This window comes from Paraburkholderia caledonica NBRC 102488 (genome assembly GCF_000685095.1).
Classification (GTDB): Bacteria; Pseudomonadota; Gammaproteobacteria; order Burkholderiales; family Burkholderiaceae; genus Paraburkholderia; species Paraburkholderia caledonica.
Map to the genome: position 1 here is coordinate 57,353 of NZ_BAYE01000006.1, position 113,474 is coordinate 170,826.

General features: G+C 62.6%; 106 protein-coding genes (2 of these 106 running past the window's edge). 59 read left to right on the top strand and 47 right to left on the bottom strand.

Features of this window, described 5'->3' with window-relative positions; genetic code table 11:
- Window positions 1–995, top strand: the 3' portion of a protein-coding gene (locus BCA01S_RS14090) for a 2-aminoethylphosphonate aminotransferase (RefSeq protein ID WP_027777444.1). 73 nt of this gene lie to the left of the window's left edge; the window shows 995 of its 1,068 coding nt (coding positions 74–1,068); its start codon lies beyond the left edge, outside the window; its stop codon occupies window positions 993–995.
- Window positions 996–1,011: 16 nt separating this feature from the next.
- On the opposite strand, the gene BCA01S_RS38500 is transcribed toward BCA01S_RS14090, so the two are convergent.
- From BCA01S_RS38500 to BCA01S_RS14120, 6 genes are all read right to left on the bottom strand, one after another.
- Window positions 1,012–1,164, bottom strand: a complete 153-nt coding sequence (locus BCA01S_RS38500; protein ID WP_164701897.1) for a hypothetical protein — start codon at window positions 1,162–1,164, stop codon at window positions 1,012–1,014.
- A 114-nt stretch (window positions 1,165–1,278) separates the two neighbouring features.
- Window positions 1,279–1,983: a PIG-L family deacetylase gene (locus BCA01S_RS14100; protein ID WP_027777445.1), complete on the bottom strand. Its 705-nt coding sequence runs from the start codon at window positions 1,981–1,983 to the stop codon at window positions 1,279–1,281.
- Window positions 1,984–2,183: 200 nt separating this feature from the next.
- Window positions 2,184–2,774 carry a nucleotidyltransferase family protein gene (locus BCA01S_RS14105; protein ID WP_027777446.1) on the bottom strand — a complete coding sequence of 197 codons (591 nt, stop codon included), beginning with the start codon at window positions 2,772–2,774 and terminating at the stop codon, window positions 2,184–2,186.
- 77 nt (window positions 2,775–2,851) lie between these two features.
- Window positions 2,852–5,074, bottom strand: a complete 2,223-nt coding sequence (locus BCA01S_RS14110; protein WP_027777447.1) for a xanthine dehydrogenase family protein molybdopterin-binding subunit — start codon at window positions 5,072–5,074, stop codon at window positions 2,852–2,854.
- On the bottom strand, window positions 5,071–6,072 hold the full coding sequence (locus BCA01S_RS14115; RefSeq protein WP_027777448.1) for an FAD binding domain-containing protein: 1,002 nt from the start codon (window positions 6,070–6,072) through the stop codon (window positions 5,071–5,073). Before BCA01S_RS14115 ends, BCA01S_RS14110 begins: the two co-directional genes overlap by 4 nt.
- Window positions 6,073–6,084: 12 nt before the next feature.
- Window positions 6,085–6,846, bottom strand: coding sequence for a 2Fe-2S iron-sulfur cluster-binding protein (locus tag BCA01S_RS14120; RefSeq protein WP_027777449.1), 762 nt, complete (start codon window positions 6,844–6,846; stop codon window positions 6,085–6,087).
- Between the two features lie 155 nt (window positions 6,847–7,001).
- On the opposite strand from BCA01S_RS14120, the gene BCA01S_RS14125 reads away from it, so the two are divergent.
- The 3 genes from BCA01S_RS14125 (at window position 7,002) to BCA01S_RS14135 (ending at window position 10,302) form a co-directional block, all read left to right on the top strand.
- Window positions 7,002–9,101 carry a D-(-)-3-hydroxybutyrate oligomer hydrolase gene (locus tag BCA01S_RS14125; protein WP_027777450.1) on the top strand — a complete coding sequence of 700 codons (2,100 nt, stop codon included), beginning with the start codon at window positions 7,002–7,004 and terminating at the stop codon, window positions 9,099–9,101.
- Window positions 9,102–9,232: 131 nt separating this feature from the next.
- Window positions 9,233–9,469 carry a hypothetical protein gene (locus BCA01S_RS14130; RefSeq protein ID WP_027777451.1) on the top strand — a complete coding sequence of 79 codons (237 nt, stop codon included), beginning with the start codon at window positions 9,233–9,235 and terminating at the stop codon, window positions 9,467–9,469.
- A 23-nt stretch (window positions 9,470–9,492) separates the two neighbouring features.
- A complete protein-coding gene (locus BCA01S_RS14135; protein ID WP_027777452.1) occupies window positions 9,493–10,302 on the top strand; it encodes an exodeoxyribonuclease III in 810 nt (269 codons plus the stop codon).
- A gap of 48 nt (window positions 10,303–10,350) precedes the next feature.
- Here the strand turns inward: BCA01S_RS14135 and motB are convergent, their stop codons facing one another.
- Window positions 10,351–11,337, bottom strand: a complete 987-nt coding sequence (motB, locus tag BCA01S_RS14140) for a flagellar motor protein MotB (RefSeq protein ID WP_027777453.1) — start codon at window positions 11,335–11,337, stop codon at window positions 10,351–10,353.
- On the bottom strand, window positions 11,334–12,221 hold the full coding sequence (motA, locus tag BCA01S_RS14145) for a flagellar motor stator protein MotA (RefSeq protein WP_027777454.1): 888 nt from the start codon (window positions 12,219–12,221) through the stop codon (window positions 11,334–11,336). The genes motB and motA overlap by 4 nt, the downstream gene beginning before the upstream one ends.
- 284 nt (window positions 12,222–12,505) lie before the next feature.
- Between motA and BCA01S_RS14150 the strand changes: the two genes are divergently transcribed.
- Entirely contained in the window at window positions 12,506–13,918 is a 1,413-nt protein-coding gene (locus BCA01S_RS14150) for a DUF2252 domain-containing protein (protein ID WP_027777455.1), read from the top strand.
- A gap of 22 nt (window positions 13,919–13,940) precedes the next feature.
- Here the strand turns inward: BCA01S_RS14150 and BCA01S_RS14155 are convergent, their stop codons facing one another.
- Window positions 13,941–14,804 (bottom strand): polysaccharide deacetylase family protein, encoded by an 864-nt coding sequence (locus tag BCA01S_RS14155; RefSeq protein WP_027777456.1) that lies wholly within the window; start codon window positions 14,802–14,804, stop codon window positions 13,941–13,943.
- A gap of 253 nt (window positions 14,805–15,057) precedes the next feature.
- Between BCA01S_RS14155 and BCA01S_RS14160 the strand changes: the two genes are divergently transcribed.
- The 6 genes from BCA01S_RS14160 (at window position 15,058) to BCA01S_RS14185 (ending at window position 19,931) form a co-directional block, all read left to right on the top strand.
- Window positions 15,058–15,822: an SDR family oxidoreductase gene (locus BCA01S_RS14160; RefSeq protein WP_027777457.1), complete on the top strand. Its 765-nt coding sequence runs from the start codon at window positions 15,058–15,060 to the stop codon at window positions 15,820–15,822.
- A gap of 102 nt (window positions 15,823–15,924) precedes the next feature.
- Window positions 15,925–16,161, top strand: a complete 237-nt coding sequence (locus tag BCA01S_RS34870) for an oxidoreductase-like domain-containing protein (protein WP_244145989.1) — start codon at window positions 15,925–15,927, stop codon at window positions 16,159–16,161.
- 48 nt (window positions 16,162–16,209) lie between these two features.
- Complete coding sequence (locus BCA01S_RS14170; RefSeq protein ID WP_027777458.1) at window positions 16,210–17,079, top strand: NAD-dependent protein deacetylase; 870 nt, start codon at window positions 16,210–16,212, stop codon at window positions 17,077–17,079.
- Between the two features lie 77 nt (window positions 17,080–17,156).
- Window positions 17,157–17,786, top strand: coding sequence for a DUF938 domain-containing protein (locus BCA01S_RS14175; protein ID WP_027777459.1), 630 nt, complete (start codon window positions 17,157–17,159; stop codon window positions 17,784–17,786).
- 143 nt (window positions 17,787–17,929) lie between these two features.
- Window positions 17,930–19,339 (top strand): NADP-dependent phosphogluconate dehydrogenase, encoded by a 1,410-nt coding sequence (gnd, locus tag BCA01S_RS14180; RefSeq protein WP_027777460.1) that lies wholly within the window; start codon window positions 17,930–17,932, stop codon window positions 19,337–19,339.
- Window positions 19,340–19,601: 262 nt separating this feature from the next.
- A complete protein-coding gene (locus tag BCA01S_RS14185) occupies window positions 19,602–19,931 on the top strand; it encodes a DUF4148 domain-containing protein (protein ID WP_020068085.1) in 330 nt (109 codons plus the stop codon).
- Between the two features lie 214 nt (window positions 19,932–20,145).
- Here BCA01S_RS14185 and BCA01S_RS14190 read toward each other — a convergent pair whose 3' ends face one another.
- Both BCA01S_RS14190 and BCA01S_RS14195 read right to left on the bottom strand, forming a co-directional pair.
- Entirely contained in the window at window positions 20,146–20,949 is an 804-nt protein-coding gene (locus BCA01S_RS14190; RefSeq protein ID WP_027777461.1) for a DUF2968 domain-containing protein, read from the bottom strand.
- 176 nt (window positions 20,950–21,125) lie between these two features.
- On the bottom strand, window positions 21,126–21,443 hold the full coding sequence (locus BCA01S_RS14195; RefSeq protein ID WP_020068086.1) for a hypothetical protein: 318 nt from the start codon (window positions 21,441–21,443) through the stop codon (window positions 21,126–21,128).
- A 252-nt stretch (window positions 21,444–21,695) separates the two neighbouring features.
- On the opposite strand from BCA01S_RS14195, the gene BCA01S_RS14200 reads away from it, so the two are divergent.
- The 3 genes from BCA01S_RS14200 (at window position 21,696) to ltaE (ending at window position 24,185) form a co-directional block, all read left to right on the top strand.
- A complete protein-coding gene (locus tag BCA01S_RS14200) occupies window positions 21,696–22,007 on the top strand; it encodes a cupin domain-containing protein (RefSeq protein ID WP_027777462.1) in 312 nt (103 codons plus the stop codon).
- A gap of 127 nt (window positions 22,008–22,134) precedes the next feature.
- Window positions 22,135–22,902, top strand: coding sequence for a peptidoglycan DD-metalloendopeptidase family protein (locus BCA01S_RS14205; protein ID WP_027777463.1), 768 nt, complete (start codon window positions 22,135–22,137; stop codon window positions 22,900–22,902).
- Window positions 22,903–23,177: 275 nt separating this feature from the next.
- Window positions 23,178–24,185 carry a low-specificity L-threonine aldolase gene (ltaE, locus tag BCA01S_RS14210; protein WP_027777464.1) on the top strand — a complete coding sequence of 336 codons (1,008 nt, stop codon included), beginning with the start codon at window positions 23,178–23,180 and terminating at the stop codon, window positions 24,183–24,185.
- 21 nt (window positions 24,186–24,206) lie between these two features.
- Here the strand turns inward: ltaE and BCA01S_RS14215 are convergent, their stop codons facing one another.
- Window positions 24,207–25,574, bottom strand: a complete 1,368-nt coding sequence (locus BCA01S_RS14215) for an MFS transporter (protein ID WP_027777465.1) — start codon at window positions 25,572–25,574, stop codon at window positions 24,207–24,209.
- Window positions 25,575–26,340: 766 nt separating this feature from the next.
- On the opposite strand from BCA01S_RS14215, the gene BCA01S_RS14220 reads away from it, so the two are divergent.
- Window positions 26,341–28,794: a glycogen/starch/alpha-glucan phosphorylase gene (locus BCA01S_RS14220; protein WP_027777466.1), complete on the top strand. Its 2,454-nt coding sequence runs from the start codon at window positions 26,341–26,343 to the stop codon at window positions 28,792–28,794.
- A gap of 104 nt (window positions 28,795–28,898) precedes the next feature.
- On the opposite strand, the gene BCA01S_RS14225 is transcribed toward BCA01S_RS14220, so the two are convergent.
- From BCA01S_RS14225 to BCA01S_RS14240, 4 genes are all read right to left on the bottom strand, one after another.
- Window positions 28,899–29,990, bottom strand: coding sequence for a hypothetical protein (locus BCA01S_RS14225; RefSeq protein ID WP_027777467.1), 1,092 nt, complete (start codon window positions 29,988–29,990; stop codon window positions 28,899–28,901).
- A 381-nt stretch (window positions 29,991–30,371) separates the two neighbouring features.
- On the bottom strand, window positions 30,372–30,767 hold the full coding sequence (locus BCA01S_RS14230) for a DUF6232 family protein (RefSeq protein ID WP_027777468.1): 396 nt from the start codon (window positions 30,765–30,767) through the stop codon (window positions 30,372–30,374).
- Between the two features lie 94 nt (window positions 30,768–30,861).
- On the bottom strand, window positions 30,862–31,779 hold the full coding sequence (locus BCA01S_RS14235; RefSeq protein ID WP_027777469.1) for a LysR substrate-binding domain-containing protein: 918 nt from the start codon (window positions 31,777–31,779) through the stop codon (window positions 30,862–30,864).
- Between the two features lie 142 nt (window positions 31,780–31,921).
- Window positions 31,922–32,581 (bottom strand): FMN-dependent NADH-azoreductase, encoded by a 660-nt coding sequence (locus BCA01S_RS14240; RefSeq protein WP_027777470.1) that lies wholly within the window; start codon window positions 32,579–32,581, stop codon window positions 31,922–31,924.
- A gap of 270 nt (window positions 32,582–32,851) precedes the next feature.
- On the opposite strand from BCA01S_RS14240, the gene BCA01S_RS14245 reads away from it, so the two are divergent.
- Window positions 32,852–33,913: a DMT family transporter gene (locus BCA01S_RS14245; RefSeq protein ID WP_027777471.1), complete on the top strand. Its 1,062-nt coding sequence runs from the start codon at window positions 32,852–32,854 to the stop codon at window positions 33,911–33,913.
- 27 nt (window positions 33,914–33,940) lie between these two features.
- On the opposite strand, the gene BCA01S_RS14250 is transcribed toward BCA01S_RS14245, so the two are convergent.
- The 3 genes from BCA01S_RS14250 to BCA01S_RS34875 are packed head-to-tail and all read right to left on the bottom strand — an operon-like array spanning window position 33,941 to window position 37,717.
- The gene (locus BCA01S_RS14250; RefSeq protein WP_027777472.1) at window positions 33,941–34,312 is read right to left on the bottom strand and encodes a response regulator; all 372 of its coding nucleotides are present in this window, start codon (window positions 34,310–34,312) and stop codon (window positions 33,941–33,943) included.
- A gap of 25 nt (window positions 34,313–34,337) precedes the next feature.
- On the bottom strand, window positions 34,338–37,478 hold the full coding sequence (locus BCA01S_RS14255; RefSeq protein WP_027777473.1) for a CheR family methyltransferase: 3,141 nt from the start codon (window positions 37,476–37,478) through the stop codon (window positions 34,338–34,340).
- Window positions 37,421–37,717 (bottom strand): type II toxin-antitoxin system ParD family antitoxin, encoded by a 297-nt coding sequence (locus tag BCA01S_RS34875; protein ID WP_042318639.1) that lies wholly within the window; start codon window positions 37,715–37,717, stop codon window positions 37,421–37,423. The genes BCA01S_RS14255 and BCA01S_RS34875 overlap by 58 nt, the downstream gene beginning before the upstream one ends.
- Window positions 37,718–38,055: 338 nt before the next feature.
- Here BCA01S_RS34875 and BCA01S_RS14265 point away from each other — a divergent pair, with 338 nt between their 5' ends.
- The 4 genes from BCA01S_RS14265 (at window position 38,056) to BCA01S_RS14280 (ending at window position 40,231) form a co-directional block, all read left to right on the top strand.
- Window positions 38,056–38,364: a hypothetical protein gene (locus tag BCA01S_RS14265; protein WP_020068099.1), complete on the top strand. Its 309-nt coding sequence runs from the start codon at window positions 38,056–38,058 to the stop codon at window positions 38,362–38,364.
- A gap of 106 nt (window positions 38,365–38,470) precedes the next feature.
- Entirely contained in the window at window positions 38,471–38,917 is a 447-nt protein-coding gene (locus BCA01S_RS14270; protein ID WP_027777474.1) for an SRPBCC family protein, read from the top strand.
- A 172-nt stretch (window positions 38,918–39,089) separates the two neighbouring features.
- Window positions 39,090–39,860 (top strand): protein-L-isoaspartate(D-aspartate) O-methyltransferase, encoded by a 771-nt coding sequence (locus tag BCA01S_RS14275; protein WP_027777475.1) that lies wholly within the window; start codon window positions 39,090–39,092, stop codon window positions 39,858–39,860.
- A 32-nt stretch (window positions 39,861–39,892) separates the two neighbouring features.
- Window positions 39,893–40,231: a DUF190 domain-containing protein gene (locus tag BCA01S_RS14280; protein ID WP_027777476.1), complete on the top strand. Its 339-nt coding sequence runs from the start codon at window positions 39,893–39,895 to the stop codon at window positions 40,229–40,231.
- Window positions 40,232–40,320: 89 nt separating this feature from the next.
- Here the strand turns inward: BCA01S_RS14280 and BCA01S_RS14285 are convergent, their stop codons facing one another.
- From BCA01S_RS14285 to BCA01S_RS14300, 4 genes are all read right to left on the bottom strand, one after another.
- Window positions 40,321–41,583: an MFS transporter gene (locus BCA01S_RS14285; protein WP_027777477.1), complete on the bottom strand. Its 1,263-nt coding sequence runs from the start codon at window positions 41,581–41,583 to the stop codon at window positions 40,321–40,323.
- A gap of 107 nt (window positions 41,584–41,690) precedes the next feature.
- Window positions 41,691–42,617, bottom strand: a complete 927-nt coding sequence (locus BCA01S_RS14290; RefSeq protein ID WP_027777478.1) for a LysR family transcriptional regulator — start codon at window positions 42,615–42,617, stop codon at window positions 41,691–41,693.
- Between the two features lie 123 nt (window positions 42,618–42,740).
- Window positions 42,741–43,157, bottom strand: a complete 417-nt coding sequence (locus tag BCA01S_RS14295; RefSeq protein WP_027777479.1) for an organic hydroperoxide resistance protein — start codon at window positions 43,155–43,157, stop codon at window positions 42,741–42,743.
- Between the two features lie 53 nt (window positions 43,158–43,210).
- The gene (locus BCA01S_RS14300; RefSeq protein ID WP_027777480.1) at window positions 43,211–43,441 is read right to left on the bottom strand and encodes a DUF4148 domain-containing protein; all 231 of its coding nucleotides are present in this window, start codon (window positions 43,439–43,441) and stop codon (window positions 43,211–43,213) included.
- A gap of 475 nt (window positions 43,442–43,916) precedes the next feature.
- Between BCA01S_RS14300 and BCA01S_RS14305 the strand changes: the two genes are divergently transcribed.
- The 9 genes from BCA01S_RS14305 to BCA01S_RS14350 all read left to right on the top strand — a co-directional run bounded on the left by BCA01S_RS14305 (window position 43,917) and on the right by BCA01S_RS14350 (window position 52,463).
- On the top strand, window positions 43,917–44,288 hold the full coding sequence (locus tag BCA01S_RS14305) for a GFA family protein (RefSeq protein ID WP_027777481.1): 372 nt from the start codon (window positions 43,917–43,919) through the stop codon (window positions 44,286–44,288).
- 126 nt (window positions 44,289–44,414) lie between these two features.
- A complete protein-coding gene (locus tag BCA01S_RS14315; protein WP_020068109.1) occupies window positions 44,415–45,155 on the top strand; it encodes a response regulator in 741 nt (246 codons plus the stop codon).
- Window positions 45,152–46,495 carry an ATP-binding protein gene (locus BCA01S_RS14320; protein ID WP_027777482.1) on the top strand — a complete coding sequence of 448 codons (1,344 nt, stop codon included), beginning with the start codon at window positions 45,152–45,154 and terminating at the stop codon, window positions 46,493–46,495. The genes BCA01S_RS14315 and BCA01S_RS14320 overlap by 4 nt, the downstream gene beginning before the upstream one ends.
- A 107-nt stretch (window positions 46,496–46,602) precedes the next feature.
- Window positions 46,603–47,880 (top strand): sulfite dehydrogenase, encoded by a 1,278-nt coding sequence (gene soxC, locus BCA01S_RS14325; protein WP_042318642.1) that lies wholly within the window; start codon window positions 46,603–46,605, stop codon window positions 47,878–47,880.
- Window positions 47,873–48,451 (top strand): c-type cytochrome, encoded by a 579-nt coding sequence (locus BCA01S_RS14330; protein WP_027777484.1) that lies wholly within the window; start codon window positions 47,873–47,875, stop codon window positions 48,449–48,451. Before soxC ends, BCA01S_RS14330 begins: the two co-directional genes overlap by 8 nt.
- A gap of 175 nt (window positions 48,452–48,626) precedes the next feature.
- Window positions 48,627–49,535, top strand: coding sequence for a TauD/TfdA dioxygenase family protein (locus BCA01S_RS14335; RefSeq protein WP_027777485.1), 909 nt, complete (start codon window positions 48,627–48,629; stop codon window positions 49,533–49,535).
- A 76-nt stretch (window positions 49,536–49,611) separates the two neighbouring features.
- Window positions 49,612–50,664, top strand: a complete 1,053-nt coding sequence (locus tag BCA01S_RS14340) for an ABC transporter substrate-binding protein (protein WP_027777486.1) — start codon at window positions 49,612–49,614, stop codon at window positions 50,662–50,664.
- An 84-nt stretch (window positions 50,665–50,748) separates the two neighbouring features.
- Window positions 50,749–51,588, top strand: coding sequence for an ABC transporter ATP-binding protein (locus tag BCA01S_RS14345; protein ID WP_027777487.1), 840 nt, complete (start codon window positions 50,749–50,751; stop codon window positions 51,586–51,588).
- A complete protein-coding gene (locus tag BCA01S_RS14350; RefSeq protein WP_027777488.1) occupies window positions 51,585–52,463 on the top strand; it encodes an ABC transporter permease in 879 nt (292 codons plus the stop codon). The genes BCA01S_RS14345 and BCA01S_RS14350 overlap by 4 nt, the downstream gene beginning before the upstream one ends.
- A 114-nt stretch (window positions 52,464–52,577) precedes the next feature.
- On the opposite strand, the gene BCA01S_RS14355 is transcribed toward BCA01S_RS14350, so the two are convergent.
- A complete protein-coding gene (locus BCA01S_RS14355; RefSeq protein WP_027777489.1) occupies window positions 52,578–53,516 on the bottom strand; it encodes a YihY/virulence factor BrkB family protein in 939 nt (312 codons plus the stop codon).
- A gap of 391 nt (window positions 53,517–53,907) precedes the next feature.
- On the opposite strand from BCA01S_RS14355, the gene BCA01S_RS14360 reads away from it, so the two are divergent.
- Entirely contained in the window at window positions 53,908–54,618 is a 711-nt protein-coding gene (locus BCA01S_RS14360; RefSeq protein WP_027777490.1) for an SDR family NAD(P)-dependent oxidoreductase, read from the top strand.
- 58 nt (window positions 54,619–54,676) lie between these two features.
- On the top strand, window positions 54,677–54,931 hold the full coding sequence (locus BCA01S_RS14365) for a tautomerase family protein (RefSeq protein ID WP_027777491.1): 255 nt from the start codon (window positions 54,677–54,679) through the stop codon (window positions 54,929–54,931).
- Window positions 54,932–54,940: 9 nt separating this feature from the next.
- Here BCA01S_RS14365 and BCA01S_RS14370 read toward each other — a convergent pair whose 3' ends face one another.
- Together BCA01S_RS14370 and BCA01S_RS14375 are read right to left on the bottom strand one after the other, a co-directional pair.
- Window positions 54,941–55,855, bottom strand: coding sequence for a LysR substrate-binding domain-containing protein (locus tag BCA01S_RS14370; protein WP_027777492.1), 915 nt, complete (start codon window positions 55,853–55,855; stop codon window positions 54,941–54,943).
- Window positions 55,856–55,947: 92 nt separating this feature from the next.
- The gene (locus BCA01S_RS14375) at window positions 55,948–56,499 is read right to left on the bottom strand and encodes a thioredoxin family protein (RefSeq protein WP_027777493.1); all 552 of its coding nucleotides are present in this window, start codon (window positions 56,497–56,499) and stop codon (window positions 55,948–55,950) included.
- 348 nt (window positions 56,500–56,847) lie between these two features.
- Between BCA01S_RS14375 and BCA01S_RS14380 the strand changes: the two genes are divergently transcribed.
- On the top strand, window positions 56,848–58,644 hold the full coding sequence (locus BCA01S_RS14380; protein WP_027777494.1) for a cytochrome c biogenesis protein DipZ: 1,797 nt from the start codon (window positions 56,848–56,850) through the stop codon (window positions 58,642–58,644).
- A 226-nt stretch (window positions 58,645–58,870) separates the two neighbouring features.
- Window positions 58,871–59,263: a response regulator gene (locus BCA01S_RS14385; protein WP_020068123.1), complete on the top strand. Its 393-nt coding sequence runs from the start codon at window positions 58,871–58,873 to the stop codon at window positions 59,261–59,263.
- A gap of 112 nt (window positions 59,264–59,375) precedes the next feature.
- Here the strand turns inward: BCA01S_RS14385 and BCA01S_RS14390 are convergent, their stop codons facing one another.
- Complete coding sequence (locus tag BCA01S_RS14390) at window positions 59,376–60,143, bottom strand: DUF4410 domain-containing protein (RefSeq protein WP_027777495.1); 768 nt, start codon at window positions 60,141–60,143, stop codon at window positions 59,376–59,378.
- Window positions 60,144–60,616: 473 nt separating this feature from the next.
- Window positions 60,617–60,817 (bottom strand): hypothetical protein, encoded by a 201-nt coding sequence (locus BCA01S_RS14400; RefSeq protein ID WP_027777496.1) that lies wholly within the window; start codon window positions 60,815–60,817, stop codon window positions 60,617–60,619.
- Window positions 60,818–61,076: 259 nt separating this feature from the next.
- Here BCA01S_RS14400 and BCA01S_RS14405 point away from each other — a divergent pair, with 259 nt between their 5' ends.
- The gene (locus BCA01S_RS14405) at window positions 61,077–61,508 is read left to right on the top strand and encodes a phasin family protein (RefSeq protein ID WP_027777497.1); all 432 of its coding nucleotides are present in this window, start codon (window positions 61,077–61,079) and stop codon (window positions 61,506–61,508) included.
- A 146-nt stretch (window positions 61,509–61,654) separates the two neighbouring features.
- On the opposite strand, the gene BCA01S_RS14410 is transcribed toward BCA01S_RS14405, so the two are convergent.
- Window positions 61,655–62,779, bottom strand: coding sequence for a zinc-binding metallopeptidase family protein (locus tag BCA01S_RS14410; protein WP_027777498.1), 1,125 nt, complete (start codon window positions 62,777–62,779; stop codon window positions 61,655–61,657).
- Window positions 62,780–63,014: 235 nt separating this feature from the next.
- On the opposite strand from BCA01S_RS14410, the gene BCA01S_RS14415 reads away from it, so the two are divergent.
- From BCA01S_RS14415 to BCA01S_RS14455, 9 genes are all read left to right on the top strand, one after another.
- A complete protein-coding gene (locus BCA01S_RS14415) occupies window positions 63,015–66,497 on the top strand; it encodes a transglutaminase family protein (protein ID WP_027777499.1) in 3,483 nt (1,160 codons plus the stop codon).
- Between the two features lie 29 nt (window positions 66,498–66,526).
- Window positions 66,527–69,160 (top strand): circularly permuted type 2 ATP-grasp protein, encoded by a 2,634-nt coding sequence (locus BCA01S_RS14420; RefSeq protein ID WP_027777500.1) that lies wholly within the window; start codon window positions 66,527–66,529, stop codon window positions 69,158–69,160.
- Window positions 69,157–70,047: a transglutaminase family protein gene (locus BCA01S_RS14425; RefSeq protein ID WP_027777501.1), complete on the top strand. Its 891-nt coding sequence runs from the start codon at window positions 69,157–69,159 to the stop codon at window positions 70,045–70,047. Before BCA01S_RS14420 ends, BCA01S_RS14425 begins: the two co-directional genes overlap by 4 nt.
- A 63-nt stretch (window positions 70,048–70,110) precedes the next feature.
- Window positions 70,111–70,533, top strand: coding sequence for a MarR family winged helix-turn-helix transcriptional regulator (locus tag BCA01S_RS14430; RefSeq protein ID WP_027777502.1), 423 nt, complete (start codon window positions 70,111–70,113; stop codon window positions 70,531–70,533).
- Window positions 70,534–70,619: 86 nt separating this feature from the next.
- Entirely contained in the window at window positions 70,620–71,039 is a 420-nt protein-coding gene (locus BCA01S_RS14435) for a MarR family winged helix-turn-helix transcriptional regulator (RefSeq protein ID WP_027777503.1), read from the top strand.
- Window positions 71,040–71,149: 110 nt separating this feature from the next.
- Window positions 71,150–72,268 (top strand): HlyD family secretion protein, encoded by a 1,119-nt coding sequence (locus BCA01S_RS14440; RefSeq protein WP_027777504.1) that lies wholly within the window; start codon window positions 71,150–71,152, stop codon window positions 72,266–72,268.
- A gap of 6 nt (window positions 72,269–72,274) precedes the next feature.
- Entirely contained in the window at window positions 72,275–73,846 is a 1,572-nt protein-coding gene (locus BCA01S_RS14445; RefSeq protein WP_027777505.1) for a DHA2 family efflux MFS transporter permease subunit, read from the top strand.
- A gap of 10 nt (window positions 73,847–73,856) precedes the next feature.
- Window positions 73,857–75,290: an efflux transporter outer membrane subunit gene (locus BCA01S_RS14450; protein WP_027777506.1), complete on the top strand. Its 1,434-nt coding sequence runs from the start codon at window positions 73,857–73,859 to the stop codon at window positions 75,288–75,290.
- A 140-nt stretch (window positions 75,291–75,430) separates the two neighbouring features.
- On the top strand, window positions 75,431–75,976 hold the full coding sequence (locus BCA01S_RS14455) for a DUF488 domain-containing protein (protein ID WP_027777507.1): 546 nt from the start codon (window positions 75,431–75,433) through the stop codon (window positions 75,974–75,976).
- Between the two features lie 16 nt (window positions 75,977–75,992).
- Here the strand turns inward: BCA01S_RS14455 and BCA01S_RS14460 are convergent, their stop codons facing one another.
- The 4 genes from BCA01S_RS14460 to BCA01S_RS14480 all read right to left on the bottom strand — a co-directional run bounded on the left by BCA01S_RS14460 (window position 75,993) and on the right by BCA01S_RS14480 (window position 81,108).
- The gene (locus BCA01S_RS14460) at window positions 75,993–77,792 is read right to left on the bottom strand and encodes a chloride channel protein (protein WP_027777508.1); all 1,800 of its coding nucleotides are present in this window, start codon (window positions 77,790–77,792) and stop codon (window positions 75,993–75,995) included.
- A gap of 2 nt (window positions 77,793–77,794) precedes the next feature.
- Entirely contained in the window at window positions 77,795–78,211 is a 417-nt protein-coding gene (locus BCA01S_RS14465; RefSeq protein ID WP_027777509.1) for a MarR family winged helix-turn-helix transcriptional regulator, read from the bottom strand.
- 131 nt (window positions 78,212–78,342) lie between these two features.
- Window positions 78,343–79,509, bottom strand: coding sequence for an HPP family protein (locus BCA01S_RS14470; RefSeq protein ID WP_027777510.1), 1,167 nt, complete (start codon window positions 79,507–79,509; stop codon window positions 78,343–78,345).
- Between the two features lie 252 nt (window positions 79,510–79,761).
- Window positions 79,762–81,108 (bottom strand): class I SAM-dependent methyltransferase, encoded by a 1,347-nt coding sequence (locus BCA01S_RS14480; RefSeq protein WP_027777511.1) that lies wholly within the window; start codon window positions 81,106–81,108, stop codon window positions 79,762–79,764.
- A 322-nt stretch (window positions 81,109–81,430) separates the two neighbouring features.
- Here BCA01S_RS14480 and BCA01S_RS14485 point away from each other — a divergent pair, with 322 nt between their 5' ends.
- The 11 genes from BCA01S_RS14485 (at window position 81,431) to BCA01S_RS14540 (ending at window position 92,199) form a co-directional block, all read left to right on the top strand.
- The gene (locus tag BCA01S_RS14485) at window positions 81,431–82,330 is read left to right on the top strand and encodes a transporter substrate-binding domain-containing protein (protein WP_042318649.1); all 900 of its coding nucleotides are present in this window, start codon (window positions 81,431–81,433) and stop codon (window positions 82,328–82,330) included.
- A gap of 169 nt (window positions 82,331–82,499) precedes the next feature.
- A complete protein-coding gene (locus BCA01S_RS14490; RefSeq protein WP_027777513.1) occupies window positions 82,500–82,820 on the top strand; it encodes a hypothetical protein in 321 nt (106 codons plus the stop codon).
- A 195-nt stretch (window positions 82,821–83,015) separates the two neighbouring features.
- On the top strand, window positions 83,016–85,175 hold the full coding sequence (locus BCA01S_RS14495) for a hybrid sensor histidine kinase/response regulator (RefSeq protein ID WP_027777514.1): 2,160 nt from the start codon (window positions 83,016–83,018) through the stop codon (window positions 85,173–85,175).
- Window positions 85,172–86,803, top strand: coding sequence for a hybrid sensor histidine kinase/response regulator (locus BCA01S_RS14500; RefSeq protein ID WP_027777515.1), 1,632 nt, complete (start codon window positions 85,172–85,174; stop codon window positions 86,801–86,803). Before BCA01S_RS14495 ends, BCA01S_RS14500 begins: the two co-directional genes overlap by 4 nt.
- Entirely contained in the window at window positions 86,800–87,432 is a 633-nt protein-coding gene (locus BCA01S_RS14505) for a response regulator (RefSeq protein ID WP_020068147.1), read from the top strand. The genes BCA01S_RS14500 and BCA01S_RS14505 overlap by 4 nt, the downstream gene beginning before the upstream one ends.
- Window positions 87,433–87,834: 402 nt before the next feature.
- Window positions 87,835–88,044: a hypothetical protein gene (locus BCA01S_RS14515; protein ID WP_027777516.1), complete on the top strand. Its 210-nt coding sequence runs from the start codon at window positions 87,835–87,837 to the stop codon at window positions 88,042–88,044.
- A 75-nt stretch (window positions 88,045–88,119) separates the two neighbouring features.
- Window positions 88,120–89,397: a NupC/NupG family nucleoside CNT transporter gene (locus BCA01S_RS14520; protein WP_027777517.1), complete on the top strand. Its 1,278-nt coding sequence runs from the start codon at window positions 88,120–88,122 to the stop codon at window positions 89,395–89,397.
- 16 nt (window positions 89,398–89,413) lie between these two features.
- Entirely contained in the window at window positions 89,414–89,803 is a 390-nt protein-coding gene (locus tag BCA01S_RS14525; RefSeq protein ID WP_027777518.1) for a cytidine deaminase, read from the top strand.
- Window positions 89,800–90,765 (top strand): nucleoside hydrolase, encoded by a 966-nt coding sequence (locus tag BCA01S_RS14530; RefSeq protein ID WP_027777519.1) that lies wholly within the window; start codon window positions 89,800–89,802, stop codon window positions 90,763–90,765. Before BCA01S_RS14525 ends, BCA01S_RS14530 begins: the two co-directional genes overlap by 4 nt.
- 129 nt (window positions 90,766–90,894) lie before the next feature.
- On the top strand, window positions 90,895–91,830 hold the full coding sequence (gene panE / locus BCA01S_RS14535; RefSeq protein ID WP_027777520.1) for a 2-dehydropantoate 2-reductase: 936 nt from the start codon (window positions 90,895–90,897) through the stop codon (window positions 91,828–91,830).
- Window positions 91,831–91,899: 69 nt separating this feature from the next.
- Window positions 91,900–92,199, top strand: coding sequence for a hypothetical protein (locus BCA01S_RS14540; RefSeq protein WP_027777521.1), 300 nt, complete (start codon window positions 91,900–91,902; stop codon window positions 92,197–92,199).
- Window positions 92,200–92,275: 76 nt separating this feature from the next.
- On the opposite strand, the gene BCA01S_RS14545 is transcribed toward BCA01S_RS14540, so the two are convergent.
- Genes BCA01S_RS14545 through BCA01S_RS14575 form a run of 7 tightly spaced genes read right to left on the bottom strand, consistent with a single transcriptional unit; the run spans window position 92,276 to window position 99,114 of the window.
- Window positions 92,276–93,322 carry an ABC transporter substrate-binding protein gene (locus BCA01S_RS14545; RefSeq protein ID WP_027777522.1) on the bottom strand — a complete coding sequence of 349 codons (1,047 nt, stop codon included), beginning with the start codon at window positions 93,320–93,322 and terminating at the stop codon, window positions 92,276–92,278.
- Between the two features lie 29 nt (window positions 93,323–93,351).
- Window positions 93,352–94,479 (bottom strand): NAD(P)/FAD-dependent oxidoreductase, encoded by a 1,128-nt coding sequence (locus BCA01S_RS14550; RefSeq protein WP_027777523.1) that lies wholly within the window; start codon window positions 94,477–94,479, stop codon window positions 93,352–93,354.
- A complete protein-coding gene (locus tag BCA01S_RS14555; protein WP_027777524.1) occupies window positions 94,472–95,905 on the bottom strand; it encodes an FAD/NAD(P)-dependent oxidoreductase in 1,434 nt (477 codons plus the stop codon). The genes BCA01S_RS14550 and BCA01S_RS14555 overlap by 8 nt, the downstream gene beginning before the upstream one ends.
- Window positions 95,902–96,270 (bottom strand): (2Fe-2S)-binding protein, encoded by a 369-nt coding sequence (locus tag BCA01S_RS14560; RefSeq protein ID WP_042318654.1) that lies wholly within the window; start codon window positions 96,268–96,270, stop codon window positions 95,902–95,904. The genes BCA01S_RS14555 and BCA01S_RS14560 overlap by 4 nt, the downstream gene beginning before the upstream one ends.
- 23 nt (window positions 96,271–96,293) lie before the next feature.
- Window positions 96,294–97,088, bottom strand: a complete 795-nt coding sequence (locus BCA01S_RS14565) for an ABC transporter permease (protein ID WP_027777526.1) — start codon at window positions 97,086–97,088, stop codon at window positions 96,294–96,296.
- 27 nt (window positions 97,089–97,115) lie between these two features.
- The gene (locus tag BCA01S_RS14570) at window positions 97,116–98,030 is read right to left on the bottom strand and encodes an ABC transporter permease (protein WP_027777527.1); all 915 of its coding nucleotides are present in this window, start codon (window positions 98,028–98,030) and stop codon (window positions 97,116–97,118) included.
- On the bottom strand, window positions 98,023–99,114 hold the full coding sequence (locus BCA01S_RS14575; RefSeq protein ID WP_027777528.1) for an ABC transporter ATP-binding protein: 1,092 nt from the start codon (window positions 99,112–99,114) through the stop codon (window positions 98,023–98,025). Before BCA01S_RS14575 ends, BCA01S_RS14570 begins: the two co-directional genes overlap by 8 nt.
- 276 nt (window positions 99,115–99,390) lie before the next feature.
- Here BCA01S_RS14575 and BCA01S_RS14580 point away from each other — a divergent pair, with 276 nt between their 5' ends.
- Entirely contained in the window at window positions 99,391–100,290 is a 900-nt protein-coding gene (locus BCA01S_RS14580; RefSeq protein ID WP_027777529.1) for an IclR family transcriptional regulator, read from the top strand.
- Between the two features lie 80 nt (window positions 100,291–100,370).
- Here the strand turns inward: BCA01S_RS14580 and BCA01S_RS14585 are convergent, their stop codons facing one another.
- The 7 genes from BCA01S_RS14585 to BCA01S_RS14615 form a co-directional block, all read right to left on the bottom strand.
- Entirely contained in the window at window positions 100,371–101,933 is a 1,563-nt protein-coding gene (locus BCA01S_RS14585) for an OprD family outer membrane porin (RefSeq protein ID WP_027777530.1), read from the bottom strand.
- 156 nt (window positions 101,934–102,089) lie between these two features.
- Complete coding sequence (locus BCA01S_RS14590; RefSeq protein WP_027777531.1) at window positions 102,090–103,109, bottom strand: ABC transporter ATP-binding protein; 1,020 nt, start codon at window positions 103,107–103,109, stop codon at window positions 102,090–102,092.
- Window positions 103,106–104,107: an ABC transporter ATP-binding protein gene (locus BCA01S_RS14595; protein ID WP_027777532.1), complete on the bottom strand. Its 1,002-nt coding sequence runs from the start codon at window positions 104,105–104,107 to the stop codon at window positions 103,106–103,108. Before BCA01S_RS14595 ends, BCA01S_RS14590 begins: the two co-directional genes overlap by 4 nt.
- 1 nt (window position 104,108) lies before the next feature.
- Window positions 104,109–105,023, bottom strand: coding sequence for an ABC transporter permease (locus tag BCA01S_RS14600; RefSeq protein ID WP_027777533.1), 915 nt, complete (start codon window positions 105,021–105,023; stop codon window positions 104,109–104,111).
- 2 nt (window positions 105,024–105,025) lie between these two features.
- On the bottom strand, window positions 105,026–105,964 hold the full coding sequence (locus tag BCA01S_RS14605) for an ABC transporter permease subunit (RefSeq protein WP_027777534.1): 939 nt from the start codon (window positions 105,962–105,964) through the stop codon (window positions 105,026–105,028).
- Window positions 105,965–105,979: 15 nt separating this feature from the next.
- The gene (locus tag BCA01S_RS14610; RefSeq protein WP_027777535.1) at window positions 105,980–107,596 is read right to left on the bottom strand and encodes a peptide ABC transporter substrate-binding protein; all 1,617 of its coding nucleotides are present in this window, start codon (window positions 107,594–107,596) and stop codon (window positions 105,980–105,982) included.
- A gap of 173 nt (window positions 107,597–107,769) precedes the next feature.
- Window positions 107,770–108,342 (bottom strand): helix-turn-helix domain-containing protein, encoded by a 573-nt coding sequence (locus tag BCA01S_RS14615; protein WP_027777536.1) that lies wholly within the window; start codon window positions 108,340–108,342, stop codon window positions 107,770–107,772.
- 434 nt (window positions 108,343–108,776) lie between these two features.
- Between BCA01S_RS14615 and BCA01S_RS14620 the strand changes: the two genes are divergently transcribed.
- From BCA01S_RS14620 to BCA01S_RS14640, 4 genes are all read left to right on the top strand, one after another.
- Entirely contained in the window at window positions 108,777–110,318 is a 1,542-nt protein-coding gene (locus tag BCA01S_RS14620; RefSeq protein WP_027777537.1) for a peptide MFS transporter, read from the top strand.
- A gap of 104 nt (window positions 110,319–110,422) precedes the next feature.
- On the top strand, window positions 110,423–111,910 hold the full coding sequence (gene pdxR / locus BCA01S_RS14625) for a MocR-like pyridoxine biosynthesis transcription factor PdxR (protein WP_027777538.1): 1,488 nt from the start codon (window positions 110,423–110,425) through the stop codon (window positions 111,908–111,910).
- A 450-nt stretch (window positions 111,911–112,360) separates the two neighbouring features.
- Window positions 112,361–112,813, top strand: coding sequence for an HU family DNA-binding protein (locus BCA01S_RS14635; protein ID WP_020068172.1), 453 nt, complete (start codon window positions 112,361–112,363; stop codon window positions 112,811–112,813).
- A gap of 409 nt (window positions 112,814–113,222) precedes the next feature.
- A protein-coding gene (locus BCA01S_RS14640) for a circularly permuted type 2 ATP-grasp protein (RefSeq protein WP_027777539.1) crosses the window boundary here: on the top strand, window positions 113,223–113,474 show its start. Its footprint extends 1,158 nt past the window's final position; 252 of the gene's 1,410 nt are visible here — the first part of the coding sequence; the start codon lies at window positions 113,223–113,225; its stop codon lies beyond the right edge, outside the window.

Sequence of the window (113,474 nt, forward strand, 5' to 3'; positions counted from 1 at the left end):
GCCATCGCGAAAGCGAGTTTTTCGATTTGCAGGAAGAGGCGCGCACGCGTCTCGTCGACCTGTACGGTCTCGACGCGAGCGAATGGCAAGCGGTGCTGATGACGGGCTCCGGCACGGCCGCTGTCGAAAGCATGACCGCCGCGCTGGTGCCGCAAAACGGCAAGCTGCTGGTGGTGGAAAACGGCGTGTACGGTGAGCGCATTTCGCAGATCGCCGCGCAGTACGGCATCGCGCACGAGTCGCTCAAGCACGACTGGATGCAGGCGCCCGACGTCGCGAAAATCGCCGACTGTCTCGACGCGGACAAAGCGTTCACACATGTTGCCGTGATTCATCACGAGACGACGACGGGGCGTCTGAACGACCTCGCGGCGTTGGGCACGCTGTGCCGTGCGCGCGGTTTGCGTTTGCTGGTGGACGGCGTGAGCAGCTTCGGCGCCGAAGCGATCGATTTCGCCGACGCGAGCCTCGACGCGGTCGCCGCGACGGCCAACAAATGTTTGCACGGCGTGCCGGGCGCCTCGTTCGTGCTGGTGCGCCGCGCCGCGCTCGCGCAGGCGGCGAGCCGCACGTACTACCTCGACCTCGGGCGGCTCGCGCGCTTGCAGGATCAGCGCAACACGCCGTTCACGCCGTCGGTTCATGCGTACTACGCGCTCGTCGAGGCACTGCGCGAGATCGCCGACGAAGGCGGCTGGCGCGCCCGTCATGCGCGTTACGCGGCGCTCGCGGAACAGGCGCGCGCGGGACTGGCCGAGCGCGGCATCGGCAGCGTGCTGGCGCCGGCGGAATCGTCGGTGGTGTTGCGTGCATACCGGCTGCCGAACGGCGTGACGTATCCGCAATTGCACGATGCGCTGAAGGCGCGCGGATTCGTCATCTATGCGGGACAGGGCGGGCTGTCAGCCGAGCTGTTCCGTATTTCGACGATGGGCAATATCCACGCCGCCGACATCGACCGGCTGTTGCAGGGCTTTACCGAACTGACGCGCTGAGCGCCGCGCTGCAGGCTCACACAGGGTCTTTGTCCGGCGGCCCTTCCGGGCGCTGCGGCTCTTCGGTGTGATGACCGGGCGATGGCGGCGTCAGCGGATCGCCTTCCGGATCGCGGGTCGGATCGGCGTTAGGGTCGGGGATCGGGCTTGTATGCATGTCGTAGCTCATTGCATCACCTGTGGTTGAGAACCCTGCGATAGCGGGACGGCGTCCGGCGTTCTCTTCAAGCGTAGACGCTTCCTGTCAGGCTTGACCGCCAGAGTTGCTGCGCTGATCGTCCTGTTACTTCTTCACGCGACGGCCGACGGTGAGGTGCCAATAGCGCTCGGCGGCAAAAACGTCCTCGTAGTTGCCGGCGCCGAACGCGCGCAACTGGCTCTGATACGCATTGACCGCTTCGCGCTTGATCTGTCCGCGGCGCTGTGCGTCGATCGTGTGTCCGGCGCTCGGATTGGCCGGCGTCGCCACGATGCCGCGCTGCGCGAGATCGGCAAGCCGTGCCTGCACGACACCCGGCGTGCGCCGGTGAATGGCTTCCTCGTAGCCGAACCATTCGAGATGCGACAGGCGCGGCAGGATCTCGCAGCACGCTTCGAATACGCGCACGTGGTCGTCGTGAAACAGGCCGAGCGGCATCAGCAACGTGTTGGCCGTGGTTCGGTAAATGGTTTCCTCTAGCGCCGCTGCCATTTTGCTGATCGACGGCGAGTCGGAATACTGACTGTCGCGAAACGGCATTCGCAGCGGAATCGCATCGAGCAATTCAAGCGCGCGATTGTCTTCGAGCGTGCGCTCGTGTATTGCCTCATGGGCGTTGCTGAAGCCGGACTTTTCATCCCATTCGGTACGCATCGTATGCTCGGGCGGTGCGGCGAAGACCGTACAAACCGCAGCGTCGGGATGCGCGGCGAGCAATGCGCCGCAACTGAACACGGCGTCGTCGAAATGAGGTGAGACGATGAAAAGGCGCGGACTGGTTTCGCTCATGGGAAGTCGGGTGGTTGCGAAACGTGCGCCGCGTGAGCGGCATAACGTTGTGTGACAATCGCGGCGTCACATCAGCTTAGGCGGAAATGGAACGAGTTGCGCGGCTGATTCGCAGTCTATTCACGGTTCCGATTGCATCGAGCATTGATCATGTTCGGCGCAAGCCTTATGCCTGAGGCGCTTTCGCTTTCAGCGGCGGGTCAGCGCAAAGCCCGCAAATCGTCCGCCGTGTCGATATCGCGCAAGATTCCGGCGTCGTCGACATCGAGTCTCGTCACGCGCTCGGAGCCGAGCAACGAGCGCGCGCCGCTGTCGCCGTCGAGGCACAGCAGCGCGGCGCGGTGAACGGCGCCGAACCCTACGGGATGGCCGCGCTGCCCGTCGTAAAACGGCGCCACGATCGGCGCGCCGCCGTCGAGCGCGCGCGCCACCGCTTCGATCGTGGTGATCTCGATGCGAGGCATGTCGGCGAGTGCGACGATCCAGCCCTCCGAGTCCTCGCTCGCCTGAATGCCGGCAGCGAGGCTTGCGCCCATGCCGCGTTCGGCGCCGGGCGCGAACGCCACGTCGCAGCCCGCATCGTTCAAAAGCCGCGCAAGCGCTTCGGCGCCGGGCCGCACCACGGCCAGCACGTGCGGCACGACCCTCAGTAGCCGGTGCGCCGCTTCCTGCGCGACCGGCGTGCCGTCGGGCAGCCGCGCCAGCAGCTTGTTTTGCAGGCCGTGCGGATCGAAGCGGGAGCCGACCCCGGCCGCGAGCAATATGCCAGTGGCGAGCGACGCGTAAGCCATGGATGGGCACCGTTGAGTAAGATGCCACCGATTGTGCGGCGCAACGCAGCGCGAGGCAAGCGGCCCGCGCAGCGCGCTCAGACCTGCGTCGTCGTCATTACCTTGTCGAGCGTTATCGGAAGATCGCGCACGCGCACATCGGTTGCGTGGTACACCGCGTTGGCAAGCGCGGCGCACACGCCCGTAATGCCGATCTCGCCGATGCCCCGCACGCCAAGGGAGTTGATATACGGGTCGGGCCGGTCGATAAACGTAATATCCAGCGCGCCGATGTCGGCATTCACTGGCACGTGGTACTCGGCGAGATTTGCGTTCGTGAAACGCCCATAGCGCGTATCCAGCGAGGTTTCCTCCTGCAACGCTGCACCCACGCCCCATACGATACCGCCGAGCATCTGGCTGCGTGCGGTCTTCTCATTGAGCACGCGCCCCACGTCGTACACGCCGACCACCCGCGGCACGCGAATCGTGCCGAGGTCGGCATCCACATGCACTTCGACGAACACCGCGCCGAACGAGTGAAACGAGTACTTCTGTTTCTCGCCGCCCGGCTTGACGGTGGACGTCGCCTCGATCGGTTTGCCGCCGGAGCGCGCGACGATCGCCGCCGCCGGATCGCGCTTCGCCGGTTGCGAGCGGCTCGTTACCCAGCCGTTCTCCACGGTGATGTCGTCGAGCGCCATGCCGTGCACGGGCGACGCAGGGTCCGCCAATGCCAGGGCGATGAGCCGCGCGCGCGCCTCGGTCGCGGCGTCGCGCACGGCCGGCGAAACGCTCGCCGCCGATTGCGAGCCGCCCGACACCGGCGCCTTCGGTAGCGACGAATCGCCGAGCGCAAAGTGGATGTTTTCCGGCGCGAAGCCAAGCGCATCGGCGGCGACCTGGGTCATTACCGTGTACGTTCCAGTGCCTATGTCCTGCGTGCCCGAGGCCACCATCGCGGTGCCGTCGGGCAAAATCCGCGCGATGGCGCTCGCTTCACTGCGATTAGCCGGGTAGGTCGCGGTCGCCATGCCCATGCCGATCAGCGTATTGCCTTCACGCATGGAACGCGGTGCGGGGCTGCGCCGCGACCAGCCGAATTTCTCCGCGCCGATCTGATAGCACTCGCGTAACGACTTGCCCGACCAGGGCTTGTTTTCCTGCGGATCGGCTTCCGCGTAGTTCTTCAGGCGCAACGCTAGCGGGTCCATTTTGAGCGCGACCGCCAGTTCGTCCATTGCGGATTCCAGTGCAAACGAGCCGGTCGTCTCGCCCGGCGCGCGCATGAAGGTCGGCGTGCCGACGTTGAGCGGCACGAGCCGGTGCGTGGTCACCTGGTTCGGCACCGCATACAACATACGCGTGACCATGCAGCAGGTCTCGGTCCAGTCCTCGATCATGGACGTGTTTGAAATGCTGTCGTGACGCATGGCGCTCAGCGTGCCGTCGCGCCGCGCGGCCAGCACGAGGCGCTGTTCGGTGCGCGGACGTGCGCCGACCGGACCGAACATTTGCGGCCGCTCGAGCACGAGCCGCACCGGACGCCCGGTCTGTTTCGCGGCCATCGCGCACAACGACACATGCGACCAGGACGAGCCCTTGCAACCAAATCCGCCGCCGACGAACGGCGAGATCACGCGTACGTCGCCAGGTGAAATGCCGAGCGTTCTGGCCACCGCCTGCGCTTCGCCGCTCACGCCCTGGGTCGAATCGTAGAGCGTAAGCTGCGGGCCGTCCCAACGCGCCATGGTCGCGTGCGGCTCCATTGGATTGTGATGCTCGATGGGCGTCGTGTACGTTGCGTCGATATGCACCGCGCTGTTCTGCATGCCGTCTTCGAAGCTGCCACGCTGCGTATCCGTTTGACGCCCCTGCGGTTTGTCCGGCGCATGTGCATTTGCCTTCGCCTGTGCGAAGTCGAGCGTGGCCGGCGTGCTCTGATACGTGATGCGCAACCGGCGCGCGGCATCGGTCGCATGTTCGAGCGTATCGGCGACGACTACCGCCACCGGCTCGTTGTTGTAATGCACCTGGTTGTCCTGCAGGAGCGACAGTCGACGACCCGCAGGCGGGGCCAGTTGCGCCTTGCCGCCGTTCGGCAGACGCGGCGCATTCTGATGCGTTATGACGAGCAGCACGCCGGGCACGGCCTGCGCGCGGCTTGCATCGATCGACGCAATCGTGCCGCGTGCAATCGTGCTCGTCACGAGCACGGCATGGGCGAGGCGCGCTTCCGGAAATTCCGCGGCATAGCGTGCTTCGCCGGTTACTTTGAGTAGACCGTCGGTGCGGTCGAACGGTTGACCGATCAGCGTCATGCGACACCTCCTGCGCGGCCGGCGGCCTGATTCACTGCACGCACGATCGCGCGTTGCGCGAGCTGCACCTTGAAGCGGTTGTCGGCGAGCGGCCGGGCATCGCGCAACGCGGCGGCAGCGGCGTTGGTGAGCGCGGCTTGTGTCAGCGGCTGTCCGTTCAGCATCTGTTCCGCTGCGCTCGCGCGCCACGGTTTGTGCGCGACGCCGCCCAATGCAATGCGCGCGGTCTGCACGCGCTCGCCGTCCATCTGCAAGGCGGCGGCCACCGAGACCAGGGCGAATGCGTAACTGGCGCGGTCACGCACTTTCAGGTAATGCGAATGCGCGCTGAAAAGCGGTGGCGGCAGATCCACCGCGGTAATCAACTCGCCGGGACGCAACGTGGTGTCGACATCGGGTCTGTCGCCCGGAAGCCGATGGAATTCGGCGAACGGAATGCTTCGCTCCCCGGCCGGGCCACTCACGCGAACCACCGCATCGAGCGCGGCCAGCGCCACGCTCATGTCCGACGGGTTGACCGCGACGCACTGCGGGCTCGCGCCGAGAATCGCGTGCATGCGGTTGTGCCCTTCGAGCGCCGCGCAGCCGCTGCCCAATACGCGCTTGTTGCACTGGGAAAAAGCGGTGTCGTAGAAGTATGCGCAGCGGGTACGTTGCAGCAGATTCCCGCCGACCGTCGCCATATTGCGCAATTGCGACGACGCGCCCGACAAGAATGCTTGCGATAACAACGGATACTGTTCGCGCACCAACGCATGGTTCGCGGCGTCGCTATTGCGCACGAGTGCGCCGATGCGAATGCCGCCGTCGGGCAGCGTCGTCACGCCGTCGAGTCCGCCGATATGCGTGATGTCGATAAGCCGCACCGGCCGCTCGACACCTCCCTTCATCAGATCGAGCAGATTCGTGCCGCCGCCGATGAACACCGCGCCCGGTTGCTGCACGGCGCGCACTGCGCCGGCGACATCGGCGGCGCGTTCGTAGGTAATCGCATCCATGCCGTCGCTCCGTTACGCGTTGTCGCGGTTATCGTGGTTGTCGCGATGGTCACTATGGTCGGCGCCAGCCGTGCCCGCATTCTGACCACTGCCTTCATGCGCCGCGCGTATCGCGGCAACGATATTTGCATAGGCGCCGCAGCGACAAATGTTGCCGCTCATGCGTTCGCGAATCTCGTCGTCGGAAAGTTTGGCGGGACGTTGGCGCACATCGGCGGTCACGACGCTCGCCGTGCCGTTGCGAAACTCCTGGAGCAGGGCGGTCGCCGAGCATAGCTGCCCCGGCGTGCAGTAGCCGCACTGAAACGCATCGTGCTCGATGAACGCGCGTTGCAGCGGGCTCAATGCACCATTGCTCGCGAGCCCTTCGACCGTGGTGATGGTCTCGCCTTCATGCATCACGGCGAGCGTCAGGCAAGAATTGATGCGGCGTCCGTTGGCGATCACCGTGCATGCGCCGCATTGTCCGCGGTCACAGCCTTTCTTCGTGCCCATCAGGCCTGCGTACTCGCGTAATGCATCGAGCAAGGTCACACGCGGTTCGAGTTGCAACGTATACGCACGGCCGTTGACGTTCAATTCGACGGGACGGGGCGGCACGGGAGCAGGAGTCTGCGCGGGTGGCGCGACAGATGTTTGCGCTTGTGCGCGAAGGTGCGGTGCCGCACCGACAGTCGCGGCTGCTGCAGCCGATTGTAGAAAACGGCGACGAGAAGGTTGGTGCAAGGCGGCGGCTTCGTCACCCGGATCATGACATTCGTTATCTGTTGCCATAACGTTCTATTGACTCCGCTGAAAGGTCAATGCAGGCTGACGATGCGTCGGTATCCGAAGCTTCGCGTCCAACAACCGAGGGTAACAAATCCGGCGCAGTTGCGTGAACAACGCTGACGCAAAACGGTATTGTGAAAATAACGGAGACAGCACATATGAGATCACCCATTGGAGTCGGGCACGCGCTTCCCCTTGCAATCGTTGTCGCTCTCGGTGTGAGCGCCTGCCACGGCGACCACGACGACAGCACGCCGCAGCCGCAAGCCAACGTCCTGCCCAGCTTCATCGCGGGCACCGTCAGGACGCAGTCATATGACGGCAATAGTGACGACCTGCTCACGGCGGGACTCGGTAAAACTGGCCTCGCTTCAGCCGCTGCTCCCGCGATTGCCAACGCCGCGCAACCGACAGCGGCGGAGCTGCGCCGACTCGCGATCTGGTCGAACTATCGCGCGCTCGTCGACATGACGAGCAACGGCGGCTATGGGCGCTTCTGGGGTCCCAATGTCGATGTGAACGGCAACGACACGTTGGGCGAAGGCAAGATAGCGGGCAAGGAGTACCTCGCTTTCGCGGACGACGGCAGCGGTAAGCAGAATGTCAGCGTGCTCGTGCAAATTCCGGCGAGCTTCAATGCGGATCAACCGTGCATCGTCACGGCAACGTCATCGGGTTCTCGCGGCGTGTATGGCGCGATCTCCGCGGCCGGCGAGTGGGGTCTCAAGCACGGCTGCGCGGTCGCCTACACGGACAAAGGCTCGGGCAACGGCGCGCACGAACTGTCGACGAATCGCGTGACGCTGATCGACGGCACCTTGCAGGACGCGAACGCTGCGGGCAACGCGAGCCTCTTCACGGCCAACCTGGGCAACACGGATGCCGGCACCTACAACAGCCAGTTCCCTAACCGGTACGCGTTCAAGCACGCGCACTCACAGCAGAACCCGGAGCAGGACTGGGGCAAGAACACGTTGCAAGCGATCCAGTTCGCGTATTGGGCGCTCAACGATTCGTATGGAACGTTGAACGGCTCGACGCGCACGGTACGCTATAACCCGGGCAGCATCACGACGATCGCGGCATCGGTGAGCAACGGCGGCGGTGCGTCGCTCGCAGCCGCCGAGCAGGATACCTCCGGGCTCATTACCGCAGTGGTAGTCGGCGAGCCGCAGATCAACGTGCGCGTGCCCTCGCAAGTGTCGGTGACTCAGGGCGGTGTCCCCGTGGGCGCATTCGGCAAGCCGCTTGCGGATTACATGACACTCGCGAATCTGCTGGAGCCTTGCGCGGCGCTCGCGCCTGCCGCGGCCGGCGCGCCGTATCTGACGGCGCTACCGCTTGCCACGACCACCGCGATTCGCACCGCGCGATGTTCGGCGCTCGCGGCTAACGGTGTGATCGCGGGGGCGGACACCGTCACCCAGGCAACCAATGCGCTCGCGCTGTTGCATCAGAACGGCTACGAGACCGACTCCGACGTGCTACATGCGCCGATGTGGGATTCGCAGGCGGTGCCCGCCGTCGCCGTGACTTACGCGAACGCTTATGCGAGAGCGAGCGCGAGCGCGAACCTGTGCAACTTCAGCTTCGGCACGACGAGTTCGACGGGCGCGGCGGGCGTCACGCCGGCTGTGTCGCCGATGCTCACTGTGTTCGGCAACGGCAATGGTGTCCCGCCCACCAACGGTATCAACCTCGTCTATAACGCGGGCACCGCGGGCGCATTCGACCACCGGCTCGCAACCGCCGATGCGAGCTATGCGGGCGCAGCCTGCCTGCGTACGCTGTGGACCAACGGCGGGCTGACAACGAGCGTTGAAGCGATCAAGGTGAATGCGAATCTGCATGGCAAGCCCACCATCATCGTGCAAGGCCGGGCCGATGCCCTGGTGCCGATCAATCACGCGTCGCGGCCCTATGTTGGAACCAACCAGCTGCTCGAAGGCGGCGCAAGCAAGCTCTCGTTCTATGAAATCACGAACGGCCAGCACTTCGACGCGTTCCTCGGCGTGGCGGGCTTCGACAACCGCTTCGTGCCGCTGCATTACTACAACATTCAGGCGCTCAATCTGATGTGGAGTCATCTGAAGAGCGGCACGCCGCTGCCGCCGTCGCAAGTGGTTCATACGGTGCCGCGCGGCGGCTCACCCGGCGCTGCTCCAGCATTGACCGTCGCCAACTTGCCGGCGATTGCGGCCAACCCGGGCGGCAATGCCATCACGGTGTCGAACGGGGCGGTCAACGTGCCGAACTGATGGTGGCTGCGTGTCGATAGCGGACCACGTGCGCGGTGCCTGATCGCGCGCGTGGTCGCTACGTCAAACACCTGGCCGGGTATGAACGATGCTACCTGTATTCGAAATCAAGCGCGTTCAGAGGACAGCCGATGCAGTTCGACTACAAGCATTTTCACATCGATTGCCGCGCACGCCACGCCGACGAAGGCGTCTACTACGCGCGCGCGAAAGTCACTCGCATACCGCAGAAAAACGAGCAGTTCCGGTCGCACGATTCCGGCGACATCGACGCTTTCTCGAACGAAGCCGATGCGATCGCCTGCGCAAGGTCGTGGGCAATCGAATGGTGCGATGAGGCAGCCGTGTCGGGAACGGCGTCGAAATAACTTGCGTTGCAGGAGGAACCGTCGTGGCGAGGCTGCGCATTGCGACATTCAACATCAACGGAATCCGTTCGCGGCAGGCTGCATTGCTGCAATGGCTGGAGCGCGAAGCGCCGGACATTGTCTGCTTGCAGGAACTGAAGGCCGCCGACAGCGCGTTTCCCGCCGACGCATTGCGCGAAGCGGGCTACCACGCCATCTGGCACGGCCAGAGCGCGTGGAACGGCGTGGCGATTCTGTCGAAGGGCGAGCCGCCGCTCGAAAGCCGCCGTGGCTTGCCGGGCTTCGAAGAGGACACGCATAGCCGCTATCTGGAAGCGGCCGTCGACGGCGTGCTGGTGTGCTGCCTCTATCTGCCTAACGGCAATCCGCAGCCTGGTCCGAAGTTCGAGTACAAGCTCAAGTGGTTCGACCATCTGATCGACCATACGGCGAAGCTGCTCAAGAGCGGACATCCGGTCGTGCTGGCCGGCGACTTCAACGTTGTGCCTACCGACGAAGACATATACAACCCGCGCTCATGGCTGAAAGACGCGCTGTTGCAGCCGGAAAGCCGCGAACGCTACCGGCGTCTCGTCGCGCAGGGATGGACGGATTCGCTGCGCACGCATTTCGGCGAGGAGCGGGTCTATACGTTCTGGGATTATTTCCGCCGGCATTGGGACACCAACTCCGGCTTGCGGATCGATCATATTCTTCTGAGCCCGGACCTCGCGCCGCGCTTGCGCGACGCCGGCGTGGACCGCTGGGTGCGCGGCGAGCCGCATGCGAGCGACCATGCGCCGACATGGGTCGAGCTGGACATGAGTGCGTCGCGTCGCAAGACGCGTGGCTGAAGCACGCGTCTTGCGACTGGCAGTGACGCATCGATGCGAGGGGTAACGCTAGCGAACTATCGTCGCGCCCGGAGCCGGATGCATGCGCGCTGCGACAGCCGGGATAGCCGAGCTGGCAGGCACGTTTTCATCGATCGACGTACGTCCGCCGTCGTGGAAGAACGCTTGCTCCGCGGCCTTGTTCATTACGAGAATGCTGATACGCCGATTGGTTGGTTCGTCGACGACATTGCTGTTGAGCGGCAGTACATCAGCAAGACCGCGCACTTGCAACAGCTTTTCGACGTGCATGCCGCCTGCCACGAGCGCGCGCCGCGCGGCATTCGCGCGCTCGGAAGAAAGCTCCCAGTTCGAATAGCCGACCGGTCCGCCTGTGTACGCCACGGCGTCGGTGTGCCCCGCGATCGAGATGCGGTTCTCGACGTCGTTGAGCGCGGCGCCGATCTGCGTGAGTATCGCGACCGCGTAGCTCTGCAGCTTCGGACTGCCCGATGCGAACATCGGGCGGTTCTGCGAATCGACGATCTCGATGCGCAGTCCTTCGTTCGTAATCGAAATGCGGATCTGATCCTTGAAGGCCTTCAGCGCAGGACTCTGTTCGATCAACGAGACCAGCTTCTCTTTCAGTTGCTGCAAACGGGCCGTGTCTGCGGGCGCGACGGTCGGCACCACGTTCACAGGAGTGGCGGGTTCGATCTGGGTTTTCTTGCCGTCGCCGGGGCGCGTGTCGGAGATGTCGCGGCCGCCGCCTTGCACGATGCTCGGCCGCGCGGCTGCCGTTCCTTCGTTGCCGCCGAACAGGCTCGATAACGGCGTGTTGAAGTAGTCTTCGATACCTTGCTTGTCGAACTTCGACGTCGAGCCGAGCAGCCACATCAGCAGGAAGAACGCCATCATCGCAGTGACGAAGTCGGCATACGCGATTTTCCACGCGCCTCCATGATGCCCACCGTGGTCGTCGCCCTTTTTCGAGCGGCGCACGATGATCGGCGGCGGCGCTTCGTCCTGGGAGCCGCGTGACCTTCTTTGCGTCATGACGCGGCTCCCTCGGTGGCCGGCTTCGGCGATTTGGTCGCGCGCACGGCGTCGTCGAGTTCCTGGAAGCTCGGGCGATCGGCAGTGAACAGCACCTTACGGCCGAACTCTACCGCGATGGGCGGTGCATAGCCCGACAGTGAGGCGAGCAGCACCGCCTTCACGCATTGGAACGGCTTCGCTTCGGCACGGCCCTTTGCGTTCAGCAGATCGGCGAGCGGACCGATGAAGCCATACGCGAGAAGAATGCCGAGGAACGTGCCGACCAGGGCACCCGCGATCATCTCGCCGAGCACGGCGGGCGGCGCGCCGACCGAACCCATGGTGTGAACCACGCCCATCACGGCGGCCACAATGCCGAAGGCAGGAAGGCCGTCGGCCATCTTCTGGATGGCATTGGCCGCCACCGACGCTTCCGCGTGATGCGTGGCCAGTTCTTCATCCATCAGGTCCTGTACTTCGAGCACGTTGACGTTGCCGCCCGACATCATGCGCAAATAGTCGACGATAAAATCCAGCAGATGATGGTCGGCGAGAACGTGCGGATACTTCTGGAAAATCACGCTTTCTTCCGGCGCAAAGACGTCGGCTTCGAGCGACATCATGCCTTCCTTGCGTGCCTTCTGAAGCAACTCGTAAAGCAGCGCGATCAGTTCCAGATATTTTTCTTTCGTGTAGCCGCCGCCCTTGAAGCACGAAGGAATCGCCTTGAGGGTTTTCCTCAACGTCGAAGTCGGATTGCTCACTACGAACGCGCCGATTGCCGCGCCGAAAATGCATAGCAATTCGAACGGTTGAATGAGCGCCGGCAAATGACCGCCCACGCCAATAAAGCTCCCAATGACGGAGCCAATTACCAACAGCCAGCCAATCGCAACAAACATATATTCTCCATAATCTTGCGCGCCGCACGTTGTGAGAATGAGCCCTTGGTCAAGGGCATTTGCGTGCGTCACTGAATTTCCGCATGTACTGGTAAACGGCTCGAAAGGGTGATTGCTGAAGAGCGTGAACTGACCGGAATTCAAATATTGCGGGGCGCCGCTCGCGCATTCATCCGGCATCGGTAAAAGCGCCCGCACTTTTTTACCGGTTGCTCTGCTAGCATGCAGTGCGACCCGCGTCAGGGCTCCTCGACGGTGAACTCTCAAGAGGAACGGAGATGACTATGAAAGCCAGCACCATTGCGGAGCGCGAGGCCCGCGGCCGTGCCGCCCGCGAAAAATCGAAGCGGTCGAGTCATAAAACGGTGGGTGCATTAGAGCGCGATCCAATCGAGCTTATTAAGCAAAGCAGCGAAGGCCGGGTGCAGAACCTCGTGCCGCTGCGCTACGGACGCATGGCCGTGTCGCCGTTCACGTTCTTTCGCGGGACCGCGAACCTGCAAGCTCACGATCTAAGCCAGGTTCACGACAACGGCCTGACCATGCCGATCTGCGGAGACGGGCATCTGATGAACTTCGGCGGCTTCGCGACGCCCGAGCGCCAACTGGTTTTCGACCTGAACGATTTCGACGAAGTGTCGGTGGGCCCATTCGAATGGGACCTCAAGCGCCTTGCCGCAAGCATCGTGCTGGCCGCGCGTCACATGCGCCTGAGCCGCGGCACAGCGGAGAATCTGGTGATGACCGCCATGAGCGAATATCGCAATCGCATGGCGCAATACGCACAATGCGGCGCGCTGGAACTCTGGTATGAGCGCATTACCTTCGACCGCATGGCGGAGACGGCGCTTTCGCCGGAGCGCCGCCGCGCTGTGCGCCGCGGCATGGAGAAGGCCGCGAGCCGCACGCACGAAAGTCTGTTCGAGAAGATGGCCGAGCATGACGGCGAGCGCTGGGTGATTCGCGATGCGCCGCCTGCGCTTTTTCACGTGCTCGGCTCGAACACGCTCTTCACCGCCGAAGAGACCGATGAACTGAAGGGCTCGCACGGACACAAGATACTCGACGGCATGTGGAGCGAGTACATGAAGACGATGTCGCATGACCGGCGCGAACTGCTTGGTCAGTTCAGCGTGCAGGACATCGTATTCAAGGTGGTGGGCGTGGGCAGCGTGGGGACGCGCTGCATGGCCGTGCTGCTCGTCGACCCAACGGGCAAGCCGCTTTTCGTACAGATCAAGGAGGCGAAGCCGTCGGTGATCGCCCGCTACTACAAGTCGCCACCGGTCAAGCATCAAGGCGAGCGCGTGGTGCAGGGGCAGCGCATGTTGCAGGCCGCGAGCGACATATTTTTAGGCTGGGCGACGAGTTCGCTCGGCCGGCATTATTACTTCCGTCAATTGCGTGACATGAAGCTGTCGGCCAGCATCGAGTTGTTCGACAGCGATCTGCTGGACGGTTACGCGAGGCTATGTGGCTGGGTGATGGCGCGTGCCCATGCAAAAGCGGGCGGCCAGGCGGTCGAAGTAAGCGCGTATATCGGGCGAGGCGATCAGTTCGCCGAGGCGCTGGCAGCTTACGCGGCGAGCTACGCCGATCAGGTGGAGCGCGACTACGATGTCTTCGTCAAGGCATGCCGCAGCGGCGTTATCGAGGCGCGCTCGGACGAAGACATGGCGGCGGATTTTCGCATGTGACGGGTTGAGCACACGCTGTGAATCAACGCTGTAAAGCGTCGACCCTTGCCTCGCGCAGCGTCACGAAGCGCAAGTTCCTTTTGCGAGCCGCTTCGATGACACGTGGCAGCACGGCGAGAATCAGCGGCTTTCCGTCGGCGGTCAGCGCGGCGTTGCCGTCGTGCAGCAGCAGTATGTCGCGCGGCGCCAGACCGTCGAGCAGCCTTCGCGTGACGACTTGCGGATCGCGCTCGCGTGTGTCGTAGCCGCGCCGCGTCCATGCCGCTAGCCGCAAATCGAGCTTGCGCAGCACCGGCTCCAGAAAAATATTGCGCAGGCCTGCCGGCGCGCGAAAGAACATGGGCGGCTCGCCGCTGAGTTCTTCGAGCGTGCGTTGCGCGGCATCTATCTCGCGTAGAAGCGCACGCGGAAACGTCACGGAAAACGTGTGCACGTGAACCTGCGAATGGTTTTCGAGCGCATGACCGCGCGCGACGATCTCGCGTGCGAGTTGCGGACAACGCCGCGCCTTTTCTCCTATGCAGAAGAACGTGGCGCGCACGTGCAGGGTATCGAGCAGGTCGAGTACTTGCGGCGTGACGATGGGATCTGGACCGTCGTCGATAGTCAATGCGATTGCATCCGCGTTGCGCGCGCCAGCGGGCAGGCGCGTCCAGTTCGGACCCAGCAGCGAGGTGCGCGGCAGCAGACCGGCTAGGGTAAATACAGCGTGATTCGCGAAGATCGCGGCGAGCCACCACGGCCATGCGCGGGGCGCCAGCAGCCATGCGACCAGCACGAAGACGTGCCACGCGGCGGTGGCGGTGAGCATCGCGGGATAGCCGGTCTGAGGCCACCGGCGCAGCGGTGGCGCTCCAGCGTCGTGTGGCGTGGAGAGTTGGTTCATAAAGCGTGCTTCCGGTAATTGCGCGGGCAAGCAGGGCACCGCGCGCAACGTCGAACGATACCATTGATGCGCGGACTGGCACGCTTGCGGACGGGAACCGCAATGAAAGCGCGCCGACTGCATGATGGAAGCTCTCGCAGACGGCATTTGTGATCGACCGTCCGCTGCGGTATGGTTCAAAAAAGGTGCCGAACAATCGTGCAGCAACGATGGTGCGGAGCGGCCCTTCATTCATGGAACAGGGAGACGAGCGGTGACGGTGACTGGAATCAGAAAGGTGGCTTTGGTAACGGGTGCGGGCAGCGGCATCGGCCGTGCATGTGCGGTGCGTCTCGCGGAGCATGGGTATAGCGTGGTGCTTGCGGGCCGTCGTCAGGCGGCGCTCGACGCCGTAGTCGACGAGGCGCACGCCGTGGGCGGAGAAGCGCTCGCGGTGTCTTGCGACGTGACGGACGCGGACAGCGTCGACGCGCTGTTCAACACGGTCCGCGATCGTTATGGCCGGCTCGACTTGCTGTTCAACAACGCCGGGCGCAACGGCTCGCCGGTCGACATAGACGAACTCGACATAAACGAATGGCGTTCGGTGGTCGACACCAACCTGACCGGTGTGTTCCTCTGCACGCGCGCGGCATTCGGTCTGATGAAAACGCAGAATCCGCGCGGCGGGCGCATCATTAACAACGGCTCGATTTCGGCGCACGCGCCGAGGCCGAACAGCATTGCCTACACAGCGACCAAGCACGCGATCACGGGCCTCACGAAAGCCGTGTCGCTCGACGGTCGGAAATACGACATCGTGTGCGGGCAGATCGATATCGGCAACGCGGCCACCGAAATGGCCGAGCGCATGGCGCGCGGCGTGCCGCAGGCAAACGGCGAGATCGCTGTCGAGCCGTTGATGGACGTGCAGCATGTCGCGGACGCCGTGCTGCACATGGCGCAATTGCCGCTGTCGGCGAACGTCCAGTTCATGACCATCATGGCGAGCAAGATGCCGTTTGTCGGGCGCGGCTGACGGCCACCCGCGCCAAGCGCGGCGCGGGAGATCAACATATACTGAGCGCTTTCCTTCTTCGCCTTCGCTGCCTCGCATTGCGTGCGTTCCGAGCGTGTTCACGTGAAGTCATCAGCCGTGCCCCAAGCCAGCACCGTGGACGATCCAAGGCCCGCACCGCCGGTGCAGCCTGACCTCGAGGATTGTTGCCATAGCGGCTGTAGTCCGTGCGTGTTCGATCTTTATGACGACGCGCTGGAGCGCTACCGCGTCGCGTTGGCCGAATGGGAAGCGCGGCAGGCGCAACGTGCTGCGGTCCCAATCCCGACGGCGAAGCGCGGCGCGCGCAAGCGCCGGTGAAGCACCGTCGCGCGCTTCTGCGCCGCCGCAGTCATCAGTGATCCCGTCATGACCGACCTTTTTTCCGCGCCACTCGAACCCTTCAACGAATCGCACACCCTCGACGATCTGCACGACTTCGTGCAGCGCTATCCGCGTCTCTTCGTGCTGACGGGCGCGGGCATCAGCACGGATTCCGGCATTCCCGGCTATCGCGACGACAACGGCGAGTGGAAACGCTCGCCGCCCATCACGCTGCAGGAATTTCTCGGTACGGACGCAATGCGCAGGCGTTACTGGGCGCGCAGCATGGTCGGCTGGCCGGTCGTTGCACAAGCGCAGCCCAACGCCGCACATGTCGCGCTTGCGCGCCTCCAGGCCGCCGGTCATGTGCCGACGCTCGTCACGCAGAACGTCGACGGATTGCATCAGCGTGCGGGTAGCCGCGACGTGATCGAATTGCACGGCGGCATCGACGGTGTCGTTTGTCTCGATTGCGGCACGCAGCATTCGCGCGCGTCGATCCAGCAGACGCTCGAGGCGGAGAATCCCGCGCTGCTGAGCGTGACCGCCGAAACTGCCGCCGACGGCGATGCGCATCTCGAATGGCACGCGCTCGAAGCGTTTCGCGTTCCGGCGTGCACGAATTGCGGCGGCTTGCTGAAGCCAGCGGTGGTGTTTTTCGGCGAAAGTGTGCCGCGCCAGCGTGTCGAGGCGGCTTCGCATGCGCTCGATGCCGCGGACGCCGTGCTGGTGGTCGGCTCGTCGCTGATGGTCTATTCCGGCTATCGCTTCTGCGTGTGGGCGCAGAAGCAACGCAAACCTGTCGCCGCGATCAATCTCGGGCGCACGCGCGCCGATCCGCTGTTGTCGTTGAAAATTGCGGCGCCATGCGCCGATACGCTGACCGCTTTGGCCGGCCGTCTCGCGGTAGATTGAACTGCGGCTCGGTACGAATACAAGCGAATGCAAGCCATGCAGCCCAATCCAACGCAAACAATCCACATTACATCTACATGACCGAACCTGTTCCGTCGATGCGGCAATATTCGCCCTCCGCCGAGCGCAATCGCGAACCGATCCTCGCCGTCTTGCGCACGGTGTTGCCGGCCACGGGCCGAGTACTCGAAATTGCGAGCGGCACGGGTCAGCACGCAATGTGCTTTGCCGGCGCGATGCCCGGACTGGACTGGCAACCGACCGACGCCGACGCGCAAGCGCGCGAGTCGATTGCCGCATGGATCGCGCACGGCGCGCCGCCGAACGTGCGCGCGCCGCTTGCGCTCGACGTCCATCAGGCCGACTGGGGCGTGGGCGCGCTCGATGCGGTGGTCTGCATCAACATGATTCACATTGCGCCGTGGAGCGCGGCGCAAGCGCTGTTCGCGGGCGCGAGCCGCCATCTCGATCGTGGCGGTGTACTGTATCTGTACGGCCCTTACAAACGCGGCGGCGCGCACACGGCGCCGAGCAACGAAGCTTTCGACCGGCAATTGCAATGCCGCAATCCCGCGTGGGGCGTGCGCGACATGGAAGCGGTCGTGACGCTCGCGGCATCGGAGGGATTCACGTGCGACGAGCCGGTCGCAATGCCGGCCAACAATTTCAGCCTCGTGTTCCGAAAGCGCGAAGCACAGGCGCATTGATCGGGCGGAACGGGCGCAAAGCCGTGTTGCGTGCCCGTTAACGAGCGGCAAACCGGCATTTCTTTTATGCTTTCACCCTCGACGTCCGGCCGACGTTCTTTCCGGCGCGGCGTCACGACACTTTTGGACACTGGAGAATTCACATGGGCAAACAGGCAATCGGCGTGGTGGGGCTGGCGGTCATGGGCCGCAATCTGGCGCTCAACATCGAAAGCCGCGGCCACGCGGTGTCGGTCTACAACCGTAGCCGCGAAAAGACCGACGAACTCATCGCCGAATATCCGGACAGGAAGCTGGTGCCGGCGTTCACGCTCGAAGAGTTCGTGGAGTCGCTGGAAAAGCCGCGCCGCATTCTGCTCATGGTCAAGGCCGGGGAGCCGACCGACGCGACCATCGCATCGCTCAAGCCGCTGCTGGAAAAGGGCGACATTCTGATCGACGGCGGCAACACGCATTTCACCGACACGATCCGCCGCAACCAGGAGCTGGCGAAAGCCGGCCTGCACTTTATCGGCACCGGCGTGTCGGGCGGCGAGGAAGGCGCGCTGAAAGGTCCCTCGATCATGCCCGGCGGGCAACGCGACGCATATGACCTGGTTGCGCCGATCCTCACCGAGATCGCCGCAAAGGCGCCGGACGGCGAGCCGTGCGTAGCCTACATGGGCCCGGACGGCGCAGGCCATTTCGTGAAGATGGTGCACAACGGCATCGAATACGGCGACATGCAACTCATCGCCGAGAGCTATGCGGTCCTGAAGCAGGTTGTCGGCCTGTCTAACGAGGAACTCGGCAAGGTCTACACCGAGTGGAATCAGGGCGAGCTCGACAGCTATCTGATCGAAATCACCGCGAAGATCTTCAGCAAGAAAGACGACGAAACCGGCAAGGATCTGGTCGACGTGATCCTGGATCGCGCGGCGCAGAAGGGTACCGGCAAGTGGACGAGCCAGAATGCGCTCGACCTCGGCGCGCCGCTGCCGCTGATTACGGAGGCCGTGTTCGCGCGCGTGCTTTCGTCGCTGAAAGATCAGCGTGTTGCCGCGAGCAAGGTGCTCGACGGGCCGCGCGCGAAGCCGCTCGGAGCTGAGCGCGAAGCGTTCATTGAGTCGGTGCGCCGCGCGCTGTACTTCAGCAAGGTGATCTCGTACGCGCAAGGTTTCGCGCAGTTGCGCGCGGCTTCGGAAGAGTACAAGTGGGATCTGGATTTCGGCACCATTGCCAAGATCTTCCGCGCCGGCTGCATCATCCGCGCGCGTTTCCTGCAGAAGATCACCGACGCCTACACGAAAGAAAAGACGATCGCGAACCTGCTGCTGGACCCGTACTTCCGCGATATTGCGAGCAACTACCAGTCGGCGTTGCGCGAAGTGGTGGTCGCCGCGATCAATGCGGGCGTGCCGGTACCGGCGTTCGCGTCGGCGGTTGCATATTTCGACGCTTACCGCTCGGAGCGGTTGCCGGCAAATCTCGTGCAGGCGCAGCGCGACTTCTTCGGCGCGCATACGTTCGAGCGTATCGACAAGCCGGGCAGCTTCCACGCGAACTGGAGCTAATGCGCTGTAACCCCGGCAGCGCGCGCCCGGATCACGCCGGGCGCGACGCTGGGGGTGTTGAAACGCCCGGCCGGTATTGTTGCTGCGAGCGTCGGTCATTTCGACACTGACAGGATTCGGACACCGACTATTGCAATTTACGGAATAGAGTTTCGTCGTTTTAGGGGTTTCCCCTAGATGTTCTCGCTCCTAAACTTCTATTTAAGCGCTAGGGACAACAAAGCCCGAAGCGAATCACAACAAGTTCTGGAGGTTATACATCATGAAGACTCTTATCTCTGCCGTAGTCGTCGCCGCCGCTGTTTTCGCCGCCCCTGTCGCTTCGTTCGCTCAATCGAACCAGCCGGTCACGCGCGCTCAAGTTCGCGCCGAACTGGTCCAGCTCGAGAAGGCAGGCTACAACCCGGTCGGCGACCATGTTGACTACCCCGAAAACCTGCAGGCTGCTCAGGCACGTGTCGACGCTCAGAACGGCACCGCGCAAGCCGCGGCTCAAGTGGCCAACAGCGGTTACGGCGCACCGATCGCAGGCAGCTCGCAAGCAGGCCGTGCGGTCACGACCGATCGTAGCTCGGTTTATTTCGGCAACTAATCTGGCAGTCGAGCGGCGCCGCATCGCGCAGCCGTTCGCGTAAAAGCCAACCAGAGGCGCCGCCTGACCGACAGGTGGCCGCCCATAGAAAAACGCCGTCAAGGTTTTTGCCTTGACGGCGTTTTTCTGTTTACCGCTTTGAGGACGCATGCCGCATGGCAAGCGTGCTTCACCGCGCACCTTCTTCGTGCTCTTCTTGCCGGAACCAGGCGATTCAACGAGTCGGCAAATGTGGAATCGCTTCGTTGCTCGTCAGATTGAGCTGCTGCATCTGCCGATGTGCCTTGTTCAGATGCGCCTGCGCGGCCACGCGTTGAGCTTCGAGCTGGGACACTTCCTTGCGCACCTGATGCTGCCGGCTAGACGCCGCCTGTTCCTGCGCGCTACGCCGCTGCAAATCGCTGCGTAACCGTTCGGCTTGCGCTTCGGAGCGAGCGATCTGGCGGGCCAACTGCTCGTTCTGCGCCTCCAGTTGCGCGCGGCGGGTTTCACAGTCCGAGAGCCGCGTCGCCTGGTCCTCGAAATGATGGAAGGCCGCTTCGGCGGCTTCGAGGTCGGCGGCCTTCAACGCACGCCAGAGCGCGCCGTCCTGGTAGAGGGCGACGTAGTACGTCACCTCCTTCGCATGAAACAGCAGGCTCACCGAATACGCGAAGCTGCGGAACACGCGAAACGGCATGAGCGCCTCTTCTTCGGCGAGCCATTCGACTTCGGCGGTGTTCGCAATCTGCACGCCACGCGCGCTCACCTGCGACGGCACGCTCTGCACGGGCCGCAATGTCAACACCGGACGAGCGGCGCCGCGGGCCACCGTCGCCTGCGCCGGGTCGGATGCGAACGCGGACGGAGCATCGGACGAAAGCGCAGACGAAAGCGCGGATGGCGCGTCGGACGCCATCTCGGGCGACGCCTGGTCGGCACCGTCGGGCGGGACGGGCGCGGCGGCATTGTCCTGCGCGACCCTGACGACATGCGATGGGCCGGCCAGCACGCTACGGCGGTTCAGGAGACTTTTCACGGCGGTTCCTCCAGTTGACTCGCCCGAAGGGCCAGACGGCGCCGGCAATAAAGCGTTCCGGCTAACTGGCGGATTGGGCGGTGAGCGAAAAGCAATGGCTCAGCGGCGCGAGTGGGCGGATGCCACGGTTGCGCCGGGGCTGCGCGTGCCTGCGGATGTCGTCCGCGTGCGCAGTCCTAATGCAGGGTGCGATGCCGGCCTATGTCCGCGAATAACGCGTGACTCGGCTCAAGCGCGAGCAGCCACGATTCGTCGTAGCCGCTCAGAATGTCGAGCGCCTCGCGCAGACGCTCGATGGCCAGTGCGGGGATTTCGACGCGCGCCTCCACGCCGCCCGACAATCCCGCGATACTCGCGAGTTGCACGAGTGCGTCGGCGGCCTCGGCCACATCGGCGGCAAAAACCAGATGCGTGTTCAACAATTCGGCCAGTCCAGGCGACGCCGCCACGTCGTCGACGTTGAGTTGCACGGCGAGAAATGTGGCTTTGTTCATCGTCGACTCCATGCGGGATCCGCTCGTTTCAGTCCACGCCCCGTCGGCGCAGCAAGGTTGAGTATAGGCGAGCGTCTAAAGGTTTCAATGATCACACCATTGCGATGGCACTCCCTGACTGGGCGTGGACCGCGTGTCGCGCGACTTATAATGAGCGTTCAAAAAGCTGCCCGGCAGCGCCCGGCGTGCGCTTCCACGGCCGATTGCGACTGGCGCAAAGCGGCGCTCTCTTTATCAAATGCGTTAGCGACCATGAAGATCATTCGCAGCAAGAACTTCACCGCGACGCGCCCGTGGGGCGCGCTCGACATTGCCAACATGGGCGGCATCACGACACGTCTGCATTGGACGGATCAGCCCTACAAGTGGCACGTGAACGACGGCGAAGAAGTGTTCGCCGTGCTGGATGGCCGCGTCGAGATGCGCTATCGCCAGGACGGCGTGGAGCAGGCGGCTATTCTGGAAACGGGCGATGTGTTCTATGCGTCGGTGGGCACCGAGCACGTGGCGCATCCGATCGGCCCGGCGCGCATTCTCGTGGTGGAAGCCGAGGGCAGTGTTTAGGTTCGCAGGCGCAGTAATGTGCGAGGTTGCCGTGTGCTGACCCGCGAGCGGTACGGCGATTGCTACGGGCATCGATCAAGACGATCGATCAGAAGCTCGAATCCAAAAAATGTCGAGGACAAATCACATGATGAGACCATGGCAACTGAAGGGGACCCATTTGCTGGCGACCGCCGCGCTAGGCGTGATACTCAGCGGCTGCGCGAGCGCGCCGTGGGACAACACGCCGTTCTACGGCAACACACAGTCCCGGCCCACCACGCTCAGCACGGTGCCCGTGCCTGCCGGCTTCTATCGCGTCAATCCCGGCGATACGCTTGCCGGAGTTGCATCGGCTTATGGGCACAGGCCGCAGGACATCGCGACGTGGAACGGTCTGCCGGTCAACGCGGCCGTCGCGCCTGGGCAGGTGCTGCGCGTTGCCCCGCCGATGGCGTCCGGCAGCGTCGCGGCGCCGCCCGTCGCTGCTGTACCGGCCGCGCCCACAGGACCAGCCGCACCGACGGCGGCGGCCGCGCCGCAGCAGGGCGTGCTGCAATGGCCGTTGCGGGGGCCTATCCTCAAGACCTTCGCCGCAGGCAAGTCGAACGGCATCGTGATCGGCGCACGACCGGGCGACCCCGTCAAGGCAGCCGCCACCGGCCGTGTGGTCTACGCGGGTTCGGGCATCGAGGCGTACGGCCCGCTCATCATCATCAAGCACGACGACTCGCTGATCACCGCTTACGGCCAGAACAGCACCCTGCTCGTCAAGGAAGGCGATGCGGTTGCGCAAGGGCAGACCATAAGCGAAGTGGGCGTGGATAGCCGCGGCGTCGCGTCGATCCAGTTCGAGGTTCGTCAGAATGGCCAGCCGGTTGATCCGCTCGCCTGGTTGCCTAAGTCAGGCGGCTAGGCGCGGTTGAGCCTGGCTTGAGCCCGACCTGTGCGCGGGAGGAACTCCGGGCTGAGCCGCAAACTGAGCCAGGTATGCTTCGACCGACTTTCACGCGGCCATGCGAGCGCCGCGCGAATTGAATACACTGTGTGGCTCACGAGCCGGCGCCGCTGCTGCCGCTGCTGCCGCTGCTGCCGCTGCTGCCGCTGCAGCCATTGCGACCGTTGCACGCGGACGCGGCAAGCCGGCCGACCGTCATGGCCTCTCACACGAAAGACGCACAGGGACACACAATGATCGATTTGCGCAGCGATACCGTAACCCGTCCGACTCCGGCGATGCTCGCGGCCATGTCGGCCGCCGAAGTCGGCGACGACGTCTGGGGCGACGACCCGACCGTGCTGCGTCTGCAGTCGACGCTTGCCGAACGTACCGGCAAAGAGGCCGGTCTGTTCTTCCCGAGCGGCACGCAAAGCAACCTCGCGGCGTTGATGGCGCACTGCGCGCGCGGCGACGAATACATCGTCGGGCAGTTGGCCCACACGTACAAATACGAAGGCGGGGGTGCAGCGGTGCTCGGCAGCATCCAGCCGCAACCGCTTGAAAATGCCGCAGACGGTTCGATTCCGCTCGACAAGATCGCGGCGGCGATCAAACCCATCGACAACCACTTTGCGCGCACGCGTCTGCTGGCGCTCGAAAACACCATCGGCGGGAAAGTGCTGCCGGAGGGTTATGTCGCCGAAGCGGTCGGGCTTGCGCGCGAACGCGGTTTGTCGGCGCACCTGGACGGCGCGCGCGTCTTTAACGCGTCGGTCGCGTCGGGCAAGCCGGTTGCGGCGCTGTGCGAGCCGTTCGATTCGGTTTCGATCTGCTTTTCGAAAGGCCTCGGCGCGCCGGTCGGCTCGGTTCTGGTCGGCAGCCGGGCGCTGATCGACGTGGCCCACCGCTGGCGCAAGGTGCTCGGCGGCGGCATGCGCCAGGCGGGCGTGCTGGCGGCGGCCTGCCTGTATGCGCTGGAGCACAACGTCGAGCGTCTCGCCGACGACCACGCGAACGCCGCGCATCTGGCGGCGGGTCTGGGAGCCATCGAGCAGGTAAAGGTGCAGTCTGTTGCAACCAACATGGTGTTCGCGCAGTTTCCGCAGCAGCATTGCGCGCCGCTCGAAGCCTGGCTCAAGGAGCGCGGCATTCTCACGCAGATGTTGTACGCGTCGAGGTTCGTTACGCACAAAGACGTGTCGCGTGAGGACATCGACACGTTCATCGCGGCCGTGAAGGGGTACTTTGCCGCGCGTTGATTGCGTGCTGCTCGCCCGTTTTCATTTCCCCGACGTTTTCACATGCACGCCCGCTCGATGCGACGGCGCAAGGAGCCGCAATCCGCTCGCCAGACTCGCCGCGCCCGCGAAGAAGGCGCCGGCGCCGAGCGCGAGCGTCGGCCCGTGACGGCCCGCGATCCCGAAGCTCAACGCGACCAGCGCCGCGCCCGTAGTCTGGCCGAGCAGCCGCGCCGTCGCGACGATGCCGCTTGCTCCGCCGCTGCGCTCGGGCGGCGCACTCGCCATCAGCGCTTTCAGATTCGGCGATTGGAAGAAGCCGAAACCCGCGCCGCAAATCGCCATCCGGATGCCGATGTCGAGCACGTGCGGATGCACCGGCAATAGCGCAAGCGAGGCCATTCCCGCCGCCATCACCGCGAGCCCGACGGCGCCGAGCAGGCCGGGCGGATAGCGATCGGATAAGCTGCCCGCGAGCGGCGCCGCCAACGCGACGACGACCGGCCACGGCGTCATCAGAAAGCCGGTTTCAACCTGGCTGCGGTGCAGTACATCTTCGAAATAGAAGGGCAGCGAGACGAACGCCAAGCCTTGCGCGGCGAACGAGCACACGGCGGTCACTGCCGACAGCGCGAACACGGGCCGCTTGAAAAGATCGACCGGCAGCATGGGCGCCGGGTGCCCGGCTTCACGGCGAATCAGAAGCAGGCCGAAAATCACCGCGACGGCAGCGGCGCTCAGCACGAGTTGCGTCGATGCGCGCTGGGCCGCTTCGCCCAGCGCAAAGATCAGTGCGGCGAACGTCACCACGTTCAGCAGCGCGGCGAGCGGATCGAAGTTGTGCGCGCCGCGCTCCGTGTGCGGCAGCGCAGGCCATGCGAAAGCCAGCGCCAGCACGCCGAGCGGCACATTGACGGCGAACAGCCACGGCCAGGAAGCGACCGAGAGGATCAGCGACGCGACCGTGGGGCCCACCGCAAACGACACGCCGACGATCAGCGCGTTCATGCCGAGCCCGCGTCCGAGCCGGTGCGGCGGATACAGGAAGCGGATCAGCGCGGTATTGACGCTCATGATCGCGCTCGCACCAAGGCCTTGCAGCACGCGTGCGCCCGCAAGCATCGGCAGGGTCGGCGCCATCGAGCAGGCGAGCGACGCGATGGTAAACAGCGCAATGCCGCCGATATAGATCCGCCGATGCCCAATGATGTCGCCGAGCGCGGCAAGCGGCAGCAGCGTCGCGACCATTGCGAGCTGATAAGCGTTGATGATCCACACCGACGCAGCGGGCGCCGCGTGCAGATCGGCCGCGATGGCGGGCAGTGCCGTGTTGGCGATTGCCGTGTCGAGTGTCGCGAGCGCGACGGCAAGCATGATCGCCGCCATCGCACGGCGGTTGGCGGCGGACATTGGAGCATCCGCGGGAAAGGGCGGCGCGGACGCCGCGCTCAGCTTGTCGGACAAGGCGTGGCTCGTCAGGTGTGCGTGTCGACGCGGCAGGAATCTGGACATGCGGCGCGCGAGTGGCAGGGTTGTGCATAACGCAAGGCGCGGGCTTGTTGGGCGAACGCCCAAGGCCGCCGCGCGGCGAATGGAGCGATTGTTACAGAGGCCGGGAAATCCTGCAGCGCGCGCGTGCGCTGTAAGGTGTATGAAAAACGAATGTGTATGCAACTAACTGTCAGCCCCGCGACGCGCGTTCGAGTTGAGGTGCGCCGTCGCCGGTTATGCGCGGCACCGCTCGCCGTCACACGCTTGATACTCCCGTCGTCAGCATCAGCCAGGTGAAGCTTGAGACTCAATCGTTTCTTTGGCCGTCCGAACGTTACGAGCCAAAAAAATAATTGCTTCTGTCACGTGATTTGCGTCGCATCCTGTCACGCTTGCGGCGAACGCCTTCACACTTTGGCATCACTGCTCCGACCAACCGGATGCACGCGTGCAGTGCCCGTTCACGCGCGCCTTGCACCGTGCGCGTGCGCAAAAGTGGCCGGCTCTGTACGTGGCCGCGCAGACAGGCGGGCATGGCATGTGCGTGACCAGCACCCGCGCTCGCCGGCATCCGGGAGTCGTAAAATGTCCTACTCTGATTCTTAACCCGCCTGACCGGCACGCGCCTCCCGTCCGTCATCTGTGCGGTTCGCGCATGTCGCAGCGTTTTTTCCCGGAGGCTTCGATGACAGCCGTCGATCTGGAATTCGACCAGCTCAACAGTACCGTCGACGCGCTACGGCGCTCAATTTCCAATCGCATGATGTACGGCGTCGGCAAGGACGCCGTCACCGCGCATCCGCATGACTGGCTGCACGCCGCGGCGCTTGCCGTGCGCGACCGGCTCGTCGCACGCTGGATGAAAACCACCCGCCTGCAATACGAGCAGGACGTGAAGCGCGTTTACTATCTGTCGATGGAGTTCCTGATCGGCCGGACCTTTACCAACGCGTTGCTCGCGCTGGGCATTCACGATCAGATGAAGGAGGCGTTGGCGAGCCTCGGGGTCGACATGGACGCGCTCATCGACATAGAGCCCGACGCCGCGCTCGGCAATGGCGGTCTCGGCCGGCTCGCCGCATGTTTTCTCGATTCGATGGCGACGCTCGGCATTCCAGGCTTCGGCTACGGCATCCGTTATGAATACGGCATGTTCCGTCAGGAGATCGTCAACGGCGAGCAGGTCGAGGCGCCCGACTACTGGCTGCGCGCGGGCAACCCGTGGGAGTTTCCGCGGCCCGAGATCAAGTACACCGTGCATTTCGGCGGCCGCACCGTGCAGCGCGGCGATCAGGTCGAATGGATCGACACCGAGCATGTGAACGCAACCGCATACGACACGGTGATTCCCGGCTACGCGACCGACGCGACCAACACGCTGAGGCTGTGGTCCGCGCGTGCCACAGACGAACTGGACCTCGGCGCGTTCAACCGCGGCGACTACCGCAATGCGGTGGACACGAAGAATATGTCGGAGAACGTGTCGCGCCTTCTCTATCCGGACGACTCGACGCCGGCCGGTCGCGAGCTGCGGCTGCGTCAGGAGTACTTCTTCGTCTCGGCGACCATGCAGGATCTGATCCGCCGCTATCAGCGCACGCACAGCACGTTCGGGCGCTTCTCCGAAAAGGTCGCGGTGCATCTGAACGACACGCACCCCGTGTTGGCGATTCCAGAACTCATGCGATTGCTCGTGGACGTGCATCACCTGCCGTGGGACAAGGCGTGGAAACACGTCACGCAGATTTTCTCGTACACGAACCACACGCTGATGCCCGAAGCGCTCGAAACGTGGGACGTCGAGATGCTGTCGAGGCTGCTGCCGCGGCATCTCGAGATCATCTTCGAGATCAATGCCGGCTTTCTGAAGCATGTGAGCGAGCATTCGGGCCATGACGCCGAAATGATCCGCCGTATTTCTCTGGTCGACGAATACGGTCAGCGGCGCGTGCGCATGGCGTATCTGGCGATTGTCGCGAGCCACAAGGTGAACGGCGTGTCGAAGCTGCATTCGCAGCTCATGACGCGCGACATCTTCGCCGACTTCGCGCGCATTTATCCGGACCGCTTTACGAATGTGACCAACGGCATTACGCCGCGGCGCTGGCTGTCGCAGGCGAGCCCGTCGCTGTCGTCGCTGATCGATCAGCGAATCGGCACGCATTGGCGCGGCAATCTGTTCGAGCTCGAGCAGCTGCGCGAGCTACGCAGCGATAGCGGCTTTGTCGAAGCATTCCGTGAAGCGAAGCGGCAGAATAAATTGCGCCTCGTGCAGCGGCTCGCGCATCACACGAAGTTGCATTTCGATCCCGACGCGCTGTTCGATCTGCAGGTGAAGCGCATTCACGAATACAAGCGGCAGCTGTTGAACGTGCTGCATGTGATCGTGCGCTATAACCAGATTCGCGCGAATCCGGAGCACGACTGGGTACCGCGTGTCGTGATGTTCGCCGGCAAGGCGGCATCCGCTTACCGGATGGCGAAGACGATCATCAAACTGATCGGCGACGTGAGTCAGAAGGTCAATCACGATCCGCTGATCGGCGACCGCCTGAAAGTAGTGTTCGTGCCTAACTACGGCGTGAGCGTGGCTGAACTGATCATTCCCGCCGCCGACCTGTCCGAACAGATTTCGATGGCAGGCACTGAAGCGTCGGGCACCGGCAATATGAAGCTCGCGCTCAACGGTGCGTTGACGATTGGCACGATGGACGGCGCGAACATCGAAATCTGCGACGCCGTGGGCCGCGAGAACATCTTCATCTTCGGTCACACGGCAGACGAAGTGGACGACCTGCGCGCAAGCGGTTACCGGCCGCGGCAAGTGTACGAGGAGAACGCCGAACTGCGCATGGCCCTCGACCAGATCCGCAGCGGTTATTTCTCGCCGGACGATCCGTTGCGCTTCTCGGATATTTTCCACACGCTGGTCGACTGGGGCGATCACTACATGGTGCTTGCCGATTTCGCCGCGTTTGCGAAGGCGCAGAGTGAAGTGGACGCGCGTTTCGTCGACAAGCGCGCGTGGACTGAGAGCGCGATCGAGAACGTGGCGGGCATGGGGCAGTTTTCGTCGGATCGAACGATCAGCGAATACGCACGCGAGATCTGGCGCGTCGATCCGCTCAATCTGGGCTGAGCTTTTGCGTTGCTCCGCTGCGAATGGCGTGACTTTCCGCAGCGGCGAGAAGAAAGGCCGCGCGTGTGCTGAACGACGCGCGGCCTTTTCTTGTTGAGGCTTTGTTACGGTGTGAGGTTTTCGACCGCCCGATTCGCGTAGAGACCCAACTGGGCGCGCGGAAAATCGAACAGCACGTCGATATTCTGCATGCCCATCAGACCGATCACGATGCGGTTCTCGCCGGGCTGCGCCTTGACGATGGTCACTTGCGCGTCTTCGTAGCGGTGCGCCCAGTTACCCGAGCCGACCGCTGTGTTGTAGTTGCCCTGTATCAGCACTTTGCCCACGCTGTCGTCGCCGGTCCAGTTCGGCGCGGTATCCGTCTCGATGCGGATCATGCTGGTGGTGGCCGTGGCGAACACGAGCGGCGCGCAGAACGTCATCTTGTCGCCGACATTGATGCAGCCTCGCGGCCATTGCATCGTGCCGTCGTTCGTTACGGTCATCGGCACGATCGTGAAGTCCTTCGTGATTGCGCTCGACGGGCTCAATAGCAGATATGGCTTTGCGAAGTTCGAGTGCACGAGATACCGCTCGCCAATGTGGCCGGCCAATGCGCGCAGCGGCTGTGTGCAACAGGCGTCGCCAGGTTGCGCGGCGCCCACGCCGAAAAGCCCCGAGAAGGCCCAGCCGAATTCGCCGCTGTAGCCGTCCATCGCAACGCAATGCCTCGAGGTGGCCTGGCAACTGACGGTGTCGACCGCTTGCGCGCCGATCTGTACGGCCTTCGATCCTGCGACGCTCAGCGGCAACTTCACGGCCGCGCCGGAAACCTGCGCGCCGTTCGCGAGCAGCAGCGTGCTGGCTGGCGCGGCGCTCGCATAGTCGGAACGTGGCAGCACCGACTTCAATACACGAACCCCTTGCGTGCCCGTATCGAGCGCGACGTAGACGGGTTTTCCGTCCAGTTCGACCGGCAGGCCGAGGCGAGCGTGATCCTGGTCGGCGCGTTCCACATGGAGAGGAATCAGCACGCCGTCTTTGCCGCCGTTGATCAGCGAAACAGCGGGAGCCGGCGGTGTGGGCGTCGGGAAAGTGACCGAGCAGCCGCTCAACGCCGACAACACGCCGGCGGCCACCAGCGCGGCAGCGGTGAAATGGGAAAAGTGACGGTGCAGGTGCCGGCACGCGGCATCGACAATAAGCAGGGACATGGAGCACGCTCGCAAAAGCACGGTCCCTGGCGAAGGCGATGCATACGACCGCTTTGCGGAAAGAGATGCACCGGCGAAGGCGCCAGCAAAGCCACCGGCTCTTACTGGTTACTAGCAGTGCGAGCCGAGTGCCCCGATGCCGCGGCAGATGCGGCACATGCGGCACATGCGGCATCGCGAGGCCTGCGCCAGGGAACGCGCGATAACAGAAGCGGCGACTCTACCTGCGCACCGGCGCGCACTTGCAAAGATGTGTGAAAACCTGGACCGTGACGCGACGCGCAGCAGCGGGGTCTCTTTGCTTCGATGGATATACCGCGGTGCGAGCATTGCCGGCGGCGGTTGCATGAGCCCGCGGGCGCGGGCCCCGCTTTGACTTGCTCAGGCTTTCTGCGCAGCAGAAGCGGCTGTGCTTTTAGCTTCGTTCACGGCCGCGCCGACGCGCTCGACGAACTCGCGATCGACGCTCGAAAGCGCCTCGCGTTCGCCATTGGCCGTTTGCACCATCAGACGATGCGTGATGTCCTGCGTCACCCAGGTGAGCCAGCCGACAACCACCAGCATCACGCCGCACACGATGCCCACCGGCGCGTGCAGTACGCCGCCAACAATCCCGCCGACGAGCCCCAGCAGCGAAATGGTGACGGGCAATACCTTGTTCTTCTCCACGGTGACGACCTGCACGCTGACGATGTCGCGCAGCGGAAAGACCTGGCCAGCGGATGAGAGCGCGTTGCGCGTGACAGACACGCCGCGATCGTTGAATGGGTTTTCCATCGAGATTGAATGCAAGCTGTTGCAAAGGGCGCAGGGTACCAGACTTCAAAGTTCCAACGGAACTCGGTTCTTCCATTGCCCGGCAGCGGATCGCCTAGCGGGTCGCGGCGGACCTGTCCCGAAACAGCTGTGCTTCTTCGCAAAGCCATTTCGTGAAAAGGCGAAGTCCTTTCTTAGGGCGCGCCGACGCCATTTGCACGAGGCGATAAGAGAACCCCGGCAGCGACGGGCCTTCGATCCGGCGCAGGCGCCCGGTGCGCAGTTCTTCGTCGACCAACACGCTGCTGCACATCAACGGACCAAGGCCACATTCCGCCGCGTAGAGCGCGAGCATTTCGTCGCTGTACCAGGAAATGCGCGACTCCACAGTCTGATCGTGTTCGACGAGCGCAAGCCACGCGGACCAGTCCGGGGCATTCAGCGCGCCGTTTTCCCACCTGTACGCGAGAAACGGAAGTTTGCGGAAGTCCTTGATGACCGGCGGACGATCTGCGGGGCAAATGTCGCGATCGGCGACCGCGATATAGCAGTCCTCCAGGATGACGGAAGTCTGCTCTTCGGCGCCGACGGGACCATAGCGGATCGCCAGGTCAATATCGTCCGCGCGCAGATCGACGGACTTCTCGGAGCCATGGATATGCACCATGACGTCCGGGTGAATCGCATTGAACCGCGCCAGCCTGGGCATCAGCCAGCGCTGCGCGAATGCACGGGTGGCCGAGATCCGGATCGAATCTTCGTCGATGCGGGAATTGACAGCCTCGAACGCCTGAGCGATCTGGTCGAAGCCGTCTCTCACCAGCGGATAGATCGTCTTGCCCACCGGCGTAAGCGTGACCGCACCGCCCGTTCTCTCGAACAGTTTGTGGCCGATGCGCGCCTCCAGTTGCCGGATCTGGTGGCTCACCGCCGTAATAGTCACGGACAGCTCAGCGGCGGCCTCGGTAAAGCTCTGATGCCGGGCGGCGGCCTCGAATGCCCGAATCGAATTGAGCGGCGGCAACTTGCGCATGGCGAGATACCTTCATGCGAAGGCGGGCCGGTTACGGTGAATGCATTCTACCGAAAGCAACCGTGCGCCCTTGTGACTCGTCGCGGCGCTTTCGTCCAGAAACGTCTGTTGCGCCATGGATAGTGCGGGTGTGAGCAATCAATCACCCGTTGACGCTGTGACATCTTGCGAGTCGGCCGACCAGTACCGGTACCGCAGCGAAAGCATCCGCGACCGATGCTTCGTGTCGCGCGTCGCCGAACTCCTGGTAGCTGATGCTGATTGCGTGACTTTCTTCGACGCCAAGATAATTCGCGCAGGTCAGGATGTGTGTTTCGAGGTGATTCATTTTTTCGCGCACGCCGCCCGGGCCGAATCCGAATTCACCATGCGAACTCAGAATGACGAGCTTTTTGCCGCGCATAACTGGCTCAAGCGGAAAGTCTCCGCGTGCAAGATCGAACGTGAACGTCTTGCCGATTCGAATGACCATGTCGAACCATGAGTTCAATGCCGCTGGCATTCCATAGTTATACATCGGCGTGCCGATCACGATCAGATCCGCGCGGTCGAGTTCGTCGATCAGTTCGTCGGACAGCCGCAATGCTTCGCGCTGCTCCGGCGTGAGGTTCTCCGCAGGCGTGAAAACGGCAGCGATCCAATCCTCGGAAATGGCCGGCGGCGGATTGGCTCCCACGTCGCGGGTAATGATCCGAGTTGCGGGTTGGATTTCCTGCCATGCGTCGATGAAGGCGCCCGACAGCTTGCGGCTGAGCGAACGGCTACTGCGCGCGCTGGCGGTGATGTGAAGGAGAGTAGTCATCGCGTGTGCGTTCCTTGGCATGATGAGACGAAACAACGGGAACGCCGATTTAGCCACGCGGCAGCGGTTAGTGAAATTGACGATTTTTTTGTGAGCTTGAGAAAAACTCAACTGCCATGCGGCGGCTGGGTGCCCGATCCTGGCTGCGCACAGAAAAGCGCAGCATAATCGGGGGCGAAGGGCGCACGGGCGCGTTGAATGCAGGTGCTTTCACAACGGCTTGGCATGTGCGAGTCCATCGGCGCTTCGCAACGATTCAAAGGTCAGATCGTGAAATCCGGACAAGGCGCGATATGCGTCGCTCTCATCGCCGCTGCGCTATTCGGCGCCGCCACGCCGTTGGCCAAAGCGTTGCTCGGATCAGTCGATCCGTTCATGCTGGCGGGACTGTTTTATCTGGGCAGTGGGGCCGGGCTCGGCCTGGGTATCGCGTGGCGTTTACTGATGTCGCCCGGCTCGCGACCCAGCTTCGGCCATCGCATCAAGAAAGGCGAGTTGCCTTGGCTTCTTGGGGCAATTGCAATGGGCGGCGTCGCGGGTCCGGCGCTGCTGATGCTAGGGCTAGCGAGCACGCCGGCGGCCACGAGTTCATTGTTATTGAACCTCGAAGGCGTATTAACCGCTGTAATAGCCTGGGTGATTTTCCGCGAGAATGTCGACGTTCAGGTCTTCCTCGGCATGGTGGCGATCGTCGCGGGGGGCATGATTCTGTCGTGGCATCCGGGATCGACGCGCATGCCCGTCGGGGCACTGCTGATTGTCGGCGCGTGTCTGTGCTGGGCCATCGACAACAATCTCACGCGCAAGGTCGCGGCGAACGACGCAATGGTGATCGCGTGCGTCAAGGGCCTCGTGGCCGGTCCGGTGAATCTCGCGATTGCGATCGCCGCCGGCGCTTCGCTTCCATCTACTGGAACCGTGGCGGCGGCCATGCTGACGGGGCTGGCCGGTTACGGCGTTAGCCTCGTGTTGTTCGTCGTCGCTCTGCGCCATCTCGGTACGGCGCGTACCGGCGCTTACTTTTCGGTCGCACCGCTGTTCGGCGTAATCCTGTCACTCATCATCTGGCCTGCGCTGCCCGGTCTGTCTTTCTCGGCCGCCGCGCTTCTGATGACGCTCGGAATCTGGTTGCACGTGCGGGAAAGGCACGAGCATCGACATAGTCACGAGCGACTCGAACACACGCACCGGCATCGTCATGACGAACATCATCGTCATGAGCACGACTTTCCTTATTCCGGCGACGAGCCGCATACTCACCCGCACGTCCATCTGCCGGTCACGCATTCGCATGCGCATTTTCCCGATATTCATCACCGCCACCGCCATTAGCGCCCGGCCACGATAGGCGAGGGGTTGTCATCCGCTCGCGCTTAGCGCCTTGAAGAGAGCCTGATGGTCGAACGGTTTCTGACACCGCGGATAATGACGATAGCGTGCATCCACCGCGTCGATTCCATAGCCTGTCGCGAAAACGAACCGTATATGTCTCGATGCGAGCGCGTCCGCCACCGGATACGACGGTTCACCATTCAGATCGACGTCGAGAATCGCCGCGTCGATGTGTTCGTTTCCTTCCTCGACCAACGTGACAGCTTCGCGCGCTCCCGAAATCGGTCCCACAACGCTTGCTCCAGCGCCTTCCAGCACGGTGGAGAGCGCAAGCGCGACCAGGTAGTCGTCTTCGACCACCATGATCCTTTGACCTGTGAGCACGTTTGCGAACCCCATGTTCGACCCCTTTTGACCGCTGCCGCTAATGAACCGCAGGCATCGGTATTTCGATATGACACGAGACGCCGTCCGCATTGAACAGGAGCGCCGTCTTTGCGCCGAGCGTGAACTGCAGCGCCTTTTCGATCAATTGCCGGCCGAAACCGGTCCTCGTGCTGTCCGGAGCGACACGCAAGCCGCTTTCGATCCAGTCGAACACCAGCGACGCAGCGCCCGGCAATTCCGTTTCGACGCGCCAGCGCACCGCGAGCCGCGCCTCCCTGTCCCTGAGTGCGCCGTACTTCACTGCATTGGTTGCCAGTTCGTGCAGCACCAGTGCAATTGTCTGCACGTTCCGAAAACCCAGCGGCACGACGGGCCCGCGCAGTTCGATGCGCTCGCTGTCGGCCACACCGAGCGCATCCAGTTCGAGGCGCACAATCTCCCGCAGGTCGATCAGATTACCGTTTGCGTCGCCGATTAGCCCCTGTAGACGGCCGAGCGCCGCAAGGCGGCTCGTGAACGTGTCGAGCGCCGAATCGCCTGCGAGCGTTTGTTGCGCGATTGACTGGATGACCGCCAGCAGATTGCGCGTGCGGTGCTGCAGTTCCGCAATCAGAACCTCCTGACGTTCTTCCGCATGCACCATGCCCGTTATCTCGACGAAGGCGATAACCACACCGTCGGTTTGCTGGTCGCCGTTGCGATAGGGGGCGAGGCGCACGAGAAAATGCGAAAGGCCGTCTTTCCCGCTTACCTGGCGCTCCCTCGGCTGGTTCGTATTGAAGACAGCTTCGATATCGAGCTCCAGTCCGGGCAGATCGAGACGGCTGACGAGCTCCGTGATAGGGCGCCCGCGGTCAATGGGGCGAATATGAAAGATGCCGCCCATTGCCGGCGTAAACGAGCGAATGACCAGATTGCGGTCGAGAAAAACGGTCGCAACCGAGGTGCTTTCGAACAGATTCTGCAGGTCGCTGTTGGAGCGGTCGAGCGCGTCGATCTTGCCGTTCAGTTCGAGATTGACTGTGTGCAGTTCCTCGTTGAGCGAAACCAGTTCTTCCTTCGACGCCTCCAGCTCTTCGTTCGACGACTGCAGTTCCTCGTTGACCGATACGAGTTCCTCGTTCGACGATTTGAGTTCCTCCAGCGCCGTTTCATACTCTTCGATCATCGATTGCAGGCGTTCGCGCGTGTCGCGCAACTCCTTTTCGAACTGCACGGCCGTGCCGTCATGCATCGACTGAGCGCGCGCAAGCGCCTCCTCGCGCGCGAGCCCTGGGCCCTGGTCCTCGAAGACAACGATGTACATGTGCTCGCCATGCACCTGCTCGCTCAGCGGTTCGACCGTCAGGCTGATGATCTGCACGCGCTCCCCTTCGCCCTCGACGACCACGCCTGCGCGCGTAACCGTGCGGCCAGACTCCACAGCTTCGCGGAACACCGAGCGCAGGTCGAGACTCAGTCCCTTGCGTGCCAAGGCGAAGAGTTGCCGCGTCGGCACACCGGGAGCGGGCTCCAGGTACTTACCCGTGCGGCCCGAGTAATACACGACGTCGCCCTCGCGCGTGACCAGCACGTGCGGCGGGGTGAACCGCTCGAGCATGTGGTTGTCCACCACGTGCCGCAGCCCTGCGCTACCCAGCGAAGGACGCGTCGGCGTGAGTGAAGCAATCTGCCCGATCCGCAGCGCCGATATGGTCAGGGGCAAGCGGAGTTGCGGCGCGACGTCGGCCCTGCGCCGGAAAATCCGGTGCTTCTTGTCGACGGGCGTAAAGAGTTCGTCGAACTGGCTGACGTTTTCCGACGTGCCGAGAAACAGATAGCCGTCTGGACGCAACGCGTAGTGAAACGTCGGGATTACCTGGTTCTGGATTTCACTGCCGAAGTAGATCAGCAGATTGCGGCACGAGACCAGATCGATGCGCGAAAAAGGCGGATCGCGAATCACGCTATGGGGCGAGAAAATACACAGGTCCCGCACTTCCTTCGAAAGCACGTAGCTGCTGCCGTCTTCAACGAAGAAGCGCCGCCGCCGCTCTTCCGAGACGCCTTCGAGCAGTGGGAGCGGATAGCGTGCCGCGCGCGCGACGCCGAGCGCGCCGTCGTCAATGTCGGTGGCGAAAATCTGCACTTGCGGCGCGGCGGTGCGGCCCTCCATCTGCTCTCGCAGAAGCATGGCGATGGAATAGACTTCCTCGCCGGTCGCGCAGCCTGGCACCCACACGCGCACGGTATCCTCGGCGCCGCGTCCGTCGAGCAACTTTGGAAGCACCGTCCCGGCAAGCGTCTCGAAAGCCGGGGCATCGCGGAAGAAACTCGTGACGTTGATCAGCAGGTCGCGAAAAAGCGCGGCGACTTCTTCCGGGTCCCCGGCAAGTCGCGCCACATAGGCGTCCGGAGTCTGGATTTCGAGCACCTGCATGCGCCGCTGTACGCGGCGCAAGAACGTCTTGATCTTATAGCCGCTGAAGTCGTGCCCCACCTGATTGCGCAGGATCGCGTAGATCGCGTTGCGCGCTTCGTTGAAGTCGCTGGCGTCGCCTTCGCCGGCCGGGCCTGCAGCGCGTTCGTCGAGCGTGTCGAGCCCGTCGAGCATGAAGGCACCCGCTGCGAAGCTGACGAGCTTGCCGCCCATTTCTTCGGCAGGCACCGCGAAATCGACAAGGCCTGTGGAGATAGCGCTTCTGGGCATGTCCGCATGGTGCGGGCCGTAGCCGTCGCTAGCCTGGGCAAGGGTAAGTCCGCCGCGTTCCTTGATCGCCCTGATTCCAAGTGTGCCGTCCGTGTCCGCGCCCGAAAGTATTACGCCGGCGGAGAGTTCGCCGACGTCGGCAGCAAGCGTGCTCAGGAAAATGTCGATGGGTTTGCGCTCGCGCCGGCTCCTGTTCTGTTCCTGAACATGAAGCGTTCGATTTGCCACGCTCACGACAGCATCGCTAGGTAGCAGATAGACGTTGTCGGTCTGGATTCGCATGCCGTCGGTGATGGCGTGCACCGGCATATCGGTAAAGCGCGCCACGATCTCGGGCAGCATGCTTTCGCGGTCCGGGCTCAGGTGCGTGACGATCACGCAGGCGAGGCCCGGCTTTTGAGGCAAGCCGCGAAAAAAGCCTTCCAGGGCCTCTACTGCGCCAGCAGAGGCTCCCACGCCGACAATGGGGAAGTCGGTGGCTGGCGCCATTGTTTCTCCTTGGTTGATGCCTCGCTACGGCCGTGGGTGCGCTCAATATGCGTTGTGCGCACTGCGCCGTTGCCGCTGCCGGACACTGCACGATGTGCAACGTCCTCTTTCAGCAAGCACAAACCGACACCCACGACTTCACTGACGGTGCCGTAGCGGCCTTTGTTGATTTCTTTCCGTACGAACGAAGTCAGATGCTCCGTCAAGCTGACATTGTTGGATGCAGGCTTGCTGAGCACGTGAGCCTTTCGTGACTGGTGGGATCACTCAATCTTACCCTTTCGATGCCACGATCGGCGCATTTGCTGCTAAGGGAGCCGCCTTGGGATTGGTCACGCAACTGGTCACGCAACGACCGTTCCCGCTGCGCCGGAAGGATAGCCGGGCAGCCGGATACGGCCTCAACCGAAGAATGCTGCTTACCTGCCGGCAGATGGATGCCAATACGGCGGCTTGCATGCGATGCGCGGATATCCGGCGCACAGGGAAAGCGTCGGCGCGCTGCCGCTTGCGTCGGTCAACGCGTTGGACGATGATGATGCGATGGTCTTCGCCTGTGTGCGTGGGGGTAAATGTCATGGCTACTTTCGGTATCGACGCTGTGCGTATCGACCCTTCGACCGACCGCATCACGCACGTGCGCTGGGCGGCTGTCGATCCGGCAACACGTAGCTGGCTGTCTCCCACTTCGATTGTCGAGGTGCCTCAGGTCGTGGCCGCTATCCGTCGCGGCGACGCCGTCTGGTCTCTCTTTACGCTCGGCGGCACGCGTTTTCTCGGGCCGAAAATCGTCGCCGTCGCTCATACCAGCGGGCACGACGGGATCGACACCGACGTTCCAGACGGCCACATCGAAAAATGCATTGACGACCTGCCGCGCATCTAGCGCGCGCGGTCGGCTACCGCTGCATGTTCTTTATCGAGTCGTGTCGATCTCCCCGTAGTCGGATCGTCGTATCAGTGTGTCCAACTTCTCAACTGAAAGGCTGACCATGACTACCGGAACCATCCGACTCCACCGTGTATTGCGCGCGCCTGCGGAACGGGTTTATCGCGCGTTCCTCGAACCGGACGCACTGGCGAAATGGCTGCCTCCGTATGGCTTTACTTGTCAGGTCCACCATTACGAAGGGCGCGTGGGCGGTACCTACAAGATGTCGTTCCGCAATTTCGGCAGCGGCAATAGCCACTCGTTCGGCGGCGAGTATCTCGAACTCGTGCCGTCCGAGAAAATCCGCTATACGGATCACTTCGACGACCCCAACCTGCCGGGCAAGATGTCCGCGACGATCACATTCCACCGGGTGTCGTGCGGGACCGAGGTCTCGATTCTGCAAGAAGGCGTGCCCGAGGTCATTCCCGTCGAAATGTGCTACCTCGGCTGGCAGGAATCGCTGATGCAACTCGCGAAACTGGTCGAACCCGAGATCGTCGACTGAGCAGCGACACCACCTGATTTTGTCCGGCGCCATCTGCGCGTAGACTGAATACAGGTCCCGCATCCGCTTGTAACGTGTCGTTCGTTGCACGCGAACCATGTGCTGCAAAGCGGCGATCTGCTGCAATGCGGCATACGACCAGGCGGGCGCCGGCTCACGACGGGAGGTGGCGATGACCGATTTCAACGAGGCGCGCGAACGGATGGTCGAGCGGCAGATCGTCCGGCGCGGCATTCGCGATCCGCAGGTGTTGGCCGCGATGCGCGTTGTGCCGCGCGAGGCTTTCGTGCCCGATTATGTTCGGGATCTGGCGTACGAAGACAGACCCCTGCCCATCGGCAACGAGCAGACCATTTCCCAGCCAGCCATTGTCGCGACGATGATCGAGGCCGCGCAACTGCAGCCCGGCGACATCGTGCTCGACGTGGGCACCGGTTCTGGCTATGCGGCTGCCGTCGCGGCGGCGATCGCCGCGCATGTGTATTCCATCGAGCGACACGCGGAACTCGTTGCGACGGCCCGCGACATCCTCGCGCGGCTGAACATATCCAACGTGACGGTTCATCTCGGCGACGCGACGACAGGCCTCGCGGAACACGCGCCGTACAACGCGATCATCGCGGCGGCGGGCGGGCCGCATATTCCCGCTGCATGGCGCAACCAGCTGGCTATCGGCGGCCGGATCGTCATGCCGGTTGGCCGTGAGCGGCATTATCAACGGCTCGTCAAACTGGTTCGCCGCAGCGAACACGACTATCGCAGCAGCTCGCTCGGCGAGGTAAGTTTCGTGCCGCTGGTAGGCGCCGACGCGTGGCCGGCACCGGATGCGGCTCAGTGCGATGCGGGCGGCACAGTCGGCACTGGCGGCGCCGACGACCGGCGTCCGTGCCCGATGAGCGCCGGCGCGCACGCCAGCCGGCATCGCTTCCTCGCAGTGGCTTGAACGGTATCGCACGGCGCCGGGGAGACATCGACATGAACGGTTACCAGATCACATTTTTCACACAGCACGATCGCCGTCATCGCGGCAAGCCGCTTGCCGACTGGCTCGTCCATCTGGCCGGCGAACTCGGGCTGCGCGGCGCGACCGTAATACCGGCGAGCGAGGGTATCGGCCACCATCGTCGCGTGCACTCGTCGCACTTTTTCGAACTGGCGGACCAGCCTTTGTCCATCGTGATGGCGGTGACGACCGAAGAATCCGGCCGATTGTTCGAACGCCTGCGGGCCGAGGGCGTGCATCTGTTCTACGTGAAGACAGCCGTGGAATTCGGCGTAGTTGGAGACGAGAACAGCGGCGGGGTCGCGAAATAGGATGCCGCATTGATCGCGACACAGCGATCAATGCGGCCCTCGTGAGCGTGTCGAAACGAATGTTTGCCGTCCGGCTACCGCGTTGGCATTCAGCCGCCTTGCTGCCTGCGCGCCCATTGCGCGAGACCGGCGCAGGCAATCAGCAAGCTGCCTGTGACGAAGAACACCGAATGCAATCCCAGGTACACGCCGATCTGCCCGCCGATCACCGGCCCGATCACCTGGCCGCTAAATTGCGCGGACTGGAGATAGCCGAGCATCTGACCGGTTTTGCTTTCGTCGACGGAGTGTCTTGCAAGCTTCGAAATGGCCGGCAGAAGACCGGCGAGGCTCATACCCATCAGCAATCGCAAGCCGGCGAGTTGCCACCATTCTGTGACGAAGGCTTGCGGAATCATCGCGATGCCGGTCACGATCAGACACGCGACAATCACATTCCAGCTACCGATGCGGTCGGCGAGTGCGCCAAGCCGGGCCGCCGTCAATATGCTGCCCAGCGCGGAACATGCCATCACCACACCGGCGATACGTGTAATGTTTCCGGGCGCCACGCCGAGCCCGCCGATGTAGACGGTGATGATCGGTTCGATTGACATGTTGGCGAGCAGCACCATCATCGCGGTGGCGAGCAGCGCGGTGACGATCGCGTAGTTCGTGCGACGGGCTGGCGGTGCCGCGCTGGTGGTATTCCGGGCGGCGGCGTCGGCAGGATGAAAATCTTCCTTGACGACGAAGATGGTCAGCAGGGCCGCGACCGCGATCATGGCTCCTCCGGCGAAAAACGTGCCGCGAATGCCGAGCCACGCCGGCAACACGCCGCCGACCAGAGGGCCGATCAGACTGCCGGCCAGCGCGCCGGTCGACAAAATGCCCAGCGCCCAGCCCGCGCGCTCGCGCGGCACCTGAGTGCCGACCATAACGGTAGACGCGGACGCATAACCGCCGACGAGTCCCGCGATCAGCCTCAGCGCGACCAGTTGATGCACGGTATGCGCGACGCCGATCAGCGACATGACCACGGCCATGCCTACAGCCGCGCGGACCAGCATGGGCTTGCGGCCGTAGCGGTCGGCAAGCCGCCCCCACAGCGGCGCGGTAACGGCGGTTCCGAGGAACGTCGCGCCGAACGCGATGCCCGACCATTCGATGATTGCCGACTGCGACGACACGCCGAGTTGCTGCACATACAGCGGCAGGAACGGCAGCAACATGCTCAAGCTCACGAGTGTGGTGAACGATCCGAACACGCAGACAACCAGATTGCGCCGCCAGTGGTTTTCGTTGCGTTCGGCATAGCCTGGCCGCACGGACTGCAGTCCGGAAGGGAATGGGGAGCTGGCTGTCTGGTTCATGTCGTCCTCTGCGCGATGATCCGACCTGGGTGAGTCCAGTCAGTCTAGATTGCCTCGCATCGCGCGAGAATCCACGGCACCCGGAAGATATTCTTACGCCGGACGGTTCAATCCGCTCCGGTGATACTGCCGAGCATCTTGAAGTGCTTGCGCAGACGTGGCGCGGCAAAGTCGACGAATGCACGCACCTTGGGAACCGAAAGCCGCCCATGGGGCGTGAGCAGATGAACCGGCAGCGGCGCCTGTTCGCTGTCGGGCAGAACGATTTTCAGCGATCCCTTTTTGACTTCCTCGGCGACGTGATACAGGAACATGCGCGTGACGCCATGACCGGCCGCCGCCGACGCGACGGCCGCACGAATCGTGTTGACGATGAAGCGCGGCGTGAACTGAACGACCTGCGGTATCGGCGAGCCGCTCGACGTGGGGAAGGTCCATGAGTCGACGCCGAAGTGCGTCATTGAAATGATCTGGTGCTGTGCAAGATCGGCGGGGACTTTGATGCGCGGATGCCTTGCGAGGTACCTGGGCGAAGCAGCCACGACGCGCCTGACTTCACCCACGGGGACCGCGACGAGCGTCGAATCGGCAAGATGCGCGATGCGCAGCGCCACGTCGATTCCTTCGTCGATCAAACTCACCGGCCGGTCGAGCAATTGCAGCCGGATCGATACCGCGGGAAAGCGTTCGATGAATTCGTCGACGATTGGCCGCAGCAGGTCTTCGCCCGCGGCGACGGGCGCTGTCACGGTCAGCAGACCGCGCGGCGCCGAGCGTTCGTGCGCGACGAGCATGTCCGCTTCTTCCAGGTCGGTCAGGATGCGCCGGCAGGCGGACGCATAACGCTTGCCCGCTTCGCTGAGTTTGATGCTGCGCGTCGTACGATGGAGCAGCGCCGTGTCCGTATGTGCTTCGAGGAACGCAATCGCACGGCTCACGGCCGCGGGCGAACGGCCTAGCCGGCGGGCCGCGCCCGCAAGACTGCCTTCGTCCAGCGTGGCGATGAAAACTTTCATCGCGTCGATTCGGTCCATGGCGATTCCCTCATGCTCGACCAGATGATGGTGCAAGCATTATCGCTTCACGACCGCGCAAAAATAACGACGCCGCACCCGGAAAAGTGGCGGCGTCGCGTCGCTACGTTACTGCGGGCGGTTTCAAACGATCGCGATTACAACGTCGATATTGCCGCGAGTCGCCTTCGAATACGGACACGTTTGATGTGCGGTATCGGTGATCGCCTGCGCGGTCTCGCGGTCGATTCCTGGCAGGCTGACGTTTAGCCGCGCTTGCAGGAAATAGCCGCTGTCGTTCATCGCCAGATCGATTTCGGCGTCGACGGCGGTGTCTGCCGGCAGCGCGACTTGCAGCTTCTTCGCGGCGAGCCCCATTGCGCCGATTAAGCACGCGGACCATCCGGCAGCGAGCATCTGTTCCGGATTCGTGCCGGTCGCCGACGCGCCGGGCGAACCGAGCTTGACGTCGAGCCTGCCGTCCGAGCTGCGCGATGCGCCATCGCGTCCGCCGGTGGTATGCGTTTTGCCGGTGTACAGCACCTTGGTTGATGAGTTCATGATCGGAGTTCGCTTAATGGGTGGTGGGAACAGGTTGATCTCGAGTCTGACGCTTAGCTGCCCTGATAAAGCTTGTTCAGTGAAGCGATCTCCCCGCTTTTCGTCGCGCGAGCCAGTTCCTGACGCACTTCGGCACGGCTTTTCGCCGCAGTTTGCGTCGGCGTCCATTGGTGCGTTTGCTGCGCGTCCCCATTGCTCATCGCAACCGTGGAAGGATTGGCGGAAAAAGCGGGAAGAGTGGTAGCGGAAAGGGCCAAAGTCAAAGCGATCGTGGATACTTTCATGTCGTGCTCCGTGAGAGATAAAGTAAAAAGCGTCCGTGGACCGGGGAGCGCGCCGCAGTTCCGGCAATGCCGGCAAGACTGCATCAGGAGCGCTGCCCGTGTTCCGTCGTTGAGGCATTAGAACGGCGGCGGGTATCTGGCTTGTGTCAGCAAAGCGGCGTATTGCAAGGCTGTGTATCGCGTGAACCCGCATATACACTGCGATACAAAGCCGCTGCCCGTGCAGTGAGATTCAGCGCATGACGCCATCTGGCGATCGTCCGGCTCTCTGACCTATTCGCGGATGCGCCCGTCGTTGAACTTTTTGTCTGACCGAACCGCGACGCGCTCATTGGCCGGCATTCACGTGCACCGTGGGGCCGCCACGGGCGTCGGTGCAATGTTATGTGTCAGGGGCGAGCCCGGATACATTGCGACATAAATTGCCGCTCTCCGCGCGCTATAAAGCAGACATTGCACTATCAGGAGAGTCCGCATGAACACCGATTTGCTGAAAGGAAGCTGCCACTGCGGGGCCGTCAAATTCGAAGTGAACACGCCTGTCGCGCCCGCGGCGCGCTGCAATTGCAGCTTGTGCCGGCGCAAGGGCGCGCTGATGACCCCGCCGTTCACAGCTGACCAGTTGACGATCAAGCAAGGCGAGGATGCGCTGACGCTGTACCAGTTCAACACGCGCGTGGCGAAGCATTTCTTCTGCAAGCACTGCGGTATTTATCCGTTTCATCAGACGCGCAAGGATCCGAAGCTCTGGCGCGTCAATATCGGTTGCCTGGAAGGCGTCGATCCGTATACGCTGGATGCCGGTCTTTCCGACGGCGCCAGTCTTTCCGTCGTGGAGGACGCATGAGGCGGCTGCTGGCAATCATCGCGTTTATCGCGGGCGGCATGGCTGCGGAATGGGCGCATCCGGTGCAGTGTTCAATGCTGTGTACGAGCCGGGTGCAGGTGAAACGTCAAAAGAGATGATCCATTGATGGACACGATCGACCACGTACTGATCGTCGACGACGATCGCGGAATCCGCGAACTGATCGCCGGCTACCTGGAAAAGAACGGCATGCGCGTTTCGCTTGCCGCCAACGGACGACAGATGCGCGCCGTGCTGGATCAAGGCGCGCCGGACCTGATCGTGCTCGATCTGATGATGCCCGGCGAAGACGGTCTCGTGCTGTGCCGCGAGTTGCGCGCGAGCAAGTTCCGCACGGTGCCCGTGCTGATGCTGACAGCGCGCAACGAGGAAGCGGACCGCATCCTCGGTCTGGAAATGGGCGCCGACGACTATCTGCCGAAGCCGTTTGCCGTGCGCGAGCTGCTCGCGCGCATCCGTGCCGTGCTGCGCCGCGCGCGCATGCTGCCGCCCGGCATGCAGGTGACGGAGACTGCGCAAATGCTGGAATTCGGCGACTGGCGGCTCGACACCACGGCGCGTCATCTGCTCGACTCCGAGGGCACGATGGTCGCGCTAAGCGGCGCCGAATACCGTCTGCTGCGCGTGTTCCTGGATAATCCACAGCGCGTGTTGACGCGCGACCAGCTGCTCAATCTGACGCAAGGCCGTCAGGCGGATCAGTTCGACCGCTCGATCGACCTGATGGTGAGCCGTCTGCGTCAGCGCCTGCGCGACGTCGCGCGCGAACCGCGTTACATCAAGACGCTGCGCAGCGAGGGCTATGTGTTCTCGGCGTCCGTCAGCGCGATCGAGGATCAGCAATGAGCCTTATTTCGTCGCTGCACTGGCCGCGCACGCTCTTCGCAAGGTTGACGGTGATCCTGTTCTTCGGGCTCGCCTCTGCGCAGGCGTTGTCGTTCTGGCTCACCATGACCGAACGCGACCAGACCATGACGAACGTGATGATGGGCTACATCGAGCGTGAGGTCGCGAGTTCTGTCGCGCTGCTCGACCATCTGCCCGCCAACGAACGTGCGCAGTGGCTGCCGCGTCTCGCGCGGCGCAGCTATGAATTCATGCTCGGGCCGGGCGTGAGCGGTGGACCGGTGGACGCGAATCTGTCCGCGCGTGTCGCACGGTCTATCGACGAGGGCATAGGCACGAATTATCCACTCACGGTGAATGCGGTCCCGGGCGACCGCGAACGGCTGCAGGTTCACTTGAAGCTCACCGACGGCACGCCGCTCACCATCGACATGCGCCCTATGTCCGGCGCGCCGTTATCGCGCTGGCTGCCACTCGTGCTGCTGCTGCAACTCGTCGTGCTGCTTGGCTGCTGCTGGCTGGCGGTGCGCACGGCCACGCGCCCGCTGCACGATCTGGCGGTCGCCGCCGACGCGCTCGGGCCGGATCTCAAGGCTGCGCGTCTGAGCGAAAGCGGGCCGTCCGAGGTCGCGCGCGCGGCGCGTGCATTCAATGCGATGCAGGAACGCATTGCGATGTACGTCACCGAGCGCATGCAAATTCTCGCGGCCATTTCGCACGACCTGCAAACACCGATCACGCGCATGCGTTTGCGCGTCGACATGATGGACGCCGAATCTGAAGGCATCAAACTGCGCCAGGATTTGCAGGAAATGGAAGCGCTCGTGAAAGAGGGCGTCACCTATGCACGCACCTTGCACGGCGCAACGGAATTGCCGTGCCGTATCGACCCGGATGCGTTGTTCGACAGTCTGGTTTGCGATTATGTCGACGCCGGTCAGGCGGTGTCGTTGCAGGGCCGCTTCGGCATGCCGCTCATGACGCGCCCGCAGGCGCTGCGGCGTATCGTCGGCAATCTGGTGGATAACGCTCTGAAGTTCGGTGGCAGCGCGGAGATCGACGTGGCGATGTTGCCTGGTGGACAGGCGAGCGTCGCCGTGCTCGACCGCGGCCCCGGCATTCCGGCCGATTCGCTTGAAGATGTATTCCAGCCGTTCTACCGGCTCGAAGCGTCGCGTAACCGTCAGACGGGCGGAACGGGGCTTGGTCTCGCAATCGCGCGGCAACTGGCGCTCGCCATGGATGCAACCCTTGAACTCCACAATCGCGCTGGCGGTGGGTTGGAAGCGAGGCTCACGTTGCGCAACCTGGTCATGGCGTCGCCTGCCGCGGTGGCGTAGAGCGGTCACGGCAGCGTTCGTTGCAATGCATATCACGATTGATCGTTTGGCCGCGGCGGCGTGCATTGCTAGCATCGTCGACTTCTCCATGAAGCGCCGCTGCCGCAATGACCCCAAGCAAAACGTCGCCCGATCTGCCGCCATCGCGTAGCCGCCGCCGGCTGCTGGGCCGTCTCGCCGCGGGCGGCCTGGTTGCGTCGCAAGCTGCGGCCGCAGGCGAGCTGCTGCGGCCGCTCGAAGTCGCACCGTCTAGCCGCACGCCCGGTGCGCCCGTACTCGATCATCCCTATGGTGTGCCGTCGCCGCGCGAGGCGGATGTGGTGCGCCGCAGCGCGCGCGCATGGCCGCTGCCCGGCGCGGCCTCGTCGATGACGCCGCTCGCCGATCTTTTCGGCACCATTACGCCCAACGGACTCGTCTACGAACGTCATCATGGTGGCGTGCCCGACATCGATTCCGATCAGCACCGCCTCGCGATTCATGGCCTCGTGCGCACGCCGAAACTGTTCACAATGGACGATCTGCTGCGCCTGCCCGCGGAGTCGCGAATCCACTTTCTCGAATGTTCGGGCAACACCGGCAGCGAGTGGAACGGTCCGAGCGGTCTGCCCGTGCAACTGACTCACGGCCTGTTGTCGTGTTGCGAATGGACGGGCGTGCGTCTTTCCACGTTGCTGGAAGAGGTAGGAGGATTGTCGACACAAGGCAAGGCCAACGACGGCCCATGGCTGCTCGCTGAAGGCGCGGACGCCGCCGCCATGACGCGCAGCCTGCCGCTCCATCGCATACTCGATCGCGCGCTCGTGGTCTACGCGCAGAACGGCGAGCGCTTGCGGCCCGAGAACGGCTATCCGCTGCGGCTGATCGTCCCCGGATTCGAGGGCAATACCAACGTCAAATGGCTGCGGCGGCTGAAAGTGGTCGACGCGCCGCTGCAAACGCGCGAGGAAACGTCGAAATACACGAATCTGCTGGCGGACGGCAGCGCGCGCCAGTTCGTGTTCGAAATGGACGCGAAGTCCGTTATTACCCGGCCGTCGCCGGGGCATCGCCTCACCACGCATGGTTTTTACCCGATCAGCGGCATTGCGTGGTCGGGGCGCGGCGCCATTCGCAAGGTCGAAGTGTCGACCGATGGCGGCGCGTCCTGGCGGCTTGCGCGTCTGGACAGCGCCGCTCGCGATCGCGCGCTGACGCGCTTCGAGGCGGATTGGCGCTGGGACGGCGCGCCGTCCGCGATCGTTTCTCGTGCCACAGATTCCACGGGCTACGTGCAGCCCACGCGCGCGGAACTGGTCGCCGCGCGAGGCCTGAATTCGCAGTACCACTACAACGCGATCCAGCAATGGCGCGTCGATGCCAACGGCGAGGTGCGCAATGCGTGAGCGCCGTTCAATCGGTCGTTCCGTACGTTCAGCGTGCGCCGCGCTGGTGTCGATCACGGCGCTCGTTGCGTGTTCAACGGTTGCCCCCGATGCTCGCAATGTAAGCGCGCCGCACGACATCGGCGCGCCCCTCACAGAGCAGGCTATCGCCGCCTGGAACATCGACGTGGCGCCCGACGGCCGCGGCCTGCCCGCGGGCAGCGGCGATGTTGCGACCGGCGCGCACGTGTTCGCCGCGAAATGTGCGGCGTGCCACGGTGCGCAGGGCGAAGGCGGCCTCGGCGACCCGCTGGTGGGCGGCCAGGGCACGTTGTCGAGCGCAAAGCCCAAGCGCACCGTAGGCAGCTACTGGCCCTATGCAACGACACTCTTCGACTATATCCGCCGCGCGATGCCCTACAACGCGCCCGAATCCCTTTCCGCCGACGAGGTCTATGCGCTCAGCGCATTCCTGCTGAACCGCAACGGCATCGTTCCCGCCGATACGCGGCTGGACGCAGCGTCGCTGCCGCGTGTCGCAATGCCCAATCGCGACGGTTTCGTGCCCGATCCGCGTCCCGGACGACTGTGACGCACCGCGCAAACAAAGGCTCTTGCGCGGCTCTCGCGCGTTGAAACATCGGGTTTATCACTCCAGCAGATATCCGTATCGGATTTGCTTCGTTGTCCTCGCGCGTGTGCGCCGGTACATTCATCTGACTGCGCCGGTACGGCGTTCCGCGAACAGATACGACGAAGAGTTTCCCGTGACGACAGCCTTTGCTCCCACCGCCGCGCACGACGCCGGCGGCGCCATCGCCGATCAGCACATCGAGATTCGCGCTTTCGACGGCCCCGTCGGAGCCGAAGTGCTCGGGCTCGATCTCAGCAAGCCGCTCAGCCCGCAGAACTTCGCGCGCATTCACCGCGCGCATCTCGACCATCATGTGCTGGTGTTCCGCGATCAGCGCATCTCACCGGACGAGCAGATTGCATTTAGCCGCCGCTTTGGTCCGTTGCAGATTCACGTGCTGCACCAGTTCCAGTTGCCTGGCTATCCGGAAGTACTGGTGGTGTCGAACATCGTCGAAAAAGGGCAGCCAATCGGCCTTGGCGACGCCGGTCACTACTGGCATTCGGACCTGTCGTATAAGGAAAAACCGAGCCTCGGCTCGCTGTTGCACGCGCAGGAATTGCCGGTCGAAGGCGGCGACACGCTGTTCGCCAACATGCACCTTGCGTGGGACACATTGCCCGCGCATCTGCGCAGCGCGGTGGAAGGCCGGTCCGCCGAGCACACCTATCTCGCGAAATACGCCGAGTTGCAAAAACGCAGCCCGTGGCGGCCGAATCTCTCTGCGGAGCAGATTGCGCAGGTAAAGCCGGTGGTCCATCCGATCGTGCGAACGCACCCTGAGACCGGGCGCAGGGCGCTGTTCGTGAGCGAGCATTTCACGACGCGCGTGATTGGTTTGCCGGAAGACGAGAGCAGGCAATTACTCGACGAAATCTTCGCGCATAGCGTGCGTGCCGAGCATGTGTACCGGCACCGCTGGGCCGAGCACGACATGGTGTTCTGGGACAACCGCTCGTTGATGCACCTCGCGGCGGGCACGCCTGACAATCTGCGCCGCAAGCTTTATCGCACGACGATTGAAGGCGATGTGCCGTTCTGATTGCACCCGGCGCGCCGAGCGCAGCGCTATAGCCGACAACTCAAACAATTCACACCTCTCGCCGACCGGAGTTCCGATGTTTGCCAGGTTTCATTCGACCGCCGTGCGGTCGTTGCTTGCCCGACGTTTCGCTGCCACGTTGATCGCCGTCTCTGTCGGCGCGGCCGGCATGAGCGCAGCCGCGCCTGCGCGAGCCGAAGGGCAGATCCGTATCGCCGAGCAATTCGGCATTGTCTATCTGCTGCTGAACGTTGCGCGCGATCAGCAGTTCGTCGAGAAGGAAGGCCGCAAGCAAGGTCTCGATATCAAAGTGGACTGGGTGCAACTCTCTGGCGGGGCAGCCGTCAACGACGCATTGCTGTCGGGCGCGGTGGACATTGCAGGCGCCGGTGTGGGCCCGCTGCTGACCATCTGGGACCGCACGCACGGCAAGCAGAATGTGAAGGGCGTGGCTTCGCTCGGCAATCTGCCGTACTACCTGGTGAGTAACAATCCGGACGTCAGGAGCATCGCCGATTTCAGCGCAAAAGACCGCATCGCCGTTCCCGCAGTGAATGTGTCGGTGCAGTCCCGCGTGTTGCAATATGCCGCGGCGAAGCGGTGGGGCGACAAGGAATACAACCGCCTCGACAAATACACGCAGGCACTGCCGCATCCCGACGCGGCGGCGGCGATCATTGCGGGCGGCACTGAAATCAGCGGGCATTTCGGCAATCCGCCGTTTCAGGATCAGGAACTCGCAGCGAACCCGAAGGCGCATATCGTGCTGAATTCGTACGATGTGCTCGGCGGGCCGAGTTCGGCAACGGTGCTCTACGCGACGGAAAAATTCCGCGACGGCAATCCAAAGACTTACCGCGCGTTTGTCGATGCACTGGCCGACGCGTCGAAGTTCATCGCTGCGAATCCGGAAGCTGCGGCCGACATTTATGTGCGCACGAACAAATCGAAAATCGACCGTGCGCTGCTGCTGAAAATCATCAGAAATCCGCAGGTGGAGTTCAAGATCGCGCCGCAAAATACATTGGGGCTCGCGCAATTCATGTATCGCGTCGGTGCGATCAAAAACGAACCGAAGTCGTGGAAAGACTATTTCTTCGACGACCCCGCAACGGCCGCCGGCAGTTGAGCATGACACGCCGCGTTTTTAACATCGACGGAATGCAGCGAGTGCCTGACGGTTCCGCGCAATCCACATCTTGGGAGCGATCCGATGGTGGCTAATCCTACGCTTCTCTTTCCACACAACACCGAGCGCACGGCGCGCAGCGGGCCAGCCGTCAGCGAAAAGCTGCTCGCGGTGGAGAACGTCAGCCTGGAATACCGGACGCGCGAGCGCATCGTCCGCGCGACGCACGACGTCAGCTTCGACGTCTTCGGCGGTGACCGCTTCGTGCTGCTCGGACCGTCCGGTTGCGGCAAGTCGACGCTGCTCAAGGCGGTGGGCGGCTTCATCGAGCCGGCGTCGGGCACCATTTCGCTCGACGGTCAGATCGTGCGCGGCCCAGGCGCCGACCGCATTGTCGTGTTCCAGGAGTTCGACCAGTTGCCGCCGTGGAAGACAGTGCTGCAAAACGTAGCCTTTCCGCTGCGCGTTGCGAAGAAGCTCTCGCGCGCGGAGGCCAACGAGCGTGCTCTGCATTATCTGGAGAAAGTCGGCCTCGCTGCGTTTGCGAACGCTTATCCGCATACGTTGTCGGGCGGAATGAAGCAGCGCGTGGCCATCGCGCGGGCTCTCGCCATGCAGCCGCGCGTGCTGCTGATGGACGAACCGTTCGCCGCGCTCGACGCATTGACTCGCCGCAAGATGCAGGAAGAACTGCTGCGCCTGTGGGAAGAAGTGAATTTCACGCTGCTTTTCGTCACGCATTCAATCGAAGAGGCGCTCGTGGTGGGCAACCGCATACTGTTGCTGTCGCCGCATCCAGGCCGAGTGCGTGCGGAATTGAACAGTCACCAGTATTCGCAGGACAGCTTTGGGCGCAGCGATTTTCAGCGCAGCGTCGCACGTATCCATCATCTGTTGTTCGACGAGACGGAGGCTGTGCAATGAGTTCGCCCGCTACATTACTGCCGCCGGTTCGCGAAGAATACGAGCGCCCTCTGGAACCGCTCGGCGAGCTCGTCATTGAGGCGCCGCTGCCGCTCACGAGGCGCATTTTCGCGCAGAGCTGGCTGCGCAAAACGCTCATTGCGCTAGTGCTGATCGCTGCATGGGAAATTGCGGCGCGCGTGGTCAACAACGATCTGCTGCTGCCCACGTTCGGCGCGACGTTCAGCGCATTCGTGCAGGGCGTGTGGTCCGGAGAATTGCTGCAAAAGACGGCCGTGTCGATGTCGGTACTGCTGCGCGGTTATCTGCTGGGTGCGGCGCTGGCGTTCGTGCTGACATCGCTTGCCGTGTCCACACGTGTGGGCCGCGATTTACTGTCGATGCTGACCGCGATGTTCAACCCGTTGCCTTCCGTCGCGCTGTTGCCGATTGCGTTGTTGTGGTTCGGCCTCGGCACGGGCAGCCTGTTGTTCGTGCTCGTGCACTCCGTGCTGTGGCCGCTTGCGCTCAACACGTATTCCGGCTTCCAATCGGTCCCGGCCACGCTGCGCATGACCGGACGCAACTATGGACTGACGGGAATGCGCCATGTATTGCTGATTCTCGTGCCGGCCGCATTGCCGTCAATTCTCGCGGGCTTGCGCGTGGGCTGGGCATTTGCCTGGCGCACGCTGATCGCGGCAGAACTCGTGTTCGGCGCGAGTTCGGGCAGCGGCGGACTTGGCTGGTACATCTTTCAGAACCGCAATGAGTTGTACACGGACCGCGTTTTCGCTGGGCTCGCCGCGGTGATCGTGATCGGACTGCTGGTCGAGCACCTGGTGTTCGATACGCTGGAGCGGGTTACGGTGCGGCGCTGGGGGGTGCAGCAGTAGGTTTGGTAACTGCGGCCGCTGGGCGAACGGCACACATGCCGCCATGCGCTTCGCTGCACAAGCGATCCGGACACCAGCGCAGCGGCGCAGTAAAGTACTGACGCAACCGCGCCATCACCCACGCGAACGTGCCGCACCCACCGACAACGGCCGGTCCCTTTCTTCGTCCTTCACTTCGTTGCGTCCTGCGAGTTCGGCCGTCGCTTCCGCGCCAAACAGAAACACCGCTGCGGAGAAGTAGAGCCACATCATCAACACCGCAAGCGAGCCTGCTGCGCCGAACGAACTGGCTGTGCCCGCATGCGTGAGGTAAAGGCCGAACAGGTGCCGGCCAACCGAGAATAGTACTGCCGCTGTCATCCCGCCAATCGCGGCGTGCATGAAGCTCACGTGCGCGTCCGACATCCATCTGAGGAGCGCGGTGAATGCGGCGCCCAGCACGATAAGTCCTATTACCGTTTGCAGGATCGCGGTGACGACGACTAATGGCGAATCGCCGAATATCGCATGGCCCGCATACGTGATCGCGGTGTCGAGCACGAGGGACACGACGAGCAGAAAGCCGAGGCCGAGCACCATGCCGACCGACACCAGCCGGGTCCGCACGAGCCAGGTGATGCTGCCCTTGCTTTTGGCGTCTTTCGCAGCTTCGAGGACGACATCGAGCGCGGTGTTCAGTGAAGTGAAAGTCGCGGATGCGCCGACGATCAGCAGCACGAGGGACACCACTGCGGCAATGCCCCCGCCGCTCGCCCGATGCGCGTGCTCGACGATGGTCTGCATCGCCTCAGCCGCGTCTTTGCCGAGAATGCCGCGCATCTGATCGAACAGACGTCCGCGTGCCGCGTCTTCACCGAAGAACCAGCCGGCGACCGCCAGCACCATGAGGAGCGTGGGCGCCAGCGAGAAAGCCGAATAAAAGCCGACGCTGGCGGCCATCATCGGGCAGCGGTCCGACATGAAACGCTTGCCTGCGTTGACGCCGACGGTGAAAGCGTTACGCAACCATCCGTGGTTTTTCGACACCGCCGCGCGGGATGAGATCCTGTTCATATACGCCTCGCCGTTGAATATGATGACGCTCCGCGGCTCCCGGTTAGCCGGCGGCTAAGCCCGCCCGGCGGGCCCGCAGCGCTGGATTGCACTGCGCATCCCTTGTGCCTGCCCGCCACGCGAGCCGCCGCGGCTGTCAGCGTCGGTATCGACACCGGCAACCGCGGCTTGCCCCTCTCGACGCTGTCCAATGTCGATTGGCGCCTCGTCGAAACCCGCGCGGCCGCCGTAGTTTTTCTTTTCCGCCGCAGCAGATCTTCTCGTTTGTCCAATGGCCGCGCAAAGCCGATAGTTCAGTCACCGAGGGCGCACTGCAAAACCCGCTTCAGCAAGCGGCAGCCGGCCAGGCAGCACGCTCTCATATCTGAATCTAAATACTTTGGAGCACAACATGAATACGTCGGAAAAAGTCGCAGTGGTGACGGGCGCATCGCAAGGCATCGGCGCCGAATTGGTCAAGGCTTTCCGTCAGCGCGGTTATCGAGTGGTCGCAACGGCGCGCGGCATTACCCCGTTCGACGACCCGAACATCGCCACGGTCGCTGGCGACATCGCCGACCCGGCCACCGCGCGGCGCGTGATCGCAGAAGGTGTCGCGCGTTTCGGCCGGATCGATACGCTCGTCAACAACGCGGGCGTCTTCCTCGCGAAGCCTTTTACCAGCTATACGGCAGAAGACTACGCATTGGTGAAAGGCGTGAACCTCGACGGCTTTTTCAACATTACTCAACTCGCCATTGCCGAAATGGAAAAGCGCCAAAGCGGGCACATCGTCACCATTACGACGAGCCTCACGGATCACGCTGTTAGCGGCGTACCTTCGGTGCTTGCCTCGTTGACGAAAGGCGGCCTCAACTCAGCGACGAAGTCGATCGCCATTGAATACGCAAAAGCGGGGATTCGCGCCAACGCGGTGTCGCCTGGCATCATCAAATCGCCGATGCATGCGGTCGAAACGCATGCAGCGCTTGGTGCGCTGCACCCGGTCGGCCACATGGGCGAAATGGACGACATCGTGCAGGCTGTGCTGTATCTCGACGCGGCGCCGTTCGTGACGGGCGAAATCCTGCACGTGGACGGCGGCCAGAGCGCCGGTCACTAAACCCATCGAAAATAACCGGGCGCCGATTGGCGGCGCCCGCTTTGCCATGGAGGACGACATGCCTATCGTCACGATTCAGGTTACGCGCGAGGGAACGAAGCCTGGCGCATCATCGGTCACCGCCGACGAAAAAGCGCGCTTGATCAGCGGTGTCAGCCACGTGTTGCTCGACGTGCTGAACAAGCCGCTCGAAGCCACGTTCGTCGTGATCGAAGAAGTGGACATGGAAAACTGGGGTTGGGGCGGCTTGCCGGTTCAGGAATACCGCAAGCAGAAAGCGCTGAAAAGCGGCGAGAGCGGCAAGACCGATTGAGCCGCGCGGCTACCGCGCGCTGGCTTCCGCAAGAAGCCACTCCTTGAATGCGACCACTGCGGGCTCGTTGCCGTTGTCTTTCCGGTGGACCACGTAGTAGGCGAGTTCGCAAGTCTGCGCCTCCGCAAAGGGCCGGACGAGACGGCCCTCCGCGATGTCGCGTTCCACCAGACAGGTCCTGCCGAGTGCCACGCCATTGCCTGAGATTGCGGTGTGGATCGCTGCGGCGGAGTCGTTGATTTGCAGTCCGCGATCGCAGTCGACAACGCCCGCGTTACCCGTCTTTTGCACCCAGGAACGCCAGGTGGGGAAGGTGGGGGCCATGCGCATCGAGATGTCGTGTATCAACGGGTGGTAATTCAGATCGGCGGGTGTCTTGAGCGGATGTTCGCCCGCGAGTAGCGCGGGGCTGCACACCGGGAAGAACTCGTCGCGCATCAGGAACGTTGCGGTAAGCTCCGGCCACTGGCCCGTGCCGTAGCGAATGCCGGCATCCACTCTGTCGGCGGTGAAGTCGACGAGTTTAAGCGACAGGTCGATCCGCAGATCGTAGCGCGGATAGTTGCGCTGAAATCGTTCCACGCGATGCAAGAACCACTTGTCGGCGAGAGCGGGCGGCACGGTGACTGTCACCGTGATGCGCTCCTTGCTGGCCTTCAGACGCTCGACAGCCGTCGCGAGCAATTCAAAACCCGCTTGCAGTTCGGGCATGGCCGCGCGGGCCGCGTCGGTCAGCATGAGCCGCGACGCGCCCGACGTCGAGCGATGAAATAACTCGATCTCCAACGTTTCCTCCAGCCCGCGAACCATCTGGCCGATCGCGGCGGGAGTCACGTGCAGTTCTTCCGCAGCGGCGACATAACTCAGATGCCGGCCGACCGCCTCGAAAGCGCGCAGTGCATTCAGATGATTGGGTGCTCGCATGGACCGTCGCCAAGCCTGCTTAATTAGATTGACGCATGCTCGCAGGCGGACCCGGCGTCGTCAATACCGGAATGCGGCGGCGCCGCATGACGTCAACCCGGTTGCGCCAGCAACTCGCGAATCTTTGCCTCCGTCTGTGCATAATCGCCTTCGCCGAAGTGGCTGTAGACGACGTGGCCTGTCTTGTCGAACAGATACAGCGCGGGCCAGTACTGGTTATTGAAGGCGTTCCACGTCGCGTACTGGTTGTCGAGCGCCACCGGATATTGAATGTCGAACTTCTTGAGTGCCGCGCTGACGTGCCCGGCGTCGCGTTCGAACGGGTATTCCGGAGTGTGAACGCCGATCACTTCCAGTCCCTGATTGCCGTATTGCTTGTACCAGCCCTTCACGTACGGCAGCGTGTTGACGCAGTTGATACATGAATACGTCCAGAAGTCGACTAGCACGACCTTGCCGCGCAGTTGCGGCAGTGTGAGCGGCGGGCTGTTGAGCCACTTGTCGATGCCGGTTATCTGAGGCGCGGCCGGCGCATTGCGTTCGGCCGCGGTAATCGCGCTGCCGCGCGTTGCAAGCAGACTGGCAAGCAGCGCAAGCGCGATAAATGAGCCGACAGTGGCGATCGTTTTGAGTCGGGCGTGCATGATCGAATGTCCTTTTAGAAGACGCGGGTTGCGCGCAAGGGTTGATCGGTAGACATGACGTCATTGGGCGCCGCCGACGTATCTGGCATGTGTCGCTGCCTGAGCTCGTGCGCAATGTTTTGTGTCAGCACAGCCGCCCGATACGCTGAGATACAAAGTCATGCCCGTCCCGCGAGGCTCAACGACTTTTGTGTCGCACTGTATCCAGGCAGCCGCCGATACATGAGCTTGCACTTCGCCGCGTGCACCGACACAAGCCCGATACGTGCCGGTAGTTCAATGCATGTAAGCGTTCCGCCCTGGTCTACTGACCTGGCCGACGAACTCATTGAACGAAAGGACATCGTTATGCTGCTCATACTTCTCGCCTTTGCCGGCGGCATGCTCACCATTCTCAGTCCGTGCATTCTCCCGGTCGTGCCCCTCGTGTTTGCGCGCGTCGATCAGTCGTTCGTCCGGCACGGGTTGCCGCTGCTGGCCGGCATGGCGCTGACCTTCGCGGCCGTCGCGAGTCTCGCCGTGGCCGGCGGCACCTGGGTCGCACACGTCAACGAATACGGCCGGTGGATCGCGCTCGCGTTCTTTGGCGTATTCGGCGCTGCGCTGCTGTTCCCGACGCTGGCCGAGCGGCTCACGCATCCGCTCGTCAGTGCCGGCAATCGTCTCGACAGCGCGCTGCGCCGCGACGGCGGCGAACCGCGCGTGGTGTCGTCGGTGCTGCTTGGCGTCGCGACCGGGCTGCTGTGGGCTCCGTGCGCAGGCCCGATTCTCGGTCTCGTGATGACCGGCGTGATCCTGCATCGACCAGGCGGAGCGAGTGTCTTGCCGTTGCTCGCGTTCGCAGCGGGTGCGGCGACTTCGCTTGCCATCGTCCTCGCAATTGGCGGGCGGCTGCTCGCCACGCTCAAGCGCTCGTACGGAGCGAGCGAGCGCGTGCGCCAGGTGCTCGGCGTGGCAGTGCTCGTTTCCGCTGGGGCGATTGCGCTCGGTGTCGATACGCGTGCGTTGACCTATCTGCCTTCGTTGAATACCACCGGCATCGAAGGAAAACTGGTTCAGCGCTGGTCGCCGAGGGCGAATGCGCAGCGCCCGGACCCCGGCGGGTTGCTGAAGGTCAGCGCGAGCGCTGAGGGCAGCGAAGTATCTAATCCAATGCGTGCTGCAGCGCCGCTTGCGCTGCCCGTGGAAGGCGCAATGCCGTCGCTGTCGGGCGCGGTCGGCTGGCTGAATTCGCCACCGGTGAAAACGGCCGATCTGCGTGGCAAAGTGGTGATCGTCAATTTCTGGACGTATTCGTGCATCAACTGTCTGCGTACATTGCCGTATCTGAAGACGTGGTCGAGCCGTTATCGCGATCACGGGCTCGTCGTCATCGGTGTGCACGCACCGGAATTCGCGTTTGAACACAACATTGCAAACGTGAAGCGAGCCGCGGCGGATCTCGGTGTCGATTATCCGATCGCGATCGATAACAAGCTCGCCGTGTGGCAGGCGTTCGACAATCAGTATTGGCCGGCCTTTTATATCGTCGATGCGCACGGCGACATTCGCTATCACCATTTCGGAGAGGGCGGGTACGAGCAATCTGAAGAAGTCATCCGTCAATTGCTGGCGGACGCGGGGCATACGAAGCTGCCGGCACCGGCGGGTGCGGCGAAGGCGACGGGAATTGAAGCTGCCGCCGACCCGCGGGATTTGCGCTCGGGAGAGACCTACGTCGGCTATCGGCAGGCGGAAGGTTTTGCGTCGCCGGAAACGCTCGCGCCGGACGTGCTTCGCACATACACCTCGCCCGCCCGACTGCCGTCCGGAAGCTGGAGCCTCGACGGCGAGTGGAATGTCGGCGGCGAGCGCGCGCAGTTGGCCAAAAGCGGTGGAAAGATCGCCTACCGGTTCCACGCGCGCGACCTGCATCTTGTGCTGGGGCCGATGGCGGACGGCAAGCCGGTGAGGTTCAAAGTCACGATCGACGGGAAGCCGCCGGGCGCTTCGCATGGCGCGGACACGGACGCGAACGGCGTCGGCGTTGTCGATGAAGAGCGGCTTTATCAGCTCGTGCGGCAAAGCGGGCCGGTTCAGGACCGAACGTTCGAGATCCAGTTTCTCGATTCAGGGGTGAGCGCGTACGCATTTACATTCGGCTAGCACAACCGGAGTTCGGCTGCGGAGCCGGCCGGGACAGGCAAGTGCGGCACGGTGTCCGTGCCTGCCTGCCTGCCTGCCTGCGCGGCGCGACGCAGGAGAGCGACGCGACGACCTTCCTGCAAGCGCGCCGTGGAATGCGACTTGCTGCGCTGCGATAGTTTTTTATTGCAAATCGTGACACATGTCCCAGACAACGAGTAGCTGCCAGAGATGGAGCGCCCGCCAGGTGCGGGTATTGCACGAGGTGCCGCGCGTCCTCGTGGTCGACGACAACGCGGGCGCTGCGGAAGCGCTCGCTACCTATCTTTCGTACGAGGGTGTAGAAGCGCGTGCGGCAATTGGTTGTAACGAGGCGCTGCGCTGCGTGAAAGACTGGGTGCCCGACGTGGTGGTGCTCGACATCATGATGCCGGAGCGCGACGGCTATGAAACGGCCAGCGCGCTGCGCACCTATCTGCCCACGCCGAGTCTTGGCATTGTCGCGTTTACCTCGCTCGACGAAGACCATGTGCGGGAAACCGGGCGTGGCCGTCACAATTTCGACGGCTACTGCCAGAAGGGCACCGCGCCGACCGCTTTGCTTGCGCTGATGCGCAATCTCTGGCGCGAGACAAACTGATCGTCTTTGGCGGCGGCCGTGGCGGTTTCTGGCGACGCGCGACCGGGAAAAAGGAGAGCGCTGTCCATGCAGTTCGTGCGGCCCGGCTCACGCCCGAGCCGCACGGCTTTCGTCAGCCCTTGACGTGGCTGCTCGAGAGCCAGCCGCCGCTCACGCCGATCTGCGCGATCTGCTTTGCCACCGCATCGGCCAGCCGCGTTGCGTCGGCGGACACTCCAGCGCGCTTCGTTTCGGAGGCCGCGTGCAAACCGCCGCCCACGGCCGCCGACGTCACGATACCTCCCGCCGCCGCGCCCACGCCTGCAGTCTCGGCCATGCCCGGCGTCTTGCCGCTGTCGGCGCTTGCGTCGAAGGTTTGCACCAGCTGCGGCGCGCCGCCTGCGGGCTTATAGAAGATCTGCACCGAACTGCTCACCTCGCTCTTGCCGGCTCCGAGACCGATCAGTGTCCGACGGCGGCGGTTTCCCGCGTCGATCTTATCGAAGCTGCCTTGCACCATCAGCACGTTCTGATCGGCGGGCGCGGGTATGTCGGAGCGGATCGCGCGCAGGCCCATCGACTGCAACTGGTGCACGATTTCGTTCGCGACCTGCTCGCGGACTTCGGTTGCGTCGTTGGATTGCTCTTGTGCTGCCGATGAACCGCCGATATGCGTCTTCAGTTTCTGCAGCATGCCGCCGTCGAGCTTCACCTGGTCGGCTTGCGTATCGAACGTGTAGACGTAGATGTTGTCCGGACGCACGGTCGGCTGCGCCGTAGCCGCGCTCGGATTGCTGACGCTGCCGCCCGCGCAGCCGGTCAGCAACGCGCTGACGCTGACAAGTGCGACGCAGGCAACACGGGCCGTGTTCTTTTTGATGAGCTTGATTGAATTGAGCATGGTTGTCTCGTTGTCGGCACGTGGTGCCGTAGTGTTCGAACGTATCTTCCGATGACCGGCAACCGGGGGATCGTGATCATCGGCGACAGGTATCGCACGTAAAGCACTCTTGATCGCTTGCGTTCTGTTTCGTACGCACCGGCAGCGAAACGAAGTATGGGGGAGGCGCTTGTCCAACTCCATCGAACAATTATTTCGCGCAATGTCACGCGCAGAGCGGGCGTTTTTGCATGGGTTTAATGCACCGTGGACAGCTGAGAAGCGTCGCGCGGCCATGGCCGGCGCAACGTGCAGAAGGGTTTAGTTCAACGCAAGCGTCACGATGCAGCAGAGCACGAACACAAGCAAAGCCGCGGCAACGGCCACATCGACTGGATAACGCATGCTTCACTCGCACGGGCGTTTAGACAGCCTTTATCGTAATCACCTGACGGAAGAGGAAAAAGCGGCCAGTGAGCGGCAATGTGTGAGAACTAACGCTGCGCGACGAACGTCGGCGGCGGCCTGTTCGCCGCAGCGCTTCCAGTGGGAATAGCGTTACTGCGGTTTCGCAGCATCGGGTCATGAGTCCTGTTGAGCACGTCGTGATACACGGCGACGATGTCGCCCGGGCGTCCGGTCAATGCGTACAGTCGGCGCAACTGTTCGAGGTCGTTGATCACGGCAAGACCCACTGGCTCCTCCACGCTTACGAAGTCTTGCGCCCAGCCTTTTGCCAGGCGAGCTATTCGCGTCGGGTGGCGTGCGGGAATGGCGCATGCGCTGGCGCAATAGCGTGGGATGGCGCATGATTGACGCAATGTGCCGTCCGACCCCACAGCCGCGCAATGCTGTGGCGGGGCGCGGCGCACCGGATACCGCAGGTGCCTGCATCGCGTGAATCTTGCGACGCGGCGCCGGTGGCGATTGTTCAACCGTAAAGGAGGATTTCGCATGGACCGACCTGATACCGCCAATCCGTTTGGCGATTTCACCAAAATGCTGGAGCAGTTCAAGCTGCCCGGTTTCGACGTGCCCGCCATCATGGAAGCACGGCGCAAGGACGTCGAAGCACTGGTTCAGGCGAATCAGACAGCGTTCCAGGGCATGCAGTCGCTCGCGCAGAAACAGGCTGAGATGCTGCGCACGACGCTCACCGAGTTGCAGTCGCTAACGGGGCAGCTCTCGGCGAGCGGTTCCACGCCTTCGGCGAAGACAGCCGAGCTGATCCAGCAAAGCTTGCACAAGTCGCTCGCGGATATGCAGCAGCTCGCACAGGCGGCGTATCAGACGCAAGCCGAGTCGTATGCGGTGATCGCCAAGCGCGTGGAAGAGAACGTGCAGGAATTACGCTCGCTTTTGCAACAGCAACAGCCGAAAAAGTAAGCGCGCAAGAGTGCTGAATCGCTTCTCTGCGACAGGTGTTGCAAAGAGCCAATGCCGCGAATGGTCGTCGGATTCCGTCGAGCCGTTCGCGGCTTTTCTTGTATGAGGCCGCCCCGAATGCGGCGCAATGTGCGTCAGCGCACGCTTTACGTTGCCTGCTTCGACGCCGCCTGCTTCGCCGGACTTTTCGAGCTTTGCGAAGTCGATGATTTATTCCCGGCGTCCGCAATTACGCGATGCACGAAGCGCAATTTGTCCACTACCGGTACGGCCAAAGTGAACGGATAACCGTCCGCCATGCCGAGGCTGCGGTTCAGACTGTTCAATGCGTAGGTGAGCGGATACCAGCGCTTCATCAGATTATCGAAGCTTGCGTCTTCAACCGGTGTGCGGTCGGTCAGCGTCGGTTCGCTCGGATCGTCGGGTAGCAGCGCGACGCCGTACGAGGTCGACGTGTCCAGCACGTCGACGATCAACATGTAGTGCGCCCAGGTTTCGGCCCAGTCTTCCCAAGGATGCATCGTCGCATACGCGCTGATGTACGACGCCTGCCAGTCGGCCGGCGCGCCGTCGCGATAGTACGCGTCGAGCGCTTCGCCGTAATCGGCGCGCTCGTCGCCAAAAAGCTTGCGGAACGGTTCGAGCCAGCGCGGGCTGTTCTCCACCAGTTGACTGAAGTAGTAGTGGCCGATTTCGTGGCGGAAGTGGCCGAGCAGCGTGCGGTACGGCTCGCCCATCGCGGTGCGCACTTTTTCGCGGTGGGCATCGTCGGCCTCGGCGATATTCAGCGTGATGAGCCCGTTGTCATGCCCGGTCATCACACGTGAGCCGTCGCCGCCGTCCTCCAGAAATTCGAATGCGAGACCGTGCTCGGGATCTTCCTGGCGCGATTCGATATCGAGGCCAAATTCTGCGAGTGTGTAAAGCAGCCGGCGTTTCGCCACTTCCAGCCGATACCAGTAAAGCCGGTTCTCGGGCGCGCCGAGATTGGGAATGGTGTGTGTCAACTGGCATGACTGGCACAGCGTGTCGCCAGAATCGGCCGGGATCATCCAGTTGCAGACGTTCTCAACGGAGTAGTTATGGCATTGCCGGTAAAGCGCGCCGTCCGCTTGCGGGTGCAGACTGCGCCAGCGCTCTTCACCCGCGTCTTCGAAAGCGCTGATCTCGCGCAGTTCCGGCACATAGCCGAGTAGCGCCTCGCAGCGCTCGCACCGGACGTTCTCGAAGAACACAAGGTGCGAGCAGCGATTGCAGTGGAACGTTTTCATGGACGAAGCCCGGGCGGTGAGTGACTGTAAGGAGCGTCGACGTCGCGCAATGTTCATGCCGCATTTGCCAGACGTCACCGCTTTAACGCACAGTATGGGCATGATCGTGCATCGGCGCCGCCTCTATTTGGTGCACGGCTCTGTCAACGGCAGTACCGTGGCCGCATGCGGCTTTCAGACGAACGGCATAAAGCTTGCTTTTGGCGGGCTGCCAACCATAGACCAGGAGTCCGGTGTGTCCATACGCGTCGCGTTGAACCACGTCACACATTACCGTTACGACAGGCTGGTTGCGCTGTCGCCCCAGGTCGTGCGTCTGAAGCCTGCGCCGCATTGCCGGACTCCGATCCTCTCTTATTCGATGCGGGTCGAGCCGGCTCAACACTTCATCAACTGGCAGCAGGACGCGTTCGCCAACTATCAGGCGCGGCTCGTTTTCCCGGAGAAGACGCGTGAGTTCAAGGTGACTGTCGATCTGGTCGCCGAGATGGCCGTCTACAATCCGTTCGATTTCTTTCTGGAGCCGTCGGCCGAAAAATTTCCGTTCGAGTATTCACCGGACCTCGCTCTCGAACTCGCGCCGTATCGCGTGAAGCGCCCCATGACGCCGCGCTTCGCCGAGTTCGTTGAAAGTATCGACCGCGCGCCGACCGCGACCGCGGACTTCCTCGTCGCGTTGAATCAGCGGCTGCAACGCGAAATCCGCTATCTGATCCGGATGGAGCCCGGCGTCCAGACGCCCGAGGAAACGCTCGTGAGCGGCGCTGGATCGTGCCGCGATTCGGGCTGGCTGCTAGTCGAGACGTTGCGCCAGTTGGGCCTTGCAGCGCGCTTCGTATCGGGCTATCTGCTGCAGCTTGCGCCCGATATCAAATCGATCGACGGTCCGAGCGGCACTGAAGTCGACTTTACCGACCTGCACGCATGGTGCGAGGTCTATCTGCCAGGCGCCGGCTGGATCGGGCTCGACCCGACTTCGGGCCTGCTTGCGGGCGAAGGCCACATTCCGGTCGCCTGCACACCGGAACCCGGCAGCGCCGCGCCGATTTCGGGCGCGGTGGACGAATCCGAGGTCGAGTTCAGCCACACCATGTCGATCAGCCGCGTGCTCGAAACGCCGCGCGTGACCAAGCCCTATAGCGACGAAGTCTGGAGCGACGTCCTCGACATGGGCGCGCAGGTCGACCGTCGACTCACGGACATGGACGTGCGCCTGACGATGGGCGGCGAGCCGACGTTCGTGTCGGTGCGCGACCGCGACGCCGCCGAATGGAACACGGACGCGCTCGGCCCGACCAAACGCGGCTACGCCGTCGCGCTGATGGACAAGCTGCGCTCACGCTACGGCGCGAATGGCTTCCTGCATATCGGCCAGGGCAAATGGTATCCGGGCGAGCAGTTGCCGCGCTGGGCGATGTCGTTGTACTGGCGTGCCGACGGCGAGCCGTGCTGGCAGAACCCCGAGCTGTTCGCCGACGAACGCGAGCCCGGCACCTACACAGCCGCCGACGCTCAGCGCTTTCTCACGCACCTCGCCACGAAGCTGTCGCTCGACGAAGGCTGCATCCTGCCCGGTTTCGAAGACGTCTGGTACTACCTGTGGCGCGAGCGGCGTCTGCCCGTCAACGTCGATCCGCTCGATGCGCGCCTCGACGACGAACTTGAGCGCGTGCGTTTGCGCCGCGTGTTCGACGCGGGTCTCGGCGGCGCGGCCGGCTATGTGCTGCCGCTTGCGCGCGAGCGCGATGTGCCGCATGAGGCGCCGAAGTGGGTCAGCGGTCGCTGGTTCTTTCGCGACGAACGCATGTATCTGATTCCGGGGGATTCGCCGATGGGTTATCGGCTGCCGCTCGATTCGCTGCCGTGGGTGTCGAAGACCGACTATCCGTATCAGCACGCACACGATCCGTTCGCGCCGCCGGTGCCGTTGCGTTCGGCCGCGCAGTTGCGCATGCAGTACGACGGCGAGCGGCACGAAATGACTGGCGCTGACGCGCGGCGCGCTGCGGCGTTGTCGTCGTCGGCGGGCGATCTGTTGAGCGGCATGCCCGGCAGTGCTGTCCTCGCGTATGCGTCTCAGCGTGGCGATACCGGCGCGTCTGTTGCGCCCGCGCGCGGCGAGTCGTCGAAAGAAACGCTTCGCACCGCGATTTGCGTCGAGGCGCGCGATCCGAAGCGCGCGGCCGGTCCCAAAGCGGAAGCCGATGGGCTCGGCAGCGGCCGATCGCTCCTGCACGTGTTCATGCCGCCGCTCACCGAACTCGACGACTATCTCGATCTGCTGGCCGCCGTCGAAGCGACGGCCTCCGAATTGCGCATGCAGGTCGTGCTCGAAGGCTATCCGCCGCCGCGCGATGCTCGCCTCAAAATGCTGCAGGTCACGCCCGACCCCGGCGTGATCGAGGTGAACATTCATCCGGCAGCGGACTGGGCTCAACTGGTCGATCACACCGAGTATCTCTATCAGTCGGCGGCGCAGAGCTATCTGAGCAGCGAGAAGTTCATGACCGACGGACGCCATACCGGCACCGGCGGCGGCAATCACCTCGTGCTGGGCGGCGCGACGCCCGCCGACAGTCCGTTCCTGCGGCGTCCGGACCTGCTCGCGAGTCTGATCGCGTACTGGCATAACCATCCTTCGCTTTCGTATCTGTTTTCAGGGCTTTTTATTGGCCCGACGAGCCAGGCACCGCGCATCGACGAAGCACGCAACGATCAGGTCTACGAACTCGAAGTGGCGTTGCGCGAATTGCAGCGGCAGATCGATCTGCTCGGCGGACGCGACAGTGCGAACCTGCCCGCGTGGATGATCGACCGCTCGTTGCGCAACATTCTGATCGACGTCACGGGCAATACGCATCGCGCGGAATTTTGTATCGACAAGCTGTACTCGCCCGATGGACCCACGGGGCGCCTCGGCCTGCTCGAATTGCGCGGTTTCGAAATGCCGCCGCACGCGCGCATGAGCCTCGTGCAGCAGTTGCTGCTGCGCGCGCTGGTCGCCCGTTTCTGGCACACGCCGTACACGCAGCGGCTCACGCGCTGGGGCACGGAACTGCATGACCGGTTCCTGCTCGGCACCTTCGTGAAGATGGATTTCGACGACGTGCTGGACGAACTGAACCGCGCGGGTTTCGCGTTCGACAGCAGCTGGTTCGCACCGCATTTTGAGTTCCGCTTTCCGCTGGTCGGCGAGACCACGGTGAGCGGCGTATCGCTGACCATTCGCAATGCGCTCGAACCATGGCATGTGATGGGCGAGGAGGGCTCGCCGGGCGGCACCGTGCGTTATGTGGATTCGTCGGTGGAGCGTCTCGAGGTGCGTGCGCTGGGGCTTAACGAGAACCGCCATGTGCTGACGGTCAACGGCGTGCCCGTGCCGTTGCAGCCGACAGGCCGCGTCAGCGAATATGTGGCGGGCGTGCGGTTTCGCGCGTGGTCGCAGCCTTCGGCGTTGCATCCGACCATCGGCGTCGACGCGCCGCTCACGTTCGATCTGGTCGATACATGGAATGGCCGCTCGGTGGGCGGATGCCAGTATCATGTCGCACATCCGGGCGGGCGCAACTACGAGACGTTCCCCGTGAACGCCTACGAAGCCGAAAGCCGGCGGCGCGCACGGTTCTTCGCGTCGGGCCATACGCCGGGGCCGCTTGCAGTCGATGCGCCGCAACGCAGCCTCGAATTTCCGTTCACGCTCGATCTGCGCTACGGGTAAGACAGCTCACCTTCAATAACGATACGACCTTGGCTTTTCAATCGACTTTTCCCTTCGAAACGTCCGCGACCCGTGCGGACGCTTCGTCCCTGTTGCGGCTTTTACCCGCTCACGAGGGACATTGGGACGAGTTGCGCGACGCGTCGGGCGCGCTGCGCGCCCCTTGGCGGCAGTTCTTCGAGCGGCTCGGCGAAGACGGCATCGCGCGGCTCGAAGGTCACCGCGCTTCGGTCGCGCAGCAGATCCGCGATAACGACATCAGCTACAACGTCTACGCGGATAACGGCGAGCCCCGCGCGTGGGCGCTCGACCTGCTGCCGTTTCTGATCAGCGAAGCCGAGTGGGCGCATATCGAGCGAGGCGTCACACAGCGCGCGCATCTGCTCAATGCGATCGTCGCCGACATCTACGGGTCGCAAACCTTGCTTCAACGCGGACAGTTGCCTCCCGCGCTGGTGTTCGGTCATCCCGGCTATCTGCGCTCCGTGAAGGGCTATGCGCCGCCTGGCGGGCAGTTCCTGCAAGTGGTCGCTGTCGACCTCGCGCGTGCGCCCAACGGCGAGTGGACCGTGATGGCGCATCGCACGGAGGCGCCCTCCGGCCTCGGCTATGCGCTGGAAAACCGGCTGATCGTTTCGGCGCTATTTGCCGATCCGTTCCGTTCGATGCACGTAAGCCGCCTCGCGCCGACCTATTCGCAGCTGATGTCGACGCTGGTTCAGGCGGCGCAGGCGACCATGCGTCACGATTCGCCTCGCGCCGATGCTACGCCTCATATTGCGTTGCTCACGCCGGGGCCCTTCAGCGAGACTTACTTCGAGCATGTGTTTCTCGCGCGCTATCTGGGCGTCACACTCGTGGAAGGCAAAGACCTCACGGTGCGCGGCGACATGCTTTATCTGAAGACGCTCGCCGGTCTGGAACGCGTGCATGTCGTGCTGCGGCGTCTGGACGATGCGTTCTGCGATCCCGTGGAATTGCGAGCCGACTCGACCATCGGCGTGCCTGGCCTGCTGCAGGTCATGCGTGCCGGCAATGTAATCGTTTCGAACGTGCCGGGGTCCGGCTTTGTCGAGTCGCCCGCCTTGCACGGATTTTTGCCCGGCATAGCCGAAACGCTGTTCGACGAAGACCTCGTTTTGCCGAGTGTGGCCACCTGGTGGTGCGGCGAACAGGCGGCGCGCGAGCACGTGTTCGCGCATCTCGAAGAAGCTTTTATCGTGCCCACGTGGCCGGTTGCGGCCCGCGATGCGCCGCCGGGCGTCGAGCAGGGCAGACAGCGGCTGTCGACGTGGCGCGAGCGTATCGAGGCGACGCCCGGCAACTATACGATCCAGCAGGCGCAGCGTCTTTCCTGCACGCCGCGTTACGAGGACGGTACGATCGGCGGGCGTCCTTCCGTGTTGCGGGCGTATGCGATCGCCGATGCGAACGGCGGCTGGCACGTCATGCCCGGCGGCTTCACGCGCATGGGCGCCGAGCGGCAGGCCACGGTATCCATGCAGTACGGCGGCAGCAGCGTCGACACGTGGGTGCTGTCCAGCCAGCCCACGTCGACCTTCACGCTGCTGCCTTCGCCGATGCAGCCTGCGGACCTCGCGCGCAAGCATCGCACCGTGTCGAGCCGCGCTGCGGAGAACCTCTTCTGGGCCGGACGTTACGGCGAACGCGCGGAAAACAACGTGCGTCTGCTGCGCTTCATTCTGGGCTCGCTCGAAGGCAGCGATGCCGACACGATGCTCCCGACGCTCGTCGAACTTGCGCTGCACTGCGGACTTCTGCAGGCAGGCGACATCTCCGTGCCGCACACGCCGCAAGCATTCGAGCGCGCGCTGGTCGCCAATCTGAGCGAGAGCACGGGCGCTGCGAGCATCGGTCAGAACCTGAACTGTCAGGCTCGCTCGAATGGCGAAGTGCGCGGGCGGTTGTCGAACGATCATTGGCGCATCATTCTCGCCGCGCGCAACGACTTCCGCGACGCGTTGCAGGAGCTGATGCCGGCTGCCGGTATCAGCGATGCGTTGCCACCGGCAGCGCTGAACGGCCGTGCTACGAATGGCAGCAGCCGTTACGACCGCGTCACGCTGATGAACGCGCTTGAACGGCTGTCGGTGCAATTGTCGGCGATCAGCGGCGCACAGGGCGACCGTATGACACGCGACGAGGCGTGGCGGCTCCTGTTCGTCGGGCGGCATATCGAGCGCGTGTCCGCCATGAGCACGTTTGTGCGCGTGGCCGCCGACAAAGGCCAGCTTGCCACGCCGGCCGGTTTCGATCTGCTGCTGCAGTTGTTCGACAGCACGCTCACCTACCGCTCGCTTTATCCGGGACGCCTTGAAGTGCCGGCTCTGCTCGATCTGCTGGTGATCGAGCCGACCAATCCGCGGGGAATTTACGGTGTGTACGAGCGGTTGCGCAAAAAACTCGACGAAATCGCGGTGGCCGCGGGCAGCACGCGGCATCGTCCGTTTGCGGAATTGATGCCGCCTGCCGCGTCGTTACCGACGCTTGCGTCGCTGTGTGAGGTGGACCGGGACGGCGGATATTGCAGTCTGACTGCGGTATGCGATCAGATCGGCGGGTTCGTCGGCGCGGCGGCGCATGAAATCAGTGCGCGCTATTTCAGCCACGCCAGCACGGTGGCATCGCAGGTGTGGTCATGAAAAACGCGCCCGTCGTGCTGTCGGTTTCGCACCGCACCACGTACCACTACTCGACATATGTGGAGACCGCGCAGCATCTTGCGACTATCCGGCCTATTGTCTGCGCCTGGCAGCGCGTCGTGTCGCACGACGAACGCATCGAGCCGCGGCCCTCGTATCTGAATAGCCGTATCGATGCGTTCGGCAACGACGTTCTCTATTTCGCGCTCGACACGCCGCATGAGCGGTTGCAACTCGTCAGCGAAACGACCGTGGCGCTCACGCCGCGCTGGGCCGATCTCGATCCTCAGGCCACACCGGCGTGGGAAGAAGTGGCCGACGCGCTCGAGTTTCGCGTGGGCGGACGGTTTCGAGCCGAGGCGGAGTTCTGCTTCGCGTCGCCAAATATCGTGCCGCGGCCGTCGCTGCGCGATTATGCGTTGCCGAGCTTTGCGCCCGGCACGCCGGTCGCCGCTGGTGCGATCGATCTGATGCACCGCATTCACAAGGACTTCGCGTACAAACCTTCGGCGACCATGTTCGATACGCCCGCCGAGCGTGCGTTCGAATTGAAGAGCGGCGTGTGCCAGGACTTCGCGCAGGTGATGATCGGCTGCCTGCGCTCGCTTGGTTTGCCCGCGCGTTACGTGAGCGGCTATCTGCGTAATGATCCGCCAGCGGGGCAGCCGCGGCTGATCGGTGCGGATGCGTCGCATGCGTGGGTGTCGGTGCATTGTCCCGGCAGCGGCTGGATCGACCTCGACCCAACCAACGATGTGCTCGCCGATACCGACCACGTCACGCTCGCTATTGGCCGCGATTACAGCGACGTGTCGTTGTTGCGCGGCATGATCCTTGGCGGGGGCGCGCATCGCGTGGAAGTGGGCGTGACGGTTCTCGCGCTTTAGCACCGAGCCTCCGCTGCGTAAAAGTACTTGACGAAGTGCATATGCACACATAGACTGCGAAGCATGAACCGTCCTCTCTCCTACGACGAATGCAATTGCTTTGCGCTGCGGCAGGCGGCGCGGCACATCACGCAGCTGTACGAGCGCCATCTCAGCACGGTGGGGGTCACGGCGGCGCAATTCACCATTCTCGCGAAACTCGCTCGCACGCCGAACTTGCCGATCCTGGATCTGGCAGACGCAATGGTGATGGAGCGCACCACGCTCGTGCGCGCCATGAAACCGCTGCAACGAGACGGTCTGGTGGTTGCTGAATCGGCTGAACACGACGGCAGGACCTATCTGTTCAGCCTGACGGAGAAAGGCGAGAAGACTTTCGATCAGGCGGCTATCGCATGGCGTGCCGCGCAAAGCGAGTTCGAAGAGAAGTTCGGACGCGACCGCGCCAAGGCATTACGTGCCGAGTTGTTCACAATTACCGGCTAACGCCGAAGTATGGCTCGCGAAAAGTTGTCGTTTGCGAGCTTTTTTATATCTGTATGTGTGCGTATGCACTCATTGGAGTTGCAGCGATGGAAGAGCCATTCGACGACGATTGTTTCGCGATCCGCCAGGCGGCGCGTTATGTCTCGCAGATCTACGACCGCCATCTGGCAAGCGTGGGCTTGACGATCACACAATTCTCCTTGCTTGGCCGCCTCAAACGCACGGGCCCAATGACGATGAAGCAACTGGCTGAAGCCATGCGCATGCAGCGCACCACGCTGGTTCGGACGATCCAGCCGCTGCGCCGCAGCGGGCTGCTGTTGAGCGAGGCGCACGGCCCGGACGCACGAGCGCTGTCGGTCACGCTCACAACAGAAGGCGAAGCGCGGCTCGAGGCGGGGCGAAAGCACTGGCACGCCGCGCAGGCCGAATTCGAGCACAGCTTTGGCGGGCAACGTGCGCAAGCGTTGCGCGGCGAGTTGTTCGCGATCACCGGCCACTTGTGAATTGAGCACAAGGCAATGACAGACCGGTAGCAATCTAAGCAATGAACGGGCGCCATCAATCGGCGCTATTTTTTCAACTTGACCAGTGCATACGCACACATACAACCATCATGTCCACTACACCTTCGACTGTTGCGCCAGCGGGCGCCGCGCAGGCCGGCAAACCGGCCAGGCGCGTTCCGTGGATGCTGCTCGCGATCATCACGGTGCTTGCCGTGCTGGCGCTCGCCGCGTCGTACTGGTTCTTCGTGGGACGCTTCGTCGAAACGACGGACGATGCTTACGTGGGCGGCGACGTCACGGTCATGGCGCCGAAGGTGAATGGCTTCGTGGCTGACGTGCTGGTGAAGGACAACCAGTTCGTGCATGCGGGGCAAGTACTCGTCAAGCTGGACTCGCGGGACTACGACGCACGCCTCGCGCAAGCCACGGCAGAGGTCCGCAGCGCCCAGGCCGCCGTGACCGAATTGCAGGCGAAGAAATCTTTGCAGCTTGCAACGATCGACGAACAGGCGGCGGAAGTTCGCGCCAACGGTGCAGAACTGACGCGCAGCGCAGCGGATCAGGCTCGCTATCGCGAACTCGTGAAAGACGACGCGGTATCGAATCAGGTCGTGGAGCGTGCCAATGCCGATCTCACCAAGGCTCATGCCGCGGTGGACCGCAGCGGCGCGTCGTTGATCGCGGCGCAGCGGCAAATAGCCGTGCTCGACGCGCAGATTGGCGACGCACTGGCCCGCATTGCCACCGCGGAAGCGGCGCAGCGCGTGGCGGCGTTGAACGTCGAGTACACCACCATTCGTTCCCCGATCGACGGCTACGTGGGTAATCGCACCGCGCGCGTCGGACTGCTCGCAAACACCGGCGTTTCGCTGCTGACGGTGGTGCCCGCGAGCGGATTGTGGATCGACGCGAACTTCAAGGAAGACCAGCTGAAGAAGATGAGCGTCGGCGACACGGTCGATGTCGATCTGGACGCTTCCAGCACACGCATCCGCGGCGTGGTGGAGAGCCTCGCCCCAGCAACCGGCGCAACGTTCAGTGTGCTGCCCGCCGAGAATGCGACCGGCAACTTCACGAAGATCGTGCAGCGTGTACCGGTGCGAGTGCGCCTGATCGTGCCGCAGAACATGCAAGGCGTGCTGCGTCCCGGTCTCTCGGCGACGGTAAAGGTACACCTCGACCGCGCTGATCACGCCGGCGCTCAAAGCGCACCGGCTCGCGGATAAACCATCATGACCGACGTTTTCGCCAATCCCGCCGACCAGCCGACGCGCACGAAGGTTTTTGCATTCGCGCTGATGTGTCTCGGCTTTTTCATGGCGACGCTCGATATCCAGATCGTCGCGTCGTCGCTCAAGGATATCGGCGGCGGCTTGTCCGCTAGTCAGGACGAACTGTCGTGGGTGCAGACCTCGTATCTGATCGCTGAAATTCTGGTGATTCCGATGTCCGGCTGGCTAACGCGCGTGTTTTCCACGCGCTGGCTGTTCGCGTTCTCGGCACTTGGCTTCACCGTCACGAGCATGTTGTGCGGACTCGCATGGGACATCAATTCGATGATCCTGTTTCGCGGCCTGCAAGGTGCGCTCGGCGCAGCGATGATTCCGACCGTATTTACGACGGCATTCGTGTTGTTTCCCGGCAAGCAACGCCTGATCGCGTCGACCACGATCGGCGCGCTTGCGTCGCTCGCGCCGACCGTGGGGCCTGTAATCGGTGGATGGATCACATCGCAATGGTCGTGGCACTGGCTGTTCTATTTGAACCTGGCGCCAGGCCTTGTCGTCGCGTTGACGGTGCCGAAATACGTGCATGTCGATAAAGCTGATTTGTCGCTGTTGAAAAAAGGCGACTACCTGGGCATTGCGCTCATGTCCGGCTTTCTCGGCTGCCTCGAATATGTGCTCGAAGAAGGGCCGCGCAAGAACTGGTTCGGCGACGACGTGATCGTTCTGTGCACCTGGATATCGGCTATTTGCGGATTTCTTTTCCTGGTGCATGCGTTTACCGCAAAGGAACCGATTGTCGATTTGCGTGCGTTGGCCGTTCGCAATTTCGGCATCGGCAGTTTGCTGTCGTTTATCACGGGCATTGGGATCTTCTGCACCGTTTTCCTGACGCCGGTATTTCTGTCTCGCGTGCGCGGCTTCGACTCGCTGCAGATCGGCCTTGCGTTGTTGTCGGTAGGCTGTTTCCAGTTGCTGGCACTCGTTGCGTACTCGACGCTTGCGCGCTTTGTCGATATGCGCCTCTTGATGGTGTTCGGCCTCGCGTTGTTCGGCCTTGGTTGTTATCTGTATGTTCCCCTCACTCATGAATGGGGCTGGCAGGAGTTGCTGATTCCGCAGGCGCTGCGGGGCATCGGTCAACAGTTTTGCATTCCCCCAATCGTCACGATGGCGCTCGGTTCACTACCGCCGTCTCGACTTCGGTCCGCGAGCGGCCTCTTCAATCTGATGCGTAATCTGGGCGGCGCAATCGGCATTGCAGTGAGCAGCACGATGCTCAACGACCGGCTCAATTTGCACTACGAGCGGCTCGATGAACACTTGACGGCGGGTCGTCCGGTAGTCGAATCGGTCTTGCAACAGCAAGCCGCGCATTTCGCGGCACTCGGTGGAAACGCGCTGAATGCCGCCAATGCAGGACTCGGCGCATTGCATGCGGTTCTGATGCGAGAAGCTCTGGTGCTCACCTTCTCCGACACTTTTCTCGCCGTGTCGCTGTGTTTTGTCGTGGGCTTGCTGAGCGTGATTTTCTCGCGCCCATTTGGAAATGCCGCGCCCCCGCCCGATGCTCATTGAGGACCTGATGATGAAAACGATCGCTCTCAAAGTACTCACAAGCGCTCTAACGCTGGCGCTTGCCGCATGCGCCGTGCAGCCGGCGACGCACGCGGATCTGCCGCAGACGGTGAGCGCGCTCGCGCCGCAAGCGTGGAGCGTGGACGCGCCGCAAGACAGTGTGAGCGCCAACGTGTGGTGGGATCAGTTTGGCGACCCTGTCATGCATCGGCTGGTCGAGTCGGTATTGACCGGCAATCTGGATGTGCAGGCGGCGGTGGAGCGCGTCAGGCAGGCGCAGGACCTGGTCACGCAGAATCGCGCTGCCTTGCTCCCCGAGTTGAATGCTGGTGCCACCGCGTCGTATTCGCGTCAAAACACACCGCCGCCGCTCGGATACGTGCGCCAGGCGGGTGCCGGACTCACGGCCAGCTGGGCGCCGGATGTATTCGGCGGGGAGCGTCTGGCCGTTCTGGCGGCGCAAGCACAAGTGTCGGGCCGGCAGTCGGCGTTGAACGAGGTACGGCTTGCGCTCGCCGCCAATGCGGCAGCAGCCTATATCGATCTGCGTTGGGCTCAGGCGCAGCTGCAGATTCTGAACGAGAACGAGCAGATACGCGCTCGCGCGCTGAAGCTCACGCAACAGCGTCTGCATTACGGCCTGTCGTCACAACTCGACGTCGCGCGCGCGCAGAACCAGTTGCAGGACTTGCAGGCGCAGATTCCACGCATGCAGACGGCCGTGCAGCATCAACTCAGTCTGATCGCGGTTTACTCGGGACGCACACCGGAGAGCGTGGATAACCTGTTGCTCGCCGATGCGCGCGACATTCCCGTGCCTGCACAACGTGTGCCGCAGGTGCTGCCATCAGAAGCATTGTTGCAGCGGCCCGACGTGCGCACCGCGTATGCCACCGTCGAGCGGCGCGCCGCGGAAGTGGGCGTCTCGAAGGCCGAGCGCTACCCCAAGTTCAGGTTGAATCTCGCTGATGGTTTGCTGGCCTCTTCGTACCTCGGACTGCCCACGCTGACCGACAACCTGTTTAGCGCAGCATTGAGCGCGACGAGCCCGATCTTCAACGCCGGCCGAATTACCGCAAATATCGATGCGAGCGAAAGCCGCATGCGTGAATCGCAACTTGGCCTGCAGCAGGCGATGCTGCAAGCGTTAAAAGAGATCGAAGATACGCGCAGCGAGCTGGTAAATGGCGCTGTACAAGTCGAGCGCCTTGGAGGCGCGCTGGATGCGTCGAATCAAGCGTTGCGTTTGTCGAGTGACCTTTACAAAGGCGGTGCGTCCAGTTTCCTCGATGTCCTCGCTGCGCAGGAGGCGTACTTGCGCGACGCCGAATCGCTGAACCAGGCAAAGCGCGAGCATGCGCTTGCCGCCGTTGCCTTATATCGTTCGCTGGGCGGCGGCTGGGATGTTCCTGAAACGGTGACGGCAGTGTCGTCGAATAATTGACCTGCTATGTGCCCGGTGCAATGCGGGTTGAGATCGTGCGGGCATGCGGAATGCGTGGCGAAAGTGCAGGCGGGAAGGCGGTTGGCTTACGCCTTCGTAACGATACAATCCGATGACGCGACGAAGCCGACGAGGACATGATGGCACGGCCGTTCTTCACAATTGGGCACTCCACGCGCACGCTGTCCGAACTGATTGATTTGCTAAATACTTCGGAGGTCGAAACATTAGTCGACGTGCGCAGCATTCCACGTTCTCGTACTAACCCGCAGTTCAACCGCGATACGCTGCCGGAGTCGCTGGCGCCAGCTCGTATCAAGTACCTGCATCTGGCGGAACTCGGAGGGCGTCGTGGCCGCCGCAAAGATGAGGGTCCGTCTCCGAACGGGTACTGGACCCACCCCGCGTTTCGAAACTATGCCGATTACGCCATGACGGACCCTTTTCAAAAGGGCCTGGCAGAACTTCGCGAACTCGGACATCGCAGGCGCTGCGCGATCATGTGCTCGGAGGCAGTGTGGTGGCGCTGTCACCGGCGCATCATTACGGACTATCTGCTGGTGCACGGTGAAACGGTAATGCACATCATGGATGCGCATCACGTGAATCCGGCGACTATCACGCCGGGTGCCAGCGTGCAGCCCGACGGTTTGCTCGTCTATCCGGCGCAGTCCGCTTCGCATTGAAGCGGACCGGTTTCAATTAGCCCGCTTTGCCGATGGGCGCGAATCGCCGTTTGCCACGCGCCGGCGTCAGACGGCGAAACCGCTCTTTCTTGTGCTCTTCTTCAAAGTGACTGAGCGACGGCTTGACGAGATCGCTGCGCGAGACGATGCCGACAAGACGCATCGACTTTGCATCGGCTACAACGGGCAATCGCTCGAGGTCGTGCACTGCCAGTCTCGTCGCCACGAGACGGCAGGTCTCCGAGGGCAACGCGAACGTCAGTGAGCGCTGAGCGAAGACGTCCGCGACGCTCATGGCGGGCCGCAGGTTCGGGTCCTCGTCGCGAAACTGTTCGAGCAGCGCGCGATCGGCCACGCCGATTACCACGGCGCCACGCACCACCGGGTACGCGCGACGCGTCTGCTTTGCACCGAAGAATCTGTCGAGCGCCGTGCCGACCGTCATGTCGGCTTCGATTGATTCGACGGAGGTTGTCATCACCTCGTCCACGTGATGACGCTCAAGAGGGTCCACGCCGTATTCGCGGTAGATGTGATAGCCACGTCGCGCGATTTTTTCCGTCATGATCGAGCGGCGCATGGTGACCGTGGCAAAGCCGTGAGCGACTAGCGTAGCAGTGAGCAAAGGCAATAGCGCGTTGCTGTCGTGCGTGAGGCCGAACGCGAAGACGATGGCGGTCAACGGCGCACCGAGTGTCGCGCCGAGCGTTGCCGCCATACAGACGAGCGGCCACAGTGCAGGTTGATTGCCGGGCAGCCAGTGTGAGAGAACGGTGCCCAGTCCCGCACCGAGCATCAGCAGCGGGGCGAGCACGCCACCGGATGTACCCGACCCGAGCGCGACGACCCACATGATGGCTTTCACCGCGAGCAGCACGATGGCGATCTGCAATGCAATGTGTTGATGCAGGAGGTCGCCAATCACGTCATAACCTACGCCAAGTGCTCGCGGCTCGAGCCACCCGCCGATACCCACTACGACGCCACCGAGTGCGGGCCACCACATCCAGTGGATTGGCAGCTTGCCGAACAGGTCTTCGGTTTTGTAAAGCGCGGCGGAAAGTCCCGACGCGAGCGCGCCGGACAAAAGCCCTGCAATCAGGCAAGAAAATAGCGACCACCCATCTGGCGCGGCTGTTTCGAGCGGAAACAATGGACCTGTGCCGAAGAACGCCGCGCGAGCGAAACCGGCCACCGCGCAGGCCACGGCCACGGGCAGAAAACTGCGTGGCCGCCATTCGAAGAGCAGTAATTCCACGGCCAGCAGCACCGCCGCCACGGGCGTGCCGAACACGGCGGTCATGCCTGCTGCTGCGCCTGCCACGAGCAGCGTTTTCCGTTCCGCGGACGTGACTTTGAAGCATTGCGCAATCAGCGAACCGAGCGCGCCGCCCGTCATGATGATGGGGCCCTCAGCGCCGAACGGACCGCCGCTGCCGATCACGATGCCTGACGACAACGGCTTGAGCACGGCCACTTTGGGCGACATCCGGCTTTTGCCGAACAGGATCGCCTCGATCGCCTCGGGAATGCCATGCCCGCGAATCTTTTCCGAGCCGAACCGCGCCATCAGTCCGACGATCAGTCCGCCGATTATCGGCACGCCAATGACCCAAACGCCAAGGCTGTTATGGGCGGGCGAACGTTCGACGAACGACAATGTGCCGAAGAAAAACAGGTTCGTGAACAGATGAATCAGGTTCAGCAACACGAAGGCTGCGAGCGTGCTGACTGCGCCGATGCAAGCGGCGAGCGCGAAAATGCCCGGCAGTCGCGCGTTGGCGGAGAAGTCCCGCTTGTGGGAGTCGGTGTTCATGATTAGTCGAGGTCGATCTGAGGAACCTGGAAGGCGCCCTTGAGCGATCTGAGCTCGGCGCGATGAAGCTCGGCAAGTCTCGCAAGCACTCTTTCGCCTGCTTTTTCAATGTGTACTTCAACCTGGCGGCGGTCGGTCTCGCTAGTTTGACGGCGCACCAAATTGAGTGCTTCGCAGCGCGACACCAGCGCGACGACGCCATGATGCTGAGCCTGAAGCCGCTCCGCGAGTTCGCCGACAGTCGCCCAGTCGCGCTCTGGATATCCCTTGATATGCAGCAGCAACAGATACTGCAGCGGCGTAATGCCTTCGCTTTGCGCGGCCTGTTCCGAAAACCGTTCGAAGCGCCGCATCTGATAGCGAAACTCCGACAGTTGCTCGAAGTCGGCTTTACGCAATCCTGGAGACCGTTCTTTCATTGCTCACCGCCGGTGTAGATAAGCAAAAACTATATCACGAAATGATGTAATTTTGAGGGCGCAACTCCCGCTTCAACGTTGCCCGTTGCGGTTTGGCGTGCAACCGCGCGCAGTGCGTTGCGGTGCTGCGATCACGCGGCCTGCTGCGCCTTGACCACTGTCTGCCGATAGAGCCCGGATATGAGATCCACTTGCGTAATCATGCCGACCACGTGGCCAGCGGTATCCAGCACAGGAATATGGTGGTGACCGTAGTTGGCGAACATCGGCACGAGGTCGGTAATCGGCGCATTGGTCCTGACGGTGCAGACGTCGGTGGTCATCACGCTGCCGACCGTTGGCGCACGCAGCGCATCGCCGCGCAGCCAGCCGTCTATGTACGCAATGAACGGCACGAACTGGCCGAAAATTCTTTTATCGACGAGATCTGCACGCGTGACTATGCCGATCAGGCTGTGGTCCGCGTCGATCACCGGAAGCGCTTTCACCTTGTTGCGTTTCAACAATGCCCACGCAGCGACCGCGCGGGTGCCCGCCGACACCGACACCACATGACGCGACATGATGTTCTCGCAGGTCAGTTCGTTGAAACTGCGTGAGAAGGCCTGAAGCTGAGTCTCGCGCAGCAGCGATTCCAGGTCGTCCGGGTCGATGTCGAGCATTTCGCTGCGGCGTTTGAGGACGGCCTCCAGATCGGCGCGTGTGAAGCCGGCGCGCGAGTCGGCGTCTGCAGTACTGCCTGCTGCGCCGCGCGACGCGCGTGCTGAATGCGGATAACGGTGGCCGGTGGCGGCGTGGTAGGCGATCGCGGCGGCCAGCAACGCGGCCGACTGTACCGCGATCGGTTCGAGCACGAACCGGTAGCCGAGCGCATGAATGGCCGGGCCCCCGAGCACGGCGGTCAACGCGACGGCGCCCGACGGCGGGTGCACGCAGCGAAGCGCGAACATACCGCAAATGGCAAGCGCGACAGCCACCGCGGCCGCCAGTGTGGGATCGACGATCACGTTCGCGCACGTCACGCCGATCGTCGCGGAAACGAGATTTCCGCCGATGATCGACCATGGCTGCGCGAGCGGACTCGCGGGTACAGCGAACAGCAGTACGGCGGAAGCGCCCATCGGCGCAACCAGCAGAGGAATGTTCGCGCCCGGTCCCGACAGCAGATACATCGAGCCGCCGGTGAATGCGATACCGAGCAGCGCACCCAGACATGAGCGCGCGCGCTCCTGCCATTTGACCGTGACCGGAACGGGAATAAAGCTGGAAAGCCAGCGCAGGACGATGGAGCGGGACAAGATGCGAACGAGGAGTTAGTCGATTGTACTGGGCTGCGAAGATACCCGCGAAAGCTGCGCCAACGCGAATACCGTGTGGTCATAATTATATTTCAATATGATATAAAACGTCGGCCGTGCCTAAGGGTGATGCGGGCGGCGAAGGGCATTCACGCAACAGGGCTCTTTGCGATTGGCGATCCGCTTGATCAGATTCCGCACTTCGCCAAAGAACTAATGTGGATCTGATTTCCGGCGAAAGAAACCAGCGGTTCAACGAATTTCGTGACCACCGTTCGCGCGTTCGACCTCGTTGACCCGATCAATAGCAGGATCGCGCGCATACATGTACGTCCGATTGAACGGATAGTCGCTGTGAGCCCATGGCATGCGGCCCGCGTGACCATCATCGGCTTTTACCGACTCTGCGGGGCGCGACGCGAGAATCTGGAATAGCGACGTCCAGCCGCGCTCGAATCCCATTGCCGATCCGGCCAGATACAGCCGGTACGCGCGGATAATTTTCTCCGCGTCCTTGCCAAGCACTTGACGTGCTTGATCGAGATGTGCTTCCAGTGCATCCGCCCAATGCCACAGCGTTCGTGCGTAATGCGGACGCAGGCATTCTGCGTCTACCGGCTCGAGATTGCCGCGCGTCATCGCATTCATCATTACGCTTATGTGTACCAGTTGGCCGCCCGGAAAAATGTATCTGTCGATGAAGTCGCCCATACCGCCGCCGACTTCCGCGTTGTCGGCGCCGCCCGCAGTAATGCTGTGATTGATCATGAGACCGCCGGGTCTGAGCAGACGTCGCATCTTCGCAAAGTACGCCGGGAGGTTCGGCCGACCGACGTGCTCGCACATGCCGACCGACGCGATCTTGTCGAAGGGCGCGGATTCATCGACGTCCCGGTAGTCCTGCAGCAGCATCGTCACGCGGCCCTGAAGTCCCTTTTGCTCGATCAGTCGGTTGACGTACGCGTGCTGGTTCCTGGAAAGCGTAATGCCGGTCGCAGCAACCCCGTAGTGTTCGGCAGCCCACAGCAACAGCGCACCCCAACCCGCGCCGACGTCGAGAAAGCGCTCGCCGGAGCGCAACATGAGTTTCCTGCAGATGTGGTCGAGCTTGGCCTGCTGCGCGTCGGCGAGCGACATATCCGGCGAGGAAAAGTAGGCGCATGAGTACACGCGCAGCGGATCGAGCCACAGCGCGTAAAAATCGTCGCAGACGTCGTAGTGATGCTGGATCTGAGCGGCGTCTTTGGCGCGGCTATGGTGCGTGCGCTCCCAGATCGCGCGGCGCGCGCGGCTCACGTGGTCCAGCAGCCATCCATGTGTTTCGTGTGTGGGATCGCTGCGCAGCAAAGCCGGCGCCGCTGCCATGAGGTCGTGCATGCTGCCGTCTATTTCCAGCCGGCCTTCCACGTAGTCTTCCGCGAGTCGCCCGATCGCGCCCTGAGTCAGATGCAAGAGCGCCCTCGTGTCGCGTATCTCGAACGACAGACGCGGCTCGCGCGCGCCGATGCGCTGACCGTCGGGCAGGGCCACAGAGCAGGGCAGCGGCATGCCGGCGATCTGCTGTTCCGCTGGCGAACGCAAAAGGCTCCAGAGCGTCATGGCGTTGACTCCTTGCAACAACGTGGATGATTTCCTCAAGCATCATTCGTGCCGCAAGAAAGAACCCGCCGGCGGGTTCTGGCGTCGTCGCACCAGTGAAACAGTCATTACAGTTAGCTATCCGGAGCTTTTCCAGACTCGGCATACCGACGTGCGTCGAGGGTTTTCCATGAGAGTCGAATGCCCGCGAATCGACATTGCAGCGAGGCTCACCGCGCAAGTTCCGTCTGCTTCTACTAATTGCCAAGCTTTCAGCGCAGTGACAGGATGCTTACATGATGGCGCCAACGGGGGCGCCATAGAACCATACGTCCATAACATCATGCAGCGCAGGAGCTTTGTACTCGCGGCGTTGAGCACGGCCGGCATGCTTGGCCGGCCGTATGCCGGGTCGTCTGCCGACTTCGACATCGTTCATCCGCGAATCCGCACCGGCGGTGAGGTTCATGCGGCATTTGCACTTGCAGTGCTGGACCTCGCGATGAGATCGGCAAAAGTCACCTATACGATTCGTCAGGCCGACGTGACCATGGAGCGCGGCCGCGCGCTGGCTGAGCTGGCCGACGGCGACTCCATTAATCTTCTTTGGACCAGCATGGACAGCCGGGCGGAAACCGGGCTGAACGTGGTCCACATTCCGGTGAACCGCGGCTTGATCGGCTATCGCGTGTTTGTGATAAGGAAAGACCGGCAGGCCGACTTCGACAAGGTCGACAACGTAGCAGATCTGCGCCGGTTGACCGCGGGCCAGGGGCTCGACTGGGTCGACACGGAAGTTCTGCTCGACGCCGGCCTGAAAGTGGAGACGTCCAGCACGGACACGTTATTCGCAATGACGCGCGCGGGACGAATAGATTATTACCCGCGGGGCGTAATCGAGGCGTTCCCCGAAGTCGACGCGCGCAAGCAGGCGGAGCCAGACCTGACGGTCGAAAAACGGTTGCTGCTCAAGTACCGGTCGGATTTTCTCTTTTATGTGGCTCGTCATGATCCAAAGCTCGCTATAACAATAGAGCGCGGCTTCATGGCGGCTTACAAAGACGGCTCATATATACGGCTCTTCGATTCGCACCCGTACATTCAGCACGCGCTGGCGCAAGCCAATTTGCGCGAGAGGAAGGTGATAGAACTGGACAACCGCTATCTGTCCGCGGCTGACCGAAAGATTCCAGAAGAGTATTGGGCGCAGTGGCCGGTGGCCGTGCGCGCGCGTGCGCCCTAGCGGGGAGAGAGGGAATGCCGCGTCGCTCGTGAGAACCGGCGAGCGGGGTCAGGATTTCCTTACCCCCGAATCAGGATACCCTTGACGGATCATCCGCGCTGTCTGACTGTTGCGCGACGACTATCGTTCTATGATGGATGAATCAAAATGGCCTAACCGGGTAACAGAGATGATTTCCTATCCGTCGCAGCGTGAAACCGAGGTGGAGCATATCAACTCGATCTGCTTCCGTCTCTTCGATATCTGGTGCGAACGACGCAGCATCACGCCGTTGGGTTATCTGATGCATTGCTGGCCGCTAGTCGATAGCGGACCGAAGGCGATCAGGCGAGTCGGAGAAACGTTGCGGGAACTACGAAAGTCGCATCCAATGGAACTGGATGGTGAGGCAACGGCAATGCTTCGTGAGCTGACCGAATGCGTCGACGCTCTGCTGCTTCGTGCGGTTCACGAGCCGCAAGGCGTAATTGAAATCCGGCTGTCATCCTGAGCGATGCGGGAAATTGGCGCGCACTGCGGCAAGCAATGGTGCAATGGAGTAGGCAACGAAGCAGAGTACATTGCGACGCGCGCGCACGGCGTCATAAGATAGTAACAACCGCTTTTTCCACGCGGGCGCCTGAAATAGCAGCGCGCTGCGCCAGCACCGAACGAGTAACGACATCACCATGCTTGCGGGGGCAATATGGCTGTCAACCCCATGGGGGAGTGGTGGTATCGGCTCAGGTGGTTACGGCACAGTATCGTGCCCCGGCTCCTTGCCATCGCGATCCTGTTTAGTTGCGTGCTCACCTTGTTGCTCACCGCGCTGCAGATCCACCGTGATTACAGCCAGGGCATTGCGCTCATAGAAAACCGCCTTTCGGACATCGACAAAAGCTACCGCGACAGTCTGGGCGAGGCGCTGTGGCGCCTCGACGAGGCGCAGTTACGGCTTGAACTGGGCGGCATTCTCCGTCTGGCAGATATCAGTGTGGCTGAAGTGCGCCAGTCGGGCGGCAGTTCGGCGCCCACGCTCGTAAGCGCGGGCCGACCAGTCAACGGGCCGGCGATAGCGCGTGAGTACCCGCTTATGCATCGCGTGCTCGGCAACGACCAGCGCATCGGCACGCTATACGTGCAGGCGACGTTGAGCGATCTGTACGACGATCTGAAGCACACGGCGTTGCTGATTCTCATCACTCAAGCCGCCAACATTTTCCTCGTTTCGCTTTTCATCGTCTTTATTCTGAATCGGCTCGTGACGCGCCATCTTGCGGTGCTTGCTCGTACCGTAGACCGCTACGACTTTCGCCAGCCAGCCGAACCTCTGAAGTTAAACCGGCGTGCGCCCCGCGAGCCCGACGAACTCGAGCGCGTGGTGACGGCGTTCAATTCGATGGGCGCCCGGCTGCATCGCGCATATCTCGACGAACGGGAGGCAGGAGCCGAACGCGAGGCGCGCCGCGCTGCCGAAGCAGCGAATCAAGCGAAGGGCGAGTTCCTTGCCAATATGAGTCACGAGTTGCGCACGCCGCTGAACGCGATTCTCGGCTATGCGCAGATCTTGCGGCGCGACCCGAGTTTGAGCGAGAGACAACGCGACGGCGTCGGCGTCATTCAACGCAGCGGCGACCACCTGCTCGGACTGATTGCAGATGCACTCGATTTCGCGCGGATCGAAGCGGGCCGGTTGCGCGTCGAGATTGGCGACGTGCCGCTCGCCGGCACGCTCGACGCGATTCGTGAAATCATCGAAGTGAAAAACGCGCAGAAGCATGTCGAGTTCATATGGCGCGTGGCGCCCGACGTGCCCGACGCCGTTCGCGCGGACGAACGGCGCTTGCGTCAGGTGCTACTGAACCTGCTCGCAAACGCATTCAACTTCACGGATCAAGGCAGCGTGAGCTTGCTGGTCCAAATGACTGCGAAGAACAGCGTGTGTTTCGAAGTGCGTGATACAGGCATCGGCATGGACGTCGACAAACTTCAGACCATTTTCGAGCCGTTCGAACAGATTGCGCACCTGGAGCGCGGCGCGGGTGGGACAGGGCTCGGGCTGACAATCAGTCAGCAGCTTCTGCGCGCAATGGGCAGCGAAATTCACGTGCAGAGCCAGCCTGGCCGCGGCAGTGTATTCTGGTTCGCACTGCCGGCGGCGTCGGGTGCGTTCCCCGCCGCGCCGGTCATTGCCGATACGCGCATGACGACAGGTTACAAGGGTGCGCGCCGCAAGGTGCTGGTGATCGACGACGTCGCGATGAACCGTGCGGTGCTGGTGGAATTTCTCGGCCGGCTAGGGTTCGCGATCGTTGAAGCGACCGGCGGCCGACAGGGACTTGCGAAAACGTTGAGCGAGCGACCGGCGCTGATCGTGACAGACATCGTAATGACCGATATGGATGGACTCGAAGCGACACGCAGGTTGCGGCAGATTCAGGGTTTTTCGGAAGTGCCGGTGATCGCCACTTCCGCGAGTCCATCAGGCACCGACGAACAGCGCAGCGTCGAAGCCGGCGCGAATGCGTTCCTCCCCAAGCCGATCGACTTCGGGCAACTGCTGGCGCATGTCGCGCACCTGCTCGATCTCGAATGGACCTACGCGCCCGCGGGTGCAATTGCCGGCGTGCAGGATGCACCTGCTGGGCATCCTGTCGCGGTGCCCGAAGACGAACTGGAAGAGTTGCATCTGCTCGCGCGCCGCGGCGATATGCAGGAGATAAGGCTGTGGGCCGAACGGGTTGCGACGCATGATCCTCACTACCGCGCATTCGCCGCGCGGATTCTGAGTCTCGCGAAAGGCTATCAATCGAAAGCACTGCTCCAACTCGTCGAGGAGCAACTCGAACGCAGGACGGTCAGATGAACGGCACGGCGCTTCCCGCTGACGACTCGCCCACGGTCCTGATCGCGGACGACAACCCGGCCAATCTGGCGATAGTTGTCGAGAGTCTGGTAGCGCGCGGCTTCAAGGTGCTCGTCGCGCTAGATGGCCCGGAGGCGATCCAACGCGCGCAATTCTCGCAGCCCGACCTGATTCTTCTCGACGTGAGGATGCCGGGGATAAACGGTTTCGAAACCTGCCGGCGTCTCAAGTCAGACGAGCGCACGCGAAATATCGCCGTCATCTTCATGACGTCGCTAACGGGCAGCGAGGACATGGTGGAAGGCTTCTCGGCAGGCGGTGTCGATTACCTGACGAAACCCGTCCATGTCGACGAAATGATGGCGCGCATCAGCACGCATCTTGCGCTCAGAGGCATGCATCAGAAACTCATTGCGCAGAACCGGCAATTGCAGGACGAAGTACTCGTGCGTCAGCGAGCCGAGGCCGCGTTGTCGCGCGTGCGCGACGGCCTCGAAGCAAGCGTCGCGCAGCGCACGGACGAACTCGGGCGCGCAAATGCGACGCTACAGTCGCAGATCGAGGAACGCAGGCGTGCGGAAGCGCGGCTCGTCGCGAGCGAGTTCCGTTTTCGCACGATCGTCGAAACGAGTCCGGTGCCGCTTTGCATCACGTCGATGCCCGAAGGGCACGTTCTGTACACGAACAAGCCGTTGCGCGAACTCTTCGGCATCGATTACGTGACCACGCATATCGGCAACATCGCCGAGTTGTATGCGGATATCGCAGACCGCGACCGGCTTGTCGAACAACTGCGTCATGAAGGGAGCTTTCGCAACACGGAGGTTCAGTTAAAGCGTGCGGACGGCTCGAAGTTCTGGGCCATCGCGACCGCGCGTGTCGCGTCCTACGACGATGCGCCCGCGATTTTCGTCGGCCTCAACGACATTACCGAGCGCAAGCGGATCGAGCAGGAACTGGTGGAATCGCGCGAGCAGTTGCGCGAACTGTCCGCGTACATGGAAGCCATTCGCGAAGAGGAAAGAAAGCGTATCGCGATGGAAATTCACGACGAATTGGGCCAGTTGCTAACGGCGCTCAAGATGGACGTGTCGCTGCTCAAAATGCGACTCTCCGGCGATCTAGAAGTGGCGAAAAGAACCGACGACATGCGCGAGCTCGTTGAAAGAACCATCTGGATGGTGCGCAACGTCGCGAGCCATTTGAGGCCTGCAGCACTCAATTACGGAATCGTATCGGCGCTCGAATGGCTCGTCGACGATTTCGGGCGGCGCAGCGGACTTGCCTGCCAGTTTCGTCTGAACGGCAGAGAGCCCGTGCTTTCCGATGCACACGCAACCGCAATGTTTCGAATCGTGCAGGCTTCGTTGACGAACGTCGCGCGGCATGCATGCGCGACGCGAGCGGACGTCACATTGACGAATACGTCCACGGCACTCGACCTGCATGTCAGCGACGACGGCTGCGGTTTCGATCAGGACGCCGTGCGTCGCGACTATTCGTACGGATTGCTCGGCATGAGCGAGCGGGCGCGTCTGATAGGCGGCTCGCTGCTGATCGACAGTGCGCCGGGAACGGGCACTGCGGTCTCGATACATATACCGCTTCAGGACGGGGTTCAGACATGATCAGGCTTCTGATTGCCGACGACCATCCGCTCGTGCGCGGAGGTCTCAAGCAGATAATCGAAACGACGCCCGACATTATGGTGGCGGGCGAAGCGGCGCAAGGTTCTGAAGTAATCGAGAAACTGCGCACCTGTCAGGTGGATTTGCTGCTGCTCGACATGACAATGCCGGGCATCAGCGGTGTCGATCTGATCCGGCGCGTGCGTGCGGAACGTCCGTCGCTGCCGGTACTCGTGCTGAGCATCCATAACGAGGCACAGGTGGTCTCTCGCGCGCTGCGTGCGGGCGCAACGGGTTATGTCACGAAAGACAGCAATCCCGACGTGCTGCTCGCTGCAATTCATAAGCTCGCCGAAGGCGGACGCTTCATCGACCCGAAACTGGTGGAGGGAATCGTTTTCGAAACGTACTCGGGCGACGCGCCGCCGCACGAAATTCTTTCCGACCGCGAGTTTCAGGTTCTGCAAATGCTTGCGCTCGGCAAGAGCCTGAACGAAATTGCCGATGCTTTCGCGCTCAGCGCGAAAACGATCAGCACGCACAAGATGCGACTTATGCAGAAGCTGGGCCTTGCCAATAACGCGGACCTCATTCGCTATGCGATAAGGCACGGACTGGTCGCCGAATAGATAGTGGACACGCGTCAGGAAAACCTGAGTACTGAAGCAGGCATTCCTGATCTGACATTCCGCCGCCGCCGATGGAGGCGTTGCCACCGTCGTTCTACGATGCACTATGCGAATGAGCGGAGGAGTTATGGCGGCGTCAGAGCGATCGTTGCGCGAACTGGTCGAGAAGTGGCTGGACACGAGCGGCGCAGCATCGGCTCGAATACAGTTGCAGCCATCCGCCGGCCAAGGGAGCAGACGCTGCATATGTGTCGAGGCACAACGTGAGACGGGCACGTTGACGCTCTTTTTCTTCCGTCACGGCAACGGTTTGTGGCACGTATTTCCGCCTGACGAGCGGCCCGCCATGAGGGTAGCCGCCAGCGCCGGCCAGGCGGCAATACGCGCGAAGAAGGGAGGATCATGACCCACGACGAATGGGGTTGGGGATCGCCGAAAGTATTGGCGCTGCGTATGTGGATGAGCGTGTGGTACGACCATGCGGTCGTGTCCGGCTTCATTCGCACGCCCTTCACGCTGAACGACGCGGACGCCGAGCGGCTCGAAGGCTATTTCAATCTCGGCCTGACACCGGAGGAAGGGGCTCGCGTGTTCTTTTCCAAATCGCATTAAATCCTGCTTTAAACATTCTCTCCAGCAGCAGTTTCGTTTAGCATCAGTGCCACTTTCATATGAAGAACTCGAGACATGGCACTCATCGCACGCAACGTACTCGGCATTGCCGTACTGCTCTTCATCGCTTTCATCTTTTCGACGAATCGGCGCGCCATTCGCTTACGGACTGTAAGTAGCGCATTGCTCGCACAAGTCTGCATCGGCGCATTTATTCTCTTCGTGCCGCTTGGCAAGACGATTCTCGCGGCGGCCGCCGCAGGTGTAAATAACGTGCTTGGCTACGGCAATGCCGGCATCGAGTTCCTGTTCGGCGGACTCGTGCAGTCCAGAATGTTCGAGGTGTTCGGCAACGGTGGCTTCGTCTTTGCCGTGCGGGTGTTGCCGGCCATTATCTTCGTGACGGCGCTGATTTCCGTGTTGTACTACCTGGGCGTGATGCGCTGGATCGTGATCGTGCTCGGCACGGTGTTTCAGAAGTTGCTCGGCGTGTCGAAGCTGGAGTCGTTTTCCGCTGTCACCACGATCTTTCTCGGCCAGAGCGAAATGCCCGCGGTCGTCAAGCCGTTCACGCGCGACATGACAGGCTCCGAACTGTTCGCGGTGATGTCGAGCGGCATGGCAGCGGTTGCCGGCTCGGTGCTGGCGGGTTATGCGGGTCTTGGCGTACGGATCGAATATCTGCTCGCAGCGTCTTTCATGGCGGTGCCAGGCGGGCTGTTGTTCGCGAAGATCATTCATCCATCAACCGAGCCGAGCCGCGTTCATCTCGACAACCTCAATTTCGACGAAAAGCGTCCCGCGAATGTGATCGAGGCCGCTAGCTCGGGCGCGACCGTGGGTCTCAGGATCGCGGTCATGGTGGGCGCCATGCTGATTGCGTTCGTCGGTTTGATCGCGCTGCTCAACGGTCTCGTTGGCGGCATAGGCGGCTGGTTCGGCCACCCGCAACTGTCGATGCAATCGGTCCTCGGCGTGGTGTTCGCGCCGCTAGCGTGGCTGATCGGCGTCCCGTGGAACGAGGCGGCGATTGCCGGCAATTTCCTCGGGCAGAAGATCATTCTCAATGAGTTCGTTGCATACGCATCGTTGTCGCCGTACCTGAAAGATGCGGCGAGCGTGACTGCTGCGGGCTTGCATGCGCTCGATCCGCGTACCATTGCTATTCTGTCGTTCGCGTTATGCGGCTTCGCGAACTTTGCGTCGATTGCGGTGCTCACGGGCGGCTTTAGCGCCGTCGCGCCGGAACGCCGCGCCGAAGTCGCGCGATACGGGTTGCGTGTCGTGCTCGCGGCAACGCTCTCCAATCTGATGAGCGCGACCATCGCGGGCATGTTCATTACGCTCAATTGAATCGAGGACGTCTTGCATGAACATGGAACAGCTGTTGGAACGCGCACGTGTGGCGCGAGAAAAGGCCTATGCGCCCTATTCGAAATTCAAGGTCGGCGCGGCGTTGCTGACGAGAGACGGCCGGGTGTTCGACGGCTGCAACGTCGAGAATGCGTCGTACGGTTTGTGCAACTGCGCTGAACGTACCGCGTTCTTCAGCGCGATTGCGGCGGGCTATCAGCGCGACCAGTTTGCCGCGCTCGCCGTGATCGGCGATACGGAGGGGCCGATTGCACCTTGCGGCGCGTGCCGCCAGGTGATCATCGAACTGGGCGGGCCCGAGTTGCCGATTCGTCTCGGCAATCTCCACGGCGCAACGCGCGACACGACCGCGCGCGAACAACTGCCGGACGCGTTCTATCTATGAGCACGCACAAGCTGATCTACGACACGGACCCCGGCGTGGACGATGCCATGGCGCTCGTGTTCCAGGCGCTGCATCCGGATATCGAACTGCTCGGATTAACAAGCGTATTCGGCAACGCCACGATCGAGACCACTACGCACAACGCGCGCTTTCTTGCGGGTAGGTTCGCGCCGGGCGTGCCGGTCGCACGCGGCGCGGCGGCGCCGCTCAAGCGCGCTGCGCCGCAGCCGCTCGCGTGGATTCACGGTGACAACGGACTCGGGAACATCGCGCTGGGCGCCACCGAACATGCGCCGCTCGATGCACGGCCCGCGCACCGATTCATCGTCGACACGGTGCGTGCGCATCCTGGCGAAGTCACGCTGCTCGCAGTCGGCCCGCTGACCAATCTTGCGCTGGCGCTTGCGGAAGATCCGCAGATCGCGCCGCTCGTCAAGCAGGTCGTGATCATGGGCGGCGCATTCGGCACCGGCGGCGTGCTCGGCAACGTCACGCCCGCAGCCGAGGCCAACATTCTCGGCGACCCCGATGCCGCCGACATCGTGTTCGGCGCGGCGTGGCCCGTCGCGATTGTCGGGCTCGACGTCACAGAGCGCACCATCATGAGCCAGGACTATCTGGCGTCGATCCGCGATCGTGGCGCCGCGGCAGGCCGGTTTGTGTGGGACGTGTCGCGGCATTACGAGGCGTTTCATCAGCAAAGCGCGCAGCTCCAGGGCATTTATGTGCACGATTCGTCGGCCGTCGCTTATGTGCTGGCGCCGCATCTATACACCACGCGCAGCGGTCCTGTGCGTGTGCTGACGGACGGCATCGCGGTCGGCCAGACTATTCAGAAGCCGTCCACTATGCCGGTGCCCGCGCCGGACTGGGACAAGCGGCCGGATTGCCAGGTCTGCGTCGGCGTCGACGCGCCCGGCATGCTGGCGCTGTACGAGAGCACCATTTGCGCAAAGCGTTAAAAGGTTTGTGCCGTTGACCGGACGAAGAACGCGCGATCACGCCACGCCCGGCACGTGCGCTTGTCCGATGCATTGCGTCAATCTTTGCTACATTGCTTCGAGCGACGACATTCACTCGAGAGGCCAGAGATGCGAATTCTAGTGGTGGGAGCGGGGGCGGTGGGCGGTTACTTCGGCGGACGGCTCGCCGCAGCAGGGCAGGACGTCACGTTCCTCGTGCGCGCGGGCCGGGCGGACAAGCTTCAGCACGACGGACTGGTGATCAGGAGCCCGCGCGGCGACCTCACGCAGCGCGACGTCAAAACGATTCTGGCCGGCGTGAACGCCGAGCCGTTCGATCTCGTGCTGCTAAGCTGCAAGGCATACAGTCTCGACGACGCAATCGATTCATTTGCTCCGCTCGTGGGCGAATCAACGCTGATTTTGCCGATGCTCAACGGCATGCGCCATATCGACGTGCTCACGGAGAAATTCGGCGAATCGCGAGTGCTCGGCGGACAATGCGTGATTGCGGCCACGCTCAACGCGGATCAGCAGATCGTGCACCTGAACGAGATGCATGCGGTTACTTTCGGGGAACTGGAGGGCGGCGTATCCGAACGCGTACAAGCCATTGCCGATGCAATGGCCGGCGCGAACTTCGACGTCACCGTTAGCGAAAACATCCTGTTGCGCATGTGGGAAAAGTGGGTGTTCCTCGCAACGCTGGCGGCGAGCACGTGTCTGATGCGCGGTTCGATCGGCGACATACTGTCCGCGCCCGACGGCAAGCGCGTAATCGAAGGCCTGCTCGGAGAGTGTCGCGCGGTTGCGGAACACAACAGCTTCACCATGGCGCCAGACTTCGATGCGCGCGCAACGCAAACGCTCTTCACACCGTCTCCGCTCACTGCGTCCATGTTGCGCGACGTGGAAAATCACTCGCATACTGAGGCGGATCACATCCTCGGCGATCTGATCTCGCGCGGCGGCGAAGCGCAAAACGGCGAACACGCTTTGACGTTGCTGCGCATCGCGTATAGCCATCTGAAGACGTATGAAGCAAGGCAAACGCGCACGTCGTAAGCCGTGAGCCGTGAGTCGCGAGTCGTGTGGCCGGAGGTTGCCGTAACCGCTCAATGACCGGAGGTGAACATGCCGGCTCCAATCGGATCAGTGCCCGCGCTCAGCGCGGCGTCGGCCACGATTTTCTCGATCGGTATTGCGTTCCTCGGCTACTGGGGAATGTATGAGCCGACCGGGTGGCGTGTTGCCGACATTATTGTGTTCGCACTCGCGCTGATCGGCTTTGGATGCCTCGGGCTTGTACCGTGGATGGCCACGAGCCCCGTGGAGCCGGAGACAAGCGACGTCAAGATACGCATTGCGCGTCATCTGTTTCTTGCTGGCGTCATGGCAATCTGGCTCGCGGTGGCGATCTCGGTGATCTTCTGAGTCGCCACCCACATGACGTAAAAACGCGCGCCCCGTATCAGTGTGGCGCGCGTTTCATTCAGGCGAAGCGGGAAACCTAGCGTTCGATCTGCCGGTTCCAGCGAGTGTCCCATTGCGCACGATGCGCGTTGATAGTGTCCCAGTCCACCACCGTGACTTTGCGCACGAGGTCTTCCACGTTGCCGAGGCTTTGCTGCATCGGCGGCGTCATTTTCGCGAGACGATTGGTCGGAATCTGGCGGCCGGCTTCAGCGGCTTTTGTCTGCGCCGGCGCGGACAGCAGGAACTGCGCGAGCTTTTGTGCAAGTTGCGGATCGGGGTTGTTGTTGACCACGCACAGATCAACGAGCAGCAACACGGGACCTTCCTTCGGATTCACATAGCCTACCGGAATCCCCTTATCGGCCAGATCGCCGACTGCGGTCGGCGTCAGCGGAAAGAGGCCGGCTTCGCCGGTTTGCACCATTTCCGAAATCTTCGCCGAGTTCGGCACGTACTCCACCACGTTCGGACCAACCGTGCTGGCCCATTTCGTGAAGCCCGGTTCGACATTCTGCTCGGTGCCGCCCATCAAACGGTTGATCGCAAGGAAACCGTGCAGGCCGAACGTGCTGCTCGAGGCGGATTGGAACACCACCTTGCCTTTGTATTTCGGATCCGCGAAATCCATCCATGACGTAGGCGGCGCCCAGCCTTTTTCAGCGAACAGCTTCTTGTTGTACGCAATGCCGGTCATACCGAGCTGCACGCCTGCGCCCATGTCGTCCTTCATGCGCGCGAACGGATAGAGTTCTTTGAGTACCGGCGAGTCGTCAAGTTTTTTGCACACGCCCATGCTGACCGCACGCGCCATCACGCCGTCGTCGAGAAACACCACGTGAATCTGCGGACTCGCCTTGTTTGCGAGCAGCTTAGCGAGGATATCCGACGACGTGCCCGGCACCACGACCACTTTCACATTGTTCGCTTTCTCGAAGTCGGGCAGCACCTGGCTCGTGTACGCCTTTTCCATCGGACCGCCATTCATGCCGATGTAGATCGTCTTCGTTTGCGACCATGCGGGTGCTGCCGCGCCGAATGCGCACAATGCGGCGAGTGCCGCGATCGACCTGAATAATTTCATTGAAGGCTCCTGAGTTTCACAAACGTGATCTAAGCGACGGATGAAGTAGCAAGCTGTGCAAAGCGGCCAATCGAAAAAGCGTCGAGAGGCGTGGACGTGGCGCCGTCGATAACGAGATCGGCGAGCACCTCGCCAACTCCGGGCGCGAGCAGAAAGCCCCCGCCCGAGAAGCCGAAAGCATGCAACAGACGCGGCACTGCGCGGCTCGGCCCGATGATCGGATTGCTGTCGGGTGTCTCGCCTTCCACACCGCTCCATGTGCGAATCAGTAGCGCCTCGCGCAACGCGGGCAGCAGCGCGCAAGCGTCGCGCATGACGGCCCGCGTGGTTTCCGTCGACGGCTGTCCGTATTCGCCGTCGCCATGCCCGCGTCCGCCGCCGATCACGCAATTGCCGCGCGCCACTTGCCGCGCGTAGATGCCGCCGCCATACACGCCCAGGTTGTGCGTGATGAAAAGCGGCAGCGGCTCGGTGACCCACATGTTCGGATAGATCGGCTTCATCGGCGCGCTTTCGCCGAAGTAGCCCGCGACCGTATTCGCCCACGCGCCGGCGGAATTGATCAGCCAGTCCGCGCTGATCTGCGTGTCGCCCGCGCGCATATGGAAGCGTTTGCCGTCGTGATGAATGCCGCTCAATGCGGTTTGCTCGCGCACGTCCGCGCCCGCGGCACGGGCAGCGCGTGCAAATGCGGGCGACACGATGCGCGGATTCGCGTGTCCGTCGCTCGCGCATAACGATCCTCCAACAGCCGCCGCGCCGAGCCACGGATAGCGCTCGCGAAACTGCGCGCCGCTCAGCAACTGCGCGTGGAGTCCGTAATCGCGCGCCATGTCCGCCCATTGCTGAAGCGCGGCAAGGTCGCTCTGGCTGCGAGCGAGGCGTAAATGCCCCGACACCGTAAATTCGCCGTCGATGCCGATCAGGTCCGGCAAGCGGTCCCAGATACGACGCGCGAGCATGGCGAGCGGCATCTGCTCTACCGGGCGGCCCTGGCAGCGTACGCCGCCGTAATTCACACCGCTCGCCTGCGCGCCGCAAAAGCGCCGCTCGAAGAGGCCCACGCGCAAGCCGCGCCTGGCAAGCGCGAGTGCCGCCGACGAACCGACGAGACCGCCGCCCGCGATCGCCACGTCGTAGTGCGGTGCGTCACTCATCGCGGGCCTCGTCGGGAATCGCAGCGACGTCGTCGGCATACATCGCGGGCGACAGCGGGATGGGTTTCACCGGCGGCTGGCTGCGCAGGCGCCCAACTGCATCGAGCGGACGGCCGGTTTCTTCGGCGAGCAACAGAAGTGCGGCTTCGCCGCACATGCGTCCCTGGCAACGACCCATGCCGACGCGAGTCAGCGCTTTCAGGCGATTGATCTCGTTTGCTTCGCCAATGCGGATGCAACGCCGTAACGTGCCCGCATCGACTTCCTCGCAACGACAGACGGTCATGTCGTCGGGCCATTGCGCGGCGCATTTCGTGGGCGGTTCGAATGCCGTCTCAATGCCCGCGCGAAAAACGGCGATATGGTGCAGCTTGCGTTCAAGCGACGCGGCATCGAGCATGCCAGGTCCGCGTGGATGCCGGATGCCGAGGTCGTCGAGCAAGGCCAGCGCGGCGCGGCGTCCCGCGAGTTCGGCAGCGTCGGCGCCCGCAATGCCGGCGCCGTCGCCAGCCAGATAGAGGCCGCGCACGGTGCTGCGCCCAGCGGAGTCGAGTTCGGGCAGCCAGCAACGGTTGAGCGCGTCGAACCGGAAACGGCAACCGGCCAGATCCGCAAGTTGTGTTTCGGGCTTCAGGCCGAAGCTGATGCCCACTGCGTCACATGCAATTGATTCGGTAACCGAACTATTATCAGAGGGACGCCATTCGATGGCCTCGACGTTGTGTGTGCCGCGAATACCAACGAGCTTCACGCCCCGTTCGATACGTATGCGATGCGCGTTGAGCCAGCCGACGTAATACAAGCCCTTGGCGAATGTCGCCGGAAGCCGGGCGAGTCTGGAAACGGCTGAAATCTGTTGGCTGAGCGGGCTCGTATCGAGCACGGCCATGACTTGCGCGCCCGCTTTTACGTATTGATATGCGACGAGATACAGCAATGGTCCTGTGCCCGCAAGCACCACGCGTCGGCCGATTGCGCAGCCTTGCGACTTTAACGCGACCTGTGCCGCGCCGAGTGTATAGACGCCGGGCAAGGTCCAGCCGGGCACAGGCAAAACCCGGTCCGTCGCGCCGCTCGCAATGATCAGATGCGAGAACGGCACGCTGATTTCGCGCCCCGCCTGAAGTGTGTCGAGTCGCCCGCTTTCGCATGCCCACGCGAGTGTGTCCGGCCGATAGTCGATGTAAGGCAGGAGCGCTTGCATTGTCGTATGCAACGCGTTGGCCTTGCGCGCCTCGAAGCCGTAGAGCGTTTTCTTCGAGCGCTGGAAGCCGCCGTGTTCCGGTGGCTGCCGGTAGATCTGCCCGCCCCAGCGCGCATTTTCGTCCACGACGATGGGACGCATGCCTGCCGCGACCAGCGTTTCGGCAGCGCGCACGCCGGCCGGTCCGGCGCCGACAATCACAATGCGGCGATCGTCGCTCATTGCGCGTCTCCACTGTGGCTTTTCGCTGCGGCGCTCGCCGGTTCGATACGCGTCAGCACACGCAGTCCCGGGGTGACGAGCGTCGAGCATGCGCGCAGACGCTTGCCGTCTTCGGTGCGTATCCAGCAGTCCTGGCACGCGCCGATCAGGCAGAAGCCGGCGCGCGGCGCACCGCTGAAGTCGCTGTCGCGCACGCGCCGCTGTTGCATCAGCACGGCGGTCAGCAATGTATCGCCCTGCAGAGCGGACACTTTCCGGCCGTCGAGATAAAAGTGCAGAGGTTCGCGCCGCGTTTCGGCGATGCGGACGAACTGAGCCTCATCTCTGGGCACTGCGGCGTCGGACGGCGAAGAATTGGACTGCATGAGGGCGTGAACAGAAGAAGACATCAGTGCTGGCCGATCAGAATGCGGTTGAGTCCATACACGCGATCGAGCAGCAGCATTGCGCCCGCCGTAATGAAGATCACGAGCGCGGAGACGGAGGCCATCATCGGATCGATGGATTCTGTCGCGTACATATACATGCGAACGGGCAGCGTGACGGTTTGTGGCGACGTTACGAAGATCGACATCGTCAGTTCGTCGAAGCTGTTGATAAAAGCCAGCAGCCAGCCACCGGTTATGCCGGGCAGAATCATCGGCAACGTGATGCGGCGAAACGCGGTCCACGAATCGGCTCCGAGTGAATGCGCCGCGTGTTCGACGCTGCGGTCGAGGCCACTTACCGAGGCCAGCACGAGCCGCATGACGAACGGCGTAATGATGATCATGTGCGCGACGATCAACCACGCGAACGAGCCAGTCGCGCCGATCAGCGCGAAAAACCGCAGCAGTGCGATGCCGAGTACAAGACCGGGAATCACCAGCGGCGAGAGCAGCAAGCCGTTCAGAAAAGCGCGGCCCGGAAAACGCGCGCGGCCAATGGCGAGCGCGGCAGGCAGCGCGACGATCAGCGAGAGCGTCGCCGATGCAAACGCGAGCTTCAGGCTATTGAAAAACGCCGAGATGAAGTCGGGGTAGTTGAGAATCGCGCGAAACCAGCGCAGCGAGACGCCGTGCGTGGGCAGCGTGAGCGTTTCGTCGGGCGTGAAGGCGACCAGCACGACGATCACAAGCGGCGCGAGCACGAACGCAATGACGAGCGTGTGGAAAATCAACGCGATGGGACCGTTCTTTCTCATGATGTTTCCGCGCGATGAGCCGCTGTATCAACCCAGGCTTCTGGTGTATCTGCGTTCCAGAACCCGGTAGTAAGTGAGCATCACGATCAGATTCGCAACCAGCAACAGCAGCGCGATGGTGGCGCCGAGCGGCCAGTTCAGCGAGCCGAGGAACTCGTCGTAGACGGCGGTCGCGGCGACCTTTAGCCGGCGTCCGCCGAGCAGTCCGGGAATCGCGAATGCGCTTGCCGACAAACCGAACACCATCAGGCTGCCCGACAGAATGCCCGGCGTGAGTTGCGGCAACACGATGCGGCGCAGCGTTGTTGCGGGCGACGCCATCAACGACAGCGCTGCGTTCTCCGTTTGCGGATCGAGTTTCTGCAACGCGGTCCACACGGGAATCACCATGAAGGGCAGCATGACGTGCACCAGTGCAATGACGATCGCGAAGGTGGTGTACTCGAGCTTGTAGGGGCCGAGGCCGAAGAGGCCGAACGCCTGATTCACGAGACCGTTGCTGTTGAGCAGCATGCTCCAGCCGAACGCACGCACGACGACCGAGACGAGCAGCGGCGCGAGAATCACCAGCAGAAACATCGAACGATACGGATCTCGCATGCGCGACAGCACGTATGCTTCCGGCGTGCCGATCACTACGCACAGCAGCGTCACGAGAAACGCAATGCCGAACGTGCGCAGAAAGATCGTGTGGAAATACGATGAGCCCAGCACTTCGGCGTAGTTGCCGAACTGGAACGCGGCGAGCGGGCCACTTGCCGGATCGAAACGATAGAAGCTCAACACGAGCGTCATCAGAAGCGGCACGAGCACGAGCGCGACGAACAGCAGGAACGCGGGCAGGCACATGAGCCACAGCGGCAAGAATGCGCGCCACGGCGCACGCCTCGCGCCTGCGGATGCGGTCTTGCCGTTCTCCGTTGCAGGCAGCGTGCTATCCATGATGCGCATCCCGCTGGATAAAGCGGATCGCTTCGCTGTTCCAGTCGACGCCGACTGCCGCGCCTTCAGGCAACGGCTCGTTGCCTTCGTTCTGGCAGCACACCAGCACTTCGCCGAGCCGGCTGTCAAGACGATACAGCCACTGACTACCGAGGAAAAAGCGGCTCGTGACCGTGGCCGGCACGCGTCCCGCGTCCGGCGGACAGAGCCGGAGTTTTTCCGGGCGAATGCACAGTGTTACCGCGTCGCCTACGCCGACCACGCGCTCGCGCATCGGCAATTGCGCGGTACGGCCGGTCTCGCAGAGATCATGTCCGAGGTCGATTCGGATCGCGTCGCCCTCGCGCGCGATCACCGTTCCCGGCAGCATGTTGGCCTTGCCGATGAACTGCGAGACGAAGCGATTCTCTGGGCGCTCGTAGGCCTCGTATGGCGTGTCGATCTGCGTGATGCGGCCGGCTTCCATCACCACCACGCGGTCGCTGATCGACAGCGCCTCTGACTGGTCGTGTGTGACCATGATTGTCGTCGTGCCGATCTTGCGTTGAATGCCGCGCAGTTCGAACTGCATGTCTTCACGCAGCTTGGCGTCGAGATTCGACATCGGTTCATCGAGCAGCAGCACGGGCGGTGCGATCACGATTGCGCGCGCAATCGCCACGCGCTGCCGCTGCCCGCCCGACAACTCGCGCGGGAAGCGGTGCGCGAACTGATCCAGCCGCACGAGCGACAACGCTTCGCGCACGCGTTCGTTGCGCTCCGCCTTGTCGACATTGCGCATTTCGAGTCCGAAGCCGACGTTCTCCGCCACGCTCATATGCGGGAACAGTGCGTAGCTCTGGAACACCACGCCGAGGCCGCGTTTGTTCGGCTTCATATGCGTGATGTCGCGACCGTCGAGCGTAATGCGCCCACGTGTCGTTTCGAGGAAGCCGGCGATCATCTGCAGCGTCGTCGTCTTGCCGCAACCGGAGGGGCCGAGCAGCGAAACGAACTCGCCTTTTTCCACCGACAGATTGACGTCCGCGACGGCCTGAAGGTCTCCGAACGATTTCGTGACGTCTGTAAGTGTGAGGAACGACATGATGTGGCCTTTAGATGCCTCGATGACGCCGACTCTAGCCAGCCAAATTATGCGGCGTCAATTTGAAATTCCGATTAGCGATATTTAATTTTGAAACATTCCGTTGAATGGAATACCGAGTTGGCATGCGGTGGGAAGTGTTTCATTGCGCAGCAGTGGTAAAAACCCTATGAGACTATGGCACCGTCGCAGGGCAAGGCGGGCGACCGCGATTCCACGAAAGGCGCAAACGCTTTATAGTATTCCGGTGATCGAAATACGAACGAGCCAAACGAGATGAATGCTGCCACCAAGCGAGATACCGGAAGCGGGACCGCCGAAACCGCCGAACCGGGCGCGGTGCCCGGCACGGGCATGCTGGAACGCGCTTTCGCCGTGATTCGCGCATTGTCGGAAGCCCAGCCCGACGGCGGTCGGGTCACGCGTCTCGCGAAAGCAGTGGGTCTGACGCAGGCCACCGTGCATCGCATCCTGCGTGCGCTGATTGCGGAGGGCATCGTCGAACAGGACGAAAACTCGAAGCTTTATCGCCTCAGCGTGAATTTTTTCGCGCTCGCGGCGCAAGCAGGAAACCCGAGTGGCATGCGCACTTTGTGCCGCCCCGCGTTGTTGAGGCTTTGCGCGAGTCTTGGCGACACGATCTTCCTGCTTGTCAAAAGCAGTTTCGACGCGGTGTGTCTCGACATCTGCGAAGGCCCGTTTCCGATCCGCTCGTTCACGGGAGATATTGGCGGGCGCGTGGCGTTGGGCGTGGGGCAGGGCAGTCTCGCGATTCTCGCGTTCCTGCCCGAGGCGGAGCGCGAGGAAATCATCCGCTTCAATGTGCCGCGAATTCGCGGTTACGGAGTGCTGGACGAAGTGTACTTGCGCACGGAAATCGAACGCGTGCGGCAGTTGGGATACGCGGGCCGCAATAGCGGCGTGCTCGACGGCATGGCAGGCGTGGCTGTGCCGATTCTCGACCGCACCGGCGTGGCGGTCGCGGCCTTGAGCGTGGGTACGCTGGCGGCGCGATTGAGCGACGATCGCTTGCCCATGGTCGTCGAACTGCTGCGCCGTCAGGCCGAAGCGATCGGCCCGCAAACCAATCCGTTCGATGTCGCGCTGCGACGGCCCATGCATGGCTTGTCGCGCGCCATGACCAGTGTGCGCATCGCGGGCTCGGAGCAAGAGTAAGCGGCACAGTCACGCGATAACCAGGCGTCGCGTGCGAACCACGCAACGCGACGCCTTTGCATCGAGCAGGAACTCCGCGCCTAAAACACCTTAACGGGCACGTTCACGACGAGACGGTATTCCATGTTGTTGCCGTCCGAGTAGTGGTAGCTGGCGTTATGCCACATCGCGATGAACGTGACCTTGGTGTCCTTGAAGCGGCCGCTTTGCAGCGTATAGCTCGGAATGAAACCGAACTCGTGATGATGGCCGTGCACCGGCTCTCCGTTCTTCCAGTAGAGATCGTGCAGCGCGGCTGACGGCGAAGCGTTTTCCGCAGCACCCGCCGATCCATCGGCGCCCCAGCCATACGCGCCCCAGATCATCGCCTTCAGCCCCAGCAAGCCGGCGTATTTTCCGTCGAATGTATAGCGCAGCTGCAGCGACTGTTCATGCGGCGCGTTGTAGTCGACGTCCATCGAGTTCGTCAGGTAGATGCCGTTGGTTTCGTTCACGTAGTCGAAGAACTGGTCGCCGAGTACCTGCTGATAACCGAGCAGCAGCGCGTGTGGGCCGTGTTGCGCGGACACGGACACGCTGTATGCGTTGCTGTTGATGTGCCCCTGACGCGACGCGCCTGTGTCGTGCGTCGAGTAGATGTTGGCGAGCCCGCTCCATTTGACCGTGGTCGGATCGCCGAACGACTGCGCGACCGAGCCGTAGTACTGGCGCCAGACGTCGTCGGCCTGATCGACATACAGAGCCATCTCGCCGTTCTTTGCATAGTGCCAGGTGCCGCCGAGATAGGTCACCCGGTCGATTCGCGTGCCGCCATACGATGTGGTCAGATTGCTCAGATTCGTGTGACCGCGTGCATCGACCTTCGTGAAGCTGCCGGCCTCGAGCGTAGTGTGAGCAAGATCGTTACTGACGAGCGAAACGCCAAGAAAGGTCGGCGGCAGCGCGCGGTTGTCGTGCGGTTCGAGAAACGGATTCGTCACGTCTTGAAGACCGTATTTCACGACCGTTTCCGAAATGCGTCCTTTGATGTCGTACATGCCCGGGTACGCCCACGCGAGTTGTTGCGACCCGCCGCCGCTTTTCCCAACGTGCACCATGTTGCCCGCGCCGTTGCCGCCGTCGAGCTTCAGCGCCGCGAACAGCGACGCGTCGACGCCAAAGCCGATCAGACCTTGCGTAAAGCCGGATTCATAGTTGACCTGCATGCCTTGCACCCACGCATGACGGTAAGTCGTGGTTGGCGCCTCGAAGTAGTCGGCGTAATTGCGGAATTGCAGGTTCAGGTGACTATCCGCGATGAAGCCCCGGCTCGCGGCCTGGTTCGATGGCGGCGTGGGCGGCGTGACGGTTTGCGAGGCCTCGGCGTTGACGATCGCGTTCGTCGTGTCAGGCTGATCGTTTCGAATCTGACCGCCCTGATCCGCGCGGCGCTTGTTCGCAGGCTGAGCCTGAGACACCTGCGCGGGCGACGACAACGTTTGCGCGGCAGGCGGAGCCGTAGCCGGGCTGGTCGAGGGCTGCGCTATGGCGTCGTCAGCATATGCATTTGCGGCAACGGCCATGGCGGGGAGGGTAATTGCACAGCAAAGCGCGGCAGTGAGTCCGGACTTTTTTGACCGGTTTTTTGTTGGGTTATGTTTCATTGGGAATGTCTCGACAGTTGTTATTGAAACTCTGGCTGACGCTTAGCCAGTCCATGCTGATCGCTCGTCATGCTGATGACATGACGAGCGAATCCCACGGCGTGGCGTAAACGCCGCGCCGGTGAATGTGAGGCCGCTGGTTAAAACGTCCGGGATCTAATCGTTGCTAACGCGGATGCACGCCACTCGTGTCGAGTTCGCGCCGTGCGTCACGGGTTGTGGAATCTGAGCCGCACAAGCGTCGATCGCATCCGGACACCGTGTGCGAAACGCGCAGCCCGACGGTGGGCTCAGCGGCGAAGCGATTTCGCCGCGCAACAGCAGATGGCGGCGCGCTCGCTCGATCGCCGGATCGGGCACCGGCACCGCGGACAGCAAAGCGCGCGTGTAAGGATGGCGGGGCGTGCCGTAGACATCGCGCTTGTCGCCGAACTCCATCACGCGTCCCAGGTACATCACGAGCACGCGGTGACTGATTGCCTTGACGACCGCGAGATCGTGCGCGACGAACAGTAGCGACAGCGACAACTCCCGCTGCAGATCGCGTAACAGATTGACGATCTGCGCCTGGATCGACACGTCGAGTGCGGACACCGGTTCGTCGCAGATCACCAGTTGCGGCTCGCCGATCAACGCGCGCGCGATGCCCACGCGTTGACACTGGCCACCCGAGAACTCATGCGGATAGCGGCGCAGATGCTGCGCGTTCAGGCCGACCCGTTCCAGCATGGTCAGTACCCGGCGCTGCACGTCGGCGCGCGCGATGTCCTTGCCGTGCGTGAGCAACGGTTCGGCGACGATCTGTTCGATCGTCATGCGCGGATCGAGCGATGCGAGCGGGTCCTGGAAAATCATTTGCACGTCGCGGCGCAACAGCGTCGTATCGCGGCGCGCGTTCGGCAATACGGTTTCGTTGCCGAGCCAACGCACACTGCCGCTTGCGACTGGCGCGAGCCCGACGATCGCGCGCGCGAGCGTCGACTTGCCGCAACCGGATTCGCCGACAAGGCCGATCGTCTCACCGCGTCGCACGCTGAACGACACGCCGTCGACGGCTCGCAATGTCGTCTTGCCTGACCACGGGTAGCCACCGCGTGGCACACCGAACTGCACTTTGAGTTGTTCGACTGAGAGCAAGGTGGTTGCTTCGCCGCTTGCAATGGAAGTCGCGTTCATACGTGTTGTGCCTCGAGTATTTCTCCGACGGGACGATGGCAGGCGCGCAGTGCTTGCGGATCGCCCTCCGCTGCAACGAGCGCAGGACGCGACTGGCGGCACTGATCGCTGCAGTACGCACAGCGCGGCGCGAACGCGCAACCTGCGCCGACTTCGCCAGGCAGCGGCGGATTGCCCGGAATGGTTTGCAACGGACGGTCGTCGTCGGGGCTGTCGGTGAGGCGCGGCAATGCGTTGAGCAGCCCGCGCGTGTACGGATGCGTGGGCGCGGCAAAGAGCGATGCGGCACTCGCCTGCTCGACGGTCTGGCCGGCATACATCACCATCACGTCGTCGCAGAGTCCCGCGACGACGCCCATGTCGTGCGTGATCAGGATGATCGCCGTGCCCCGCTCGCGATTCAGTTCGCGCAGCAACTCGATGATTTGCGCCTGCACGGTTACGTCGAGCGCGGTGGTGGGTTCGTCGGCGATCAGGATTTCGGGCTCGGACAGCAGCGCCATTGCGATCATCACTCGTTGCCGCATGCCGCCGGAAAACTCGTGCGGATACATGCCGATGCGGCGTGCGGAATCGGGAATGCGCACCGCTTCGAGCGTTTCGATCGCGCGGCGGCGCGCGTCGCGGCGCGACATCTTGCGATGCAGTTGCAGCGTTTCGGTCATCTGCCGTTCGATCGTCAGGAACGGATTGAGCGAGGTCATCGGGTCCTGAAAGATCATGCCGATGCGGTCGCCGCGGATTCTGTTGAGCGCCGCTTCGTTCATCGCAAGCAGGTTTTCGCCGCGATAGAGCGCTTCGCCCGACACGTTGCCGTTGCCCGCGAGGAGACCCAGCAAGGCCATGACCGTCTGGCTCTTGCCCGATCCGGACTCGCCGACAATGCCGAGGGTGCGGCCCGCTTCGAGCGAAAACGACACGCGTTGCACCGCGTCGACGGGTGCGCCTTCGCGGCGCGTGAAGCGCACGCTCAGGTCTTTGACTTCGAGTAGCGGCATGTCAGCGGTCCTTCGGATCGAAAGCGTCGCGCAAACCGTCGCCGACAAAATTCACGCAATAGAGTGTCACGCACAGCATCACGGCCGGGCATAGCAGAAGCCAGGGCATGGATTCGAGCTTCTGCGCGCCGTCCTGAATCAGCACGCCCCAGCTTGTCATCGGCTCCTGCACACCGAGGCCGAGGAACGACAGAACCGACTCCGTCAGCACGATATTGGGCACGGTCACGCTCGCGTACACCACCACGACGCCGAACAGGTTCGGCACGATATGACGCACGATGATCGACCGCGAACTCACGCCGATGGCCTTAGCCGCGTCGATGAACTCGCGTGAGCGCAGCGACAGCGTCTGGCCGCGCACCACGCGCGCCATGTCGAGCCACGAAAACGCGCTGATGGTCAGCACGACGAGATAGAACGCGCGGCCGAACATCGTCATCATCAGAATGGCGATCAGCATGTAGGGAATCGCGTACATCATGTCGACGATGCGCATCATCACCGCATCGACGCGGCCGCCGAGATAACCCGCGGTCGCGCCATATGCAACGCCGATCAGTCCCGACACGAGCGTGCCGAGCAAGCCGACTTCAAGCGAAACGCGCCCGCCTTGCAACGTGCGCGCGAGCAGGTCGCGGCCAAGCTCGTCGGTGCCGAACCAGTGCATGTTTTGCAGCGTGGGCGGCAGGCTGATCGCGGACCAGTCGCTGTCGATAGGACCGTTGGGCAGCAGCCACGGACCGGCCACGCATGCAATCACGATCAGCAACAGCACGGCAAAACCGGTGAACGCCGCGCGGTTGCGCACGAAGCGCGCGGCGGCGGTAGCAAGCGGCCCGCGCGAGCGGGGGGCGCTGGCAATGGCCGCGAGCGGATCGAGCGCCGCGGCAGTCGATTGAATGGAGCGGGCCATGATCAGTACCGGATACGCGGATCGAGCCACGCATACGCGAGGTCGACCAGCAGATTGAAAAGCACTGCAACGGCGGTCGTCAGCACGACGAGGCCGAGCACGAGCGTGTAATCGCGATTGATCGCGCCGTTCACCACCAGTTGGCCGAGCCCCGGCAGTGCGAATACCGACTCGGTCACGACAGCCGCCGTGATCGACGAAATACAGACGGAGCCGAGCAGCGACACGACAGGCATGAGCGCCGGCTTGAGCGCGTGACGCAACACGATCGTGCGGCCCGGCAAGCCTTTCGCGCGCGTCGTGCGAATGAAGTTGCCCGACAGCACTTCGATCATGCTGCCGCGCATTACCCGCGCAATTGCAGCCACGTTGATGAACGTGAGCAGCACGATCGGCAACACGCGATATCGCCATTCGCCTTCGCCCCAGCCGCCCGCGGGCAGCCACCCATGACCTTCCGAAGTCTTCAGCAGGATCGCGAAGATCCAGACGAGCACGGGCCCCAGCACGAACGGCGGCACGACGTTGCCGATATTGCCGAGCACCATTACCGCGTGATCGACGAAACGGTCGCGGCGCACCGCGGCCAGCGTGCCGAGCGTGACGCCGATCACGACTGCTATCGGCACCGACACGCCGCCCACGCCGAGGCTCACCGGCAACGCTTTCCACACCAGGTCGTTGACCGACCAGTCGGCGTAGCGGAACGACGGCCCGAGATCGCCGTGCAGGAGCGAACCGAGGTAGTGGAAGTACTGCAGCCACAAGGGTTCGTCGAGGTGATACCTGGCGTTGAGATTCGCGAGCACGGCCGCCGAGAGTTGCTTCTCGGTGTCGAATGGCCCGCCCGGCGTGAGATGCAGCAGCAGATAGCACGCGGTGATCACGGCGAGGATCGTCGGGATCGCCCAGAGCGTGCGGCGCAGCGTATAGGCCAGCATGTCGATGCTCCGCGCTTAGTGCTTGATCAGATACATGTCTTGTGTGGCGCGCTGGTCGACGTAGTTGGTCGACGTATAGCCGCCCACATACGGCTTCACGAGCCGCACCGCCGAGTACTGGAAGAGCGGCACCATCGGGTAGTCGTTCATCGCCGTGTCATGCGCCTTCGTGAGAAGCTCGGTGCGCTTTGCGTCGTCGAGTTGCTGGTTGGCTTCGTCGACGATCTTGTCTACTTGCGGATTGCAGTAGCGTTGATCGTTCTGCACGCTATTGCAGCGGATCAGGTCGAAGTACGACATCGCGTCGTTATAGTCGACGAACCAGCCGTCGCGCGACGCCTGCACCTTGCCGTCATGCCGCTGCTTGAGCAGCACCTTGTATTCGACGTTTTCGAGCTTGGTATTCACGCCGAGCTTGGTGCGCCATTCGGACGTCGCGAAGAGCGCGACCTTCTTGTGCAGGTCGTTCGTGTTGTACGTCAGCGTGAAGGTGAGCGGCTTCGCGTCGGAATAGCCGGCGCTCTTCAGCAGATTGCGTGCGTAGTCGACGCGCTTTGCCATCGGCCAGCCGGCCCAGTCCGGCTTGAAGACTGCCGCGCCTTGCGTGCCCTTGGAGATGAGGCCGTACATCGGCAACTCGCCGTCGGCGGTCAGGCGCTGCGTCAGCAGATCGCGGTCGAGCACCATCGAAAGCGCCTGACGCACGCGCTTGTCCTTGAAGGTCGGGTCTTCGTTGTTCAGGCTGTAATAGTAGGTGGCGATTTGCAGGCCGGTCTTGAGCTCGGGCCCGAACTGCTTGCTCACTTGTGCATAGATGCCCGACGGAATCGAATACGTGTAGTCGAACTGGCCGGCCTGGTACATGCGCATGGCCGTTTCATCGTTCTCAATCGGCAAATAGGTCACTTTGGTGATCACGACCTTGCTCGCGTTCCAGTAGGTCTTGCTCTTCGCGCCGACGAGACGGTTGTTGGGTTGCCAGTCGGCGAGCGTATAAGGACCGTTGCCGACGAAGTTGCCCGGCCGCGTCCACTCGCTGCCGAACCTGGCCACGACGTCGCGGTTGACCGGCGCCATGGTCGGCATCGCGGCAAGCTGCGGGAAGAAGGCCGCGGGCACTTCAGTGGTGACTTCGATCGTGTACGGATCGACGGCTCGTGCGCCGAGGCTCGAGAGCGGCGCCTTACCTGCAAGAATTGCCTTCGCATTCTTCACGAATTCGACCAGCACCGTGTATTTAGAGCCTGTCTTCGGATCCAGCACGCGTTGCCATGCGTAAATGAAGTCTGCCGCCGTGACCGGCTGGCCGTTGCTCCAGCGCGCGTCGTGGCGCAGCTTGAAGATCCACGTGTCGGGCGCGGTTCGCGTCCACGATTGCGCGACGCCCGGGACGACCGCGCCGGCCGCGTCGATGCGCGTGAGGCCTTCGAACATGTCGAGCGCAATGGTGTTGCCTGTCCACGATTCGATATGAGCGGGGTCGAGCGATTCGGTTTCCGCCGGCACCTGGCGGGTGATCTCCTGGCTGGCGGCGAGCGTGACGCCGGGCGGCACCGTGACGGCAAACGCGGAAGAGGTAAATGTAAGGACGAGCGCACTCAGCGCCGCCGCATAGGCAAACGGGGTTTTCATCGGTTCAGAATCGCAGGAAAGGTCGAGAGAGAAACGCGCAGACGCGGGAGCGCCCGGTTATCTGTCTTATTCGGGCCTGGGCGGCCCTTGTTGTTTGTCCAACATGCAGGAATCCTTACATTTGGTAATGCAGGCTGTCCCTGCCGGATGAACCGGAAAAGGAGCCCGCTTCTTTAAAACAGTCTCGGTGTGCCGACCCAGACGACCACCGACTCTACGCGAGCGGTGTTCACCCAACTGTGCGGCACCGTCGATTCGTAATGCGCGCTGTCTCCCGCGCGCAGCACAAACGTCTTGCCTTCCAGCGTCAACGACACTTCGCCGGCGATCACATACATGAACTCTTCACCGGCATGCGTCGTGACTTCCGAGCGCTTTTGCCCCGGCGGCATTCTCACGAGGATCGCCTCGAGCTGACGGCCGCCCGTCACATTGGTCAATCGGGCGAACAGATTGGCCGAGTCCGCGAAACCGAAAAACTTCAGCTGATCGCCGCGGCTCACCGACCGCTCTTCGCTAGGCGTGTCGACGAAATACTGCACCGTCACTCCCAGCGCGTGAGCGATGCCAGCAAGCGACGTGATGGAGGGCGACGCCAAACCTCTCTCCACCTGCGACAAAAACGGCTTGGAAATTCCTGCCGCGGTTGCCGTGTCGTCCAGCGTTCGCTTGAGTCGGTGCCGCAACGCGCGGATCTTGCTGCCTATTTCGAGTGCCGCATTGCTCTTATGAATTGTCGTGACCATAGCAGGAGGAAATTAGCCCGTCAAAATTTGTTTGATATATACAAATATGGTTTGATGACGCTTTCGCGGGACTGCGGGCCTGGAGCCCCGGCTGGATATGCGCCACATCTTTCGTAACAGCACGCTATGTTGCCAGAACCCACACGACCTCCGGCCAGTTTGACCGATGACGCCGCGAAAACCGGGCGTCTCTTCCGCCAGGATCGCGCGAGGTTTCGGCGCTGTGCGTGGCTATGCAAGCATCCACTCACGCACAACCGCGCGAGCCGAATTGATGCCGCTCTCCAATCCCTAAGTATGGGCTAGCGGGATGCAAACCCGAACGCCAAGACCGGCAACTCATGACCGTCGAGCCGTTTTCCGCAATTTGATTTTTCGCGGCGGCTAGCAAGTTCATGCCACCGCACACAACTGTTTCAAGCAAGAGGTAGATGATGAAATCATCCAGGCGCGCTGGCGCGCATATTTCGCAGACGCGTTCTTTTTCGACCGTCTTTCTGATCGAGATGTGGGAACGTTTCGGCTACTACGGCATGGCCGCGCTGCTCGTGCTGTTCATGATCGACAAGCTGCACTTTGCAGACAGCCACGCAACACTCACGTGGGGCGCCTTCACCGCGCTCGTCTACGCTTCGCCGTCGATTGGCGGCTGGATTGGCGACACCATTCTGGGCGCGCGCCGCACGATGATTTTCGGCGCCGTAGTGCTGGCCGCCGGCTATCTGATGCTGGCATTGCCCAACGACCAGCTTGCGTTCATGTACGCGTCGCTTGGCGTGATCGTCGTGGGTAACGGCCTTTTCAAGGCGAACGCGGCGAACCTTGTGCGGCGCATCTATGAAGGCGACGACGCGCGCATCGACAGCGCGTTCACGATCTACTACATGGCGGTCAATATCGGCTCGACGGTGTCCATGCTCGCCACGCCGTGGATCAAGGACCATTTGGGCTGGCATACGGCCTTCGGCGTCTGCTGCGCGGGCATGCTGTTGTCGGTGGCGAACTACTTCGTGATGTTCCGCACATTGGCGCATATCGGCTCCGCTCCGGACGCCGAACCGGTACGCTGGCGGCGCGTCGGCGCGGTCGCAGTTGGCGGCGTCGCGCTGGGCGTGGCGACCATGTTCGTGTTGCAGCACAAGGCGATCGCAGTCGCCTGCGTGTATGTCGCGGGCGCCGCGATTCTGGCTATTTTCGGCTACATGCTGCTCAAGTGCGAACGCTCGGAGCGCGCGGGTCTCGTGGCTGCGTTGATCCTCACCGCTCAGGTGATCCTGTTCTTCGTGTTCTATGTGCAGATGTCTACGTCGCTCACGCTGTTCGCGCTGCGCAACGTCGATCCGCGGTTCTCGCTGTTCGGCACGACGCTCTTTACCTGGAGCGCGGCGCAATTCCAGGCGCTCAATCCCATCTGGATCATGCTGCTGAGCCCGTTGCTGGCGCTGCTTTATACGCGGCTCGCGAAAAGCGGCAACGACGTCCCGGTCGCAGTGAAATACGCGTTCGGCTTCGCGGTGGTGGCGGCCGGCTTCTTCGTCTATGCGGCAAGCGGTCACTCGGCTGTCAATGGACGCGTGTCGTCGTGGTTCATGGTCGGCGGCTATGGGTTGTATTCGCTCGGCGAACTGCTCGTGAGTGGCCTGGGCCTCGCGATGATCGCCCGCTACGTACCCGCTCGTATGGGCGGCTTCATGATGGGCGCGTACTTCGTTGCGACCGGTGTGTCGCAGTATCTGGGCAGCGTGGTCGCGAATTTCGCGCAGATGCCGGCCGGCGACATGGACCCGCTCGTGTCATTGCCGCTTTATACGAAGCTCTTCACCGGTCTCGGCTGGCTTGCCGCCGCCGGTGCGCTCGTCGCGGTACTGCTCTTGCCGCTGATGCGCAAGCTCTCGCGTGAACATCAGCGATCCGGCAACGACGCGCGCGACCGCGCAACGCAGTCTGCTACGGCCGGCAGCGCGGTGACCGAATAAGCGCGGTTCGCCGGAACGCGGTGGACTCAGTTTGCGGCTGCCGTCTTGCTGCCGTCTGGCCTCGCCGAAGTATCATGGCGCGGACATCCCAGGTAGCCAGTCAAATGGAAATCCACATCGCCGTAGAAGGGCATCACGATCTGTCCGGACAGATTTATCGCCAGTTGCGAGCCGGCATACTCGAAGGGCGTCTTGCCGGCGGTACGCGGCTGCCGTCGACGCGCGATCTCGCGACGCAGTTGGGCGTGTCGCGCAAGACAACGCTCGACGTGTTCGAGCGGCTTCTCTCGGAAGGCTATCTCACCGCGCGAGCCGGTTCGGGGACGTTCGTCGCCGACGGTCTCGAGCGCTTGCCGGTGGAGCGCTCGCCGCATGCGCGCGTGGCGGACTCGGCGCGCGAACGTGCGAAGGGCAGGAGGGACGCGGCGCGCGCACAACCACTGTGGGAGCAGATGCCCGACAGCTTGCCGGTGCCGCGGCCATCGGTGGCGTCGCCGTACGATTTCATAGGCGGCGCCACCGACAAGACGCTGTTTCCATTCGACGTCTGGCGCCGCTGTGTGAATCACGCGTTGCGTGCGCAAGCGCGCGGACAGGGAACGTATCGCGACGCAGCCGGTGAACAGGAGTTGCGTCTGGCGATCGCACGCTATCTCGCGTTCAATCGGGCGGTGTCGAGCAACTGGGAAGAGGTGATCGTCACGCAAGGCGCGCAGCACGCGCTCGACCTGCTCGCGCGCGTGACGCTCGGACCCGGCGAAGTCGCCGCCATCGAAGATCCCGGTTATCCGCCGGCGCATGCTTGTTTCGAGGCAACCGGTGCGCGCGTGGCGCATGTGCCCGTCGACCGTGAAGGTTTGATCGTCGGCAAGCTGCCGGACAATGCTCGGCTTGTGTACGTGACGCCGTCGCATCAGTTTCCGCTGGGTATGCCGATGAGTCTCGAGCGTCGCGTCGAGCTGCTCGAATGGGCGCAGAAACGCGGCGCGGTAATCATCGAAGACGATTACGACTGCGAGTACCGTTTCGAAGGCCGGCCGATGGAGCCGTTGAAAAGCCTCGACCGCGCCGGCCTGGTTGCATACGTGGGCACGTTTTCGAAAACTATCTTTCCGGAGTTGCGGGTCGGGTACGTGGTGCCGCCGGCTTCGCTTTACGGGCCGCTTTACAAGGCGCGTCAGATTGCGGATTGGCACGGCTGCACGCTCACGCAAACCGCGCTGGCGTCGTTCATGCTCAACGGCGACTTCGCCAAGCACTTGCGGCGCATGCACAAGACGTACGCGGCGCGGCGCGCACGACTGCTCGAACATCTGCAAGGCGGGCTTTCGCCCTGGTTCGAGCCGATCGTGCCGACGGCCGGCATTCATATAGCGGCGAGCCTGCGATCACCGCTGACTGAGCAGGCCGTGGTGACGGCGGCGCGGGACGCGTCGATCGGTCTGTATGGACTCGCGCCGTTCTATCGGCGCGCTAAACCGCAGGCCGGTCTGATTTTCGGCTACGGCAACATCGCCGAGCCACATATCGATACGTCGCTCGGGAAACTTGCGGGCATCCTTGCGCGCCTCGCTTCGTCGCCTGGGAGCTGAGACGCCCGAGGTGACGCGATGGCGTTGCAAGAACTCGCGTGGCGCGGCCAATGCGGAGTTACCCGAAGCGCCGGTTACCGGTCGCTTCGCGAATCGAAGACAAGGCCAATGCCGTCCAGCGAACGTCGACACGCGATGCCCGCAGCGCCAAAAATGACCGGGCGATGGCACGTCTCGATCCATCGCGCCATGCAGAATGTGCCGCTATACATGCACTGAAACCGCTTGTAACGCACGTTACGTGTCCGTGTTGAAGGAGCCGCCGAAGCAGTTTAGCCCCTGAAACAAGGATCAAAATGTGTCGCGCAGTCTGCGCCGCGCAACAAACCTGCGCTGTTATACATAAAAGAGTCGCGCAAATCGCATCAGCGCTTGTAGAATCCGGCGTTGAAGCGTGCACATACCGTATGCGCTTCGTGCAATTCACTGACCACAACAGGTAGGAGAAACATGCCGACTTCCGCAAAAAAGGTGGCCAAGAAGGCTGCTGCCCCGGTACCGACCAAGAAGGTTGCTGCAAAGAAAGTCCCTGCGAAGAAAGCTCCCGCAGCTAAGAAGGTCGCCGTGAAGGCGTCCAGCGCACCGTCGCCGATCAAGGACACCTTCACGAAGGCCTCGCTGGCTGCACACGTTGCTGAACGCGCCGCTGTGGAACCGAAGGCTGCGAAGGCCGTTCTGGCAGCGCTCGAAGACACGATCCTCGGCGCTGTTCACAAGAAGGGCGCTGGCGAATTCACGCTGTCGGGTCTTCTGAAGATCGTCGTGCAAGCTGTGCCGGCCAAGAAAAAGCGCTTCGGCAAAGACCCGTTCTCGGGTGAAGAGCGCTGGTTCCCGGCCAAGCCGGCTAGCGTGCGCATCAAGGCACGCCCGCTGAAGAAGCTGAAGGACGCTGCAGCAGGCTAATTGCGCATCGCGCGTCGCCCAGGCGGTTGACCACGTTCGCGTTGGTTGACTTCCGCGGCTCACGCACTGCAATTCCGCACTGCAAGTCGTATGAATCCCCGTGAATGAAAATTCACGGGGATTTTTTTGCGCCCATGTTTGCGCTCGTTCTTGCGCTCGTTTTTCGCGCCGCAGGTCCCAAAAGCGCGATGCGGTGCATCCGCAATGTGTCCGTGCACTGTACTAGCGCATCGTGTGCTGCCGCAGTACGATGACAGCGAGGCCCTTCGCCCCGCTATGCGCTGTTCGTGTGCACGTCTGCGGTTTCATGCGCTAAAAGCCGAATGGCATAGCGCTTGCTTGAACGAATATCGAACACCGAATGCGCAGCGCATTCGCCTTCTATCCGACAACAAGAGCGGGGCGTGACATGCGATGCTATGACGAGATGCGTCATCATGACGATGCCGTGCGGCCACACTACGCGCGCTTCGAACGGTGGCTCTCGAAGCAGGGAAACGAAGCGATCGCACGCAAGCGTGCCGAAGCGGACCTGCTGTTTCGCCGGGTCGGTATTACGTTTGCGGTGAACGGCGACCTGTCGGGAACCGAGCGGCTCATTCCCTTCGACCTGATTCCACGCATCATTCCGCGCGACGAATGGAAGACGCTCGAAGCGGGG

Excerpts from the sequence above, each read along its gene's own strand:
- BCA01S_RS38500 (WP_164701897.1), bottom strand. The coding sequence starts at position 1,164 with ATGAGCTACGACATGCATACAAGCCCGATCCCCGACCCTAACGCCGAT.
- BCA01S_RS14100 (WP_027777445.1), bottom strand. The coding sequence starts at position 1,983 with ATGAGCGAAACCAGTCCGCGCCTTTTCATCGTCTCACCTCATTTCGAC.
- BCA01S_RS14105 (WP_027777446.1), bottom strand. The coding sequence starts at position 2,774 with ATGGCTTACGCGTCGCTCGCCACTGGCATATTGCTCGCGGCCGGGGTC.
- BCA01S_RS14110 (WP_027777447.1), bottom strand. The coding sequence starts at position 5,074 with ATGACGCTGATCGGTCAACCGTTCGACCGCACCGACGGTCTACTCAAA.
- BCA01S_RS14115 (WP_027777448.1), bottom strand. The coding sequence starts at position 6,072 with ATGGATGCGATTACCTACGAACGCGCCGCCGATGTCGCCGGCGCAGTG.
- BCA01S_RS14120 (WP_027777449.1), bottom strand. The coding sequence starts at position 6,846 with ATGGCAACAGATAACGAATGTCATGATCCGGGTGACGAAGCCGCCGCC.
- BCA01S_RS14125 (WP_027777450.1), top strand. The coding sequence starts at position 7,002 with ATGAGATCACCCATTGGAGTCGGGCACGCGCTTCCCCTTGCAATCGTT.
- BCA01S_RS14130 (WP_027777451.1), top strand. The coding sequence starts at position 9,233 with ATGCAGTTCGACTACAAGCATTTTCACATCGATTGCCGCGCACGCCAC.
- motB (WP_027777453.1), bottom strand. The coding sequence starts at position 11,337 with ATGACGCAAAGAAGGTCACGCGGCTCCCAGGACGAAGCGCCGCCGCCG.
- motA (WP_027777454.1), bottom strand. The coding sequence starts at position 12,221 with ATGTTTGTTGCGATTGGCTGGCTGTTGGTAATTGGCTCCGTCATTGGG.
- BCA01S_RS14150 (WP_027777455.1), top strand. The coding sequence starts at position 12,506 with ATGAAAGCCAGCACCATTGCGGAGCGCGAGGCCCGCGGCCGTGCCGCC.
- BCA01S_RS14155 (WP_027777456.1), bottom strand. The coding sequence starts at position 14,804 with ATGAACCAACTCTCCACGCCACACGACGCTGGAGCGCCACCGCTGCGC.
- BCA01S_RS14170 (WP_027777458.1), top strand. The coding sequence starts at position 16,210 with ATGACCGACCTTTTTTCCGCGCCACTCGAACCCTTCAACGAATCGCAC.
- BCA01S_RS14175 (WP_027777459.1), top strand. The coding sequence starts at position 17,157 with ATGACCGAACCTGTTCCGTCGATGCGGCAATATTCGCCCTCCGCCGAG.
- gnd (WP_027777460.1), top strand. The coding sequence starts at position 17,930 with ATGGGCAAACAGGCAATCGGCGTGGTGGGGCTGGCGGTCATGGGCCGC.
- BCA01S_RS14185 (WP_020068085.1), top strand. The coding sequence starts at position 19,602 with ATGAAGACTCTTATCTCTGCCGTAGTCGTCGCCGCCGCTGTTTTCGCC.
- BCA01S_RS14195 (WP_020068086.1), bottom strand. The coding sequence starts at position 21,443 with ATGAACAAAGCCACATTTCTCGCCGTGCAACTCAACGTCGACGACGTG.
- BCA01S_RS14200 (WP_027777462.1), top strand. The coding sequence starts at position 21,696 with ATGAAGATCATTCGCAGCAAGAACTTCACCGCGACGCGCCCGTGGGGC.
- BCA01S_RS14205 (WP_027777463.1), top strand. The coding sequence starts at position 22,135 with ATGATGAGACCATGGCAACTGAAGGGGACCCATTTGCTGGCGACCGCC.
- ltaE (WP_027777464.1), top strand. The coding sequence starts at position 23,178 with ATGATCGATTTGCGCAGCGATACCGTAACCCGTCCGACTCCGGCGATG.
- BCA01S_RS14215 (WP_027777465.1), bottom strand. The coding sequence starts at position 25,574 with ATGTCCGCCGCCAACCGCCGTGCGATGGCGGCGATCATGCTTGCCGTC.
- BCA01S_RS14220 (WP_027777466.1), top strand. The coding sequence starts at position 26,341 with ATGACAGCCGTCGATCTGGAATTCGACCAGCTCAACAGTACCGTCGAC.
- BCA01S_RS14225 (WP_027777467.1), bottom strand. The coding sequence starts at position 29,990 with ATGTCCCTGCTTATTGTCGATGCCGCGTGCCGGCACCTGCACCGTCAC.
- BCA01S_RS14230 (WP_027777468.1), bottom strand. The coding sequence starts at position 30,767 with ATGGAAAACCCATTCAACGATCGCGGCGTGTCTGTCACGCGCAACGCG.
- BCA01S_RS14235 (WP_027777469.1), bottom strand. The coding sequence starts at position 31,779 with ATGCGCAAGTTGCCGCCGCTCAATTCGATTCGGGCATTCGAGGCCGCC.
- BCA01S_RS14240 (WP_027777470.1), bottom strand. The coding sequence starts at position 32,581 with ATGACTACTCTCCTTCACATCACCGCCAGCGCGCGCAGTAGCCGTTCG.
- BCA01S_RS14250 (WP_027777472.1), bottom strand. The coding sequence starts at position 34,312 with ATGGGGTTCGCAAACGTGCTCACAGGTCAAAGGATCATGGTGGTCGAA.
- BCA01S_RS14255 (WP_027777473.1), bottom strand. The coding sequence starts at position 37,478 with ATGGCGCCAGCCACCGACTTCCCCATTGTCGGCGTGGGAGCCTCTGCT.
- BCA01S_RS14265 (WP_020068099.1), top strand. The coding sequence starts at position 38,056 with ATGGCTACTTTCGGTATCGACGCTGTGCGTATCGACCCTTCGACCGAC.
- BCA01S_RS14270 (WP_027777474.1), top strand. The coding sequence starts at position 38,471 with ATGACTACCGGAACCATCCGACTCCACCGTGTATTGCGCGCGCCTGCG.
- BCA01S_RS14275 (WP_027777475.1), top strand. The coding sequence starts at position 39,090 with ATGACCGATTTCAACGAGGCGCGCGAACGGATGGTCGAGCGGCAGATC.
- BCA01S_RS14280 (WP_027777476.1), top strand. The coding sequence starts at position 39,893 with ATGAACGGTTACCAGATCACATTTTTCACACAGCACGATCGCCGTCAT.
- BCA01S_RS14285 (WP_027777477.1), bottom strand. The coding sequence starts at position 41,583 with ATGAACCAGACAGCCAGCTCCCCATTCCCTTCCGGACTGCAGTCCGTG.
- BCA01S_RS14290 (WP_027777478.1), bottom strand. The coding sequence starts at position 42,617 with ATGGACCGAATCGACGCGATGAAAGTTTTCATCGCCACGCTGGACGAA.
- BCA01S_RS14295 (WP_027777479.1), bottom strand. The coding sequence starts at position 43,157 with ATGAACTCATCAACCAAGGTGCTGTACACCGGCAAAACGCATACCACC.
- BCA01S_RS14300 (WP_027777480.1), bottom strand. The coding sequence starts at position 43,441 with ATGAAAGTATCCACGATCGCTTTGACTTTGGCCCTTTCCGCTACCACT.
- BCA01S_RS14305 (WP_027777481.1), top strand. The coding sequence starts at position 43,917 with ATGAACACCGATTTGCTGAAAGGAAGCTGCCACTGCGGGGCCGTCAAA.
- BCA01S_RS14315 (WP_020068109.1), top strand. The coding sequence starts at position 44,415 with ATGGACACGATCGACCACGTACTGATCGTCGACGACGATCGCGGAATC.
- BCA01S_RS14320 (WP_027777482.1), top strand. The coding sequence starts at position 45,152 with ATGAGCCTTATTTCGTCGCTGCACTGGCCGCGCACGCTCTTCGCAAGG.
- soxC (WP_042318642.1), top strand. The coding sequence starts at position 46,603 with ATGACCCCAAGCAAAACGTCGCCCGATCTGCCGCCATCGCGTAGCCGC.
- BCA01S_RS14330 (WP_027777484.1), top strand. The coding sequence starts at position 47,873 with ATGCGTGAGCGCCGTTCAATCGGTCGTTCCGTACGTTCAGCGTGCGCC.
- BCA01S_RS14340 (WP_027777486.1), top strand. The coding sequence starts at position 49,612 with ATGTTTGCCAGGTTTCATTCGACCGCCGTGCGGTCGTTGCTTGCCCGA.
- BCA01S_RS14345 (WP_027777487.1), top strand. The coding sequence starts at position 50,749 with ATGGTGGCTAATCCTACGCTTCTCTTTCCACACAACACCGAGCGCACG.
- BCA01S_RS14350 (WP_027777488.1), top strand. The coding sequence starts at position 51,585 with ATGAGTTCGCCCGCTACATTACTGCCGCCGGTTCGCGAAGAATACGAG.
- BCA01S_RS14355 (WP_027777489.1), bottom strand. The coding sequence starts at position 53,516 with ATGAACAGGATCTCATCCCGCGCGGCGGTGTCGAAAAACCACGGATGG.
- BCA01S_RS14360 (WP_027777490.1), top strand. The coding sequence starts at position 53,908 with ATGAATACGTCGGAAAAAGTCGCAGTGGTGACGGGCGCATCGCAAGGC.
- BCA01S_RS14365 (WP_027777491.1), top strand. The coding sequence starts at position 54,677 with ATGCCTATCGTCACGATTCAGGTTACGCGCGAGGGAACGAAGCCTGGC.
- BCA01S_RS14370 (WP_027777492.1), bottom strand. The coding sequence starts at position 55,855 with ATGCGAGCACCCAATCATCTGAATGCACTGCGCGCTTTCGAGGCGGTC.
- BCA01S_RS14375 (WP_027777493.1), bottom strand. The coding sequence starts at position 56,499 with ATGCACGCCCGACTCAAAACGATCGCCACTGTCGGCTCATTTATCGCG.
- BCA01S_RS14380 (WP_027777494.1), top strand. The coding sequence starts at position 56,848 with ATGCTGCTCATACTTCTCGCCTTTGCCGGCGGCATGCTCACCATTCTC.
- BCA01S_RS14390 (WP_027777495.1), bottom strand. The coding sequence starts at position 60,143 with ATGCTCAATTCAATCAAGCTCATCAAAAAGAACACGGCCCGTGTTGCC.
- BCA01S_RS14405 (WP_027777497.1), top strand. The coding sequence starts at position 61,077 with ATGGACCGACCTGATACCGCCAATCCGTTTGGCGATTTCACCAAAATG.
- BCA01S_RS14410 (WP_027777498.1), bottom strand. The coding sequence starts at position 62,779 with ATGAAAACGTTCCACTGCAATCGCTGCTCGCACCTTGTGTTCTTCGAG.
- BCA01S_RS14425 (WP_027777501.1), top strand. The coding sequence starts at position 69,157 with ATGAAAAACGCGCCCGTCGTGCTGTCGGTTTCGCACCGCACCACGTAC.
- BCA01S_RS14430 (WP_027777502.1), top strand. The coding sequence starts at position 70,111 with ATGAACCGTCCTCTCTCCTACGACGAATGCAATTGCTTTGCGCTGCGG.
- BCA01S_RS14435 (WP_027777503.1), top strand. The coding sequence starts at position 70,620 with ATGGAAGAGCCATTCGACGACGATTGTTTCGCGATCCGCCAGGCGGCG.
- BCA01S_RS14440 (WP_027777504.1), top strand. The coding sequence starts at position 71,150 with ATGTCCACTACACCTTCGACTGTTGCGCCAGCGGGCGCCGCGCAGGCC.
- BCA01S_RS14445 (WP_027777505.1), top strand. The coding sequence starts at position 72,275 with ATGACCGACGTTTTCGCCAATCCCGCCGACCAGCCGACGCGCACGAAG.
- BCA01S_RS14450 (WP_027777506.1), top strand. The coding sequence starts at position 73,857 with ATGAAAACGATCGCTCTCAAAGTACTCACAAGCGCTCTAACGCTGGCG.
- BCA01S_RS14455 (WP_027777507.1), top strand. The coding sequence starts at position 75,431 with ATGGCACGGCCGTTCTTCACAATTGGGCACTCCACGCGCACGCTGTCC.
- BCA01S_RS14460 (WP_027777508.1), bottom strand. The coding sequence starts at position 77,792 with ATGAACACCGACTCCCACAAGCGGGACTTCTCCGCCAACGCGCGACTG.
- BCA01S_RS14465 (WP_027777509.1), bottom strand. The coding sequence starts at position 78,211 with ATGAAAGAACGGTCTCCAGGATTGCGTAAAGCCGACTTCGAGCAACTG.
- BCA01S_RS14480 (WP_027777511.1), bottom strand. The coding sequence starts at position 81,108 with ATGACGCTCTGGAGCCTTTTGCGTTCGCCAGCGGAACAGCAGATCGCC.
- BCA01S_RS14485 (WP_042318649.1), top strand. The coding sequence starts at position 81,431 with ATGCAGCGCAGGAGCTTTGTACTCGCGGCGTTGAGCACGGCCGGCATG.
- BCA01S_RS14490 (WP_027777513.1), top strand. The coding sequence starts at position 82,500 with ATGATTTCCTATCCGTCGCAGCGTGAAACCGAGGTGGAGCATATCAAC.
- BCA01S_RS14495 (WP_027777514.1), top strand. The coding sequence starts at position 83,016 with ATGGCTGTCAACCCCATGGGGGAGTGGTGGTATCGGCTCAGGTGGTTA.
- BCA01S_RS14500 (WP_027777515.1), top strand. The coding sequence starts at position 85,172 with ATGAACGGCACGGCGCTTCCCGCTGACGACTCGCCCACGGTCCTGATC.
- BCA01S_RS14505 (WP_020068147.1), top strand. The coding sequence starts at position 86,800 with ATGATCAGGCTTCTGATTGCCGACGACCATCCGCTCGTGCGCGGAGGT.
- BCA01S_RS14515 (WP_027777516.1), top strand. The coding sequence starts at position 87,835 with ATGACCCACGACGAATGGGGTTGGGGATCGCCGAAAGTATTGGCGCTG.
- BCA01S_RS14520 (WP_027777517.1), top strand. The coding sequence starts at position 88,120 with ATGGCACTCATCGCACGCAACGTACTCGGCATTGCCGTACTGCTCTTC.
- BCA01S_RS14525 (WP_027777518.1), top strand. The coding sequence starts at position 89,414 with ATGAACATGGAACAGCTGTTGGAACGCGCACGTGTGGCGCGAGAAAAG.
- BCA01S_RS14530 (WP_027777519.1), top strand. The coding sequence starts at position 89,800 with ATGAGCACGCACAAGCTGATCTACGACACGGACCCCGGCGTGGACGAT.
- panE (WP_027777520.1), top strand. The coding sequence starts at position 90,895 with ATGCGAATTCTAGTGGTGGGAGCGGGGGCGGTGGGCGGTTACTTCGGC.
- BCA01S_RS14540 (WP_027777521.1), top strand. The coding sequence starts at position 91,900 with ATGCCGGCTCCAATCGGATCAGTGCCCGCGCTCAGCGCGGCGTCGGCC.
- BCA01S_RS14545 (WP_027777522.1), bottom strand. The coding sequence starts at position 93,322 with ATGAAATTATTCAGGTCGATCGCGGCACTCGCCGCATTGTGCGCATTC.
- BCA01S_RS14550 (WP_027777523.1), bottom strand. The coding sequence starts at position 94,479 with ATGAGTGACGCACCGCACTACGACGTGGCGATCGCGGGCGGCGGTCTC.
- BCA01S_RS14555 (WP_027777524.1), bottom strand. The coding sequence starts at position 95,905 with ATGAGCGACGATCGCCGCATTGTGATTGTCGGCGCCGGACCGGCCGGC.
- BCA01S_RS14560 (WP_042318654.1), bottom strand. The coding sequence starts at position 96,270 with ATGCAGTCCAATTCTTCGCCGTCCGACGCCGCAGTGCCCAGAGATGAG.
- BCA01S_RS14565 (WP_027777526.1), bottom strand. The coding sequence starts at position 97,088 with ATGAGAAAGAACGGTCCCATCGCGTTGATTTTCCACACGCTCGTCATT.
- BCA01S_RS14570 (WP_027777527.1), bottom strand. The coding sequence starts at position 98,030 with ATGGATAGCACGCTGCCTGCAACGGAGAACGGCAAGACCGCATCCGCA.
- BCA01S_RS14575 (WP_027777528.1), bottom strand. The coding sequence starts at position 99,114 with ATGTCGTTCCTCACACTTACAGACGTCACGAAATCGTTCGGAGACCTT.
- BCA01S_RS14580 (WP_027777529.1), top strand. The coding sequence starts at position 99,391 with ATGAATGCTGCCACCAAGCGAGATACCGGAAGCGGGACCGCCGAAACC.
- BCA01S_RS14585 (WP_027777530.1), bottom strand. The coding sequence starts at position 101,933 with ATGAAACATAACCCAACAAAAAACCGGTCAAAAAAGTCCGGACTCACT.
- BCA01S_RS14590 (WP_027777531.1), bottom strand. The coding sequence starts at position 103,109 with ATGAACGCGACTTCCATTGCAAGCGGCGAAGCAACCACCTTGCTCTCA.
- BCA01S_RS14595 (WP_027777532.1), bottom strand. The coding sequence starts at position 104,107 with ATGCCGCTACTCGAAGTCAAAGACCTGAGCGTGCGCTTCACGCGCCGC.
- BCA01S_RS14600 (WP_027777533.1), bottom strand. The coding sequence starts at position 105,023 with ATGGCCCGCTCCATTCAATCGACTGCCGCGGCGCTCGATCCGCTCGCG.
- BCA01S_RS14605 (WP_027777534.1), bottom strand. The coding sequence starts at position 105,964 with ATGCTGGCCTATACGCTGCGCCGCACGCTCTGGGCGATCCCGACGATC.
- BCA01S_RS14610 (WP_027777535.1), bottom strand. The coding sequence starts at position 107,596 with ATGAAAACCCCGTTTGCCTATGCGGCGGCGCTGAGTGCGCTCGTCCTT.
- BCA01S_RS14615 (WP_027777536.1), bottom strand. The coding sequence starts at position 108,342 with ATGGTCACGACAATTCATAAGAGCAATGCGGCACTCGAAATAGGCAGC.
- BCA01S_RS14620 (WP_027777537.1), top strand. The coding sequence starts at position 108,777 with ATGAAATCATCCAGGCGCGCTGGCGCGCATATTTCGCAGACGCGTTCT.
- pdxR (WP_027777538.1), top strand. The coding sequence starts at position 110,423 with ATGGAAATCCACATCGCCGTAGAAGGGCATCACGATCTGTCCGGACAG.
- BCA01S_RS14635 (WP_020068172.1), top strand. The coding sequence starts at position 112,361 with ATGCCGACTTCCGCAAAAAAGGTGGCCAAGAAGGCTGCTGCCCCGGTA.